Genomic DNA, 111,711 nt, shown 5'->3' on the forward strand with positions numbered 1-111,711 from the left:
GATTTGCTGAAAAGATTTCGGAACCGGCATCGGCTCCTTACTCTGGTCTCCGCACCAGCCGGTTACGGTAAGAGTACCTTTGTCAGTTGTTGGCTCGATACCTGCAATACGCCCAGCACGTGGCTCTCCCTGGACGCAAACGATAACGATACCAGGCTTTTTCTTGCCTATTTCATTTCTGCAATCCAAAAGCTCTTCCCCCTTGCCTGTGGCGAAAGCCTCTCCATGCTCAAGGGCGCTCACATGCCTCCCCGTTCCCTCCTGGCCGGAAGTTTAATCAACGAAATAGAACAGATCCAAAAAGAATTTATTCTGGTCCTTGACGATTATCACCTGATCCGGAATAAAAACATCCACCAATTGGTCGCCGATCTCCTGTACCATCCCCCTGACGGCATGTACCTTGTCGTCATTGGCCGACGGGATCCACCGCTGCCGCTGACCACACTTCGGGCCAGAGGACAAATGGTCGAGATACGAACCAGGGATCTGCGCTTTTCTTTGAGTGAAACGAAAGATTTGTTAGAACGAATATCGGGGGTTCCAGTCGACGACGCCATCGCTGTCATTCTGGAGGATAAAACTGAAGGCTGGGTGACTGGTCTATGTCTGGCTGCCCTGTCATTACAACACAACAAGGAGTTGCTGTACAAGTTGACTGATCTGCCGGTGGAAAACCGCTATATAATGGATTATGTAATGGCCGAGATCCTTTCCCACCAGACGCCGGCCACGCAGGAATATCTATTGAAATGCTCGATTTTGAATCGCTTTTGTGCTTCCCTCTGCGAAGCGATATGCTGTCCGGATAAGGATCCAGCAGCGGGCGATCTAGACCAACATGGCAATGATTGTGCAGAGAGGATGAATGAAGAGACAATGTTCATCATTTCTTTAGACGATGAGGGGGTGTGGTTTCGTTATCACCACTTATTTCAAAATCTGTTAAAACGCCAGCTTAAAAAGCTGCACAACGCGGAAGAAATCGCCAAGCTGCATAAAATAGCAAGTGCGTGGTTCGCGAAAAATGATTTTGTCGACGAGGCAATCTTCCATGCACTTGAGAGCGAAGATAAAAAGGCTTCCGTTCGATTGATAAAGCAGCACAGACACGATATCATCAATCGGGAACAATGGTTCCATCTGAACCGCTGGTTACAGAAATTCCCGTTAAATTTCCTCCAATCAGACCCTGAACTGATGTTGGCAAAGGCCTGGCTGTATCAGCGACAGGCGCGTTATAGCAAGCTGTTCGAGATCTTGGACGAAATTGAACGTCTTCCCTCCTTACTTGACACAGCATCTGCCGATAGTCGTTTGGTTCGCGGGGAGATCCAGGCATTGAGAAGTTTTCAATATTTCTCGATCGGGCAGATGGGGTTAGCCGAGATTACTGGTCGGGCTGCCTTGGACTTTCTTCCTCCTCGGCAGAGCAGTATCCGGGGATTCAGTCTTATGGTCGTGGCGTTGGCGATGCAAATGCAAGGCAACCTCGGTCAAGCGTACCATGTGGTGCATGAAGCAATGCAAAAAGAAGAGGCGTCGGTTCCCGTGTATAAGAGCATGTTGCTGGCCGTCTTGTGCTTTATGAGTTGGATTTCCGCCGATTGTAAAAAACTAAAACTCGCGGCAGCCCAACTGTTAAAGCACGGACTGGAAAACAGCCTGCCGGAGACAGCTTTCATCAGCCGATTTTTCTCCGGAATCCTGTGTTATCAGCAAAATCATCTGGATTTGGCGGAGCGCTTCCTGTCACCGGCAGGCACTTTTCCGGTCATTGGCGAACTGGCCCTGCCGAGTATCGTCATATACTGCCAGGGGTCGTTTGCCCTGTCCTCGACGTATCTGGCAATGGGCCGGGTTGAGGAAGCCGACCAGATAATTGAGTCGGTCATCGGCTACATGCTGGAATCGGGCAACGCCGATCTCCTGGAGCTCTGTCAGGCATTTCAAGCCGACCTGGCCCTGCGCATGGGCAAAATCGCCGAGGCGGATTTATGGAGAAGAAATCACCCTCTGAAACCACTGACACCCGCGTACCGTTTTTATACCGCTGATCTGACCCTGCCCCGGATGCTTCTAGCAAAAAGAACGGCGAACAACCTGAACGAAGCAGAGAGAATTCTTTGCCAATTACACACTTATCATGCAGCAACCCACAATACCCGCATGGTGATAGAAATTCTCGTTATGCAGGCCCTGCTCCAGGCGTTGCGGGGAGAGCAGGTGAAAGCATTTGCTACCTTGTTGGAGGTCCTTGCCCTGGCTGAGCCCGGTCGCATCATCCGGCCATTTCTCGACATGGGATCGGAGATGGCGGACCTGCTGGGCTGCCTGTTAAAACACAATCCCACCTTGAACTTTGCCGGACAGATCTACGAGGCGTTCGGCAGCAAGAACAACACCATAGATATAAAGCAAGACGACGACGGCAGCACCTTGCGTCCATCTCCTTCCGCTGATTTCTATATCCCTCCCCTGACCAATCGTGAGATCGAGGTGCTAAAGATACTCGCCAGCGGTATGAGCAATACGGAAATTGGCGATGCACTGTACATCTCGCCCGAGACCGTCAAAAGACATCTGTCCACTATCTATCAGAAGTTAGAAGTAAAAAACCGACACCAGGCAGTCATGATCGGCAAATCCATGGGAATTCTGTAAAGATGCCTCCTTTTTTACAACTTTCGGGTGATGACAGGAACGAGTTTACAAGGCAGACTTGAAAGGTAAATTTGGCATAAAGCTGAACATTTATTCTTAACAACCTGTCTTAACAGTTCATGCTCATAAAAATCTTCTTCGCCTGGTGTCTCCTTGCGGCAACGGTGACCATTCATGCCGCGGGACTGACAATTATCCTCAGGCCATTTTTCGATGTAACATACGCGAACAACGGGTTTCCGAAGACCACCTGGCGGATAATTCGTGTTGCGTGGTGGATGCTCATCATTCACATGGTGGAGATAGCCATGTGGGGCCTGTTTTACTGGTGGCAAAAATGCATGCCGGACGCTGAAACGGCGTTTTATTTTGCCGGCGTGACCTATACGACAATTGGCTACGGCGATGTTGTATTGCCCGTGGAATGGCGGATTTTCGGGCCGATCGAGGGATTGACCGGTATTCTGATGTGCGGATTATCCACCGCCTCCTTCTTCGCGGTGGTGAGTCAGCTGTATCGAACAAAAATCGGAAAGGAGTAAGCAATGCCTAAAGACTTGTTGCCAGGAAAATACCAAAGAATATCGCGGCGAAAATTTATCGGACTAATGGGAGCGTATGGCATCACTGTTGCTTTTGCCTCCCTGGCCGGAAAGTATGCATCCGCGCAAGAGGTTATCAGCATCAAGGAGCTGCAACCAAGCGAGGATGTATTCGCCTATATCGACAGGGTGAAAGGGACTTTTGATCAGACATTTTTTCAACAGGTTATCGGCGCCTCGAATACGTTCAAGGAAGGGGATCAGACCATCGGGGTGGGCGCCAGGGACGAAGCCACCTGGAAGAATGCCCAGGCCCTTCTGGCCAACACCAGGATCAAGGATCTCTATGAACATCCTCTGTTTGTCGACGACCTGCAGCAGTTTATCTGGAATACCACCGACCTGGCCCAGTACGAAAAGGTCAAAGACTGGACCATGGGCGAGCTGAAGACTTTTCTTTTGACCAAGAGCGAAGATGAAATAAAGGGCATCATGTATGGACTGACCAGCGACACGATTGGATGCGTGCCTAAACTGATGACCAATGAAGAGTTGATCCTCCTCGGCCAGAAGATATTCGGCCTGGAACCATGCATCACTCCTACTCAGTTTACATAACTGTATTAAAAGGAAATTCGTGGAGCGAAAAGAAGGTCGATCACGATGTTACCAAGCTCGTGTGCAATATCGCCGACACGGCCCTGTCTCCCGCAGAGGCGGCCAGGGAAACCATCACCATCATAAGAGAATTAGTCGGCAAGAAAGTGAGCGGCAGCCGGCGTCTCAATAGAGTGTGAAAGGAGCGTGTCAAATAGCCGCTGCAGCATACCGCCGATAGAGGGTTTTGCGTTGAGAACCCTCTATCGGCAGCCATCTCCCGACAGCCATCCAGCATATAAGGCCCATCGAACTGAACGAACTCAACAGCAAGTGCTACTGGGAAAAATGGGATCGGGTGAACGAAACCGATCTGCACACGAATAACGGACAAGTGCGGACAAAAAAAATCCTCTCCGGCCAAGCCAAGGATCCCATTTGTTGTTGCTTAAGATGGTGCTGCCGCTGAGAGAGTTCAATATAAAAATGACCATTGAACTGATGGCGTGGATCCAGCGCCGAAATCACTGCTCCTAATTATTCAACTTTTTCCCATGTCGTATCAGGATCAAACAGTTTCATATCTTTGGCAATTTTCTCAGTATCCGTGCCCAGGTCCTGCTGATAGACCACCCCGTCATGGTTGACGATAAAGGTCATGATGCCGGTGTTGCTGTACTGCGCCGGATAAGCGACAACGGCAAAACCGCCAATCATGTTGCCCCTGATTACATAGCCGTAAGCACCTCCGGGTGCGTTGTTCCCTTGTTGCATCAGCATTCGAAAGTAATATCCATAATAAGGTTGAGGCGTATCATGGGAACCAAGCTTTTTATACCCTCCTGCCCAGGCCTTTGCCACAAATTCCCCAAGCGGGCTCGGCTCCTCACCTTCCACCGTCGGCCAGTAGAGACCATTGCGTTTACCGGGATCACTTATCAGCCTGTCTGCATACTCAAGAAGCCCATCGCCATCACTGTCCATCATCGCATATTCGCGTTGGGCGTCAACTATCGCCAGACAGGTTTGAATGATGAACAACTCATTTCTGCCAATCCTTCGGTTCAGGATCTCTTCTTTACCCTCGTTGGTATCAAAGTACCAACCTTTTCCTTCCTTGATAACAGGAATGGGAAAGGGCCAATGGCCTGTGCCAACCAAAAGAACTGCCTTGGTCGGCCCGTCTCCCTCTATCGCGTGCTCTTCACCAATCTTTCTCAAAAAATCATTCTTTCCCTGTGTATCTGCTACAGGATCTCCAGAACTCAGAAGTGACTCACCCTCAGGACCCAATATAGACAGGAGTTCCTTCTGATCATTTTTGGTAAGAGCATCGATGAATGACGAAACAGCTTCCTCCGGTGATGCAAATATTTTCTGAGCCACAACAGCCGGTACTTGCCCGGTCAGAAGTATCGAACACACCATAATCAGTACAACGAGTGGAATTCTCTTATTTCTTCTCTCTATAGGAAGCATTTTTCCTCCTGAGTTGTAATCATAACAGCACACCTTCAGCGAAGCACATTCACCAAAGCTACCTACGTCCGCCACCGCCGCCACCGCCTCCACGTCCACCACCGCCGCTGGAGCCACCATACTGCCTGCTTGAGCTGCCACGACTGCTATAATCCTTCGTTGCACGACTGCTGTCCATACCGGAATATGCACTGCTCCGCTGACCGGAAGAATCGCGAGTGCTCATATTCCTGGTGCCGGCATCACGACTGCTCACATTCCTGCTGCCGGTATCACGAGTGCTCACATTCCTGCTGCCGGCATCACGACTGCTCGCATTCCTGCTGCCGGCATCACGGGTGCTCACATCCCTGCCACTGGCATCGCGCTGTCCCTTATTCTGCCCTCGGTACTGGTCTGCGTCTCCATGTTTGAGGTCCTGCCTTCCTGCCTCCGCTTTACCACGGAAAGCTTCGCGTGACTTTGCAGCTTCACTTCCGGTCCCACGGTTATACTTCTGTGCAGTTCCCTGGTCCCGGTAGGAGACACCGCCACGATGGCTCGCGTCATGCTGCCAAGTGCCTTGGCCACCCTGCCCTTTGCCCTGATACTGGGCCTTGTATTTGTCTCTGTTGATATTGTTATTAATATTGGTATTCCGGTTTATGTCGATATCGACATCACCACCGTGCCAGTTTGCATGCCCCCACGCATAGCCCCAGGCAGCACCAATGGCAACCCCGGTCGCGAAAGCAAAGCCCGCTCCCGCCGCATACCCCGGTGGATAATAGTAATACGGAGGATAAGAGGGATACGCCCACGCTCCGTATACCACAGTCGGGTTATAGGTCGGAACATAGACGACCTGCGGGTTGGCAGGTTGGATGATGATCGTTTCTTTCTCCACGACGACCGTCTGTTCCTTGGTGGTCTTGAGATTGCCCTCTGCCTCGGCCTTTCTCCTGAGACTCTGCACTGTAGCCATGACATCCTTTTGCTGGGCAAGAAATGCATCACCAAGTTTTTGTGTCCAGTCGACCTTCTCATTCATCATGTCAAGAACCTGAGGAAAATTTATCAGCGACTTAACACTCGGGTCCCACGGCTGGGCTTCAAGGGCTTCTGCCAAGGTGTCACCAGTCAGATCCTTGTTCTCTTTTGCCCATCGATCAGCCTGGACGATCTCAAGCGGGTATGTGGAGGCCATCAGTATCTGGGTAAGCAGGGAGTCTGGGTAGAGTGCAATCGGCGCAAGGATCTGGTCGAGCTCTTCTTGTTTGAAAACATTTTGTTCCGCCTGCTGCCCAAACGCTCCCGGAGGAATTACCAGCATGATCATCAGGACAAAAACCAGGGCACTCGAGCATTTCTCTTGTATGCTTCTTTTTTTCATACTCTCTCCTTTCAGGTTCTTCTCAATCCTTTGCATGTCTGGCTGGATAGGGGTCATGGATTTTCTCCCGGATTATTTGACCACGTAGCCTTTACCCTCCAAGCAGGCGCCAAAGGCTTTATTGAATTGCTGCATTGCCCCTGATTTGGCATTCTGCGTCTGCTGAGACTGGGCCTGTTGGTTCTGTCGCGATTTGTGACCGCCGGCCATCGTACCGGCGACGGCGCCAATGCCGGCGCCCTTGCCGGTATCTCCGGCGATGGCACCTACGGCCGCTCCGCCAAGCGCACCTCTGGCTGCTCCTCGGAGGCGCTCACCGCCCCCGACAGCCGGACCTGACGGAGGTGGGGGCGTATTGGCAACAGCGACAGGGTCAATACCTGTCTGTTGTTTTGCCCACGTGTAACACTCCCCCTCATCCTGACTCTGCTGTGTTGCGGACTGACCATTGGCCGGATACGGAACAACGCCAAGAGAAGATGAAATGGATTGTTGGGCGAAGCCATTGCTGAAACCGATCATGATAATGGAGGTAGCCATTGCCGTCATGATCAACATCTTACTTATTTTTTGTTTCATCTTAACTCTCCTTAGTTCAGTTCCATGTCATTGAAAATATAGGTGATGGTTGTTTATTTACTTTTTGGTGGCTGGCTAAATCATTTTAGCCAATGATATTCACAAAAAGTGACTAATTCATCACCCGAAAGTTGTAAAATATCGTAACACGTCAGACGGCGGAACAGGCGAATAATCATTGGTCAGGCTCCTGGGAGCTTGTCCGAGAGGAAGAACTCAGGTGTGTTGCCGGGCGTTCAACCGATCGACGAACTCGCGGAGAATGATCCGGTACAGCTCGTTACCGAGAATTTTGTCCTCGACGCCGTGTTCAAGGGAAGGGTTGTCGTTTATCTCGATGATAATCGGTTGGTCGTTGACCACTTTGATATCGACGCCGTACAACCCTTTACCCACCAGAGAGGCGGCCTTCAAGGCCAGTTTTCTTACCCGGGAAGGCACGCTGTTAATCGGCACCGTTTCAAAACCACCGGCGCGGACACCTCCGGTCATTCTGTGCTGAATGATCTGCCAATGGCCCCGGGCCATGAAATATTTACAGCCATAAATAAGCTCACCGCCGATTATGCCGATCCGCCAGTCAAACTCGGTCGGCACATATTCCTGGACAAGCAGGACCGAAGAACGTTGAAACAGTTCGTTAATGGCCTGTTCGTACTGCTGCGGGGAACTCACCTTGGAGATGCCGACGGAGAAGGAACCGTCAGGTATCTTGACGACCATGGTGGCACCGAGGCTTTCGCTCAGTTCGACAAAGCTTGTCGGCTTCGTCCTGAAGATCAGGTGTGACCGGGGACAGGGTATCTGCTCCCGGTCGAGAAGTTCTTTCAGGTAGACTTTATTGGTGCAGCGGATAATGGAGGCAGGATCATCGATCACCACCATGTCGGCCAGGTGGGCCTTTTGCGCCAGCTGGTAGGTGATGTGATTGACCGCGGTGGTCTGCCGGATAAACAGTGCATCGAACTCCATCAGCCGAGCGGAATCATCGGCGGTGATCAGCTCGGCGTTGATATGCATCTTTTTCGCTTCGGAGAGAAAAAGATGCAAGGCGGAATTGTTGCTTGGCGGCAACTTATCCGTGGGATCGTGGAGAATGGCCAGGTCATAGCGGCTTGGTTTTTTATTACGCGGATTCCGCCAGATTTTTTTACTGAACCGGTCGATGGCGTCGGCAAAAAGAGTCTGCTGCGCTTCATTGAGTTCGCCGAGACTCATGGTCCTGAAGTGATCGATCCGGCTGAAATCGGCATCGCTGAAGGTCACCTGCAACATCGGAAAAGGAAACTGATCGAAGATGAATTTGGCCAGTCGTTTCAGAGACGGATCTTCGCAATCGCCAAAGTAAATTTCCAGACTGCGCGGATTGCCGCTTTCGACCGGATTACTGCAATGCCAGGACTGACAGGTCTTCTTGACCAGTCCCTGCAGCTTGAGCGTTTTATTGCAATCCAGCCCATTGATGGCGTCGACGTACGGAATCACCTTGTGTTTTCTTGCCTGAGCCAGCAGCGAACAGTAATATCCCTCTGAGTTGTAACTGAGATCACTGCACAGGTTAATGACCAGGAGATTCTCCCGGCTCAACTTTTCGTTGTGCAGATAGTCACTGGCGGTGATGATACTGTCCGTTTCATAGTATGGTTTCCAATCGGAAAGGCTATCGAGAATTATCAGTGTTGTGTTCACCTGGACCTCATTTCGACCTATAATGGCCACCCGGACATCGGGTTATAATTGTCTGCGCCTCTCCTTTTAATAACGTGCCTAAAGGCCAGGAGACTCAGACAAATATTCGACTGTAACGCAATGACATAAAAGGAAATATATAATATGTCATGCAGAAAAAAATGCACTATTTTCTTTATGGGAATAATTATTGATCGGCAAGGAATTGTTTCAATGCAGTTTGCCATCCTGTAAAGAAAACCCGAACAGCATAATTTACACACTTAAGAAGTGCACCCTCCGGCATAATGCGCTCTTGCAGCATTTTATTTTCTTGAGTTTAGCGGATAAATAAGTATTCTCTCATTGCAACCAATGCACCTCATTTAATGAACCTCATTTCGTAAATGGTACCCCTTAAAGGCGGTATCGTAAAGAGTATCCTCTTTCCTGGAAGAGACAACTACTACTTCTGCCATTTTTATGCACCAACCTTCAAACAAAGATGACAGTTTTGTCAAAGGAGACGCTCTCAGCCATCAGCCCATCCTGCATCTTTCCGAGCAGCTGATCATCAATAGAGGCCGGGAGCGGGTGTGCTATCTACATCCGCAAAACAATCAACTGGTGATAAAGGTCCCCCGCAACACCCGAGGCAGGAATGCTGGGGCGAACCAGGATGAATTGCAGGGCTATCTGATATTACGCGAAGAAGGCAAGGATTTGTCATTTGTCAGCCACTGTCATGGTTTTGTAGATACCGATCGCGGCCAGGGACTGGTGTGCGATTGTATTCGTGATGATGATGGCGCGATAGCCAAGACCATCTGGGATATTGTCGTTTTTCAGGACAAATGTGATGTTGACTATATCATCAAGGTGGCAGAAAAGCTGTGTCACTTTTTGATGTCCAATCAAATATGGCTGTTTGATCTCAACCTCAAGAATATCGCTCTCAAACAGCTGGCTGACGGCACATACGAGCCGTACATTATCGACCTGAAAGGAAGATACGCCAATCGTGAATTCATTCCGCTGTCCAGGTATATCAGCTATTTCGCTGCGAAAAAGATGCAGCGGAGAAGCACACAGTTGCTGCGGAGGATTGCCGAATATCGTCTAAAGAGAAAAGAGCTGCAAAAACTGACCGTTTAAAAACTTTTTCTGGACCGGCAATGGCGCAGGTCCTGCCGGGCAAGAAAAAGTATTTTAAACCTTTGGCCCGGAGGCAAAGAGCTGCAGAAACTTTTTCGGGATCTCCGTCTCAAAACGGCACGGCTTGCCGGTTTTCGGATGGGTGAAGGCCAGCACCTGGGCGTGCAGGCCCATGCGGCGAATAGGGCTCTGGGTCGATCCGTATTTACTGTCGCCGATGATCGGGTGTTTAATATCCTGCATATGCACCCGGATCTGATGTTTCCGCCCCGTTTCCAGATTGATCTGCAGGAGGGAAAAGGTCTTGTTTGCTTTGATCTTCTTATAATGCGTCACGGCCTTCTGACCGTGCTCGGGGTTTTGCGACGAGTAGACAATAAAGGCCTTGCTCTCATGCAGCCAGGAGACGATCGTCCCCTCGTCCTGCTGCACCTCACCTTCAACAACCCCGACATAGGTTCGCTGGTCGATGGTTGTTGTCCAGGTCTCCTGGATCTGTTTTTTGATTGTTTCGTTTCTGGCAAACATCAGCAGCCCCGAAGTCTCCCGGTCAAGCCGATGAATGATGAAAATTTTATTGTCTGGATTCTCCGCCTTGACGTAATTGCTCAGCATGGCGTAGGCGGTCTTACGTTTTTCCTTGTCGGTGGCAATGGTCAGCAGGCCGGAGGGTTTGTTGATGATAATCAGTTCCGGATCCTCGTAGACGATATTCAGTTCCTTGGGTTTCTGCCGCGGAGGTGTTCGATCCCAGCGGACTTCCACACGCTGCCCCGGGCGCAGGGCATAATCAAACTGGCTGACGGGAGTGCCGTCGACAAAAACCTGCCCATCTCGCAAAACAACCTTCAGGACATTCCGGTTTTTTTGCGGTAGAAAAGCCAGAAGGCCGGCGAGAAGGGTGTCTTCCCTTTCGACTGTAAAGATGTCGGTTTTTAATTTTTTCTTATTCAGACTGCCGTGTCGGCGAGTGTTCTTCATCTCTGTCACTTTATAAATAATTGTTCCAAACAATGGTCCTCTCGCAGGAAAACTGCTCTTTCGTTGCTCTATCGGCAACCTACCTTTTTTCACGGCTGAAGTCGCTAATATTCGATTTTTTGCTGATAACCTTTTCTGGGTATGCGGCGCATCCGTCTACAGTTGCCTTCCCATGCGGCACGCAGGAACCAGGGGGAAAAATCTCCTTGCATCGCCCGTGCGTCTCATGGTAATTTCCAACTTTTTTCTTTCCCGGCGATTATGATACATTTAACGAATATCCATATGCAGCACGGCAGGCAGGTTCTCTTGCAGAACGCCAGCCTGCAGATCCTCCCTGGTAGCAAAACAGGCCTGGTCGGGCCGAATGGTACCGGCAAAACTACCATCTTTCGGCTGATTACCGGCGAGGAAGAAGCCGATAAAGGCGATATTTCCTGCTCGAAAAAAACCGTTATCGGCTATTTTTCCCAGGATGTCGGCGAAATGGCCGGACGTTCGGTCATCACCGAGGTAATGTCCGCGGCCGGAGACATAGTCGAGCTCGGCAAGAAAATATCGGCCATGGAAGCGGAAATGGGCGAGCCGATGGCCGCTGAGGCCATGGCCAGTCTCCTCGAACGCTACGGCGAGTGCGTGGAAATCTTCGAACAGCGCGGCGGCTACGACCTTGAACCTCGGGCCCAGGCCATTCTCACCGGCCTCGGTATTTCACCGCATGACTTCAACAGCCCCGTGGAAATTTTCAGCGGCGGCTGGAAGATGCGCATTGCCCTGGCGAAAATTCTTACTATCAACCCGGATGTCCTGCTGCTCGACGAACCGACCAACCATCTGGACATCGAATCGATTCTCTGGCTGGAGGAATGGCTGCGCAATGAGTTCAAGGGCGCCCTGCTCATGACCTGCCACGACCGGGAATTCATGAACAAAATCGTCTCGCGGATAATCGAGGTAGCCAACGGCTGTACGACAACCTACAGCGGCAATTTTGATTTCTACCTGCAGGAGCGAGAAGTGCGAAGGCAGCAGCTCGAAGCCAGTTATCGCCGCCAGCAGGAGATGCTCGCCAAAGAAGAGGAGTTCATCGCCCGTTTTGCCGCCCGCGCCTCCCATGCCTCCCAGGTTCAGTCCCGTATCAAAAAGATTGAAAAAATTGACCGCATTGTCCTGCCGGCCGAACAGAGAACCATCAAGTTTGACTTTCCTACGCCGCCGCGCAGTGGTGACGATGTCCTGCATCTCGATAATCTCGGCAAAACCTGGGCAGGCCATGACGGCCGTGAGATTCCCGTATTCAGCGGACTTACCGGTACCATCCGGCGGCTGGAAAAAATCGCTGTGGTCGGAGTGAACGGCGCCGGCAAATCGACCCTTCTCAAAAGCATCACCGGCCACACCGAACCAACCGAGGGCCAAGTACTCCTTGGCGTCGGTGTCAGCACCGGCTACTTCAGTCAGCATGCCATGGATCTTCTCAAGCCGGAGCAGACCGTCTTTGAAGCGGTGCAGGAAGTCCTGCCGCTGGAAAATATCGGCACGATCCGTAATCTCTGTGCCGCTTTTCTCTTCCAGGGGGATGATGTGGAGAAACGCATCGTCAATCTCTCCGGCGGCGAAAAAAGCCGGGTCATCCTTGCCACCCTGCTTGGTCAACCCCTGAACTTTCTCGTCCTCGACGAGCCAACCAACCACCTCGACATCCAGTCCCGGGACGTACTGCTCGCTGCCCTGCAAAAATTTGCCGGAACCGTCATCCTGGTCAGCCATGACCGCCATTTCCTGCGCTCTCTGGTGAACCGGGTCTTTGAGATCGACCATGGCGCCATGCACGCCTACGAAGGCGACTATGACTATTATCTTCGTGAAACGGCAAGAAGACGGATGGAAACCCTCAGCTAAGAAACGCTTTACCAGGGACGCGGTTGCGCGGCAAGGCGGGCGCAGAGCCGTTTTCGGTTGTTATGCAAAACCCCATTTTCCACAAGAGGTTCCTGCCGCGGCGGATACTGCCATAGATGTTATTTTCTTGTATTCGTGTAACATCTATTGTATAGCATGATTCCAAGTCCTCATGTAAATCCGATCACGCATAGTGTTTCTCGTCAGTCGTTGTGCAGTTTGCCTGCATTGTAGTTGCCGATAAAGATTCTTGCCGATCATAGTCCCCAGGGAGCAGCAGCTTGAAACTCTTTATAGGCAATTTGCCTTATGACGTAACCGAACCCGAAGTTCTCCAGCTTTTCAGCGATTTTGGCGAAGTTGTCAATACCAACCTTGTCATAGATCATTTTTCCGGCCGTCCAAAGGGTTTTGCCTTTGTTGAGATGGCGACGAGGTCGGAAGGACATCGGGCGATGGAAACGCTGAATAAACAAGACTACAAAAATCGTGCACTGGTCTGTAACGAGGCGCAACCGCCGAAGAAAGGGAAAAAGCGTAGATGAAGATCGGCGTCCTCTCTTGTACAGAACCCAATCGTCAAAAAATAAATTAGTACGTTGATAAGAGATATACACGCTGCGTGTTTTGGCAGAGCTGGATATGGTCATCCCGCAGCCAAAAAATTTCGCCTGTAGGGGAAGACCATACAGGCAATAAATTCAGCCTGCAGTAAGGCTGATGCCTGATTCAGCAGACAGCAATCAGGCAATCGAAAAAAGGGGCCATAATGGACCCCATTACACAGGAGTAGTAGCAATGGCAGAAGGAACAGTAAAGTGGTTTAATGATGCAAAAGGCTTTGGCTTTATCGAACAAGATGGAGGCCAGGATGTATTTGTCCATCATTCCGCTATTAAGGCAGACGGATTCAAATCACTCTCCGAAGGCGAGCGCGTCAGCTTTGAAGTTGTAGACGGTCAGAAAGGTCCAGCTGCACAAAATGTAGTGAAGATCTGAAAATAAAAGGATCAGCCGCAACAGTATATTGTTGCGGCTGATTTTGTCTCTTCTCCGCCGTCCTCCTCAGTACCTGACCCGCGATCTTCTTGTTTTTTTGCAAGAAAACAATCTGTCCCAAGACATTTATGCCTGCAAAGCACAGGGACTGAACTGAGTCCCAGTTTTTTCCCCGTTTACCGGGTCAGTTCCAGATAACCTGGTTGTCGAGGTAGTCCTGCCATTCTTTCTCACTCAGTCGACCAAGTTCTTCTTTTGGTCCTTTTGGTCGATTTAAGGCACAGACATACTTCTTCCCATCTTTTACTTTCACCAGTATATACGCTTCGTATGTGCCTCTCATAATCTACTCCTTTACGTTGTCTAAAATTCTTGTTTACCATTCGGGTCTCTCCTTAAAGCTAGAAAATACCCAAAAGGTAAAACCGTCATTCGGCACCAAAGATTCTGCTGACACGGGAATAATATTCCCCCTTTCCCAGGCACCTGCTTCGGCTTTCGCTCCATCCGATTAGACATCTACACATACCCCTCTGGCCAAAGTACTTCTCTCCGATGTTCATGTTTTACTATATGTCACTCTGCGGCGAAGAACCAGTTTTAAGAATTTTATTGAACAGATTTTTCCGACGACCCGTCCATCCGGAAAAGTGGAAAAAGATGAAGAGTTTTTACGACGACATCAAAGAAGAAGAATAAAAGACAGAGAAAAAAAAGAAAGCAAGGTGGAGAGAACAATAGCCGATGAAGCAAGCTGCGTGTCGCTGTTCATCTGCGAGGAAAGGACATAAATTGCCGTCGATGCCGGCAAGGCAAAGAAGATCAGGCCCACCTTGAAAGGAATGCCGCTCACATTAAAGATGTAAAAAAAGAACCAGCCGATGCCCGGCAGTACCAGAAGTTTCAAAGCTGCCGCGAAAAAGGACAGCCCCAGATTGCCCCTGACCCCGGCAAAGGTCAGGCTGCCGCCGATGGAAATAAGCGCCAGGGGCAGCGCGACCATGGAAATCAGGCTCAGGGAATTATTGACAAAAACCGGAAACCGGCCTATCAGGCCGGAATAGGCCAGCCCGGCCAGGCAGCCGAGTATCAGCGGATTGGCGACAAGAGCTCTGCCGGCTATCGAGCAACGCTTGGCGAAATCCATTTCCCGCCCGGAAAACCAGATCAACGTCGTGACGGCAAAGACATTAATAAGAGGAATCGCAAAACCGATGAGGATGCCGAAATATTTCATCCCCTCGGTGCCCAGGCTATTAAGGATGACCGCCACCCCTATATAGGTATTAAAGCGATAACAACTCTGGGAAAATGACCCGGCCTGATAGGCGGTTATGCGAAACAGTTTAATAACCAGGGTACTGAGAACAAACATGGCCAGCAGGGCGAACAGGGCGGCGAAACAGAAATTCCAGTCGATACCATCGTCAAAAGAGGCGCTGCCGATTTTCCAGAACAGCATGACCGGAAAAAAGAAATAGTAGATCAGCCGATCGGCGGTGCGTAAAAAATCTGCATCGGTGAGACCCTGCCGTTTCAGGGCCCAGCCCAGGAGCAGCAGCACAAAGATGGGAAATAATGAGTTGAGGACAATCACACCAGGCTCCAGATAGAGACATAAAATTCAACCATCATAACCCCTTACCTCTTTTGCAGTAAATTGACAACGGCTTGTTGCAAGCAAGGATACCTTCCAGGAGCAGATAAAAAATCTTGCGTTTTTTATCGACCACTTTACTATGGCAGACTATGAGTGAAAAAGAATTGCAATACGACATGACCGTTCCAGACACTTTTGCAGAGCGGCTGCAAATCCTTGAGGAAAATTTTCTCTACCAGGAGAAGATGATCGATGCCTTAAATGAGGTGATAATTGAGCAGCAGACCCAGCTCAACGTCCTTCACGACCAGATCAACCGGCTCCAGGCGATGCTGAGCACCATGCAGGACCATCCAGACAATGGGGAAGATCCGCCACCTCCCCACTACTAAAATAAGAAGGAACAGACAGTTGGCACAAAGAACCTTAGAATATAAAGGATATCACGGCTCAATCAAGGTGAACACCAAAGACTATTCCCTCTTTGGCACAATTCTGTTCATCGATGAAGAAATCTCCTATAGCGGCCAGAGCTTTGCCGAACTGGAAGAAAATTTCCATCAAGCAGTTGACGGGCACCGACAGCTCTGCCGGGATAAAGGCGAGGAACCGCCTTTTTCTTAAATAACCGCCTACACTCCAGGGAGCCGGAATGGACATCTATTATGTAAATGGTGCATTTGTCGAGGAAGATCAAGCGACTATATCCGTTAACGACCTATCGGTAATACGCGGTTTTGGCGTCTTTGATTTTTTGCGGACCTACAATGGCATCCCTTTCCATCTTGATGACCACCTGCAGCGCCTTGAACGGTCAGCGCGCCTCGTCGGCCTGCAACTACCGCATCCCACGGCAGAAATCCGTGAAATTACTCTGGAGACACTAGGGCGCAACAGCCACCCGGAGAGCAATATCCGCCTGGTTGTCACCGGCGGGTTAAGCAGTGACGGCATCACCCCGGGCGACTCGCCTCAGCTTTTGATCATGGTCACCCCGGTAAAAGAGATGCCGCCGCAGTGGTACACGGAGGGGGCAAAAATCATCACCTGCCATGTCGAACGTTTTATGCCCGGGGCAAAAAGTATCAACTATATCCCGGCCATCCTCTGCCAAAGAGAAGCCCGGCAGCAACAGGCTATTGAGGCGGTATATGTCGACAGAAACGGCTACATGCTCGAAGGCACGACGTCAAATCTTTTTGCCTTTATCGGCGATACCCTGGTGACACCGCCATGCAACCGGGTGCTGCCCGGCATCACCCGCCAGGTGGTTATCAGGCTTGCGGAAAAAGAATTTACCGTAGTTGAACGTGACCTGCACAAGGATGAAGTCCGGCTGATCGACGAGGCTTTTCTGGCCTCAACGGTGCGGGAAGTTGCCCCCATCACGGCTATTGATGCCGTCAAGATCGGCGACGGCAGGCCTGGCGGCCGGAGCCGGAAAATAGTCGAACTTTTCAGGGAGTATAGCCGCTCTTATCGAGGCTGATCCCGACGCGCAGCAAATCAGGGTTGTTTTTCATCGGCAAGACTGCAGTCTCGCATAGGCGGCCAGAAGGATCATTGCGCCGTGCCCCTCGAAGAAGACCGTGAGGCGCCCCTGCTTCCTGTCCTTTACCTCGACTACCGTGCCCACGCCAAAAGTTGGGTGGCAGACCCGCAAGCCCTCGGCAATCTCGTGGATTTCCAGAATTTTTCTGACAGGTTCCGCCTGCTGTTTTTGCCCCCTGTCATTTTCCACCAGCTTCACTTCTGCGCCAACGGCCTTGAGATACCGCCTGGCGATGGTTGTATCGTCGGCGGTAATGGTTCGATCCGCATCTCCGGTCGCCAGTATCTCCCCGAGACACACCGACAGGCCCGGGTTGGCCTCGTAGAGAAAGCGACTGGCCCGCACCATTTCCCGGGGTATTTTACCGCAGCATTTTACCATGCAGCGTTTGAATTCTGCATCGACCGGATGAATACAGACGACCTGTTCGATGGCTCTGGTCATCGCCACATAAAAGAGCCGACGCTCATCTTCCAGGTCATCCGCGCCACTCTCCCGTTCCCGGTAAAAGGGAAAGGCCCCTTCCTCCAGACCCGGTAGAATAACCAGCGGCCACTCCAGTCCCTTGGCTCGGTGGACGGAGGTCAGCAGCAAGGTTTCCGCCGCCGGGGCGTCCCCGGCACTCTGAAATTCGCTGATCTTAGCGAGCAATTGCCGGACAGACAACTTTTGCGCGGCGGCAAAATCGATAAAGGCCTGGCAGGTCTTCACCCGGTTTTCGGCGGTAGCCGATCTTGCCGAGAAATTATGATAAAAATCATAGAGTTTGAGCTTTTCAACGATTTGTTTCAGCAGGACATCGGCGCGTCCGGAAGACGAACAGCCGGCAAGCCAGCGCCAGTTAGCCGCCGTTTCTTCAACTCTCTTGCGAATAAAAGGCGGCAGATCCGAGCCGTTCCAGTTGCGCAGCACCGTGACCGCCGCATCGGGATTTTCGGCAACACGCCGCACCAGCAGGAGCATATCTTCGCGTTTTATACCCAGATGCGGCTGGGAGAGCATCGCCGTGAATATCTTTTCCCGGCTTTCCTGCCCCTCTTCAGCCATGCTGCCGACAACCAGTTGTAAATAGCCGGTCAGGGCCAGGACCTCGGTGCAATCAAATACCTGGGCATTGCCCTCGAGGCGGTAGGGAATCCCCGCCTCAAGCAGCGCCAGTTCCACCGGCACACTCTGGGCAAAGAGTCTGACCAGCACCACCGCCTCTTGCAGCGAACGGCCCTGCTCGCGCCAGGCCGAGAGAACGGCGAGGACTGGATGTTTTTTCTGCTCTTCCAGGCAGGTGATGACGGTTTTTTCCGTTGTCTGGTGAGAGATACACAGCTTCTGGTCCCGCTTTCTATTGCCCGAAATAAGATGATTGGCGGCAAGGGACAGCTGGTGGCCGTAGCGAAAGGTAAAAGACAGCTGATAATTGTCGGGCTGGGGGAAATCAATCTGGAATCTGGTGGTGATATATTCCGGTTTCGCCCCACGCCACTCATAGATACACTGATCGACATCGCCGACAACCATCACTTTGGCCCTGCTGCCGGCGAGGATCTTCAGCAGCTGCTGCTGGGCCTCGTTGATGTCCTGATATTCATCGACGATAATATGCTCGACACGGTCCGTCACCCAGGCGGCCAGCTCATCGTCAGCCAGCATGGCCATGAGTGGTTCATGAATGAGATCGGCGTAGAAGCGGATCTTTCGTTCTCGCCTGACCATTTCAAAAAGTTCGTAGGCCTTGACGAAATAGCTGTAGCGGCTCGAAAGATCAAGCTTTTTAAACACCTCGGCCGCTCCGGTAACCGTCGATTTTACCCGGTCGATAAAGGTAAGAAATTCCTCGATGGCATCTCCGGCCAGCCAGCCGTCATTGGCCTGCTCCTGGCGATACACCTCATTGGCCACCTGCCGGGCCAGTTTCTCCTGGACAAATTCCTCGGTAACAAGCGTATAGCCAGGCAGTGCGCCACGCCTGGTGAAGCTGTTGACCAGACGCATGCCGAGAGAATGGAAGGTCCGCACCTCGGGCAGCTGGCCAGCGGCAGAGGCCAGCCGCTGCCGCATGGTGTCGGCAAAGGAGTCCCTTGCCGATTTATTGAACATCAGCACCATGATCTGGCTGGCACTCACGCCCTGCTGCAGCAGCTGTCCGACCCTGGCGACCATGGTCGTCGTCTTGCCGGAACCGGCCACCGCGCTGACCCGGGCATGCCCTCCGGCGTGGTTGATAATACGCAGCTGTTCGTCGGTCAGATTCATGTCTCAAGGAGGAGGAAAGAGGGCCGCCCCTAGTGAGCGGCCCGTTTCAGGAAATATTTTTCGGGATCTTACAGGTTATTTTTTCTTCAGCGGCAGAACATCGGTGATGGAGCCGTCGACAATCTCCGCGGCAAAGGCAAAGGTTTCCGCCAGGGTCGGATGGGCATGGACCGTCAGGCTGATATCCTGGGCAGTCGCTCCCATCTCGAGCGCCAGCACCGCTTCATGAATCAGCTCTCCGGCATTGACGCCGCAGATCCCCGCGCCGATTATCCGCCCAGTTTTGGTATCAAAAAGCACCTTGCTCACCCCAGAAGTCGCCCCGGCGCTGAGTGCCCGACCGCTGGCTCCCCAGGGGAACTTCCCTTTGGCAAAATCAATATTCTGCGCCTTAGCCTCTTTTTCGGTAAGCCCCATCCAGGCAACCTCCGGGTTGGTATAGGCCACCGAAGGAATAGTCATCGGCGTAAAGGCCGCTTTGTGACCGGCAATGACCTCGGCGGCCACTTTTCCTTCATGGCTTGCCTTGTGGGCGAGCATCGGCTCGCCGACCACATCACCTATGGCGTAAATATGCTCCACATTGGTCTCCTGCCGCTCGTTGACCTGGACAAAACCGCGCGTATCGATCTCGCCGCCCAGTGTATCGAAGCCCAGGCCGGCGCTGTTCGGTCTGCGGCCCACCGCCACCAGGACCGCGTCAAATTCTCCATTTTCCGGAGCATTTTTTCCTTCCAGGCTGACCTGGATCCCGGTCTCGGCGGCGGTCATCGCCGTCACCTTGGTGCTCGTCAGAATGGTATACTTCTTTTTCAACTTTAAAAAAAGCGGCTGCACGAGGTCCTTGTCGGCCGGCGGAATAATCTGTTCGAGCATCTCGACGATGGTGATCTCCGAACCAAGGGCGCTATAGATCTGGGCCATTTCCAGGCCGATAATGCCGCCGCCGATAATCAGAAACCGCTTCGGCACCGCCGGCAGGGTCAGGGCGGCGGTGGAATCCCAGATGCGCGGGTCGTCAGGGATGTTCGGCAGGACGAAGGGATGGGAACCGGTGGCGATGATCGCATTGCGGCAGTGCACCTCCTGCTCGCCGTCCGGGCCGGTAACGGTCAGGGTGGTCGCGTCCTTGAACACTCCCTTGCCGGTCAGCCGGGTTATTTTCCGGGCCTTGCACAGACCGTCGAGGCCTCCCGTCAGCTGGTCAATCACCGCATCTTTTTTCGCCAGCAAGCGGGCGACATCAATCTGCGGCGGGGCAAAATCCACCCCAAACTCGGCTATTTCCACCGCCTCTTCAATGACCGTCGCCGCATGCAGCAAGGTCTTTGACGGAATGCAGCCCACATTGAGACAGACGCCGCCGAGACGCGCCTGCTTGTCGACCAGGCAGACAGAAAGACCGAGGTCGGCTGCGCGAAAGGCAGCTGTATATCCACCGGGACCACCACCGAGAACCACCACATCAAATGTCTTCTCTTCGCTCATTGTCAACTCTCCTTAGTACCTTGCCGGGTCTGTTAAACCAGGGTCCGTTTCAAATCCTCAATATTCATGCGCAGCACCCTACAAAATCTGGCCGCCTCCGCTCCGTCGATAATCCGGTGATCATAGGAGACGGAAAAGGGCAGGATTAAGCGCGGCACAAAATTCCCGCTCTGCTCGTCCCAGACCGGTTTCATGGTGCTGCGGGACAGACCGAGAATCGCCGCCTGGGGACTGCTGATAATGGGGGTAAAGCCGGTACCGCCGATACCGCCAAGGCTCGAGATGGTGAAGGTAGCACCCTGAATATCGGGGATGGCCAGCTTGCCCGCCCGGGCACTGCTGCTCAGCCGCTGCAGCTCGACGGCAAGATCCTGCAAGCCTCGCCGATCGACATTTTTTATCACCGGAACCATCAGCCCTTTCGGCGTATCGACGGCGATACCGAGATGGTAATATTTTTTCAGGATCACTTTTTCGCCCCCCGGCAGCAGAGAGCAGTTAAAAAGCGGGAATTGCCGCAGCGTAGCACCAACCGCCCTGATCATAAAGATGAGCGGGCTATAGGTGGGTTCGCCCTCCGGCAAGGCGTGGTTCAACTCCTTTCTAAATCGCTCCAGTTCGGTGATGTCCGCCTCCTCAAAATGGGTGACATGGGGAATGGTCACCCAGCTTCTGTGCAGATGCGGCCCGGATATCTTCTGAATGCGCCCCAGGGCCACTTCCTCAATCTCGCCGTACTTGCTGAAATCTTCCAGGGGAGCTGGTTCCTGCCCGGGCAGAGCGGCTGCCGGCTGTTGCCGCATGGCCAGGACGTCTTCTTTTACGATACGTCCTTTGGGTCCGGTACCGGTCACCTTGGCCAGGTCGACCTGCTGCTGCCTGGCAAAAGCCCGAACGGACGGCGTCGCATGGAAAATTTGCTCCGCCGGCCGGTCTTTGGCCGGTTCATGTTCTTCTTCTTTCTCAGGTTGCTTTTCGTCGTCCTCGTCGGCTCCGGCCGGTTCACGCTCAGCTGCCTTGTCATTTGTCGATTTCCGATCATCCTCTGCCTTGGCGACGTCCTCTTCTTTTACTGTTTTTTCCTCCCCGGCTTCTTGTTGTGCGGACTCCTCCCCGCCCTTCTCAAGCTCGGCTTTTTCCTTCTCGCCGTCCGGTTTGTCCGAGCCATCTTCCGCGGTCTCCTCCGTTTCAATCAGCGCGATGACATCGCCACCGGCAACCTTATCTTCTTCCTTGACCGATACCTCTTTAATAACCCCCGAATAAGGAGAAGGAAGGTCCATGACCGCCTTTTCACTTTCCAAGGTGAGCAGCGAGTCCTCTTCTGTTATCTTGTCACCGGGTTTGATAAACACTTCAACGACCGTTATCTCCTGCACGTCACCGAAATCGGGAATTCTTATTTTCTCGACTGCCATCTGCGTCTCTCCTTTTGGACTGATCCACGGTGTCATCTAGTAAGGGCGTGTGGTTCTTCCGGGTTGATCTGATATTTTCGCAAGGCATCAGTCACCGTGGTCATCGGCAGTTCGCCGGCATCGGCTAAACTCTTCAAAGCTGTAACGACCACGTGATATCGGTCCACCTGAAAAAAGCGGCGCAACACCTCGCGGGAATCGGATCTGCCGTAGCCGTCGGTACCGAGCACGGTGAGCGGTCTGGGAATGAAACGTCGCAGCTGTTCGCCGTAGGCCTGGACATAATCGGTGCTGATGACGACCGGCCCCTCGTGTCCTTCCAGCTGCTCCTCGACATAGGTTTTTTTCCTGGCCTCTTGCGGATGAAGACGGTTCCAGTTTTCCATAAGTACCCCTTCGCGGTGCAGCTGGTTGACCCCGAGAATCGACCAGACATCCGCGGACACGCCGAAATCCGCTTCAAGCAGCTCGGCGGCGGCGATGACCTCCCGGAAAATAGCGCCGGAACCCATCAACTGCACTCTGACCCCTTTCGCTGTGCTATCCCGGAAAAGGTACATGCCGCGGTTAATCCCTTCTTCAACGCCTGCGGGCATCTCCGGGTGCGGATAGTTTTCGTTTTGCAGGGTAATATAATAAAAAACATCTTCGTTATCGGCAAACATCCGCTCGATACCCCTTTGGATAAGGACCGCCACCTCGTAACTAAAGGTCGGATCATAGGCGAGACACGACGGATAGACCGAAGCAAAAAGGAGCCCCTGGCCGTCCTGATGCTGCAACCCTTCGCCATTCAAGGTCGTCCGCCCGGCTGTCGCCCCCATGATAAAACCTCTGGCCCGGCTGTCTCCGGCACCCCAGAGCTGGTCGCCGATCCGCTGAAAGCCAAACATGGAATAGAAGGTATAAAAGGGGATCATCGGTACGCCATAGTTGGCATGGGCGGTGGCCGCCGCCAGCCAGGAAGAGATGGCCCCGGCTTCGGTAATTCCTTCTTCGAGGATCTGCCCCTGCGGATCCTCCTTATACCAGGATACCGTCTCGGAGTCCTGCGGTTCATAGAGCTGTCCAGTAGGCGCGTAGATGCCCAGCTGCCGAAACAAGCCCTCCATGCCGAAGGTCCGCGCCTCATCGGGAATGATCGGCACGACATGTTTACCGATATGTTTGTCTTTTATCAGCGTGCCCAGCAGTCGGACAAAGGCCATAGTCGTCGACAGCTCCCGTTCTTTGGAAGATTTCAACAGGGCCTGGAAAACACTGAGGGGCGGGGCCTGCAGCGCATCATCGACAGCCTGCCGATACGGCACCGGACCGCCCAGCGCCTGCCTCCGTTCCTTGATAAATACTGCTTCCGGGCTGCCCTCCGGCGGTCGGATAAAGGGCAGGTCGGCAAGCTGGTCATCTTCGAGCGGCACATGAAATCTGTCGCGAAATGCCTTCAGGGAGTCAACATTCATTTTCTTGACATTATGGGCGACCATGACTGACTCACCGACCTGACCCATGCCGAATCCCTTGATGGTCTTGACCAGGAGAACGGTGGGTTTGCCTTTATACTGCATCGCCGCGGCATAGGCGGCATACACCTTGCGCGGGTCATGGCCGCCGCGGCTCATCTGCCAGAGTTCGCCATCGCTGATGTCCTCGACCAGGGCCAGCAGCCGGGGGTCGTCACCGAACACCTTTTCCCGCAGATATTTCGGCCCACGGGCTCGAATGGTCTGGAAATCGCCATCGACCATCGCACCGAATTTTTTGATGAGCAGACCTTCCGTATCCCGTTGCAGAATAACATCCCACTCGCTGCCCCAGATCAATTTGATGACATGCCAGCCGGCACCCCGAAAGCGTCCCTCCAGTTCCTGGATAATCTTACCGTTGCCGCGCACCGGCCCGTCGAGCCGCTGCAGATTGCAGTTGACGACAAAGATGAGGTTATCAAGGTTTTCCCGGGCGGCAAGCGACAGGGCGCCGAGGGATTCCGGCTCGTCGGATTCTCCATCACCCATGAATACCCAGACCTTTCTGTCGCCGGCCGCCTTCAGGCCGCGGCTGTCCATATACCTCATGAAGCGGGCCTGGTAAATTGCCGCCATCGGTCCAAGCCCCATGGAGACGGTGGGGAACTGCCAGAAATCGGGCATCAGCCAGGGATGCGGGTAGGAGGACAGACCATGGCCGCCGACCTCCTGACGGAAATTTTTCAGCTGCTCTTCATTGAACCTGCCTTCGACAAAGGCCCGGGCGTAGATCCCCGGCGAGCTGTGCCCCTGAAAATAGATCATGTCGGCGCCATCGGCTGCGTCCGGCCCCCGGAAGAACCAGTTGAAGCCGACCTCATACATAGCCGAAACCGAGGTGTAGGTGGCGATATGCCCGCCCAGTCCCTTGCCGTCCTTATTGGCTCTGGCCACCATGGCCATGGCGTTCCAGCGCACATAGGCGGCAACGTTTCTGGCCACCAGCGATTCGCCGGGAATCGACTCTTCATTTTCCGGCAGGATGGTATTGCAATAGGGCGTGAGCAGTCCCGGCGAGGTGGACACGCCAAGGGTCCGGGCAAGGTCGGTCAGGCGGCAGAGGAGATAATCGGCTTTTTCACCACCTTCCTGTTGGATCACCCCTTTCAGGGAGTCGATCCAGTCCTGGGTTTCCTCTCTATCCGGGTCTTTATAGTAGGAGTTCATGGAGTGCCTCTCGATTTTTTTCCAGCACAATTCTCTGCTTTTTTCTCTCTGGCCGAAATCTCACCGCTTACCCTTTCTGACCATAGCGGTTGTAGTTCACTTTGTCATAGGACAGGGAAGAAAGAGAGTGCCCGGGTTTGTCCTCCCTGGCGTAACCAATGGCGATAACCGACTCAACCACCATGTTGTCGCTAAGGCCGAGAAGCTTCTTCACATACTCTTCCGAGGTCGTTTGGGCATCATACTCACGCAGGCGGAGCTGCACCCAGCAGCTTCCCAAGCCCAGATCAGTCGCCGCCAGGTGGACAATAAGTGCGGCAATGGAACAGTCCTCGACCCAGACATCGCATTTGGCCGGATCAGCGCAGACGACAACAGCCAGCGGCGCATTTTTAATAAACGAGGCGCCGTGCGGTTTGGCCTTGGCCAGGCCCCCGAGAATCCCGGGATCGGTGACTACGACAAATTCCCAGGGATTAAGGCCCCGCGAGGAGGGGGAACGTAGCATGGACTCGACGAGAAGATCAATTTTTTCTTTTTCTACCGGCTTGTCCTGGAATTTTCTGACACTTCTTCTGGTGCGCAAAAGATCAATAAACATGACTGCTCCTTTTCAATTTGTGAATGATAACCTAAGAGTATAGACATGACCCTCTCCCCTGTGAAGGAGGAGGTACCGCGCCTGCTCGAAAAAGAGACTGACTGCTCTTACAAATAACCTTATTTAGTAAAGAAAAAACTGTATAATACCGTGAATAGAAAATCTATCAATGAACAATCGGAGCATGCATGGATACCCAGACTTTTATCACCTGCCTCATCGCAGTTACCCTCCTCACCCTTACCCCGGGGGTGGACACGCTGCTGATCATCCGCAACAGCGCCCGCGGCGGCTGGCTGGACGGCGCGGTCAGTTCCCTGGGTATCTGCAGCGGTCTTTTTGTCCATGCCACGGTTTCAGCGCTCGGCATCTCGATCCTCTTATTGCATACCGCCTGGGCCTTCAATGCCCTTAAATTTGCCGGTGCCGGTTATTTAATCTGGCTGGGGCTATGCAGCTGGAAACGGGCGATCGGCAGACGTCAAAACCTCTTTGCCGGCAATGTCGCGGCGAAACAGGACATCTTTCGATTTTCCAGATCGCTGCGAGAAGGTTTCCTGTCCAATGTCCTCAATCCGAAAACGGTGATTTTCTACATGGCCTTCCTCCCCCAGTTCATTAACCCGGCCGAGCCCGCTCTCTTCCAATCCCTGGTGGTGGCCGGCATCCATTTTGCCGTGGCCATGCTCTATCAATGTGTCCTTGCCGCCATGGTGGACAGGGCCGGCAAATGGCTGAAACGTCCCATGGTCAACCGGGTCTTTGATAGCTGTACCGGGTCAATTTTACTGTTCATCGGTCTGAAACTGGCCACCGACAAATAGACAAAGTTACATATTTCCCGCAGAATCTACAGTGAAGGAGAATCTTGAAAAAAGAGCACACATCAGCAGAGAACAAAGAAGGTATAATTATTGCACATTACGGCGTTGCTGTCGACGTCTTGTTTGCCGCGGACAATACCAGCCGGATGATCCGGGTTAAACGGAATTCAGGCCATGTTGTCGGCGACAAGGTTATCATACAGGACGATATACTGACCAGACTCGAAAGAAGTTCCGAGCTGTCCCGTATGGATGCCCGGGGCGGCATTCACATCGTCGGGGCCAACCTCGATGTACTGTGCATCGTCGTGTCCTGCGAACCACTTCCACCCCCAGGATTTATCGACCGGGCGATAGTCTCCGCCCGAGCGAGCGACCTTCGCCCGGTGCTGGTGCTCAATAAATCGGACCTCGCCTGCTTTGCCGAATATGAGGCGGCAACCCGCAAGGTTTACCGCGAATCTGTGGAGATTTTCACCATGAGTGCCGAGAAAGGCACTGGACTTGACACGCTGAACACCTTTTTCAGCGAGGGACACCGCGGCGTCTTCGTCGGCCCGACCGGTGTCGGCAAGAGCTCCATCCTCAACGGTCTCCTGCCGGAAATTAACCTGACCACCGGCGAGATAAGCGAAACGAAAAAACGCGGTCGAAACACCACAACCGTTTCCACCCTGCACCTCCTCAGCGATGGCGGCGAACTCATTGATTCTCCAGGTTTCAATGACTTCGGCCTGGTTGACATCTCGGCCCATCAACTGTCAACGTATTTCCCCGGCTTTGAAAAAGCGGCCATGGACGCCTGCCGATTCAGGGATTGCAAGCACCGCGAAGAACCGGCCTGCAAGGTTATAAAGCTTGTCGAAGACAGGCAAATCGACAGGGAACGCTACACCATCTACCTGCAGATGCTGGCCGAGGTGGAAGCCATGGAAACCGAACCGAAGTACCGGGATCGAAGACATCGGCGCAAGAAAAATTAGTCTCTTCTTGACAACAACATAAAGAAATCGGCGCCGGCCGCAGTCCTCTTTTGACAAGAATGGTCGGTAGAACCTATTAAGGCGCAAGCCTCTTGCCTTTGAGATGCTCAATACCCTGGACCCGCTCCTTGAGATTGGCAAAGGTTTTTGTGTCTATCATCAGTTTCGCCGTGAAATCCTTGAGGCATTCTTCACACATGCCGATCACGTCCTGCTCCGTGAGATTCTTAAAATTTCGGGCACATTCGAAGCAGAGGGCATCCTGCCCCTCACTGAATATGATCGTATCGGCATTGCCATTGCCGACATGCCGGCAGACAAGCCAGACAGAAACTTCGCCGTGTTTTTTGCACTGTACTTTTTCAGTCATGATGCTCCTTACAATTTCTTGCCTCAGTCAGTTTTTTTCTCCCGCTGCGCAGCGAGAACGCGAAATCAAACGATAGATTACCTGCCTGCAGTTCAACGGTGCTGAAGAGTTTTCCCCGGTGATGATAAAAGATATCCTTATCTGCGCCAAGGACAAAGCGGTCAAACGGCTGCCTGACCAACTTGTCCAAGCCTCTATTACCCAAGAGATGGGTGATGGTGCGATTGACGTCCCCACCAGTGGAGAAAGAGATCCCTGATGCGAGTATTGATTTCCTGACCAGCATACATATTCTTGTAAACACTACTGGAGCAGCAGGTCCATGGCTGACCACAGGTGTCTCACTGACAGCCATTCATTTACTATAAGACGACAAAGGGAGGTTCTTCCATGCGTTATTTATTCTCACTGCTTCTTGTGACGCTTTTTGCTGCCGGCAGCTTCGCCGGGGAAAAGATCACCTATTCGATCGACGGTCAGCAATACGAGGGATATTTCATCAACACCAGACCAGGCGCACCGCTGATTGTTATCATCCATGACTGGGACGGCCTGACCGACTATGAAGTCAAACGGGCGGAGATGCTCGCCGGGCTGGGTTACAGCGTTTTTGCCGCCGACCTCTTCGGCGCCGGGGTTCGGCCAACCGAGACAGAAGACAAAAAACAACTTACCGGTGGCCTTTATAAAGACCGAGAGAAAATGCGCAAGCTGCTTTACGGCGCGCTGGATACGGCAAAAGCCCAGGGGCTCGATACCGGCAATGCCGTCGTCGCCGGCTACTGTTTTGGCGGGGCCGCGGTTCTGGAATTCGCCCGGTCAGGTGCGGATCTCAAAGGTTTTGTCACCTTCCATGGCGGTCTGGTGACGCCGGAGGGACAGGATTACGCCACGGCCAAAGGCACGTTGCTCGTTCTGCACGGGACTGCCGATGCTTCGGTTACCATGGACCATTTTGCCGATCTGGCCAAGGAACTTGAAGCAAAGAATGTGGCGCATGAAATGATCACCTACAGTGGCGCGCCGCACGCCTTTACCGTTTTCGGCTCCAAAGCCTACCACGAAGATGCCGATAAAAAGTCGTGGAAACGCTTTACCGAATATCTCGGCGAGACCTTATAAAAGTATAATACTACCGTGCATCCCTGCGGGGGTGCCGAACCAAAATACCACCGGCACCCCGCAGGAAATTTACAAAGAAAACCAAGAGGTAACATCGTGAATAGTGTAATTATTCCCTGCTCGTCATGCGGCAAAAAAAATAGAATTCCGGCGGACAAACAACACCTGCATCCCCACTGCGGTCATTGCAAGGCCCCACTCAAGATGACCAATCAGGCAGTGCCGGTCGAACTTGGCGACCACGACTTCCACGATTTCGTCAAACAGGCACCCTTGCCGGTTATGGTTGATTTTTTCTCTCCGACCTGCGGTCCCTGCCAGACGATGTCGCCTCTTGTCGATGCCATGGCCCGCGAATATGTCAACAAGTTCATCATCGCCAAGGTCGACACCAGTAAAAATCAACAGATAGCCATGTTTTTCGCCATTCGCGGGGTGCCGACCTTCATGTTTTTCAAGAACGGCAGCCTGATCGATCAAATCTCCGGGGCGGTCGGCAGAAATGTCCTGGAGCAGAAACTTGGTAGTTTATAAGTTAACGTTCTTTCCTGCCTCACCTGGGAGCTTGGCCGGCTTCTCACCCTCCTTTTCGTTCCAGCATAAACACGTCCGTCGTTTTTTTGATCAACCAGCCAAGGCAGACAAGTCCGGCCACCAGGGTGACAAAGAAAAAAATCATCGGCGAATATTGCGGTACTACCTGAAGCTGCTCGACGGTAAAGACATCCTTGAGATAACCGCTACGCAGCCAGCTCCGCATGAAGGTCATGACCACGACAAGGGCAATCGCATGGTAAAACGTCAACCAGAATCTTTTTTTATAGGCAGCGAAAAGTGCTCCTGTCGCCAGTAGAAGAGCTCCACCAAAGGCAATGGTTGCACCGCCATTGCCGCCCATAAAAAGCAGCATCAGCTCGTTCGGCAAAGAGAGCAGATACCAGAAACCGATCAGAACATTGACAAAGGTCAAGACCAGAAAACTGCCCAGCCCCACCGCTTCGGCATGGCTTGCCAGATCGGGATTGAGGTCTTTCCTGAAGCGTCCGAGCAGGGCGACAAACAATCCGCCCATAGCCAGGGCGCCGAGCAGCATATGCAGAAAACGCGGCCAGAACTGCGGCTGGTTAAAAGATAACAGGGTACCGTTTTTATGGGAAAAATATGCAGTAAATTGTTCCGGCAGAACCATCAGCTGCATGTTGTTGGAGAAGAAAAAACCGATCATGACCAGGAGAAAAAACGCCGGTACCGCAATCCATGGACCAGCCGAACCGAGCTGGGTAAAACGAAAATCATAGAGGTAGGCACCGTAATAGGCAATGATCAGCATCGGCACAATGAGGATCCAGAAAGTCCCCATCAGCACCGAACTGCTATAGAGAAACTGACCGTAGAGTACCTGGACAAACAGCAACGGGGCCACGCCGAAATTGACGACAAAGGCAATAACCAGCGGCAGCGCGATGGCGATGCGGTGGGCAAGCTGTTTTTGTACGGTTCCACCGCGCATGTGCTGGACAATAGCTATGGCCAGGCCGCCCAGCATGGCGTTCATGGCCAGCATGTGCAGGGGAAAGGTCAAAAGGAGCAGAAACTGGAACCAGCCCCAACTGACCGGTATGGTGTCCGGTTGCGGAATAATGAACGGATTCATCACTTTCCTCCCTGGTTGATGTCTGCAAGAAAATCAGCGAGTGTCTCTTGTTCCGCTACTGTCCCGCCAAACGGCGGCATGGAACTTTCCAGCTCATCAAGTCGACCGAGCAGGGTGAAGATTTCCTGCCGGTCGATGTTGCCGATCATCGGCGCCATCTCCTCGATACCATGGCACATGCTGCAATGGCTTTCGAAAACAGCTTCACCGTCAATGGCCGTCTCCTGTTGCGCCGTATCGGTGTGCCCCCCGAGGAAGGCAGCCAGCTGTTCGTGCTCTTCGGCACTGCCGCCAAACGGCTGCATTTCTTCGGATATTTCGTTTAAAGTGCGCAGTATCGCGACAATTTCCTCCTGGGCGACGCCCTGAAGAGAAGACAAGTCCTCCACCGCATGGCAGGATGCGCAATTTTCCTCAAACAGCGCCGGGCCCTTTGCCACGAGCCCTGCATCCTGTTGCGGTTCCTGCACATCTTTGCCGTGCAGACCACCGGCGATATAGGCGGCCAGAGCCCGGCCTTCCTGTTCCGTGCCGACAAAAGGTGGCATAAAATAGCGTACTTCGTGGATCTTTTTGATATAACTCACCAGGGCAGGATAACTCATCGTACTCGTGGCCGCGATGATATCATTGTTTTTGCCGCCGACGGTGTGACAGGCATAGCACTGAGTAATGAAAATTTCCTCCCCGGCAAGAGCGGGGTTATCCTCGGATACTTCCTTGTTTTCCACCCAGAGAGCCGACCGGAGAAAGCCATCCTCATTCAAGGCGGTCACATCCTTTTTCAGGATGCTGTTGGAATACATCACCTCATTGATCACATAGGGACGGCGGGCCGCCTCCCTGGTCCATTCAAAACCGCCCATAACCACTAAAGCACTGACCATCGCCAGGCCGGCGACCGGTTTCAGATTCAGATTCGGGCGAACTATCCCGGCGACCAGCATAAGCAGCAGAAAAGACACGACACCGGCCGCGGTCCAGGGTTGCAGAGCGGCAATGGTCGGCGATTTACCCATCACCAGCCCCTGCGACTGGTCGGGCAGCACCGACAGATACCAGAGACCGGAAATCATGGTGAGAACCAGTGTTACCAGCGCCCATTTGGCCGAAAACCGGGTCATGGAAATGCGCGTGTCCTCATCGGTGGTAAACGATGCGGACAGAAAACCGTAACAGGCGGCAATCATCAGGGCGATAAAGGTTCGGAAGACCAGGGAAGGAAAGAAACTCGGGTTGAAAAAACCCGCCCAGAAATCCATGTCCTGGGCCCAGCGGCCAGGTGTCAACATGACGCCGATAATGCCGTTAATGACCAGCAGCGACATCCAGGCGGCTATAAAATAGAGCCAGCCGACCTGCAGATGGGTGCGGGAATCCATCCGGCCGAACATATAGTAATAGACAAAGGCGGCGCCGATCTCAACGGTGAAAAATACCCATTCGATCGCCCAGCCGAAGACAAAATTATGGATCAGCAGAGACGTTGCCGCGGGATTGACCAGGGCGATAATAAACCAGATGCCGACGCCGGATATCGACCCGAAGACCATGGTCACGAGAAGAAAAAAGCGGGCATGCTTTTTGGTGAAGTCAAGAATCGGCTGACTTTTTTCCCGCAGCCCTTTTTTTTCGGCATAGATCAGATACAGGCCGCCGCCGACAGCAAAATGGGAAACAAAGACGTGCAGGATTGAAATCAATGCAATGAGAGAGCCCCCACCTGTCTCCGGCAGAAACCAAACCGGGTAATTCATATCCCCTCCTCTTTATGGTAAAATATCTGGTCATTCTCAGTAACCGAAAAGGCAGAATACCGTACTTGAGAATGATTTTCAATTACGACTTTGTGCCATGCCCCCCAGGCATCTGTTGCCGGGCGAGATAGTTTTCGACACTGCGCTGCAGGGTAATTTCCGCTAACTGGGCGCAATGCAGATGCGTCTCCGGGAGTTGCCCCACCTCGTCCATAATGGTCACCATATTTATGGTTTTTAACTCTTCAATAGTTTTCGCCCGGGCAAGGGTGGCTGCCGTTGCGATACAGTTTTTACTGAACGAACAGCCGTTGGTCCAATGATGGGTGTCCAGCACCTTCCCGTCTCGTATCCTCAGGCCGATCTCCATGGTATCGCCGCAGTTGCCGACCACCTTGGCGATGCCGTCCGGATTTTCAAGAACCGGATTGTTGAAATAATAGATAAAAAACCAGGTCAAGCCGACGACAAGCAGAACAAGAAAAGCCATGAACATGGTAAAAATTGACATGCAGATGTCCCTTTATTGTGTAAGTTGGTGTATTGTGTTGCCCTGCAGCCAAGGCCGCAGCAACCTCTGCAGCATCGATACCGTCATTGTACATAACCTAATATCCAATGAGCACAAGAAAAATAAGAAAATAATGCACGCGCCCACCGTCACAACAAAACTGGTCGTACTCCTCGGAAACCCGCTGGGACATTCCGTTTCTCCGCCAATGCATAATCGGGTTTTCGAGGTACTCGGGATGGACTATTGTTATTTGCCGGTCGAAGTCAATGAAGATAATCTTGACAAGGTGTTCGCCGGCCTGGTCAGGATGAACGTCGCCGGTTTCAACGTCACCATTCCCCATAAGATCCGGATCATGAAATATCTCGATGAACTCGATCCCCTCGCCACGACAATCGGGGCGGTGAATACCATCTGCATCAAGGACGGCAAGACCACGGGCTACAATACCGACGGCCTGGGGTTTAGCCGATCCCTGGCGGAAGAAACGCGGATATCGGCACAAGGAAAACGCTTTTTTCTCCTTGGCTGCGGCGGTGCCGTACGCGCCATAGCCATGACCCTGGCCTTTCAAGGAGCCGATAAAATAATCATCTGCAATCGTACTGCGGCAAAAGCACAGGCCCTGGTCACCGAGATCAACACGAAAATCCGTAACTGCGCCGAGGTTGTCGAGCAGAGAATAGACAGGCAGGCAACAGCCTTACAGAATTGTGATGTGCTTATTAACGGCACCAGTGTCGGTATGCACCCAAAGGACGATGCCCTGCCGATTGATACATCACTGCTGCTGCCGCATCTGACAGTCGCGGATATCGTCTATAACCCGCTTAAAACCAGACTGCTCAAAGCCGCCGAAGAACAGGGCTGCCGCGCCATCCTCCCCGGCCTGGGCATGTTGATCTACCAAGGCGCCGCAGCCTTCAAACTGTGGACAGGTGTCGAGCCGGTCATTGCCGAGATGACCGAGGTGGCCTACTCCCTGATGGCAAAGAAACAGGGGAAATAACCTATCAGACAGGACCGCCGGCAGCAGCATCCAGCCCGCCGTCCGGCTGCACAACGTTCAAGCCGTATTTGCGAATTTTCCCACGGAACTGGTCATACGTCAGGCCGAGACGGGCCGCGGCCTTTCTCTGGTTATACCGGCTGGCGGCCAACGCCTGACCAATCATTGTTCTTTCCAGCTCCTCCACCGCCCGTTTCATCGAGACGGTCTCCTTTCCCTCGGTGAGAAAAAGCGCGGCCCTTTCTGCGCCTCTCTGTTCATCAACCGTGGGATAAAGGGGTTCATAGGGGGAGACAAAGGGATCAAAGACAATTGTATCTATCACCCCGGTATCCGAGCGATGGACCGCCCGTTCCACAACGTTTTTCAGCTCGCGGATGTTGCCTTTCCAGCTGTTTTGTTCAAGCTGCCGCACCACCGCTTCCGAGAAGGTGGGGATGTCGTTTCTGCCCAGCTCAAAGGACATCCGCGTGGCAAAATGGTTGGCCAGGAGCAGAATATCTTCCTCCCTGCAGCGAAGTGGCGGCAGAAACAGGACCTCAAAGGAGAGACGGTCAAGGAGATCCCGTTTAAAATCTTTACTCTCGGCCATGGCCGGCAGATCGACATTGGTCGCCCCGACGATGCGTACGTCGACTTCGATGGGTTGCCAACTGCCGACCCGTTCAAAGGAATTGTATTCCACCACCCGGAGGATTTTCTCCTGGGCCTCGAAAGGAATAGAGCCGATTTCATCGAGAAAAAGAGTCCCGCCGTCCGCCGCTTCAAACCGTCCGGTTCGGCGGCTGTCAGCGCCGGTGAAGGCGCCTTTCTCAAATCCGAACAGCTCCGCCTCGATGAGCGACGGAGAAAGGGTCGCACAGTTCAGGGTGACAAAAGGCCCCTGCCATCTCCTGGACAAAAAATGCAGGCGGCTGGCGGCCAGTTCTTTCCCGGTTCCCCGCTCGCCTATCAGCAGCACCGGCCTGTCGACCGGCGCGACGCGGGAAAGACGCTCCTGAAAATCAAGAAACGTTTCCGACTGCCCGAGGGCCTCGCCCCGTGGCAAGAAAGTACCTGCTTCTTTTTTAAGAGCCATGACTTCTTCGGTTAATTTCACCTTTATTTAGTTTTTTAGACCATATATTGGTTAATATATACCAAGGAACACACCAACACGCAAGTCCCAACAGCTCGGTTTTCGGTACTTTTCACTATTTTCGTCGACAGGCACACATCCTGCTAAATACAAAACAAACCACAACCCTAATTCTGGAGGAAAGACATGGGCATTTTCACACGATTCAGCGACATCATCAGTTCTAATATCAATTCCATGCTCGATAAGGCAGAGAATCCTGAAAAGATGATTAAACTGATGATTCACGAAATGGAAGACACCCTCATCGAGTTAAAATCATCCTGTGCCGGCGTCATCGCCGGCCGGAAAAAAGTCGAGAGGAAGCTCGAAGAAATTCGCGGCAGAAGAGATCTATGGGCCGACCGTGCCACCATGGCCGTGGCCAAGGGCCGGGATAATCTGGCCAGAGAAGCACTCATCGAAAAACGGCGCTTTACCGTAATTGCCGAAGCCCTTGAGGGTGAACTGGGGGAATACGCTGGACTCATCGCACAATACCAGGAGGATATAACCGAACTGGAGAGTAAACTGAACAACGCCAAGGAAAAAAAGAGAGTCCTCGTTGAACGTCACAAGCGGGCCACCGGAAAAAAGCGCGCCCAGGAGGATATCAGGCGCAGCAACAGCAGCGACACCATGGCCCGTTTCGATAAACTGGAAAGCAGAATCGAACAGATGGAGGCGGAGGCCGAACTGGTCAACATGGCCGACAAGCCTCCTGTCGAGGAAGAATTTGACAACCTCGCCGCCGATGACGAGATTGAGAACGAACTTGCCAGGATCAAAGCTGCGCAATACAGTAAGCAAGGCGAAACCCTATAAGTTTTTCACACCCTGGAGGACAAAATGTGTTCGTCGCCGCGGCACAGGACCACCAGACAAAAACGGACCACTGACCGGAGTTGAACACCATGCTCAATATCATTATCGTTGCCATTGTTTTCGGCTCAATTGTCGCCTTGGCAATGCTTATCTGCGGGACCATCTTGATAATTGTCAAAACCCGCACCAACAGGTGTTCCAGTGGGCCGGCGGAGAGTGAAGAGGCGAGGGTCATCCAGGAAATCTATCAGGGACTGGAAAAGCTGGAAGAACGGATCGACGCGCTGGAAACGATCCTGACGGAAAATCAGCAAAAGGATAGGTACAAAAAATGACAAGATATCATGAAAAACAAGGCGGCATCTATCGGTCGCGCAACGGCGTTTTCCTGGGCGTATGCAGTGGAATTGCGGAATACTTTGATTTCTCCGTCTTCTGGATCCGCATAGCACTGGTTATTCTATTTATTTTCAGTGGCTTCTGGCCGGTTATCGGTGTCTACCTGGTAGCCGCCTTCTTTATGAAGCCCAAACCGATAAAACCGCTGGAGAGTGAGGAGGAGCAGGAATTTTATGATAGTTACGTGCATTCTCCAAAAACCGCCGCCCAGCGCCTGAAGAAAAAATTTGACGAGCTGGAGAGACGCATCCGGAGCATGGAGGACAAGGTGACCGGTCGGGAATATGATTGGGAGCGACGCTTTCGTTCATAAGCCACACTGGATATTCACATAAGCATGCCTTATATTAAAACCGAGATGGTTTTTGGCCGCTCATGTCTTATCAATTTGCATGAGAAGAACGATCTCCTCGAAAAAGATGGAAAGGAAGTGCGCCCGAATTCTTCAACGTTGAAGGGAGAAGGTCATGGCACAAATCATTCACTGCTGCATGCTGCTCTTCATTGTCTTTGTCGTAGCCGAAATCAGAAATGTCCTGCTACACAGCGATCCCCGACAGGCAGAACCGATAACCATCTGGGATGAGATGCCGCAGCCGGTGGATACCGGCGGCATTAAAATAACCTACAGGCAATAGACAGTAACGGCCATCCACCATTAACGGAAATGCTCCCAGCTGCACAGTATGCTGAGAGCCGCAAGCTTGGTTCGCGACGGGAGGGTATTTCTAATCATATACTCCCGGTCGCAATGGTCACAATCCCCAACAGGGCCCATGCCATCAACGACAGGAATGCCTGCCTCGGCGATGGTATTCATATCCGAGACTCCGCTGCGCAGTTCCTCCCGGCACGGCAGTCCGAGCATCTCCGCCTGTCGTGAGATTATTCGAAATAATTGCCGGTTAGCTGCCGACTGCACCATCGGCTGCCTGGAAGGCGTCTGGTGCAGTTCCGCCCGGGTCCCCGGCACCAAACAGTCCGCGGCTATCCGGGCAATCTTCGCCGCGGTATCCGCACAGTCCGCCGCTGTCAAAAACCGCGTATCGATCTCCGCCACCGCCGCGTCGGCAACAGTATTCGGGCCGATCCCGCCTTTGATGACCCCGACATTGACCACTATCTTCCGCCGAGCGTCATTGAGCTGTTCCAGAGCAATAATCTTATGGGCCAGCTCGAGAATGGCACTGGCCTTGTCCGCACCGGCAAATGCCGCATGACCGGCCCGACCCTTGACAGAGAGGAGATACCCGGCCTTGCCTTTACGTCCGGTGACAATCTCACCCTGAAGACCGCCGCACTCAAAACCAAGGCCGAGAAGACTTCGTGCCGCCTCTGTCTCTATGAGGGGCGTCGATGCCGGGGAGCCAATTTCCTCATCGGAATTACAGATAAAGGTGAGTGGGACTTTTTCAAGCAGCCGGCAGCCAGCCAGGGCCTTGAGCGCAAAAATGGCGGTGACCAGCCCGCCTTTCATGTCAATCACCCCTGGGCCAAAAACCTTTTGTCCATCATCTTTAAACCAGGTGAAGGGGCTGTCGACAGGATAGACGGTATCCATATGACCGATCAGCAAAAGTGCCGGCACTCCGGTCCGGTAGGCGGGAGAACGAAAAACCAGCTGGTCACCGAGCTCGGATTCCCGTACCACGTCGAGCACCATCCCGGTCCCCCGCAGACTGTTAGCGATCGACTTGCCGACCGCATCGACGCCGGCCTTGAAACGGGAAAAACTCTGCTGCTCGACCAACTGCCGCAACAACCGGAACTGATCTTTTTCGCTCTCTTGAACGAAGTTGACAAGTGACTCGTATGACTCATGCATCATTTATGACAATAAACCTTTCTTCGCCTGTGCCTGAATTGCGGTAATTGCCACGGTATTGACGATATCCGTTACATTACAGCCGCGACTGAGGTCGTTTACCGGTTTATTCAGTCCCTGCATAATTGGGCCGATAGCCACCGCCCCCGCAGATCGCTGCACCGCCTTGTAGGTATTGTTGCCGGTATTGAGATCTGGAAATATAAAAACCGTTGCCTTGCCGGCCACCTTGCTGTGCGGCATTTTCTTGGCAGCAACTATTGGATCCACCGCCGCATCATACTGGATTGGCCCTTCCAGGAGAAGATCGGGGGCCAGCCGGTGGGCAATCTCTGTCGCCTTTTTCACCTTTTCGACCTCCTCGCCTATGCCGGAGGTGCCGGAAGAATACGAGAGCATGGCTACATAGGGTTTTATGCCGAACAGCTCTGCTGTCCTTGAGGATTCAATGGCTATTTCGGCAAGCTGCTCCGCGGTAGGTCGGGGATTAACGGCACAGTCGCCATAGGCCAGCACTCTGTCTTCAAGACACATAAAAAACACCGAAGACATGATGGTACTGCCGGGCTTGGTTTTGACGAATTCAAGAGAAGGCCGCACCGTGTTCAGCGTGGAATGGGCCGCTCCTGACACCATGCCGTCCGCATGGCCTTTGTAGACCATCATCGTGCCAAAATAATTAACGGCGGACATGACGTCCCGGGCATTGTCCGGCGTGATGCCCTTGTGCTTTCTCAGGGCAAAATAGGTGGCCGCATAGTCATCGAGGAGCTCCGACTTTACCGGATCAATAATTCTAACCCCGGCAAGAGACAGCCCGAGAGTCAGGATCTTACTCTGAATAGCCTGAACTTTACCAAGCAGCACGATCTGCACGACATCCCGGTGAATGAGTATTTCGGCGGCCCGCAGGATCCGCTCATCATCTCCTTCGGGCAGAACAATGGTCTGTTTATAGGCCCGAGCCCGTTTCACCAGACCAAATTCGAACATTTTCGGGGACATAAACAGCATGCTGTAGCCGACAATCTTTCTTCGTAACGCCGAGGTATCGACATGGGACTCGAACAATCCCAGGCCGGAGGCGATCTTCAGTACCGAATCCGGCGTGATACTGTTGTGTATAGCCTTTATTTTCATTGCCGCAGTAAAGGTATCCTCCTGCACCTTGACGATAGGCACGAGATCCTCCATGCCCTGGAGAAGGTTGCCGAGGATCTCGTCGGGCTCCAGATAACCGGTAAGGACGATGCCGCCTATATTCGGCATGTTCGATGACCGGTAAGCGGCGAGCATGCCGAGAATAATGTCAATCCTGTCAATCGGCGTAATGATGAGATTGTCATTTTCCAGTCTTGGCAATAAATTTCTCAAATTCATCGCGGCAACGACAAAACGGGACACCGGTCGGTTGAGCTGTTCTTTACCAAAGATAACCTTGGCGTCGAGGGCCTTGGCTATCTCTGCCATAGTCGGTCGATCAAGGGTTGTCTCAAATGGGATTGAGTAAATAAGCTCTATCTTCTGCGTCAGCCTTTCCCTCAGCGCCCGGAGCATTTCCTCCTGCAGGCTCACCGGGGTCCTGTTGACGATGATCGAGAGAATTTTCGAGCCCTTTTCCTCAAAAGACTCAATGGCGAACTGACACGACCTGACCACCCCTTCGATTGCACCCTCGTGGGCATTGGCGATCATCAGTACCGGACAGCCGAGATTGTTGGCAATTTCCACATTGAGCTCAAATTCAAACGCCGCCGAATCGCTCTGATAATCCGTGCCCAGACAGAGAACGAAATCATAGTCGTTTTCCAGATTTTTATAGCGCTCGAGGATACCTTCAAGCATTTTGTCATACTGTTTATCCGCGACCAGTGTCCTCGCTTCTTCAAAGGTGTAGGCATACATGCTGCGGTACGGGATATCAAGATTGTAATGCTTGGCTATCAAATGGATGATTTCGTCCTTCCCCTCCGTATCGTTTTTCGTGTTGACGATGGGACGAAAGACGGCAACCCGCACCAAATTTCGGACAAGAAATTCCATGACGCCTAAAGCAACCAGAGAGGTGCCGCTTTTCGGTTCCACCGCGGTGATATAGAGATTTTTCGACATTGTGTTGGTCCTTTCCCACGGTTACCCTCAGGGCTGTTTGTCCAGGGCAAGAGCCTGCCTGAAGGCTTCCGCCATATCCGGTAGATGAGTCACTTCCGGGACAACCTGGATATACTGCACAACACCCTGTTTGTCGACGAGGACAACGGCGCGGGCGAGCAGCTGCGACCCATCCATCAGCAGACCAATCGAGCGGCCGAAATCCCCTTGTTTATAGTCGGAGAGATACCAGATATCTTCCAGTTTCGCTTCCTCAGCAAAACGAACCTGGGCAAAGGGCGTGTCACGGCTTACGGTGATCCGCTTGATTGATGCGGGCAAGGTATCGCCCTCCTCTCCGAGATAATGCGTCTGTTCCTCACACACTCTGGTGTCGATGGATGGCACGATGCTGAGAAAAAGAACGCTGCCGCGGTAATCACCCAGATTGACCGCCTGCATTGTCGCAGCATCGACAAGATGCGTGTCCGGCAATTTTTGCCCAATCTCGATGCCGGTGCCGGTAAGAGCTATGACGTCGCCTTTCCTGGCGACCTGGGTTCCGGGGGCGACGCTGGTGGAATCTATAACCAGCGGCGCCTGTTTTGTTGTGCAGCTGCCGAGTAAAACTGTCAGCGCCAGTCCTGCGGCAAAAAAGAACATATGTTTGCGCATGATCTACCTCCAATATATCTAAAGTGTCTATCTACAGTGTATTTTCTGTCTTCGATTGTCTACAGTGACGAGTGAAGTCGATATTTTTCCAGAAATCACTCACCATTGAAAGAGAAATAAGGCTGAATTGCCTCCGGTCAACGACCGGAGTCGGAAAATAGCCCTTCTCCAACCGAAAATCACTTGCCGGCAGACACTCTTTGACGCCAGGAATGAGTCAGCTCTGTACAGATAATCTTCTGAAGATTTTTTTCTGCCGCGTCAGCGAATAAACCCTGAACGCAGCATCTGCATCAGGCCATCGAGAATAGCAGGAATTTCTTGCTGGACATCTAGAATATCCGGAAACATAATCCAGTTGGCGACCAATCCATCGATAAAGGCAATGGTGGCGATGCTGCCCATGCGCACATCAAGGTTCTCCGGCAGCTGCCCCTGGGTGATGGCGTTACGGAGAATCTGTTCAATCTGGCGCTGTCCATCAATGTGACAATTAACCCGGTGCAGATGCAGCGTACCGGTGTCCTCCACCGCCTCACATTTGTTAATGAGAATCCGGCACAGCTTCAGGAGTCGTGGATCCTCTTTCAGGTTTTTAAAGAAGTCGACACAGGTTTGTTTCAATTTACCTAAGGGATCGGGCTCGTCCGGATCTTCACTTGCACGGACAACAGGCTGAAAAGGCAGGAGAAGCTGCTCCCACAGGGCGCTGAGCAGATCCTCTTTATTAGTGAAATGCCAGTAAATGGCGCCCCTGGTCACCCCGGCCGCCTTGGCTATGTTCGCCAGCGTGGTGGCGGAAACGCCGCGGATGGAAAAGACCTGCACCGCGGCATCCAATATCGCTTCCCGCGTTTTCAAGGCGTCTTCTTTTGTTTTTCGTGCCATACAGCTTCCTTAGCGACTGTCCTTAAACGACATAATCGCTGAATTTTGACAACATCAGTACTCCTGAACCGCTGCGGCAGCAGTGTCCTTGACCTGACGTTTCTTAAACACCCGCAAAACCACGACAAAAAAGAGCGGGATAAAAAAGATCGCCAGAACTGTTGCCGTCAACATACCGCCGAATACCCCCGTCCCGATGGCATGCCTGCTGTTGGCGCCCGCACCGGTACTGATCACCAGGGGGAAAACGCCAAGCATAAAGGCCAGGGATGTCATGAGAATCGGACGGAGTCGCATCCGGCAGGCCTCGACGGTTGCCGCGATGAGATCCATACCCTGGTCATGAAGCGATTTGGCGAACTCGACTATCAGGATAGCATTTTTTGCCGACAGACCGATGGTGGTCAGCAGCCCCACCTGGAAATAGACATCATTTTCCATGCCTCGCAGATAGGCCGCCGCCAGGGCGCCAAGGACGCCGAGCGGCACGGCCAGCATCACCGAAAACGGCACGGACCAGCTTTCATACAAGGCGGCAAGGCAGAGAAAGACCACCAGAATGGAGATGGCGTAGAGCGCCGGGGCCTGGGAGCCGGACTGCTGTTCCTGGTAGGATGTACCAGTCCATTCGTAGCCGATACCGCTGGGCAGCTGCGCCACCAGCTTAGCTATCGTCGCCATCGCATCACCACTGGACTTGCCGGGTGCGGCTTCACCCATAATCTCAACTGCCGGGTTGCCGTTAAACCGTTCCAGCCGGGGAGAACCAAAGCTCCAGTGCCCGCTGGCAAAGGTGGAAAACGGCACCATCTGATCCCCGCCGTTACGCACATACCACAGCTTGATGTCTTCCGGCTCCATGCGGTACGGCGCATCGGCCTGGAGATACACTTTTTTTATCCGGCCATTATGCACGAAGTCATTGACATAATTTGATCCCCAGGCGGTGGACAGGGTGCTATTGATACTATCGACAGTAATACCAAGGGCCATAGCCTTCTCATAGTCGATATCGACATTGTACTCCGGCGTATCTTCCATGCCGTTGGGCCGGACACGGGTGAGATCGGGGTGCTGGGCCGCCAGGCCAAGGAGCTGATTTCTCGCCTCGATCAGTTTTTCATGACCCAGGCCGGCACGATCCTGCAGGTAAAAATCAAAGCCGGTCGAGGTGCCGAGGGCCGGGATGGAGGGCAGGTTGAAGGCATAGATCTGCGCCTCCTTTATCTTTGGTAAGTAGCCCATCGCCCTGCCGAGGATGGCGTCGACCGATTGGTCCTTGCCCTTACGTTCACTCCAATCTTTCAGCTGGGCAAATATCAGCCCCATGTTCTGTCCGGTACCGGCGAAGCTGAAGCCGGCTACGGTGAAGGCTGAGGCAATTTTGTCACTTTCTTCCGTCAGATAGTAATTACGGACCTTGTCAAGCACATCCTGCGTCCGCTGCTGTGTGGCGCCGGTGGGGAGCTGCACCATGGTCAGAAATACCCCCTGATCCTCATTGGGCAGAAACGACGTCGGCAGCCTGGTGAAGAGAAAAACCATCCCGCCGATGAGCAGGAGATAGATCAAGCCGAACCTGCCGGCGCGCTGCAGGATATAGGCGACGCTGTTGCCGTAGCGCTCGGTATTTCGCGTGAACATGCGGTTAAACCAGCCGAAGAAGCCGCGTTTTTCTGCATGGGTTCCGGGTGTGACCGGTTTCAACATGGTCGCGCAGAGGGCCGGAGTGAGAATCAAGGCCACGAAAACCGAAAGGGTCATGGCTGAAACAATAGTCAACGAAAACTGACGATAGATGGCCCCGGTGGATCCACCAAAAAAGGCCATGGGCACAAAGACGGCAGAGAGAACCAGAGCGATACCAATAAGAGCGCTGGTGATCTGATCCATCGACTTCCTGGTTGCCTCGAGAGGCGACAGCCCTTCCGTCGCCATGATCCTCTCGACGTTTTCAACGACAACTATGGCATCGTCGACGAGCAGACCGATGGCCAGCACCAGTCCAAACATGGTCAGGGTATTGATCGAAAAGCCGAAAGCAGCCATCACGCCAAAGGTACCGAGCAGGACAACCGGCACGGCAATGGTCGGAATAAGTGTTGCCCGAAAATTCTGCAGAAAGAGAAACATCACCAGAAAGACCAGGAGAATGGCCTCAACCAGGGTTTTCGCCACCTCGGCAATCGATATTTTGATAAAGGTTGTCGTATCGTAAGGGTACACAACTTCGATTCCGGTTGGAAAGTACGGCTGCAGCTCGGTCAGCTTAGCCCGTACCGCCTCGGCGGTATCCAGAGCATTGGCGCCGGTGGCGAGCATTATGGCCATACCGCCCGCCGGTTGTCCATTGAAGGTCGTTATCGCATCGTAACTTTCCCCGCCGATTTCCACCCGAGCCACATCCTTTAAACGGATCTGCGAACCGTCGGCGTTTACCTTGAGCAGAATTTCGGCAAATTGCTCGGGAGAACTCATCTTGGTCTGCGCTATCATGCCGGCACTTACCTGCTGGCCGGCAACAGAAGGTGTGCCGCCAAGATCGCCGACAGCCACCTGATTATTCTGGGTTTCGATGGCCGCACTGACATCGCCGGGAGTCAGCTGGTAGCTGTTCAGTCGGTGGGGATCGAGCCAGATGCGCATGGCATACTGGCCACCGAAGATCTGGATACTGCCGACTCCGGCCGTGCGGCTCAAGGGATCTTTCAGGGTAGAAACCATGAAATCGGCAAGATCATTTTTATCCATACTGCCGTCGGCCGAGATAAGGCCAACCACCATCAAGAAGGTCGAATTGGATTTGGCAACCTGTAATCCCTGCTGCTGCACTTGCTGCGGCAGCTGACTTGTCGCCTGCTGCAGTTTGTTCTGCACCTGTACCTGAGCGATATCCGGGTCGGTACCCGCCTGAAAGGTCAGGGTAACCGTCACCGTTCCCGCGGATGAGCTCTGAGAACTCATATAGAGCAGGTTGTCGAGACCGTTCATGCTCTGCTCGATGATCTGCGTAACGCTGTCTTCAATGGTCTTCGCTGAAGCACCTGGATATCTTGCCGTAATAGTCACTGCCGGCGGTGCTATTTCAGGATACTGCGAGATTGGCAGGCGAATGATGGACAAGGCCCCGGCGAGCATGATAACCAGCGCAATAACCCAGGCAAAAATGGGACGATCTATAAAAAACCTGGCCATGATTTACTCCGCCTCGAGTACAGAAGTTAAAGGTTTTGCCTGCAAGGCAAGTTGTCCCGGCAGCACGCCCTGCGGCTGCACGCCCTTCACTACGGCTCCGGGTTTAATTTTTTGAAAACCGGCGGTAATAAGTTGCTCACCGGCCACCAGACCTTTATCGACCAGAACCTTATTACCGATATTTCGTCCGCTCGAAATGATGCGGCTTTCAACGGTCGACTGGTCATTCACCAGCATGACAACCGCCTCTCCCTTGCTGTTTCGGCTGATACTTTCGGCGGGAACAAGAATCGCATCCTGCCGCACCCCGGCGGTGACTCGAGCCCGGACAAACATTCCCGGCAACAGCTCCTCGTCGGGGTTATCAATGAGGGCACGCAGGGTCACCGTTCCGGTCGATTGCTCTACTGTCACATCAGAAAATTTCAGGGAGCCGACCTGCTCATATGCCGAGCCATCCTCGAGAAGAATGGTCACCTCGGAGTTGTTTTTTGCACCGCCTTGAGTCAAACCGGCGGAGACATTCTTTTTCAGTCTGAGCAATTCGCTGCTCGACTGCGTAACATCAACATACAGTGGATCAAGCTGCTGAATAACAGCCAGAGGGGTGCCCTGCTGCGCGGTAACCAGGGCCCCTTCGGTGATCATCGATTTGCCGATTCGGCCGCTGATAGGCGCCGTCACCCGTGTGTATGCAAGATCAATACGGGCACTGTCCAGTGCCGCTTCGGCCAAAGCCACATCGGCCACGGCCTGCTGCCACGTCGCCTCAATCTCGAGCTGATCCAGCTCACTTACCGCATTCGTCCGGGCAAGTTTGCGGTATCTTTGCGCCTTTAATTTCGCCAGATGTTCGGCGGCTTTAGCCTTGACCAGCGTTGCCCTGGCACTGTCCAGCCTCGCCTGATAGGAGGCAGAATCTATCTGATAAAGAATTTCTCCGGCCTTGACCTCACTGCCTTCGGTAAAAAGCCGCTTTGTGACAATGCCGTTGACCTGTGGACGAACCTCCGCCACCCGGTAGGCGACCGTTCGACCGGGTAATTCGACCTCGACAGGAACCGGCTCCGCCTTGAGGATGATAATGTCAACCTCAACCGGAACTTTTGTCGTTGTGGTTTCCGGCGCCTGTTCCGTACAACCGGGCAGCAGGGATCCTGCCAACAGGGCAGTCAGAAAAATGCATGTTCTAAATTTTAGTTTCAACATACTGATACCATTGATAGTTTAAATAATGTGCTGCATTGAGGAAGGTGTGATCTCTCGCCGAGAGACCATGCAATATTCCCCGCCGGCTCTCTTGCCACAAACCGCTCAGTATATATACATACACGCATGTATGCAAGTTTTTAATATGGATAAGAACTGCTTTTTATCTCCAAACATGATAGAAAAAGAGAACCATAGACGATATGGCCCGAACCAGACAACGCATGAAGCAGAGCAAAAATCTACCGAAACGGAGGTGTCTTATAATGTTTGCAACAGTTCTCGTTGAAGTTACCGCAAAACATGTCGGGATCATTACCCTGAATCGCCCGGAGCAGTTGAACACTTTTACCAGTCAGATGGCTGGGGAACTCCATGACGCACTGCTGGCTATGGAGGCAGACGACAAGGTTCGCGTTATCCTGCTGAAAAGCTCCGGGCGGGCATTCTGCGCCGGAATCGATGTCAACGAACTTACCGGTAAATCGGCAATCCAGTACCGGCAATGGATCGAGTGGATGGAAAATCCTCTGGTGACCATTTCCACCATGAAAAAACCGGTCATCGCCCAGCTGCAGGGTGTGGCCACGGCAAACGGCATGGGACTGGCAGCGGCGGCTGATCTGGTCATTGCCTCGGAGCGGGTAAAAATGGGTCTTACGGCCATCAATGTCGGTCTCAACTGTGTCGGACCGATCCTGCCGGTTGCCCGCTGTGTCGGACGGAAGAAAGCCCTGGAGCTCCTGCTCTACGGCAACCTGCTCAAGGCGGAGGAAGCCCTGGAACTCGGCCTTATCAATAGAGTCGTCGCCCATGAAGAACTTGACGAAGCAGCCCTGAGCTGGGCGGAAGACCTGGCCAAGAGAAGCCCTCTTGCCGTGCAGATCGCCAAAAGCGCCTTCTATCAATCCGAGGACATGGATTATCAGAAACAGTTCCAGTTCATGAACGAGGCCTTTGCCAGGCTGTGTACCACCGATGATGCAAAAGAAGGGGTTGCCGCCTTTTTGGGCAAAAGAAACCCCCAATGGAAACTGCAATAAGCAGGTTTGTCGCTCCCCCACGTCGCATGGCAAGCAGCAGACACTGGGGGGAGCGCATTTCCCGTTATTGCCAGAAAGCTGAAGTCAGATACCCGGTATAGCCGATGTAACAGCACAACAGGACAGCGCCCTCGAAGCGGTTGATACGACCTCCCCCTCCCCGGAAACCATAGCCGATAATAAACAGGGAAAGGGTCAACACCGCTATCACCAGCATATCCCGGAAGAAGACTTCAGGCCCCACCGACATCGGATGAATGACGCCGGCGAGGCCGACAACGGCCAGGGTGTTGAACAGGTTGGAACCAAGAATGTTGCCGAGCGCCAGATCGTGCTCCCCTTTTCGGGTGGCAACAATTGCCGATGCCAGTTCCGGCAGCGAGGTTCCAATCGCGACAATAGTCAGGCCGATAATCAGATCACTGACACCAAAACCGCGGGCTAATTCCACCGCACCCCAGACCAGCATTCGGGAACTGACAATGAGCAGGACCAGGCCGATGATAAGCCGGAAGATCGATCGGCGGATCGGCATGGGGTGGATTTGCAGCTCCAGCACCACCTCCCCGCCGAGGATATCACCCTTTGCCACCAAGCCTTGCCGGATCGTCCAGACCATCAGCCCGGTAAAAACTCCCAACAATATCAAGGCATCGGCGCGGCTAATCTGCCCGTCCCAGATTTGCCAGGCGGCGAGAATGGTCACGGCGGAGAGAATCGGCAGTTCCTTGCGCAGCACCTGCGAATGCACGGCAATCGGGCTTATAAGTGCCGTCAGCCCGAGGATCAGGGCAATGTTGGTAATATTTGAGCCATAGGCATTACCAAGAGCAAGCCCGGGGTTCCCCTGGGAGGCCGCTATGACGGAAACCACCATTTCCGGGGCGGATGTGCCGAAACCGATAACAACCATACCAATCAATAGAGGCGGCATGCCGAAATGGCGGGCGGTGGAGGCCGAACCTTCTACAAAAAGATCGGCGCTCCATACCAGGAGGGCCAACCCAACAACAAGCGCTGCAAGTGAAAAAAACATATGATGTATTTATTCCAATGACTAATTTTAAATAATATAATTTACTTAACAAGCGTGACATCAGGATTGTCCAACCCCTCTCAGACTCTCGCATCCGGCATTACTGGACATCGATCAGATGAACCTGCTTTTCAAACCCGCTGGTCATCAAAACCTTGCCGTCCTGATCGACAATAATGCCGTCCACGCCCAGCCTTTCCAGGAGGGCCAGGCCCTTTTTCGGCCCCATGATAAAGATTCCCGTGGCAAAAGGGTCGGTCAGGGTCGCAGTGGGGGCAACAACCGTGACACTTTGGCAGAGGCTCTCCGGAAAGCCCGTTTTCGGGTTGAACAGATGATGGTAACGTACGCCGTCCCGGATAAAGTAGCGCTGATAATCCCCCGAGGTCGAGATACCCTGGTCCTCGAGCTCCAGGGTCGCGAGCAGGACATCGTTATCCCCTTTTTGCCTGGGGTTCTGCACCCCTAAATGCCACGGCCTGCCGTCGGGTTGTCGGCCAAACACCCTGATGTCTCCGGCCACCGCAACAATGCCGCCGTCAATGCCGTTCTTCTGTAATACGGCAACTGCCTTATCGGCGGCAAATCCCTTGATAATCCCGCCTAAGTCCATCTGTACCCCGGCTTTTTTAAGAAATACAGTGGAAGCGGCGGCATCGATGACGATGTTCTGATAGCCGACAAAGGGTAAACGCTCGACGACACTGGCCGCATCCGGCAGGATTTTCTCATTGAAATCCCACAGCTTGACGATCGGCCCAACCGTCACGTCAAAGCCCCCCTCCGTCTGCTCACCGGCATAGACGGCTGCCTGAACGATCTCCAGGGTATCGGCCGACACCCGCACCGGCTGAATGCCGGCATTGCGGTTGATGGCGCTCAGCTCACTGTCTTCGGCATAAAAATTGAGGAGTCGGCCGAGACGGTCGAGCTCACCGTAGGCCTGACGCATCGCTTTTCTCCCCCGGTCCTCCGAGGAAGTGACCACGGTCATGGCAACCAGGGTATACAGCGAGGTACGGGTTTCCTTAAAAAGGTGTTTCTCCCGGCTTTGCTGCAGCCGAAAAAAGAACACGACAAGAATAAGACACAGAGCAAAAATAACAAGACGGCGTGTTTGGGTGTTCATTGAAAGAGTACAGGAGGTTAATAAGAGAGCTGACTGATTGTTTTACCGTTTTCTGCTCGCAGTTAAAGGTAAAATTGCCGCATGGACACCCGGAGAACGAGCGATTCCTGCATGCTGTGACCTTTTCTCATGCCCATAATCGCCAAAGGATGGCCTGGCCCTGCTTTTCTGCTCTGACTTTTTCCATATGGCGCAGGATGGAGAAGTCACGCTGCAGGTCGGTGAGCTGCAAGTCGCCACCAAGCTTTGCCAAAAGCGTCACCGGTTCCATCGCTCCATGTTCTTTCAGCTTTTCCAGTATTTCGGCCTGCATCGGGGTGAGCTGTTTTTTGTCACCGGCGAACTTTTCAAAATTTTTGGCACTATGCACCGCCCATGGATCGCAGGTCTTTACCGGTGACAGGGCGACCATATAGCAGTCCTCGCAAAAGGTCTGGTTCTGATGGCTTCTTTCATCTCCAGCGATAATCGTTGCATCGCATTTATCACAGTTCATCGGTTCCCCCTTTATTTTTTCATTTTTGACATACATTCAACCGGAGCTGCAGACATCTCCTGTCCCCCGGTAAAATCTCTGCTACATTATACGAAATTCAAACGTCCGGCAACCCACCCGGGCAAAGAGGATGTGATGCACTCCCCCACATGACCATGAGTACCTGCACCCTGATGAAAAAATGAGCGCTGTTTTATTCGTCGGTTACGATGGCGGCACAAACTGACCATGCGGCCAGGATGGGGTCGCAATAGCTGTTCCCAGGTTATATCGTATTAATCGAGTTCTCAATTCAAGGAGTTTTTCGACCAGCGGACCCTCCTCTTTGGCGTAGGCTTGCTCGTCGGCCACTCTCTTGACGACAATGCCCAGCAGTTCGGTGATGGCATTGCCGACGGAATTCTGACTGATGGTGACAATCAGCCGTCCCTCATCATCGCGGTACAGAAGTTGTTTATAGGCGGGTTTCCAGCGAATCTGATTGGCAAAAAGCGGATCCTCAAGCACCTGGAGGCGCAGCATGCGGGCAGCTTGATGAAACTGGTCACTGAAGAGAAGAATATCCGCAATTCGATCGGGAAAGGCCGCATTGGCGGGAATCCGGTTATCCTCGGAGGCCACCAGGGCAAACAGTGCGCTGTAAAAATCAAGAAATCCTTTGAGTACCATATCGTACTCTTTCCAGAACTGTCCTCGGTTCAACGATGCCGCACCACCGACAATCTCCCAGCTTGGCAGGCCCTGGGGATAGCCGGTGATGGCCAGTTTACACTTGTCCGGCGATATCGGACGCAGTACTTCAAGGTCCAGCACATCGAGAAACTGCAAATAGACATCGCTGAGATAATCTAAAAAGAGACCATTGTGTCCTCCGTCGGTCAAATTTGGGTTATCGGCGGCGGCATGAGGGGACGCGGCTAACTGTGCTTTGTCAAAGACCATAAAATGATTATGTATCATGCGGATGCTCGGCACTCCGGATTTGTTCAGGGGCCAGGTGGCATCCAGGCTGGCTTCCCCGCAGAAAACCAGATGCCGTTCCGGGTCGGGATATTTCTCCAGCATAAAATCAAAAACCACTTTGGTCATGCGGCTGAAAACTAAATTTTCTGCTCTTGAGAGTTGATCGCGACGGACCGGCCGGCCCATAGGATCAAGGACTTTTTCTGAAGTATCGAAAATAATCGAGGTATCAAAGATATTTGAATGACCGATGGCCTTGCGATAGAGGAGGAATCCTTCCCGGGTACGCAACAATCCGTTTGCTCGCGCCAGGTGTCGCAGGTTGCAGGGACTGTTAAAAAATTCGGTCGGGGCAATTCCCGGCGGAATCTCCAATGGGATTTGCCGGTGCGGGACGGTTATTTCTCTCGGTGCGCCTTTTCTCATAGTGCCCTTCGCCTCCTGGTAAGGTAACAGAATGACCTGCATTGCGATAGTCAGATTGGACGTTTTAACGACCTGGAAGCAGTGCTCAAAACGCAGATAAACCGCCGCCGTCTGAAAAAATCCGATAACCAATCAATAAGAAACAATATTTTTTAGTCAACAGTCAGACACCAATTTCACCAGGGAATGTTCAAGAAAAAAAGCACCCCTCGCGATGCAAGCAGATTGAGATATTTTTTTTCTCATCTGCAAAAATCGACCTGACGATGGGGCGTCAGGAATACCATGCTGAAGAAGTATCTTGTACTCTGACGCGTTCATGTTACCCTAAAGGATACGGCGAATAGAAACCCGGAGAATATTTCATCCGAATCCTGAACAACATAATGCAGCAAAAAGCAGTATAATCAATTACTCTGATCGCTGTATGGATTTTGCTCAAGGTACATCACTCTTATCCATCAAGGAATGACAATATGGCTACAAGACAGCCCACTCTTTTCTCTTACATTGTGACCGAAGATAATGGATTTGCCCCGAATCCTTTTGGCGGAATCTGCACACTTGCCTGCGGCAGACCGCACATCCGCAGAAATGCCAATGTGGGGGACTGGATTATCGGCACGACCCCCGCTCCAGATAAAGGAAAACTAGTTTTTGCCATGCGCGTTGACAGAGGTTTACCTTTTGAAATGTATTGGGATTTTCCTGAATATGCGTGCAAGAAGCCGAGCAAAAACAATGGCTGTGGCGACAATATTTATAAAAAGGACAAGGCCGGCCAGCTGGTGCAGGTAAAAAATCTTTTCCACGGCAAGGAAAACTTTAAATCCGACACCAGTATAAACAGGGTTCTCATTTCCAAGACCTTTTATTATTTCGGCAAGGAAGCAGTTGCCATACCGACAAAATTAAACGCCGTCATCCAAACAACCCAGGGAGACAAAACAATTAAGCCCAATCCGCCGAATTCCAATAAACGTGATATCGTTCCACTTTTTCTGGACTGGCTGGAAAAAAATTTCCAGCCGGGGGTGCATGGGCAGCCTGCACAGATAAAAGCAAAATGCAAACTTCCTGTACCGGAAAGTGATCCGGCTGAAACCCCGGAGTCTGCGACTTGAATACATTGGCAAAAAGACGTATGGTGCGATACCGCATGATAAGCGACATCTATCGAGAAACAAATGGGCTGTCGGAGAATGTGTATGCAGAGGCATGACGGCCAGGAAATAATCGATGCACTGGTAAAATTTGCCGTGCATGCCGGTGCCACCAAAGCCCGCCGCCTGCCGCCTGAAAGCGTGCAGGTTGAGGACAGATTGGCCGATTTGTGTGGCGAGCCGAAATGTCCCTATTATGGTCAATCAATGAGTTGTCCACCACATGTTTCCGGTCCGGCCGGCATAAGAAAACTGCTGCAATCATGCAGACATGCCCTGGTTATCCGCATCGAAATCGAATCGGCCTCGTTGCACGGCGCAGATCGACCTGCCGTCATGCGGCTGCTGCATGAGATTACCGCTGAAGTTGAGCTAGAAGCCAAGCGCCTCGGCTTTCCGGATTCGATCGGCTTTGCCGGTGGTTCCTGTAAAGAAAGCTTTTGTCCCGAGCACCCGAATTGCCGGGTGCTTAGCGGGCAAGGAGAATGTCGGCATCCGCACCATGCCCGGACATCAATGTCCGGCTATGGGGTGAATGTCGGTGAGCTGATGAAATCGGCCGGCTGGTCAAACAGGCTTTTCACACCTGACGATGCCGGGGAACAGCTCGCCTGGGTGGCAGGTCTGATTCTATTGTGCTGACGATCATTTATCGTCAAGCCAACGCAGCTCATACAGATCGGTGCGTCGGTTCTCGGCATTTCGCACACTGCCCAGCGCTCGTATTTCTTTAATTAAATCAAGATCCAGATTGGCAATGAGCGTTGTTTCTATACCCGGTGTCGCTTCCGCGGCTATCGCATCGTGGGGACACGAAAAATCCGAGGGTGTAAAAATCGCCGACTGCGAATACTGGATGCCCATGGTTTCAACCTTAGGGATATTGCCCACGCTGCCGGAAATGGCCACATAACACTCATTTTCAATCGCCCTGGCCTGCGCACAGCGCCGAACCCGCAAATAACCGGTCTTGGTGTCGGTCCAAAAAGGGACCAGCAACAGTTTTACGCCTTTCAGGGCCTGCAATCTGGCCAGCTCGGGGAACTCGACATCATAACAGATGAGGATGCCGATCTTGCCCACATCAGTATCAAAGACTTTCAGCTCATGACCACCGGAAAACCCCCAGACACTGGCCTCTTCCGGGGTAATATGCAACTTTTCCTGACTGTCCCAGGTGCCGTCCCGCCGGCACAGATAACTTATGTTGTACAGTTTGCCATCATCCTTTATCTGCGGCACACTGCCGGCAACAATGTTGATGTTGTAGCTGAGGGCCATTTCCGTCATGGCCTGGCGCATATCTTCAGTATAACCGGCCAGCATACGCATGGCTTCAGTCGGGTTGTTGCCTTCATAGGTGTGAATGAGTGGCGCATTGAGCAGTTCAGGAAACAGGATGATGTCAGCTTTATAATCGCTCACCGTATCGACAAAAAATTCAACCTGCTGCATAAAATCATCAAAGGACTCGAAGCGCCGCATCTTCCACTGGACGACACCAAGGCGGGCAATGGATTTGGTCTTACCGATCAGTTTGGTTTTTTTCTGGTAATAGATGTTGATCCATTCCAGAAGTACGGCATTGCCGCGGGATTGATGATCTCCCGGCCAGTAGTCATCAAGCAGGTTACGCACATGGAAGTCGTTGGACAGCTGGAAGGTGAGCACCGGATCATATAATTCACGGCTTTTTACTTTTTTAATGTATTCCTGAGCCTGCATCTTTTTGGAATGTTTGTGATACCCCGGTATACGTCCACCAAGCAAGATACCTTTGAGATTGAGATTTTCCGCCAGTTCCTTGCGAAGGTCATAGAGGCGGCGACCAAGACGCATCCCCTGGTATTCCGGATCGACAGAAACGTCAATACCGTAGAGATAATCGCCATCGGGGTCATGCGATTTGAAGGTTCCACCCCGAACAATCTGGTCATAAGAATGTTGATCTCCAAACAGGCTGAAGTCGATAATCAGGGACAGAGCGACAGCCACGGGTTTGCCCTTATCCTCAATACATATCTGGCCTTCCGGGAATAATTTTATTAATTGACTTACTTGCTCCTTGGTCCAGGGAGCGGCAACGCCTTTATAGGCCTTTGCAGAGAGATCATACAATACCTGGTAGTCATCTAATCGAAGATGTCTTGTTTTGAGTTTATGCTCGATTTCATCAATCATTTTCCACACGTCCTTTTGAGCTTTCGAGATTATTTTTATATTTATTACAATGATATAGTCTATCTTTAGACACTAACTTTCCCCAAGGGGATACGACAAGAACTCCCGGCTTCCTTTCCGTTGGTCGGGGTTGGATATAAAATTCGACAGATAAGAAAAATTGCCCTGCCGACCATGCAAGCGTAGGCTGGGTAGAAAACAACACCTCAGAACCAAAATCGAGGAAGCAGGTCACGAAAGACAATAAAGAGTCTCGGGTTGGATGTCCACAAAAACCCAAAAAACTGGAATCGATGAATTCTTGATTTGCCGGTCGACAGTGCCTACAGTTGACCTGAGAAACCTGCCACACCAGATGGACAGGAAGTGGTTACTTTCGCTGGCTGCTCTAGGTCTGCCGGTGATTTCCCTCCGGTTCGCAAACCCCACACAAGGAGAAAAGCCATGACATATGACGAAATCAAATCCGCTGTACTTAATCTCGAACAGAGTGAACAAAAACGCCTGATTATGGAAGTGCTGACGGAAATGCTGCCGAGAGTCTGTACCGATGAAGAATGCCTCAGCAAAATCAGGAACTTTGTCGATGAGGAAACGATCAGGACCTATCGAGAACAGCATATGGGTGGGATATAAAGGAGCCGTAAGCAGCAACAGGGGGAGGTAAAAGGAGCCGGTCTCAGATTGGCCACGGGATACATAATTTCATGAACTGATAAAAATATCCTCAACGGCTGGAGTTTGATTGGCCAAACATGTCCGGAAAGAGATTCGATAAGATGAAATATGCCCCGATAATAATAACAAAAACACCTGTAAAAGTATCCGCCCCCCGATAGAGAAAGGCCCCGCTGCCTCTGGCAAGGTCAAAGCCTGTTTTCATGACCAGTAAGCCTATGGCGATTCTACACAGTTTTATGGTCCATACAAATATGTGTTTAAATATCGGTCTGATAACGTCACCAATCAGCTTGGTTACTGTCTTATGACTCGATTGTTACATCAAAATCGCCGAAATCTCCATGACGTCGTTCACACGGCTATCTGCAGCAAATCAAATACCACCTTGGCAAATCCCGCTGCCTTTTTCTCATCACTCAATAAATGCATCATCTAGTTGTGATAAACCTCATGGCTGCCCATCACCGCATCATCAAATAGCTCTGGGAAAATCACCGAGCATGGCCTTCTCCGACGAATTGCAGGCTATCTGTATGATCCACCAGAGCGTTATCCGGAACCTTGTATCTGCATGAAAATTTAATGACGCCAGCCATGGTCGATCCTGCAAACCATCCACCACATCGTATTGTCTGAAATTTAAAAAAAAGAAGAGTGATACTGCACCTTATCAGGATGTGGCGGGAAATTCAAACCGAGAGTCAATACCTGCCTAAAGATTAATGAATTTTCTTAAAGTGAGGCGTGGTATTGACATTTTGCCCATAGCCGATAATTTGCAATATAACGAAATTATATCTGCATAAAGTTTAACGGGAGCGCTGTTTATGACGACCTATAAAATCCATCCCATTGTTCTCGGCACAAAGATATTTGATAAAGGCATGATGACCTACCAACATGACTACGGCACGCCATATACCATCCCGATCTACACCTGGTATCTCGAAGGAGGAGACAAGAATATTTTAATTGATACCGGTGAGATGCATCCAGTGCAGTCGGCGGACAGAGAGGCGGCAATCGGAGGAAAGATCTACACCATCGAAGAAGGGTTGGCCCGATTCGGCCTGACCCCGGCAGATATCGACATAGTCATCCACACCCATCTCCATACCGATCACTGCGAAAACGACTACAAGTGCGTCAAGGCCTGGTTTTTCATCCACAAGCAGGAACTCGTCTGCATCAAGAACCCGCACCCCCTCGATTTTCGTTATGTGGAGGATTTCATCATGGAGATAGAGGAGAACAATCAGATAGAGATCGTCACGGAAGACCGCGAGATCCTCCCCGGAATACGCGTCATGCACACCCCTATCCACTCTCCCGGTGGGATGACGGTATTTGTCGATACCACCAAGGGAACGGCCGCTATCACCGGTTTCTGCGTAATCATGGAAAACTTTGCACCGCCGGCAAAGATCCGGGCCATGGAAATGGAAGTCATTCCGCCAGGGACCCATATCAACACCTATGAAGCTTACGATATGATGATCAAAGTAAGGGATATGGCCGACATCATCCTCCCACTGCATGAACCCATATTTGCAGGTATAGGGGGGCAGATGAACGTAGACAATTGAAATAGATGAATTTGGCGAAACTTTTATGAAACTTTTGTGGGACTTTTATAGAGCTGGTGGGGTTTTGCTGAATTTGGGTTTGGAAAAAAGATGTCAAAAAAGGTGATTTTTTTAATAATAGAAAATTGCGCAATTCGGCTGTGGATTCGACGTAGTTTTGCAGGTGAACGTAGAATAATTTGTATGAAATTTTTGGAGCATTTGCCGCAATGGCTATGCTTGTTTTTTTCTTTTTGCTCTGTAAATTTTTCCTATAATAATTGGTTACCATGAAGGGGTGAACAACCTTATCGTTGTGGCTGGTTCTCCGCTTTGGTTTGGCCAGCTGTATAATTAATTTCCTTCCTGTTTATCCCACCCCTATCCCTTAGCCCGAAGCCAGTTGGTAGTCCTCACCAGGTGGGTCTTTCTTCAACTCTTCGTTTTCAGCTTTCAGTTTAGCCAGTTCTTTTTCCATGGCCGCCATTCTTTTGTTCATTTCATCCATCATATCCATGGCCCTTTGAGCCAGCACATTATTGTCGACAGCTTTGCTGGAGGCGTAGAGGCAGGCGGCAACCGCCTCGATCTGCGCCGGGTTGTCTGAATTGTAAATTTTAGAGATCAGCTCGACGCTTTCGCCCAGGCCCAGGTTGTCGTTGGACCTGGGCCTGGGATTGGTTTTTTCCGCAGGGTGGGGAGTGGCCGTTTCCTTTTGCGTGTCGGCCAGGAGCATTGGTACGTCATCGGAGAAAAACCAGGTTGCGTTGAAACCTAGTTTGGTTAATTCACTAAAAACATTTCCACCAGGCACACTCGTGTCTTGCTCGTAACCTTGCCATGAGCGGTAACCGCTTCCGACTAAAGAGGCCATTTCTTTCTGGCTCTTTCCTAGATATTCGCGCGCCTTTTTTAGCTTATCGCTGAGTTTCATATAAACCTTATTTTGCGTCCATCTTTGAATAATGAAAGTCAGACAGAAAGCTGGACATTTTTACATTTAAATAAGCTTTAAATATATAAAACAAAAACGGCATGTTACGATAATAATCCAAAATATGCGTCTCAAATAAAGCTAGACGCCATTTTTTGCTTTACAGAGTCCATATCATGCGTTTATAGTGGATGAACCGGCAAACAACAGTGCGCCTCTACAAGCAATATACCCAAACGGATGCAAATCATCAATGTCCGAAGCTCAAAAATATTCGGACAGAAATCTTTATGACTACGGACAGGCAAGCGTGACACCAAGACAACTCGACCTTTTTAATCAAACGAATCTCGCGACGGTGATGCGGGATGTGAAGACGTCAATGAATCAGTGCATAAAGGATTCGGGAAAGTCACGCGAGCAGGTGCTGGATATGATGAACGCCCTGGCGGCCAGATATGGGCAGCGAATGAGCGGCCGCGGCGGGCTGAGCAAGGACACCTTCGAGAAATGGCTGAACTGTGAAGAGGACAGCCATATGCCGACGGTGTTCGGGCTGAATATTTTCTGCGCCGCTCTACAGACGCTCGAGCCGATGGCGGCAATGGTGCGGCTGCAGGGCGGCGCGGTCATCGAAGGGCAGGATATCATTCTGCTGAAGCTGGCCAAGAAAGAGCAGCAGATCAATGACCTGCGCAAGCAGATGAAACAACTCAAGGACAAGTTATGAGAAACAGGATCGAAATAGAGGTGTGGATGAAGCGGAACAATCTCAGCGTCGGCAAGATACAGAAGATGCTCGGATACAAGAGCCATGCCTGTGTCGCCAATACCATTGCCGGGCGGGAGAATTTGACCCGGGTACTGGATCTATTGGCTGAGAAAGGATGTCCGGTGAAGTATCTGGATCTCCCTAAAAAAATAAAAGGATAAGGCGAAATGACATCATCACGGACAAATGACAGGATAGGTACGGCCCTGGCCAAGCAGGTGGAGCCATGGAAAGAGCTGTCGGTACAGGAAGAAAAACGGCTGGAGCAACTGGAAAATCTGGTCGTGGAAAATTTCAAGACCTTTGTCCAGGTTGGTCAGGCCCTGGCGGAGATAAAAGAACGCAAGCTGTACCGCATGAAGGCGCTGACCTTCGAGAAGTACTGTAAAGAGCTGTTTGATATAGCAAAAAGCCGGGTCCGTGAACTTATCAACGCTACCGACGTCATTGAAAACCTCCGCCATGGCGGAGGTTTTGGAGATGACCAACTGCTTTTACCGCTCAATGAACGACAGGTCAGGCCGCTGATAAAACTCAGACCTGAGCAACAGCTTGCCGTATGGAAAGCGGCTGTAGAGTCCGCGCCACGTGGCAAGGTAACATCGAGCCACGTCGCCAATGTCGTGAAAAGTTACCTCGGCGAAAAGATAAAAAAGACCGTACACCAGGCGCAAAAAGAAGTTTCCGTAAGCTGCAGCGCCGAGTTCTCCGAGGCATTCGAGGCGTTTTCGAAACAGGTGCTCAAGGAGCGGGATGCCAATTATAAGCATACGGCCAGGGGATTTATCATCAAGGCGCTGGACCAGCTGCGCGCCGATCTGGCCGACGACGGGGACTTTATCGATGAACCGGCTTTTCGCGGCAGCTCAAGCGATGCCAACAAACTCGAACGTGCCGGCTATTCGCTGTTTCGCATGGACCGCAGCAACATGACCATCAAGCGGCGCGACACAGAAACCGGCGGATGGGTGAAGCACAGCGGCGACTATGCGACGTTCAAGGCCATGGAGGCGGCGTTTAAAGAGATCCTCCTTGACGATATGCACCTGGTGGGTTGACCATGAACGCCGCCTATTCAGCAAAAGATCTGTTGGACATGAACCTGCCGGTGCTGCCAAAAACCGAGCGCAACATTGCCCGCAAGGCCGACCGCGACAGATGGTCCTTTTACTGGGAGACAGTACGCGGCGGACAGCGCAAGATGTACCGGGCCTATATGCTGCCGGACAGTATCCGCAACGCCATCCTGGAGCAGGAAGAGATTAACGCCCTGGTGCCGGTAAACAACGCGGCCAACCTGCCCGCCACCATGGCCACTAGCGGCAACGGGACCATCGGCACGGCCCAGGAAGGCAAGGCAAACCTGAAGGCCTCGCTGGTGAAGCTGTATATGCAGGCGCTGGCGGCGGCCGAGTGGGGCCATAAGAACCAGGCGCGGGATAATTTCATGTCCGCCTATAACAGCGGCGCATCCTATCCGGAGCTGTATAAAACGCTGGGCGAGCTGAGCTGGAAGACCGTCGAGAGCTGGAAGAACAAGCTGAAAAAGAGCTGCGGCAACAGCCTGCAGCTCGCTGATCGGCGCGGCAAGGCGAAGGGGTCCCGGTCTATTACGCCGCTGCAGGCAAAGATCATCCTGGCCTTTGTCCGGCAGCCAAAGGGCAAGAGCCTGCCAAAGAGCGAGATCCTCCGGTTATCCCGCACCATCATGCAGAGCAAAGGGGTTGATACCCTGTCCGACGCCACTTACCGGCGTTTCCTGGACGACTGGGTGGCGGTCAACTACGACGAGTGGATCTGGTGGAGGGAAGGCGACAAGGGGTTGAATGACAAGGTACTGTTCTGGACCGAGCGCGACTATGAGACGATCCAGGTCGGCGACATCCTGGTGGCCGATGGTCACGTGCTGAACTTCCTGGTACTCAACCCGTGGACCGGAAAGGCGCAGCGGATGATGCTGGTGCTGTTCTTCGATATGAAATCGTCGATGCCGTGCGGCTGGGAGATCATGCCGACGGAGAGCACCGCCTCGATCTCGGCAGCCCTGCGCCGGTCGATCCTCCGCCTGGGCATGGTGCCGAAAATCGTTTATCTCGATAACGGCCGGGCCTTCAAAGGCCATTATTTCACCGGTACCGACTTCGAGCAGACCGAGCTGCCCGGCCTGTATGAACGGCTCGGTATTCAATTGATCGTCGCCAAGCCGTACCATGGCCAGTCGAAGACCATCGAGCGGTTTTTCAAGACCTTCGGCGAGCTGGAGCGGATGTCACCTTCTTATATAGGTACATCGATCGACGCCAAGCCGGCGCATATGAACCGGGGCGAGACGCTGCACCGGAAGATCAACGACAAGATCACCGGCGGCGAGGTGCCGAGCCTAATCGACACCCACCGGGCTATTGCCGCCTGGTTCGACCATTACGCCGCCCGTCCCCAGGGACCAAGCAGCCACCTGGCCGGGCAGTGTCCGCAGAAGCTGTTCGATGCCGGACGCGGCCCAGGGGTTGACCCTCTCGCCCTGCGCATCCTGATGATGAAAAAGGAAGAGCGGAAGATCTACGGCCGGGGCGTCAAGGTCTACGACAAGGGTGAATGGTACTATCACCCTGCCCTGTACGGCCGCAATCACAAGGTCAACGTCCGCTATGACATGCAGGAGCGGGACACTGTGCTCATTTACGACCAACGCACCGACGAGTTTCTTTGTGAGGCGGGCCGGGTGGACAAGGTGCATCCGGCGGCGCGGATCCTCGGCAGCGAGACGGATATCAAGCTGCTGGAAAACCAGCTGGAGATGATCGGCAGCCTGCGCAAGCAGACGGTTTCCCATGCCAGGGCGATGGCCGACGAGGTGGTTATCCCCGAGGCGCAGCGGCTGATCGAGGACTCCGGGTTTATGGCTTCGGGCTCCCAGGCGGCTGGGTGTCCCCAGGTGGCCGGCAACAAGGTGCGGCGGCTGCCGGCTCCCCAGGCGGCGGCTAACCGCAAGCCGGTGGTGATGAGTGCCGAGGAAAAAGCCGAGATCATGAGGGAGGCGGAAGCCTCACAGCGGCATCAGCGGCAGATGGAAGCGGCCCAACTGGCCGCCAATCTGGAAGAGATGAGCGAGGCGGATCGTTACGGGAAGCTGCTGGAGATGGAGATGTCCGGTGATGCGCTGAGTGTCGAGTGGCGGCGGTTCATGCGGGTGTATGAGCAGCTGCCTGAGTTTGCGCGGGATAAGGAGTACTGGGACGGGCAGAGGGCGGCTTTGGCTGTGCTTAATCGAAATAAGAAACCGGCCACCGTTGTCGCGATGGCCGGATAAACACTGTTCCCAGGTGGCACCTGGGAACAAGAAAAAACAGGCGACCGCACGAACGGTCGCCTTCTCCATAAACAATCAATAGAGGACTTTGAAAAAGTAATGCCAGAAATACGATTTTTACCAAAATTTGTCAATGTCAAAAATGTCCGCAACTTTCAGGCGATGATCGACGCCCTGATGCTGTCGGCGGGCGAAGGGCGCCTGGCGGCGGTGATCGGCCAGGCCGGGCGGGGCAAGACCCGGACGGCGCAATGGTACGCGGCGAACAACGGCTGCGCCTTCGTCCGCTGCCTGTCCATCTGGCGGCAATCGGAGCTTGGTTTCCTGCAGGCGCTGGGCCGCGAGCTCGGAGTGAAGAAGGTTGCCCACCGCAAGGACCCGGCCTTTCTGGCGGTCATGGACGCACTGAACCTGCAGGGTGGACGCCCTGTCTTTATCGAGGAAATAGAAAAACTGCCCAAGCTGCATCTGGAGCTGGTCCGCGATCTGTCCGATCTGTCGGCGGCGCCCTTCGTTCTCATCGGCGAGGACGAGCTGCAGAGCCATATGCAGCAGGTAACCAGGATCTGGAACCGGACCTTTCAGCTGCTGGAGTTCGAGACGCTGGGTATCGGCGATGTGGTGATGTTCGCCAGGGAAGCGGCCGGGCTGGAGCTGCAGACCGATGTGGCGGAAACCCTGCACCATAACGCGAGCGGGTGTTTCCGGGTGATCAAGCGGGATATCATTTCGCTGGTCAATATCATGAATGCCAGGGGCAAGAGCGAACCGGACATGGCCATGGCCAAGGTGGCTATCAAACAAAGTCTGAGAGGATAACAGGATGGCAAACGAATCATTTACAAAGAAGGTGCTGGACGCGACATTGGCGGCCGCCTCGGTGAACGGCGGCCGGGCTTATGCCGTGGATGTCTCGAAGCTGCTGTTTATCCAGACCCGGCGCGAGCATAAGCGGGTACTGAACAGCCTGTCCGAGCTGTCACGGTCCGGGCGCCTGGGCCGGATCAGTCAGGGGATTTACGGACCGCCGCCGCCGACCGGTACCGCCCGGCAGGTGGACAAACGCGAGGTGATGTGGCGGCTGCTCCGGATGCGCAAGCGGGTCACCGTCGAGGACCTGATGGAGCTGGCCGGGGTGAGTAAGCATTACGCCAAGGAATGGCTGCTGATGCTGGTCAATCGCCGGGTGGTCAGCAAGGTTCAACAGCCGGGCCAGAAAGGGGTATGGCTGCTGCTGGCCGACCAGGTGGAGATGCCGGTGGACGTTGAAAAGGCTGACCGGCTGCGCAAGATCCGTGTGGAGAAAAAAAAGGAGATCGCCGCCCGGCTCGATACCATCGGCGAGGCCCTGGACGATGTCAGAGAACTACTACAAACCATGGAGGATTTACAATGAACGACAGAACGGCACAGATAATCGCCAGTCAACGGCGGGACGCGGACGCTAAAATCGAACTGGTCAGGGATATGCTGCGCACCTTCGATGCGACGGATGCGTCCGGCCTGGCCCAGATGGCCCTGGCGGCGGAAAACGCCGCCGTGGCGGTGCGCAAGCTGTATCAAATCAATCTGGACGGGGTTGAACATGGACTGGCGTGAGCTGCTGCGCAAGGCGGTCATCGTGTCCGGCAGTCAAGCGGAGGTGTGCCGGCAGCTTGGCTACAGCCCGGCGACGATCAGCATGGTGCTGTCCGGTTCGTATACCGGCAACGCCGAGGCAATCGGTAAAAAAGTATTGGAAATTTACGGAGGCAAACTCATGCAGGACACAGTACCCCAAGGATATATGATGAACGGCATCGGCCACCTGGTGCCGATCGAGAGCATCAAAGAGATCGACCTGGAGCGGGATAAATTCGTCAAGGAGGTAGTCGGCAAGGCCGGAGAGGTCAGCGCCATGCTCGATACCTTCAAACAGCAGCTGGCCGGCGACATGCAGGCCTTTCTCGAGCTGTCCGCCGAAAAGTACGGCGCGGACCTGGGCGGGGCGCGGGGTAATCTGTCGCTGACATCCTATGATGGCCGGTTCAAGATCCTCCGGGCGGTCAGTGAGCGGCTGGATTTCGACGAGCGGCTGCAGGCGGCCAAGGAGCTGGTCGATGACTGTCTGCGCGAGTGGAGCAAGGACGCCGGGCCGGAACTGCGTACCCTGGTGGAGAGCGCCTTTCAGGTGGACAAGAAGGGGCGGATCAACGCCAAGCGCATTCTTTCCCTGCGCACGCTGAAGATCGATCATCCAATCTGGAAGAAGGCCATGGAGGCCATCGGTGACGCGGTGACGGTGGTCGGCTCGTGCACCTATTACCGGGTGTATGTGCGGGATGAGGACGGCAATTATAATCAGATTTCTTTGGATTTTTCGGGGGTGTGATGGACAGAGGACAGATGACAGATGACAGAGGACAGAAGACGGCGATGGACATGGTCCGGCGGACGGCGATTATTCTTTCCACCTGCACCGTTGCCGACTGCCCGCTTGCCGCGACCTGTATCAGCGTGGAATCGGAGACAAAACGCAAGGTGGTCTGCGGGCATTATAACGGTTCGATAACCAATTGTGACGGCTCGCAGGTTGTCTGCGGCTATCAAGGTAACTAAGGGAGAGTTCGATATGGGAAAAGTAAATTTTGTCAAAGAGTTCGTGGAAAAGAACTATGAGCTGTTCCAACAGTTTTTGGAAGACACGTATGAGATTGAAGGGACGGAGGCGGAGGGCATTCTCGACGAATTGGAGATGGTATACGATGGCGTTGCGGCACTGACAGCCGGCAGAAAGGGCCAAGCCATCGACCGCAAGTTCAACTTCCTTGCTGTCAACAGCACTAACGGCAAGATGTTTACCGAGAATGAAGGCGTGGTCCTGCTGGCAAAGGATGACCTGGTACCGGAGACCCTGGCCTTTTATTTATCACAGGTCCGGCTGTTTGTTGGCGAGACGAGCGTTGAGGCGAAAGGGGTCCGGTTGTTGATCGACCGTGTTAATGCCTGGCGTGATGCCAATGTGAGCAAGTGCAAGCTGCCGGATATAACCGGGGAGAAAGAAATCAGGGCTGCACTGGGTGAGGCGGCGGAGGTTATGTACCATCCTGTTTGATGCGAAACCCCGGCATGCCGGGGTAATCGGCGGGTTGTGCCGCCGGTCTGATGAGCAGCTGAAACAACAACCATGGAGGAAAATATGAGCGATATGAAACCGACGTTGATACTGGTTGAACCGGAGGGGGCAGGCGAGCGTTGGAAACCGATTGTCTGTGATACCGGGACCTATAATATTCGCGACCTGGCTGAGATGATCGGCCTGTCTTTGTCGGGTCTGAGAAAACGGTTGCGCTTTGTCGGCTGGGATCATCAGGAGATACTGGCCGGATATCGCCATCGCTTCAGCGGGCCAAAACGGAGTGACTGGAATACCAAGCGGCGGTATGTGGGCCGAGGACCCAGTGCAAGCGATGAGTTCCAGCCGGAAATAGTAGCCGGCGAGTTCGCCCACCTCGGCCATCGGCCACGCAATGCACGGCTGGCGACTATCCCCAGGCCAACCGCCTGGGATCTGTCCCTGGGGGCGCAATGAGTCAACCGCCCGCCGGTGCCTTCGATATCAGCTGCAAGGCCCAGATGAACAGCAAGGTGTCGCCTGCCTGGTGCGAGCTGGCCCGGTATCAGCAGCTGTGCGGCGGCTGCATCCATAACGACGGCAGGAAGCGCAGTAAATACCAGATAAAAAAGGACCGTAACAAATGAAACTGATCTGCCCCGCCTGCGGAGCCATAGCCAGCGCCGAGAGCTGGATGAACGACGCCCATTGCCGCGAGACACTGCTGGTGATCAGCAGGCTGCCGGCACCGCTGCCGAAGTCGACACTCGGCTATCTCAGCCTGTTTAGACCGGGCAAGCAGGCGCTCAGCTGGAAGAAGGTGCTGCGCCTGGTCGGCGAGATCGAGACCTTGACAGCAAAGAGCTATGTCCATGTCGCGGGCCGGGTCGACCGCAACTGCCCGGCGCGGATCTGGGCCCAGGCCATGGAGCAGATGGTCGAGCGGCGCACCGGGCTGACTCTGCCGATGCCGAATCATAACTATCTGACGAAAATCGCTTACGACATGGCCGATCAGGCGGATTACCAGGGCGAGAAAAAGCAGAACATGGCGGCACGGCAGCACGTCGCTCCGGTACCGGACAGGTCCGAGGCGGATCCTTTACTTGATCCCATGGAAAAAGCCCGGCGCGAATGGGACGAAAGGCATGGTGCGCCATCTGCTGCACCTGATTTTAACAGCCTGAAAAACCTTATTAAGGGGATGGATTGACATGGCACCGACTAAAGCCCAGCTGGCCAAGATCCATATCGCCAAGAAGGAACTCGATATCTCCGACGAAATTTACCGGGATATCCTCCATGTCAATTTTGCGGTGGAATCTTCATCCAAGTTAAATGAAACCCAGGCGGCAAAGCTGCTGGATATCTTTGCCGGCAAGGGCTGGAAGTCGAAAAGCAAAAGCCCGGCCACCGGCAGGAAGCAACGCAGCTCTACCTATATCGCCATCAAGCCCGGGCCGACCGCCGCCCAGCAGCGCAAGGTACTGGCCATGTGGAACCAGTTGGGCTACGCCATGGACACGCTGCATACCAGGTGTCAGCGACAGTTCAAGGTTGATCGGTTCGAATGGCTGACCGATCGGGAGGCCCTGCATGTGCTGATCACCGATCTTGATCAGCGGATCAAATTAATGAAGGGGGAAAAATGAACATCTTCACCATCGACAGAATGCCGGACGATGTCCTGCCGACCATCGATGAGTTGTCCGGGGATATGCGCATTGTCGCCGAGCTGGTCGGGGTGCGTATGGCGCTGACCATCGCCGAACGGTTCGGCGGTACGCCGGTGATGCTCTACGGCCACAAGAAATGGCTGATCCGCTGGCGTGACCAGGAGATCCGGGCCGAGTACGACCGGGGCGATATATCCGGCGTTGCCCTGGCCCGCAAGCACGGGCTCTGTGATCGGCAGGTGTGGAACATCCTCGGCAGGGAGCCGGGTGAGGATCGACAGCTGAAATTATTTTAGAAAATTGGAGACATCATGGCTATCTGGATACCCGAACCGCTGTACCGCATTTTGCCGCTGCTCTGCCTGGCGGCGGGTTTTGTTTTCACCTTCACCATCTCCGGCCCGGTCAGCCTGACGCTCAATGTCCTGCTGGTCGGCTACGGCGTAAGCGTCATGGCCATGCGGGCAGGATATCGGACACATGCCTGAAAAGATCTGCACGAACAGCCGGGACCGTAATGGCCGGACCATCTGGACCGGTGACACGGTCATCAACGAAGACGGCTTTAGCGGTCCGGTGGTTTTCAGCAACTGCGCCTTCCGGGTGGATGTCAGCGACGATCAAAACGGCTGTTATCTGCGTTACAACTCGTCGCTGCTGTTTCGGGAGGGCGTTGGTACCGGCGGCTGGGAAGTGATTTAACAACTGAACCGGTTCCCCTTCTTTTTACCGAAAAAAGGACTATCTCCAGGACTATCTCCACAAGCTGGAGATGGTCCTTTTTTTATTGAGAAACACCCCGCACAACCAGTGCTGAAACGACTCCGTCTGTTTCCCCTCGCCGCAATCCACTATAACAAAGACTCAAGAAGCACAAACACCCCGAGGAAGCTGGGGAAGGAGAGGGTCTGCCATCCCTCGATTCTCCTTCCCCGGCGCATTCGGGTTTGAGCACTCACCAGTCAATCTACCAGGGCCGACAATGAGCGAGCTGCAGAAAATGCTGATCAGACACGAGGGACTCCGGCTGCAACCGTACCGCTGTCCGGCGGGCAAGTTGACCATCGGCGTCGGGCATAACCTCGATGACAACGGCATCTCGAAGGAGATCGCCATGGTCATTCTGCAGCACGATATCGCCGAGCATATGGCCGAACTGAACGCCGCCTTTCCCTGGATACGCAGCCTCAACTATGCCCGGCAGGACGCCATGGTCGATATGGCCTTCAACCTCGGCCTGCCCCGCTTTGCCAAGTTCAAGAAGATGCTGGCGGCAATGGAGGCTGGAGACTATGCCACCGCCCACGATGAAATGCTTGACAGCAAGTGGGCGCGCCAGGTGGGCGGCAGAGCTCAGGAGCTGGCGCGGATGACATTAACCGGAGCATATGCACAAGGAGCATGAAATGATAAAGAGAAAATTAGTTGTAACGGCCCTGATCACGGTAGCTCTAACTCTCATGCTGGGCTCGTCTTTTGCCCATGCTGAGGATCTCAAGTTCGGCTGGGACTATCCCCCTGAAGAAGTGGAGAACATCGACGGGTTCAGATTGTACAGGGATGGCAATATCATCGATACCGATGCTATTCCAAAAACCGCATTGACCATCACTGTCCCACGGCAGACGGATAAGCAGGACCATACCTATCACCTGGTGGCCTATGTCGGCACCATGGAGAGCGGACCGTCCCAGGCGACGATCGACAGCTACAACTACACCATCAATGCCGTTGGTTCGCTGACCATCGAGGTCATCAAATAGGGGCACGACAGGCAATGAATCATAACCAACAAGGAGGAGATCAATGACAGGTTGGAAAACATGGCTGGCGGCGGCCTGCATGGCAGGCTTAGGGGTGGTCAGCATTACCCAGGGTGATGTTGCCGGCGGCATTCAGCAGGTTGTTGCGGCACTGGCACTGGTCGGCGTCGGCCACAAGATCGAAAAGTTAACGGGTAAATAATGGCCGATCAGTTCGACCGGGCCCAGGAGTTGGACGCCAGGTATCGACAGCAGGCGTTAGCCGACCAGGCGCGCAGGTCGGCGCGAAGCGAGGTAACCAGAACACACTGTCTGGACTGCGGGGACGCCATCCCCGAGGCCAGGCGCAAGGCGAGGCCGGGCTGCATCAGGTGTATTACCTGTGCGGAAATGTTTGAAGCGGATAACAGGAGGGGCTAGTGGAGACAGGCAACATCTGGGCCGGAATGGCCATGGTTATTAAGTCAATGGACGGCTCGGAGTTCGGTTATCTGCTTGTTGCCCTGATGATGCCGCCGATACTGATTTTTGTTGCGCTGTTTTTGCTGCGCGAGGAGATCCGCCGGCGGGAGGCCGCCGACCGGGAGCGCTTCGAGGCCATGGCCCAGATGTACAAAAACAACGTGGTGGTCGCCGAGCAGTCGCAGAAGACGGCAGACGGCCTGCAGACGGTGATCCATCTGTCGACATCGACGCTGACCAGGCTGGTGGAAAAAATCAATAACAATCATTTTTGCCCGATCGTAAGGGAAAGGAGCAACTCCGATGGCTCTGGGATTTGATACCGAAAGGTTGACCATACGCGGCCGCCTGGCCGTGAAGGAAGCCGACTGCCGCAACCTGGAGCTGTCTATCCAGGGCGATGTCGCTTCGGTGCGCATGCTGCTGCCGCCCTTTGTCGAGGTGGCCGATCTGCAGGCGCAGCAGGCAGCGGTGCAGGCGGTTGAACTGGCCGCCAAACATGCCGAGTATCTTGGCCTTCGGGCGGATATCGAGGCAATGAAGAAGGCCCTTGCCTGATGAGTCCCGAGGCGTATAGCTGGGAGGTCCGCGAGTCGGCCGAGGAGCTCTATATAATAGACGGCCGCACCTACGAGCAGGTGGCTGAAACCTCCGGCGTCTCCATCTCCCAGTTGAAACGCTGGGGTTTGGACAGCGTCCCCACCTGGTCGGAACGCCGGCGCGAATACCGTCAGGCGCAGACCTCGGTACGGCGCGGGGTGATGCTGGCCAAGGCCAAGTTGATTGAATCGGTGATCAACACCGAGGACGCCCAGAAGGCCTATGCCTTTTCTGCCCTGGTCAGTTCGAGCAAGGCTATCGATGAGGAGGCCCGAGAGCGCAACCAGCAGGCGACGGTAAAAACGGATCCGGTCCATGGCGAGGTCGTTACCGATCTGCCGGCCGCCCTGTCCGAGGCGATACAGCGCAAGATCGGTCTGATGCTCAGCGCCCCCGGAGGGGTCACGGTCAACAGTATCAAGGATGTGCAGTCATCGCTGGCCTTGCTGGAAAAACTCCAAGCCAAAGCGGGCGAAGGTGAAGACAAGGATAACCGGCAGCTGGATAGCGCCACAATCAAAGCACTGCGGGAGCAGTTCGGTCTCTGATGGGTAACGCGAAAATCATACCGCAGGATGCACACAAGATTTTCATGCCCTACCAACAGGCATGGGTCGACGATCGCAGCCGCCTGAAGCTGATGGAGAAAGGCCGGCAGATCGGTTTGTCCTGGTCGACCGCCTTTGGTTGTGTCGAACGGACCGCCCCGAAAGAAGCGAAGAACGATCAATGGGTCTCGTCACGGGATGAGATCCAGGCCCGCTTGTTCCTGGAAGACTGTAAACGTTTTGCCGGACTGCTCGATGCGGCGGCCAAGGATCTCGGCATGGTGGTCATCGATCAGGAAAGAAAACTCTCCGCCCTGGTCCTGCATTTCGACAACGGCAAGCGGATCCACTCGATGAGCAGCAACCCGGATGCCCAGGCCGGTAAGCGCGGCGGGCGGGTGCTTGATGAGTTCGCCCTGCATCCGGATCCGCGCAAACTCTATTCCATTGCCTATCCCGGTATCACCTGGGGCGGGCAGCTGGAGATCGTCTCCACCCATCGTGGCAGCGACAACTATTTCAACGAGCTGGTCGAGGACATCAAACACCGGGGCAACCCGAAAGGCTTCTCGCTGCATACGGTCACCCTGCAGAACGCACTGGAGCAGGGCTTTTTGTACAAGCTGCAGCAGGCCCTGCCGAAAGACGACGAACGGCAGGTGATGGACGAGGCGGAATATTTTGATTTCATCCGTGCGGGTTGCGCCTCCGAGGAACAGTTCCTCCAGGAGTTTTGCTGCATCCCGGCCGATGATACCGGGGCTTTTTTGTCCTATGACCTGATTGGCGGGTGTGAATACCGGGCAACGGAGGCCTGGGAGCTGGACGGGTCGACCCAGGGCAAGGAACTGTATCTTGGCATGGATGTCGGCCGGGTCAACGATCTGACGGTCTTCTGGCTGCTGGAACGGGTGTCGGGCATGATGTTCACCAGAAAAATCACCACGCTGCAGAACAAAAAATTCAGCGAACAGGAAGCGGTGCTTTATGCCTTATTACAACTGCCGGGATTACGTCGGGCCTGCCTGGATGCTACGGGGTTGGGCATGCAGCTGGCCGAACGGGCACAGGAAAAATTCGGCAGCTATCTCGTCGAGGCGGTCACCTTCACCGGTCCGGTCAAGGAGGCGATGGCATTTCCACTGCGCGCAGCGTTTGAAGATAAGTCGATCCGGATCCCGAAAGATGACGAGGTCCGGGCGGATCTGAGGGCAATCAAGAAAACCGTCACCGCCGCCGGCAACATTCGCTTTGCCGCGGATCGTGGCCCTGGTGGTCATGCCGACAGGTTCTGGGCGGTGGCGCTGGCGCTGCATGCTGCCTCTTCGCCGGGGGTCGAATACGGTTATCAGTCAGTGACCAAACGCGAGGCAAAAGACGATGACGACAGCAGGCAGATCAAAATAACCGCCGGATTCGGGGCGATCAGAGGGGCGATGTAATGGTGACTCTTTACGATTATCGGGGCAACCCAGTGCAAAGCAAGCAGCTGGATAAAGAGCTGGCCGCCCCTACCCTGTCCGGTATCCGGACGGTCTGGGACAATGCGGTGACCGGCGGGCTGACCCCGTACCGGCTGGCCGCCCTGCTCCAGGGCGCGGCGCAAGGCGACGCGGGCGATTACCTGACCCTGGCCGAGGAGATGGAAGAGCGCGACCTGCATTATCGCTGTGAGATCGGCAAGCGGAGGCTGGCGGTGGCCTCGTTGCCGGTGGTGGTCGAAGCGGCCACCGATGAGGATCATGATGTGCAGCTGGCCGATGAGGTTCGATCACTGGTCAGACGGCCGGGCTTTCGCGGACTGCTCAAGGATCTGCTCGATGCACTCGGTAAAGGGTATTCGGTCTCCGAGATCATCTGGCAGCGTGGCGCCAAGTGGCAGCCGGTCGCCTATCAGTGGCGAGATCCCCGTTTCTTTGTCTTTGACCGGGAGTCGCGGCGCAAGATCCGCCTGCTCGATGAGCAGAATATGGCTGAAGGTATCGAGCTGAAACCGTACAAGTTTATCGTCCATCTGCCGCACCTGAAGACCGGCCTGCCGATCCGTGGCGGTATCGCCAGGGTGGCCGCCTGGTCGTACCTGTGCAAGAACTACATGATCAAAGACTGGCTGGCCTTCGCCGAGGTGTTCGGCATGCCGCTGCGCCTTGGTAGATATCCCTCCGGGGCGCAGCAGGAAGATATCAAGATCTTGAAGATGGCGGTGGCCAACCTCGGGTCGGACGCGGCGGCGGTGATCCCCGAGTCGATGATGATCGAATTCGTCGAGGGCGGCAAATCGACCGGCGGCGATACCCTGTTCATGCGCCTAGCCGACTGGCTGGACGCGCAGATCAGCAGGGGCATCCTCGGTCAGACCGCGACCACCCAGGGCACGCCGGGCAAGCTCGGCGGCGATGAGGCGCAGTCGCAGGTCAGGGACGATATCCGCGACGACGACGCGGTACAGCTGGCCGAGACGATCAACCGTGATCTGATTATACCGTTTATCGATCTCAATTTCGGACCGCAGGAGAACTATCCGCAGCTGCTCCTGCGGGCGATCGAGAATGACGATCTGACGCTGCTCACCACCGCCCTGGAGAAACTGGTGCCGCTCGGCCTGAAGGTTGAGCAGTCGGTGGTCCGCGATAAGCTGGGCTTGCCGGATCCGGACCTGCAGGCGAAGACCGAGGATCTGCTGCAGCCGCCAAATCAAATGACCGGGGCTATGCCACCTGCCCCATCACCACAACGGGCGTTGAACGCGACACGAACCGAGCTGGATGAACAGCTGGCAATCGATGGTCTGGGCAATTCGATCACCGACGAGAAACTGCAGACCACGCTTGACGGCCTGCTGGCTCCGCTGCTGCAGCAGGTGCTTGACGGCTCCGGCTATCAAGAGTTGCAGGCCTGGCTGGCACAAGAGGAACCGGCAATGGACAGCCGGACCATGGAAGAAACCCTGGCCAGGGTGCTGTTTCTGGCCGAGACCTGGGGACGGATCAATGGAACCGATTGACCTGGTCTTTGCCTTCGGCCTGCCGCCGGAGAAGGCTATTGCCTATTTCCGGGCCAAGGGCTACGCCATCGGTTGGGACTGGCAGGACGTCTGGGAACGGGCGCATGCCAGGGCCTTTACCGTCGCCAAGGTGATGCGGCAGGATATTTTAGAGGATATCCGCACCGCCGTCGATACGGCCCTGGCCGACGGCACGACCTACCAGCAGTTTGCCCGAGAACTTATCCCGCTGTTAAAAAGTAAAGGCTGGTGGGGACTGATGGAGGTCGAGGACGGCAAGACCGTGCAGCTGGGCAGCCCGTGGCGGCTGCGGACCATCTACGAGGTGAACATGCAGACCGCTTATATGGCCGGTAGGTATCAAGAGCAGATGGAACTGGCCGAGGAGCGGCCCTACTGGATGTATGTGGCGGTGATGGACAGCCGCACCAGACCGGACCATGCCCGGCTGAACGGGGCTGTGTTTCGCTCCGACGATCCCTTCTGGCAATCGCACTATCCGCCGAACGGCTGGCGCTGCCGCTGCCGGGTGCGGACCCTGTCACAGGTCAAGCTCGACAAGATGGGTGCTACAGTCTCAACCAGTGAGGGCAAGATCTTCACCGAGGACCGGCTGGTCAGTAAGAAGACCGGAGAGATGAAGCCGGTGTCGGTGTTCAGCGGCTCGATCGGCGGCCAGGTGGTGACCATGGCGCCGGATGTCGGCTGGAGTTACAACCCTGGCCGGGCATATGTCGAGGGGACCATGCCATGATCAGCGTGCTCATTGACGACGATCAGGTGTACGGCGCGCTGGATCAGATGGCTGCGCTGCTCGACAAGCCAAGGGCGGTCATGCGGGAGATTACCGGCGTGCTGGCCGATGCTGCCGAGGATCAGTTCGCCGCCGAAGGCAAGCCGCAATGGCAGGCGCTGGCCCCGGCGACCATCGCCCGGCGCACGCGCCAAAAGACCTGGCCGGGACGAATACTGCAGGTGTCGGGTGGACTGGCCGCCAGTATAACCACCCAGGCCACCGACAGCAGCGCGGCAATCGGCAGCAATAAAGTGTACGCAGCCATCCAGCAGCTGGGCGGCAAGGCGGGACGCGGAAAGAAGGTGACGATCCCGGCCAGGCCGTATCTGGTATTTGGTTCGGGGGAGGCGGAAGAGACACTGGACATCTTGCGGCAGCATATTCGCCATGCACTCAGGTAAACGCTCTAAAATGGCCTGTAACGACATTTCAGAGAAAAAGGCGACTCAACGGACGCACGACAGGGTGCGCAATCGATATAGAAGAAATTAAACGGGTTTTGAAGATGGTTTCGAGTTACGCGAGGGGGGAGAAAACGGCATGAATAAAAAATACCGCACATCGACCGCGATCAACAGCACGGAAATTTCCCCCGAGGGAAGCGGTGCTCCGGAGTGGATCCAGCTCATACCGGCCGGGCCGGTCTCGGGTCGGGACGGCCGGGCGTGGAACAACAGTCGGCCGGATATGGTGCTGCAGACCTTTGTCGATCGGGCCATGGATCTGCCTATCGACATCGAGCACTCGACAGAGCACAAGGGACCGAAAGGCGAACCCGCCCCGGCGATCGGCTGGGTGAAAGAACTGCAGAACCGCAACGGCGAGATATGGGGCCGGGCGGAGTGGACTGCCGCAGGCAGGCAGATGGTGGATGAGCGGGCCTATCGATATACCAGCCCGGTTATCCTCTACCAACAGGACAGCGGCATTATTGTCGGCATAACTTCGGTCGCGGTGACCAACCAGCCGAATTTCAAGTTGTCGGCACTCAATCAACAACAGGGGGGCGGACCGCCCACCAAGGAGGACAGTATGTTAAAAGCACTGCTGGCAGCATTGGCGCTATCGGAAGACGCCACCGAGGCCGAGGCGCTGGCCAAGATCCAGGAGCTGAAGACCAACCTGGAGACCGCAGCCAACCGGGCGAACAATCCCAGCCTGGAAAAATTCGTCCCTCGGGCCGACTACGAAGCAGCGGTCGGTAAGGCGAGCAACGCCGAGCAGCAGCTGGCCGAGTTGAAGAAGACCGAACTGGAGAAATCGGTCAACAGTGCCATCGATCAGGCGCTGAAAGACGGCAAGATCACCCCGGCCACGAAAGAGTATCACCAGGCCCAGTGTCGGCAGGAAGGCGGACTGGAACGGTTCACTGCCTATTGTGCGGCCGCGCCGGTGATCGGTGATGCGTCCGGGCTGGACAAGAAGGAACCAGGCGACAAGTCCAAGGCGCTGAACGCCCAGGAAAAAGAGGTCTGTGACAATCTGGGGATTACCGAAGAAGAGTATTTGAAGGCCAAATAGAAGAGTATCTCAAGGCCGGAGAGGCGATTTCAACCACCAAGACAACACAAGGAGAGTAAGACATGGCCGCATTAGCAGCAGAACGTAACACGAAAGCCCGGTCCGGCGATACCATCGTCCTGGCCATGGCCGCGGCGGTACTGGTATATGCCGGGTCTCTGGTCGCCAGAGACGCCCTGGGCAACGCCACTCCCGGCGCTACCGCCGTCGGCCTGGTCGGGCTCGGCAGGGCCAGGGAAACCGTTGACAACTCCCTCGGCCTCGCCGGGGATCAGGCTGCGGATATCGAAAAGGGGGTCTTTCTTTTCGACAATGACCCGCTTGACGCCGTCACCGTGGCGAGCATCGGCGCCAACTGTTTCATTACCGATGACCAGACCGTGGCGGCAACGGACGGCGGCGCGACGAAATCGGTTGCCGGCGTGGTCTTTGATGTCGATGCCGGCGGGGTCTGGGTCGACTTCCGCTAAACAGTATCGTCGGCCACGGTAGCCGATCCACCCAGGAAGGGGCGAGTCTTGGACCCGCCCGTTCAATCACTTATTAACGAGGAGTAACAAAATGAAAATCAGATCCACTATAGCAGTATGGCTGGGGATGTTTGTTTTTTCCATCTTGGCCATACCACTGCTCGGCCTTGAGGCTGGAGCACAAGAGTTTGACCCTGCCGCCCTGGCGTTGGTCGGTGTCGGGGGCATGATCATCAACAGCAGCAATCTGGCCATTTTGTTCCGCGCCTTCAACTCTGCATTTCAGCGGGGGTTTGATGGAGTCAAGCCGATGTGGGACAAGGTGGCCACCATGGTGCCGTCGACCACCGGGACCGAGGATTACGGCTGGCTGGGCGCTATCCCCGGCATGCGCGAATGGCTCGGCGATCGGCATATCAACAACCTGGCCATGTCGAATTACAGCATCCGCAACCGCAAGTTCGAGTTGACCGTCGGTGTCCCCAGGGACAAGGTAGAAGACGATCAATACGGCGTCTTTGCCCCGATGATGGAAATGCTCGGCCAGTCGGCAAACGAGCATCCGGACGAGCTGGTCTTTTCCCTGCTGGCGTCCGGCTTTACCACGCCATGCTTTGACGGCCAGTTCTTCTTTGATATCGATCATCCGGTGATCGATGCCGCCGGGGTTACCCAGTCGGTGGTCAATGTGCAGGCCGGGGCCCTGGCGCCGTGGTTCCTGCTCGACACCAGGCGGGCGCTCAAACCGCTTATCCTGCAGATGCGCAAGCGTCCGCAGTTCGTCAAGAAGGACCGTCCGGAAGACGACAACGTCTTCACCAAGGACGAGCTGGTCTATGGCGTCGATGACCGGAAAAACGCCGGTTTCGGCTTCTGGCAGATGGCCTTCGGTTCGCAGCTCGCCTTGACCGACGTCAACTTCGAGCTGGCTTATGACGCCATGAGCGCCTTTACCAAGAACGGCGGCGCGCCCCTCGGTATCAAGCCCAACCTGCTGGTGGTCGGTTCGTCCAATGCCAGCGCGGCGAGAAAAATCGTCCAGGCGCAGCTGATCAACGGCGGTGAGTCGAACATCAACTTCAACCGGGTCGAGTTGCTTGAGGTGCCCTGGTTGGCGTAAGGGATAAACCGTAGACCGTGACCCAAGGGGGACAAGATCAGCTTTGATTTTGTCCCCCTGTAAAGGACCATTAACGAGGTATTAAATGATAGTTATAACCAGCAAAAAAGACGGCTTCCGGCGCTGCGGCATTGCCCATGCGGCAAAGGCAACGTCGTACCCAAACCGCCGGTTCAGTAAAGAGCAGCTGGCCATCCTGCAGGCGGAGACCATGCTCACCGTGGTGGTTACCGAAGAGACCGGCAAGGGCAAAACTCAACCAAAGGCTTAACCGATGTACAGCGACCTCACAGCCTTAAAAGACCGCCTGCCGGAACAGACCGTCATCGATCTGACCGACGATGGCGGGCTCGGCGTGGTGGATGCCGGGGTGGTCGATCGGGCCATTACCGATGCCGACACCGAGATTGACAGCAAGATCGGCGGGCGCTATCCGGTACCGGTCGCTCCGGTCCCGGCCCTGCTGCAGCGGCTGTCCCTTGATCTGGCCATTGAAATACTTTATGCCAGGCGGCCCGACCTGGACACTCCGGAGGCGGTTATCCGCGCGGCGAAAAACGCCCGGCTGCTGCTCTCGGAAATAGCCGCCAATAAGGCCAGTCTGCCCGGCGTGGCCGAAGCGACCACGGCAACCGCCACTGGAGGCGGGGCAAGCTTCACCGCCAACGAGCGGCTGTTTACCCGTAGCCGGATGGGTGGTTTATGAGCCTGCTCGATACGCAAGATGCAATTCTTACCCAGCTGCAGACGCTGTCCGGCCCGCGCACGGTGGAAGCCTTCGCTGGGGATCTCGACGCGCTGCTGCGCGATACCTCGCCCCGCCCGGCCCTGCATCTGCTCTATGCCGGTGCGGCCTTTGGCGAGCAGGAAACCCTGGGCGGTCCGGTGCAGCCTATCCCGGCCCGGCGGATCTGGACGGTGCTGATTGCCGTCTCCGGGCGGCGCAGTGCGGCCGATACCAACGAGGACGCCATGGTGCTCATTGATGCGGTCCGGTCCTGTCTGGCCGGGTTTGTCGTGGATGACGGCCATCTCTGGCCCCTGGCCGATGAGTTTTTAAAAAGTAAAAACGGCGTGCTCGTTTACGGCGTCGATTTCGTCATTGATACGGAGGAGTAAACAAGATGGCACAGGCTAAAGGCTCTCGCAGCCAGGTAACAATTCAAAAAGAGGCAACGTTCGGCGTCGATCCGGTAGCCCCGTCAACGCAGCTGCTCTATTATTCGAGCTGTTCGCTGGCCTTAAAACGCGGCCAGGAGCAGGATGACACCTTGCGCGGCAACCGCAACCCGACCAAGGCGGCCCGTGGGCAGGATGATATCAGCGGCGACCTGGTCGCCAACATGCAGGCCTATAACGGGCTGCTGCTACTTGGTCTGCTCGGTTCGGTGACCACCACCGGCGCAGAGGCCCCATACACCCATGTGTTCAAGGTCGGCGATAGTCTGCCATCGTTTATGGTCGAAAAGGGCTTTACCGATATCAGCCAGTATTTTAAGTATCGCGGCGTCAAGGTCGGCGGCTGCTCGGTGAGTTTTTCCCCGTCCGGTTTTCAGAAGATGACCTTTTCCCTGATGGGTGCGGAAGAGGTGGTCGGTGCGGCATCCTTTGACGTCACCCCGACCGATCTGACCTATGCCCCCTTTGATGGCTTCGCCATCGGCACCATCGAAGAAGGCGGCGCGCCCATTGCTAATCTCACCGGGGTTGACATTTCTTTTGCCAATGATCTGGACGGCGATCAGTACCTGCTCGCCGGCGCCGGCAAGCGGGCGGACATCCCCGAGGGCACCGTGGCGGTGACCGGCACGGTCAAGGCCCGTTTTACCGACCTGGCCCTCTACAACAAGGCGATCGGCAACACGGAATCGAGCCTGAAGATAAAATTCAACCTCGGTACCGGCCTCGGCACGGCCGGCAATGAGTCGCTGGAATTCTTTATCCCGGAATTGACCTTTACCCCGCAGGCCCCGCCGATCAGCGGTCCGAAAGGCATCGTCGCCGAGCTGCCCTTTGTCGGCTACTACGGCAACAGCGCCCAGGCATCCGCCCTGCAGATCACCCTGCTCAATACCACGGCAGTCATAGGATGAGCGAGCTGATGACTATCAAAAAATACACTATTGGTGGCAAGGTATACACGCAGCGCATCATGGTTCTCGGCCAGATCCGCCAGTTGACTGAGGCGATCGGCGGGGTGGAGATTCCTGCCGGGGCGAGGCTTGGCAACATTGCCGGGATCCTCGGCGATCGTCTGCCGCACTGCGCGGCGGCGGTGCTGCAGCCGGAAGGGGTTGAGCACCAGGACAAGGATGTCGCGGCCATGGCCAAGGAGTTTACCGAGCATCTGGACATCGCGACCGCCGGGAGGGTGATCGATGATTTTTTCGTCTTAACCCCGGCCACCACTTTGGCCGAGATGATCGGCCGGCTGGGCGGGGTGTTACGCATGATAGCCGCCGGGACGAAAGCGACGGCGACTGGATCGAACAGCTCGTCATCGTCCTCGCCGGTGGAGACATCACCAAGCGGGCCGACATCCTCTGGGGCTACGGATTAAACGATGTCCAGCCCTGGCTTAAATACAAGTACCGCGACCAGCTCTACCGGGAAGCGGTGCTGGCCTTTCTCGGCTACGGCGTCAAAGAGACCCCGGAAAACCGCTATTGCCAAACCTGCCGCGAGCTGGGTGAAGATGACTGCGCCAACTGCGACCCGAGCACCATTGAGGAACTGACCGATGGCCGATAAGGATATGAAGCTGCGCCTGCTGATTGAGGCGAAGAACCAGGCCGACGCCGAGCTGAAGAAGCTGGAGAAAGAAATAGGCCAGGTTTCGTCCGAGACCGATGCGCTGGGGAAAAAAGGCAAGACCAGCGGGGATATGCTCAGTGGCGGATTTTCCACTGCTGCCGCCGGTGTCGGGGTATTTGCTGCCGTGGTGACCGCTGCCGCTACCGGGGTGTCGGCGCTGGTGGTGTCCTCGGCCAATGAGCAGCGCGAGCTGGAAAACCTCTCCAGGCTGGCGAAGATGGGCAGTCAGGACTTTGCCGCCTATGCCTTCGCCACAGAGAAAGTCGGCATCAATGCCGAGCAGCTGGCGGATATCTCCAAGGATGTGCAGGATAAGCTCGGTGATTTTGTCGCCACCGGCGGCGGTGAGTTTGCCGATTTCTTTGAAAATGTTGCCCCGAAAGTCGGCCTGACCGCCGAGGCCCTGCAGCAACTCAGCGGCCCTGAGGTACTGGTGGCCGTCAAGAAGGCCATGGATGACGCCAATATCTCGGCGGCCGAACAGGTCTTTTACCTGGAGGCAATCGGCAACGATGCCTCGAAGCTGATTCCGATCCTGGCCAATAACGGCAAGGAACTGAAAAAGAACGCCGATCGGGCCAGGGAGTTTGGGGTGTCGCTCAGCGAAATCGATGAGCAGAAACTGCTCGATGCAAAGGACGCCACCGATGACACGACGGCAGCCTTCGGCGGACTAAAAAAGAAGGTGGCGGCTGAGTTTGCCCCGGCATTCACGGCGGTAATGGAACAGGCCGCCAGGCTGCTGGTCGAGGTACGCGGCGAGGCGGAGGCACTGGCCGCACCCTTTGCCAACATCGTCCAGTCGTTGTCCGGCTGGGCCGCTGTCGGTTCCGGGCGCATGACCCTGCTGCAGTTCGCCGCCATGGATGCCAAAGAACTGTCCGCCTGGCTGGGTGATGACCGCAAGGGGCTGCATGATATCGGCGTTGAGATCCTGCAATTGCAGGAAGAACAGAAAAAGATTGCCTCCTCGTCGCATGGCAACCTCGATTTATCTACTGAGCAGAAGCAAAGGCTGAAGGAAATCACCGAGGAGATAGCTTTACTGCGGCAGCAGGAGCAGGAATTCAAGCAGGTGACTGCGGCAAAAAGTGAGCTGGCGCGAGCGGCGGGCGGTACCGGGACAGCTGCGGGCGAGTCTGCTGCGGTGACCACCACCAACGCCGAGACCGTAGCCTACAACAAGGGCCGCATAGCCCTGCAGAAATATATCGAGACCCAGAAGCAGCGGATACAAAAAGAGTACGACTCGGTTATTTCCTTTGCCAAAACTGATGAAGAACGGGCGGCGGCCTTGGCGCAGTATAATGCGCAGATGGCAGCCATCTCCGGCAACGAGAAATCACGCACCCAGGAGCTGGGCAAACAGAAAAAACTTGTTGAAGAAATCGCCAAAAAGGAAGCCGAACGGGCCGAGGCCCTGCGCCAATCGATGCAGGCGACCAACCTGCATATCCAGGCCCTCAACGGCATCCAGAACGCCAAGAGCGTGCCGGTCGATCCGTGGATGAAGCTGATTGATCTCGGCAAGGAGTATGATGAGACGATCGTCGGTATTGATAAGGAGCTGGCCGATTTCTTCGACGGCGTCCCGGAGCAGGCGGAACGCGGCAGGAGCGATATGGAGATTGCCGTCACCGGCTGGGCCTCGTCCTTTTCCGGCACGCTGACCGATATGCTCACCGGTGCGGATACCAATTTTAAAGCCATCGCCAATTCCTTTGCCAATATGATCCTGCAGATGATCATTCAGAAAAAACTGATTGAACCGATGCTGGAGGGTTTATTTGGTGGGACATCCGGAGCTGCTGGAGGATCTACCGGATCATGGATAACCTCCGCTTTTGGTGCGGTTGCGTCGGCTTTTGCCGCTGCCCAGGGCGGCGTGCCGTCAGGCACAGGGATATCCGCACTGAGTAACCAGGTTGTCTCGAGGCCAACATATTTCGCTTTTGCGGCCGGCGGCGTGCCAAGTCTTGGCGTGGCGGGAGAGGTGCCGGGAAAATCGGAAGGAATTTTTCCCTTGACCAGGACGAGCACCGGAAACCTCGGCGTTGAGGCGGTGATGCAGTCTACAGAAAGAGCCCCCGACAACAAGACCCAGGAACTGCTGCGCGAGCTGATCGGCGCGGTCCAGGGCCAGGGCAATGTCCGGATCGTCAATACCATCGACAACGGATCGATCGTCAACGCCATGTCCAGCGCGGCCGGTGAGCGGATGATTTTGAATACCATCACCCGCAATCCTTCTCTTGTCAGACGCGCTGTGGGGGGCTGATCATGGCCGATACCTATCTGATTTGGCCCTGGAGGCCGCAACAGAAAATAATTGAATCGCTAGAATGGCTGACCGATATTATCGAGGCGCATGATGGTGATGAGCAGCGGATCCGGCTTCGGTCGGCTCCGCGCCAGTCGTTTGCCGCCGAGATCCAGACCGAGGACCCGGCCGTGCTGGCCGCCATCAACCTGGCGCTGACCGGCTGGCAGGACCAGCTGTGGGGCTGGCCGTGCTGGTCGGAACAGCAGCCGCTGCAGGTCACCCTTGCCGCCGGTGCCTCGGTCATTGAAATTGATACCCGCTACGGCGATTTTCGGGCGGATGCGCCGGTGCTGCTCTGGGCGTCATCCGACAGCTACGAGGCGGTGGATATCCAGGCGGTCACCGACAACAGCCTGACCCTGGCCGCCGGCACCACTACTACCCAAGAATATGCCCCCGGCAGCCTGGTCACGCCCTTACGCCTGGCCCGGATGGACGCCACTGCCGCCAGGACCGACCACGCCACCGACCTGACCCGCATATCGCTGACCCTGACCAGTATCGACAATGTCGACCTGATCGGGGAACCCTCGGCCATGCAGTATCTCGGCCACGACGTGCTGACCGATCCCCTGCGGCTGCCCGGCAGGACCATGGACCGGTCCATCGACAGGGCTTTCGAGATCCTCGATCCAGGCCCAGGCGACTGGATAGCCAGCGCCAGGACCGACTACCCGCTTATCACCACAGACCATCGCTTCCGGGCGGCGTCATACGCCCAGGCATGGGCCTTGCGCCGGTGGCTGCATCGCCGGGCCGGTCGGCTGGTGCCGGTGTGGGTGCCGTCATGGCGCGCGGATCTGATCCCCTCGCCCTCGATCATCAGCGCCGTTGATCCGGTGATCACCGTCCAGGACGCGGGATATAGATTTTTTGGAATGAACCAGCCGACCAAGCAGCATGTGGCCATCATGGCCGCCGATAACAGCATGGTCTGCCGCGAGATCATCGCCGCCGAAGCAGGTCCGGTCGGCCAGGAGATCATCACCCTTGATGCGGCCATCGGCTTTACCGAGGTGGCGCGGATCTCCTTTCTCAGCCTGCACCGGTTTGCCGCCGATCGGATAGAACTTGCCTGGCAGCGGCCGGGCATCTGTGAAGTACAAGCAAAAATGGTGGGGGTGGCGCAATGAGCCTGTACAGCGAACTGGAACTGTCGATTTTTGGTGGCCGGCCGATTGAGTTGTATAAATTTGTCCACGGTGGCGACACCTGGGCTTACTCGTCGGTATCGAAAAATGTTGTTTATGGCGCCGACACCTACACCCGGTTGCCGATCGGCCGCACGAACATCAGCCAGACCGGCGAGATTGCCAAGGCGGACGTTACCGTCTCCTGCCCGACTAACTGCGGGATCTCGCAATTGTTTCTCACCGGATCGCCGGAGAACATCGTCACCCTGACCATCTTCCGCCAGCATGACGGGGCGGAGGGAACGGTGGTGCTGTGGAAGGGCCGCGTTCTGGCCGCCAAGTGGAACGGCGGCACCTGCGAGCTGACCTGTGAATCCATTTATTCCATGCTCAAGCGCAACGGGTTGCGGGGTAGATATACCCGGCAATGTCGCCATGTGCTTTACGGCCAGGGCTGCAAGCTCGATAAATCCGCTTTTGCTATCCCGGCCGAGGTCGCGGCTATCAACGGGTCACTGACCGTGCTCACCGTCCCCGATGCCGCCGGATATGCAGCAGGATATTTTATCGCCGGGATGATTGGCACCCTCGGAGGGGCATACCGATGTATCGTCAATCACTCCGGGGCAACACTCACCCTGGCTACTCCAACGAAGTTAATCGCTGCACTGGATACCATCAACCTCTATCCCGGTTGTGACCATAGCCTGACTACCTGCCGAGATAAATTCAACAACCAGGCAAACAACGGCTCGTTTGCCTGGATACCCACAGATAACCCATTTACCGGGAGTATCGTCTAATGTTTCTCGGTTTAGCTTATAGCACCTGGGTAACCATCGGCCTGTTTGTCGCGTCCCTAGCTATTTCGTGTCTCACCCGGCCAAAACCGGAAAACAGCAATCCATCAGCCGGAGAGATAGAGGTGCCGACCGCTGAGGAAGGCAGCGTTATCCCGGTACTGTTCGGCACGCGCAATCTGGAGGGTATGAATGTCGTCTGGTACGGAGATGTCCGGGTGGTCCCCATTAAAAAATCTGGCGGGAAGAAATAATGAGTGAAGTCATTGTCACATTAAAAGACATCCGCAGTCTGAAATACTGCTCCAAGGGCGCACGGGCCTTTTTTGCTCGCCATGATCTACTCTGGTCAGACTTTCTCGATAACGGAATCCCGGCAGAAGCTCTGCTTAAAACAGGTGATGCTATGGCTCAAAAAGCAGTGGAGGTAGCGCGTGGGCGGATCAAGTAAAAAACAAACTGTCGGTTATCGTTACTATGTCGGGATGCATATTGGTCTTTGTCATGGTCCCGTTGATAAACTCATTCGTATCGACGTTGACGATAAAGAAGCATGGGCGGGTGTGCCCATCACTGATGGACCGTTAACTATTGCCAAACCCGATATGTTCGGTGGCGATTCTCGTGAAGGAGGAATCTCTGGTACAATTGACTGGTGCCCAGGAGGACCCTCACAAGGGCAGAATGACTACCTTTCCGGGATTTTAGGCGCGGATCTGTTACCCTCATTTCGTGGTGTCTGCTGTGCTGTTTTGCGTCAAATGTACATGGGGCTGAACCCCTACCTCAAGAAGTGGATGTTCCGGGCACAACGTATCCATACAGCTCAGGACGGTGCAGCGCAGTGGTATGACGAGAAGTCAGCAATACTGACTGGTTACCCGAGTGGAGGAGAGCCTTACATAGTGACAGCGGATTCCGCTCTCGATGTAACAAACCCAAATAATGGGCTGATCTTATCGGGCTTAAAGCCATCCGATGTTGTAGTAATCAGTAAACCGATTGGGTTGAGGTATCAGGCATGGACACACCAGTATACCAACCAGTGGTGGAACGCTGTCACAATAAACAAAGGTGAAGTAGACCCAAGTGTCGTAGTATATTTTAGTGGAATTTACAGTACTGCGGCGGCATCAGAAGCAGCCGCCTCCGCTGAAGGGGAAAAACTCCTAACTGGATTTTCCTATTATAAAATGTATGCGAGCGACAATATTGCACAATATTTTGACAACACGGGAGGGCTGTCTGTAAAGGTCGAGGTTCAACCCGGAGCTACAGGGATTTACGACATGAACCCGGCGCACATCATTCGCGAGTGCCAGACAAATAGTGACTGGGGTATGGGGATAAGCTCCCTTGAGGTAGACGAAACTGCCTACGTATATGCTGCTGATAAACTGTATGCCGAGAACATGGGCATTTCGATACTCTGGAACCAGCAGACCTCCATTGATGCTTTTGTCTCGGAGATCCTCAGGCATATCGATGCAGACATTGCCGTTGATAACACCACAGGTAAATTCAAACTGAAGTTAATCCGTGACGATTACGATGAATCAACCCTACTTGAATTAAACCCGTCTAATGTACCACAGATTACTGATTTTCACAAAATGACCGTGGCCGAGCTGATCAACGAGGTTACTGTCAGCTATTGGGACACCATCACCGGCACGGATAAAACCGTCACCGTGCAGGATTTGGCTATGGTCCAGGTGCAGGGTGGTGTTGTTGCAACCAAGATTGACTATCCCGGATTCACCAACGCCTCGATTGCCACAAGGGTTGCCGCACGTGACCTGCGGACCCTGTCTTATCCACGAACATCCTGCACCCTTTACGCCAATAGGGTTGCAGCCTCCCTCAACAAGGGGGATGTGTTCAAACTATCCTGGCCGGATTATGGTGTCGCCTCCATGATCATGCGCATCACTGGCATTGATCTGGGTGATGGACTGGATAATAAAATCAAAATAGAATGTACTCAAGATACTTTTAGTTTACCAGAGGTTGCTTTTGTTGTTACTCCTGAAATACTCTGGGAGAGCAGTAAGGAAGCACCAGCAGCAGCAGAAAATCGACTGGCATTCGAGATGCCCTATTTTGAACTGGTCCAGCGTTCCGGACAGGATGTGGTTGATGCTCAGTTAGCCAGTTACCCAGATGCCGGATATGTTGGCATTGCTGCTGTCCGCCCTTCCTCATCGACAATTAACTCACGGCTATATACCGACAGCGGGGCTGGGTACCTGGAATATGGAGCGGTCGATTTTTGTCCTTCTGCTGTGCTCTCCGCCAACATCGGCCATATGGACTCGGTTATTGCAATATCTAGTGCAGTTGATATTGATCTTGTCAATGTCGGCACCTGGGCACAGATCGACGATGAACTGGTCGCAATTGATGCAGTGTCAGCAACATCGATTACAGTTAAGCGTGGGATGCTCGATACTGTGCCAGCGACTCATTTGTTAGGTGCTCGGATATATTTTTGGGATGAGTTTTCCGGCAGTGACGAACAACAGTATGTTGATACTGACACCATAGACATCAAACTCCAAACGATATCGTCAACGGGAGTGTTGCCGCTCGATAACGCTCTCGTTGATACTGTGACCATGGATACAAGAGCGATACGTCCGTATCCTCCAGGTAATTTTCAAGTAGATAATGTGTATTTTCCAGAAACAACTGGGTTTCTTCCAGGTTTACTGTTGGAATGGTCACATCGTGATAGGCTCCAACAGACAGCGGGTCTAATAAACTTCACCGATGGGAACATAGGCCCGGAAGCAGGCACAGAGTATCTTGTAAACCTTTATGATGAAACTGGCGACTTGAAAAGGACAGTGACCACAGCGGAAGCTTCCTACCAATGGGACACAGAGGCCGATGACTGTCTATTACCAGGAGCCGGTTCTCAGTCATGGACACCCGCGTTAATACCTTCTTCTTTGCTATCGTGGCTTGATGCGAAAGATGCGAATCAATTCGACGACAATGCTGCAATAGGTACATGGTATGACAAATCGGGAAATGACCGTCATTTTTTACAATCGACTGCCAGCTTAAAACCGTATGTAACCACGGACGTTAACTTAGGCGGTCAAAACGTTGTAAAATTTGCAAGCGATTATTTAATGTGCTTAACATTTCCTGCAACGACTCAGTGCTCGGTTTTTGTGCTGTGGAGTAAACCAGTAAGCGGTGGTATATCTAATCAGCGAATATACTCTTCAGGCCAAGCAAACTCCACTGCTGACTATGTAAACAACGGAGTTTATCTTGTCTGCCCAACAGCAAGTAGCGGAATCGGAGCAGGTGGTCCTTTAATCAATTCAAACATTTTTGCTGATGCTGTTAAGAACACTACAAGGGTAGTTCTAGGGACAAATAAAATATTAAATACAGAATATTATCAAGGAAACATTGCTGAAATAATATTCACCACTGCTTTATCAGTAGACGATTTCAAAAGAGTGGAAGGCTATCTTGCATGGCGTTGGGGGATTCAAAGCACCCTAGCTGTTGACCATCCCTACAAAACAGCCCCACCTGTTGTTGGGGCAGGCGACTATAGAAAATCTAGCAAAGTTAGAATAGAGCTAGAGTCAACTAGAGGTGGTCTGTCCTCTTTTCAATCTTACGACCATACTGTGTATCGTCCGGGCTACGGACTGAATTACGGAAAATTTTACGGGGGAATCGCATAATGGCTGGAACAACTGAACCACGAAATAGTATTGTAGGCTCATGGGGCTATCTGGAAGAGTACAAAATCGACATGGACGCAAACCTGAAACGTATAGACAATTTCGGTATGCACCTGTCGGTAAAAGATCGCAATCTGGCCACTCCTCCGGCGATTCCGGCAAATGGCGATACCTATATCATTGCTGCGGCACCAACCGGAGATTGGTCAGCCAGGGCTGCGGGTGACGTGGCGATGTACTCCACCGTCGATGTCGCTTGGCGCTTTGCTACGCCTCGGTTGGGGTGGATTTGCTATGTCGAAGATGAGGAAAAAATGAGCGTGTTTAAGGCGGGCGGCTGGTCGGCTGGGGTGGCTATTTAATGATGGGGCGGGGATGGTGAAATATCCCCAAATCGTGTAGTGTTGGACGGATACTTATAGAGTATGATAATCAACACACTTAATCTTATTGAAATGATGTATAAAAACAAATCAATTTCTTTTGAACGTATATCGGCCAGGAGGCTTCAAGCATGAGTGGCACATTGAGGATGAAGCGGTATTATCACAGTCTAATGAGAAAGGCAGGACTGATATTAAACAAGTACCCCTTCCGCATCCAATGCAATGTCTGCGGCTGGAAGGGACGTATTTTCTCCAGTGATAATTGGCATCCTTATACTATCTGTCCAAAATGCCTTTCACAAGTCCGCCATCGTTTACTAATCGCAGCGATTTCTACCGTGCCAAATATCGGAATCAGCACCCTTATAGAAGGGAAACGAGTTCTGCATTTCGCACCAGAAAAACGCCTTTCCAAGTTTTTTAAAGATGGCGCGAAACATTATGTTACTGCCGATTTACATAGATCAGACGTGGATTTAACTCTAGACATGTGTAATATGGGTGATGTTTCAGACCGCTCATTTGATCTCATTGTCGCTTGCGACGTACTAGAACATGTACCTGATGACTCTGCCGCTCTAAAACAAATATGGCGAGTGCTGTCAGATAAGGGCTGGGCGATACTGACTGTTCCTCAAAAGGACAATTTGTCTCAAAAATTCGAAGACCACAGTATAATGACGCCCGAGGGACGAAAAAAAGCGTTTGGCCAAGAGGATCATCTCCGTATCTACGGGGATGATTTTAGCCATTTTCTGGAAAATCACGGTTTCACCGTCACGATCATTGACGAGAGTTCATTCAATTCTAACATGGTCAAACAGCATGTTTTGTTTCCACCCATTCTCTCCAATCATCCTTTGGCAACAAATTATCGAAAAGTTTATTTTGCCCATAAGGTTGCTGATTAACAGAACAACGTCGATGAGGCTGTGATTTTAGAAGAGGGATGGCAGTAACAATTACCTATTTATCCGGGATGAGGACGCTGAAACATTTAATATCTGCAAAATAATCTCGATGTGATTGTGGCCTTCCCCCTCGATTATCCCCTCCCCTGAACACCTGCTGAATATTTCTGCGTTTACTTGCAAAATATTCTACGTTTACGTGCAAGCTTACAGCAGGGCTTGACACTATCGGCTGATGGACCTCGAAAAAGCAAGGCCAGAGACAAAACAAGGACTTATGGCAAAATTGCCACAAGTCCTTGTTTGTATTGGTACGCCAGGCAGGATTCGAACCTGCGACCTACGGATTAGAAGTCCGTTGCTCTATCCAGCTGAGCTACTGGCGCTTTTTTGATGTTTTAAGGTACAAGCATAGCACAATCAGCGACGACATAATACTCAAAGTTTATCAAAAAGCAACTTCATTCTTGTCCTCACTCCAGATCTCGGGCGCTTTTCCAGACAGGACCATCGGCCGTATAAAAGTTTTTGTCCCGGCTGTAAAACTTCACCGCATACGACCCTGTGCTACTTTCCAATCCCTATAGTTGAGAAAGCAAGAGCATATCAAGGCGATCAAGAGAGCGGCAACGGTGACTACCTGGGTAAGCTCGGATGGGGGATGCAACCCGGTGAGACGTTCGACGGCGTATTGGATATAGGAATAAGGCAAGCGGTCATGTCCAAGTTTGTCCAGAATGCGATAATGCCAGTCAGTGAACGGACAGTAGCCTATGCCATAAAAAACACCTAAACCTAACCAGGACGCTGCGGTCAGCAATAATGTGACGAGGTTCAGCTTGCGCGTTTTTTTCCAGATCCACCCCAGATCATTGAACAGGGTAAAGACGGCGTGGAACACTAGAAAAAAAAGATCACCAAACTGGAGGAGGAAAGTCATACCTGTTTTCGGCAGAGATGACTGCTCCGCCTCTTCGGAAGAAGAAACGGAGCAGCTGATTCGGTTTGCACCTTTAAATAAGCTGTTTTTACTGGTACGCCAGGCAGGATTCGAACCTGTGACCCATGGATTAGAAGTCCGTAGCTCTATCCAGCTCTGCTACTGGCGCTTTTTGATAGTCTTGTCCTTACTCCACATCTCTCCCCCTTTTCCAGACGGGACCGTTCTCCGTATCGAGAGGGTTTCTCTTTCACCAAACGACCGGAGTAAGACCAGAGAATATTTCCCAAGGCGTTTTCTAGAATAACACCAAAGCAACCGTGGTTGTATTTTCAAAAAGTCACTATCACAGCAAGCGTACCTACATAATTTACGCTTCATCCTGAAGAACCAGTTTTTCGACATATCTGCCTCCATTTTTTTGATGGTATGGAGGTAGTATAACAGGGTAGGGTACTCATATAGTGATACCCCCCTAAAAAAAGTAGCTGAGCTTTATACGTAATCAGAATCCCTTTTATGGATAAATTGTTTGGTTAGTAATTTTCTAAAGTCCACTCCAAAGGGAGTATTTTACATGGAAATGGCATTTTCCCAGGTGTTCCCGTCATGATGGACTAATTGGCCAAGAGCCAAAAATAACGGCCTCCCTCCGGTACCGTTATCGGAAAAAATACCCTTTAGAACCTGTCCCCAGTGCCACGGCCATGATAATGTGAGCGCTACCGGCCAAAAAATCTAACATATAATGATAGTCGATGTTTGACTTGTTTGTCGAGCACTCATTTTTTAAGCCGCTTTTCCGCTCACCTTTGGACGAACAAGTAAACATCAACTTTTTTTGGACAAAAGAGTCGATTCGCCCTGTCTATACAGCTTTTTCAGGGTACGATCTTTGACAATATTGCACAGCGGTCGTCCGTTACGTTTGGCAGACCTCCTTCAGTTCCCGACGATCAAAGCCGTGGGCTATTGCGCGTAAAATGGTTTCGTGTCATATCGTCGTTTTTATCGTTTGGCCGGGCTGGCTTTTATCCCCAGCGCCGAATATATTTCCTGCTCTTTCCGCTAGGGTCGCGTGCTCTTTCTCAGATGAACGGTGCTGCCGTTTTTGCACAACATCGAGACGGTCACGCGACACAGATTCGACAAGATTTTGCGGATACTTGACCAACGGTTGTGGATTTTTTTTCCTGCTTCAATTTGAACCGTATGGTATGCAGCAGATGGTAGGCCAGCACGGTAATAAACAGATATCCGGCAACCCGGTCGGTTGTTTGGTGATGAATCGGACGCAAACCAAGTTCCGGTTTCAGTGCCCGGAATACCGCTTTAAGATCCGTCAACATGGTATAGGTGTTCCACAGAAACGATTCATCCCAGTCCGCCTGGCTGGTCCGCTGGCAATACACGCCCGGATAGCTGTCGGTGGTGTTTTACATCGCCTTCTGTTGCCAGGTGATTTTCGTCGCATTGCCGGTGGTCTCATCTTTCTCGACGGAGATGGTATACTGCTTCGACGCCCTGGAATATTTTTTTCTCAGGCGGCCGATTCTCACCATGACCTTGTTGTATTTTTTGACAACCACTGAGGATTCTTCATCAAATTCACGGTGCTTCTTCCTGGTCACGACGAGATAAGGATACTGCTGCTGGCGCAGCCAGGCGACATTGTCCTCGGTGGCGATAGCGGCATCGATGACCACCGTCGGTTTCTGAGCGAGAAAAGCGTGCCCTCCTGCCAGGTCTCGAAGCATCTCCGCCAAGGTTACCGGTTCAGAGATATTGCCCTAGTAGACATGACTCCGCCTGGGAAAACCACTGGAATCAAGGACCAGGGCCAGGGTAACCAGGGGGCAATCGGTCCGTTTTTCCTTGGAGTGCCCACGGGCTGCAAGACCATTGGCGTTGCTCTGTCCCTCAAAATAGGTATTGGTCAGGTCGTACAGGGTGATGGTCTCTTGCAGGTCAAAAAGACTTCGCTGCCTCTCGTAAAGATGCTCTTCAATGGCACCTTTCTTTTTCAACAGCTGATCGGAAACCTGGTACAGCCCATATAGACTGAGAGTGTTGAAATCGTAATCAATCTGCTCGCCGAGGCCTGATCGTTCCTGAAGCCAGGTGTGGGTCGCCAGTTCACTACCGGGCATACAGCAACGACCGATAATCGTCCCGACGGCTGCAGCGGTCTGCGGTCCATTGAATCCGAGATCACCCTTCCTGCTTTTGATAGATGTTCTTCGAATATACATGGCCAGAATTTTGGCATAAAATTCGCCCCTCTTTAACAGCAAAATGTGTTTTATGGCACTACGCAGCCCAGGAAAAAGTTATCTCACTAACAATGGGATGTTTTGCATTTTTCGAAATTGAAAAATGCACGTTACAAAGGAGTTTGGTAGCGATTCGCAAAAAGATGGGCTAAAGCCCGATTATTACGAGCTCATCAAATTAATGCCTTCTTGGTTCAATTATTAAATATTCGTTTGACTTGAACTCAACACAAAAGCATGAATGTTTAAATAACAACAAACATATATAAACTTCATCGGAAAAGATGACTCATACTAGCCGCTACTTTTGCCAAGAAAAAAATGCTAGTGTCGCAAACTATTTACAAGAAAAAGAGGTCAGACACCGCATTTCTAAATTGTAGATCAACAGATGAAAATGTCCACCGGCACCTCGCTGAGAAGCACGGCCCCGGTTTCGGTTACGACAAACATGCTCTCGATGCCGGCTGAAAATTGGTTTTCAAACACCATTTTGGGCTCAAGTGCGATGGTCATACCCGGCGTCAAGCGGTCTTTTCTGCCTTTTGCGATGTAGGGTGGTTCGACCAGTTCGACCCCGACACCGTGACCGATGAACGTCACCTTGTAGCCGGGTGGACCGAGATACTGATCGGCATATCCCAGCTGATGGGCTCTGCCTATCGAAATCTCGTAGAGCTCATCGACAGTCACACCTGGTTTTGCCGCCTCAAGAACCAAATTGTGAATGTCGATGGATGCGCGGCAGGCATCCTCGGCGGCTTTGGGCATGCTGCCGATGGCGAACATCCGGGTTTCGTCTACGTGGTAGCCGTTGACCACTGTCGACATGTCGATCATGATCGGTTCGTCGGATGCCAGCAGTTTGCCGGATGCACCGCATGGAAAGGCCGGAGACGTGCCCAGGCCGCTTGCCGGAGCGTCCAGCAGTCCGGCCATGCCGCCGTTGACGCCCGATAAGATATGCCAGTTGTAGATTTCGCTCCGGTAGTCCCTAACCCGAATACCGGCACCGTGACCGAGTTTTCTGGCAAAAGTCTCGTAAATTCCCGAAAACTCGATTTCCGAAATCCCTGGCCGAATGGCCGTTTTGATATAATTAAAGACGGCGGCGGATATCCGTGCGGTCTTTTTCATCTGGGCTATTTCCCATTGGGACTTGAGCATGCGCAGGTTCAGGATCATGGAGGAAGCGTCCGTGCATTTTTTGGGACCGAGAACTTGGCGGTAAAACCGAAATTCCTTCACCGGCATGACATCAAGTTCGAATCCGATTACTTGCGCTATGCTGCCGTAGATATCGGTGATCAGGCCCGGCAGTTCCTTGACAGAGCTGATTTCGATCTTGCGCGCTATGGCCGTTTCCATTTCCGCCCTGGGCATATATTTTCTTACGAACAGGGTCGGCGTCTGTTCCGCAGGAACATAAAGAAAGGCGTTTTGGGCGGTTCCTGAAAAATAGTACAGATCCTGACGCTGAACGATGAACACAGCGTTTATGTCGTTTTCCTGCATGGCCTTTTGCAGATTGGATATCCGCTGAATTATTTCGGTCTTGGGAACCTTGAAATTATTGGCAGATTCAATGGGGTGCATCTTGTTGCTCCTTTCGGTTGAAACTCTCTTTTTATATCATATTGTTTTTGTGTGGATTATCCAACATTGGATAATCCATCCCATAAAAAAGGAGTTAATCAGCTGATTATGCAGAGTAACCCTTTGTAATTACTGTACGCCAGGCAGGATTCGAACCTGTGACCCACGGATTAGGAGTCCGTAGCTCTATCCAGCTGAGCTACTGGCGATTTTTGATAATCTTGTCCTTACTCCACATCTCTCCCCCTTTTCCAGACGGGGCCGTTCTCCGTATCGATGATGACAATGCCCTTTCTGGCCAGTTCTTCCCTGGCCTCGTCGGCCGCCTTCCAGTCTTTCAGCAGCCTGGCCTGTTCTCGGCGCTGGATGAGGGCGTTGACATCGGGGGCCAGGGGACAGCCCTGCAGGCGAAACACATCAAGTACCTGGTTTAACCGGCCAAGGGTTTCGAGGATGTAGTTCTTCTGGTCCCTGTCGAGATGGTTGACCTGGAGAATCGGGTATACCTTTTTGATGAACTGATAAATTGCCCCCATGCCGTTGGATACATTCAGGTCATCGTCCATTGCCTCGATAAACTGTTTTTCCATGGCCGAAACAAAGGCGGTGATCTCGGGATGGGGTTTACCGGAGGGCAGGCAATTCAGCTTGCAGGTAAATTCATCAAGCCTTCTGAGAGCGGTACGGACATTATCCATTCGCTTAAAAGAAAAATTCACTGGTTTGCGGTAGTGCACCGAAAGCAGCATGAAGCGTACCTCGCGTCCCGTATACCCACGCCGGAGCAGCTCGCGGAGGGTGACGTTATTGCCGGCATCAACCGACATATTTTTGCCGTCGACGAGCACCAGCTCGGAGTGCAGCCAGTAGTTGGCCAGCGGCTTGCCGGTGAGGGATTCGGCAATGGCAATCTCATTTTCATGGTGCGGAAAGATCAGGTTCCTGCTTGAGGTATGGATATCCATGGTGGCGCCGAGGTTCCTGGTGGCCATCGCCGAACATTCCACATGCCAGCTGGGGCGGACGTTACCCCAGTCCGTCTCAAAAAAAATACCCTTCTTCAGTTCGCCGAGGGTGGATCTTTTCAGCAGGGTAAAGTCCCGGGGATTATCCTTTTCATAGTTGTCAAGATCGACCGTTTTGCCCAGCTGGATCTTGCTCAGATCAATACCGGAGAGTCGGCCGTATTTTTTAAACTTTGAAATATCAAAGTAAATGGAGCCGTGTTTTTCATAGGCATAGCCTTTATGAATGAGTTCATGGGCGATCTCGATCATGTCGGCGACATGCTCGGAAGCCATCGGATAGCCCTTGGCCCGTTTTACGGCGAGGGTGTCCATATCTTCCATAAAACCGGCAATATACTCCTGGGTATACTCCTTTAACGGTTTGCCCGCTTTTTCCGCACCGGCGATCGTGTTATCGTCGATATCGGTAAAGTTCATATAGGCATCGACCTGCAGCCCTTTGGATTCGAGGGTCCGGGTGATGAGGTCCGAGACGATGAATCTGCGGCAGAGATTAAGATTGGCCATTTCATAAGCGGTCGGTCCACAGGAATAAAAGGTGACGTGTCCCTCTTTTTGCGGGACAAAGTCCTCCTTTCTCTTCGACATGGTGTTGAAAAAACGCAGCTTCTTCTTGCCGTCCGGTTTTTTAGGCGGCGTAAAAAGCGGTGTACTGAGATAGCGCTCCCCGCCGTCCGGCAGGATGACGACCACCAGGCCGCTGTCCAGTGTTTCTGCATATTTGATGGCCGCGGCCATGGCGCCGCCGCTGCTCATACCGACAAGCATCCCTTCGTTACTGGCAAGTTTTCTGGCCATGCTGAAGGCGTCCTCATCGTCGACCAGGACGATCTCATCCGGAACGGATTTATCGAAGATACCCGGCTTGTAGGACTCCTTCATGTTTTTCAGTCCCTGGATTTTGTGGCCCAGGTGCGGTTCAACGGCAATCACCTTGACGTGGGGGTGAAATTCATGGAACCAGGCGCATAGTCCCATGATGGTGCCGGAGGTGCCCAGCGTCGCCACCAGATGCGTGACCCGGCCGTCCGTCTGCTGCCAGATCTCCGGGGCGGTATGATCGTAATGCGCCCGCCAGTTCGCCGCATTATTGTACTGGTCGGTGAGAAAATAGCGGTCCGGAAATTCCCGCACCATGGCGTAGGACTTTTCTATGGCCCCGTCCGTTGCCCTGTTGGCAGGAGTAAGGAGGATCTCGGCGCCATAGGCCTGCATGATTTTTCGCCGCTCGATACTGGCCGATTCCGGCATCACCAGCACACAACGATAGCCCTTGGCGGCACAGACCATGGCCAGGCCGATACCGGTATTGCCGCTGGTTGCCTCAAGAACGATTTTATCCGGAGTCAGCGCCCCGCTCGCTTCGCCCGCAAGGATCATGGAGAGGGCGATACGCTCCTTCACCGAGCCGCCTGGATTGGTCGATTCCAGTTTGCCGTAGATCGAAACCGATGCGCTCTGGAACAGTCGATTAATTCTGATGAGCGGGGTGTTGCCGATTGCACTTAGTATATTTTCATGTAACATTTTTCATTGCCCGTAATAACATTGGGATAACAACTTGAGAACAAAGACCGACTTCTGGAGCGGCTTATTCCATCTTTCTCTGACATGCCTCGGAAAGATACCACAACTGCATAAGCGCCTCCCGACACTGTTCATCGGCGATACATGCAACCTGCCGCTGGAAGGCTGCAATTTTCTCCTCACTCGGCTTGACAAACTTTACCGCGGGAAAAGGTGGCGGCCCGGCCTTGCCGGTCTTGGCTGTCTTGCCTTTCGGCAGGACCATCTTAATATCATGGAGTCTCGACAGCCGGAAAAAACGGTTCAAGGTATCCAGCAGTTCGACCTTTTCATACTGTAACTGCTGCAGCCAGGACGAATTGGTCACCTCCAGCCAGAGCACCCCGCGTTCGATCTTCAATGGCTGGGCGTACTCATCCATCTCTTCCCCGACGATCTCCTTCCATCTGGGGAAAATTGAATGCAGGTCAAGTTGTTTCTCCCACCCTTGCGCATGGAGTAGCTCGGGAAGTAACCGAGAAATGCTGTTTTGATTGGATTTTATCCTTCCGGCCATCGTTGCTTCCGTCCTTGTACCACAATAATCATCTCCACTCTTTACCTAGAAAAAGCGCAATCTGCAAGCCCTGCCCACCCTAAACGATGGATCAAAAACGAAAAAGCCCGCACTCCTTATCGAGGAGTGCGGGCCAAAGACTATCGTTTATAGAGAAAATCGATTAATAAACGGTCAGATATTCGTCGAGTTCCCAATCGGTTACCGCGGTTCTGAAGCGATCCCACTCTTTATCTTTTGCCTCGACATATTTTTCAAAAATATGCGCACCGAGAGTTTCTTTGCTCAGGGGGTTGGCCTTGAACTCATTAATGGCTTCCTTGAGGTTGGCCGGCAAGGTGGCAATGCCGCACTCTGTCATTTCCGCAGCGGTCATTTTGAAAATGTCACGCCTCACCTCGGCTGGTGGTGTCAAATTGTTCTTTACCCCGTCAAGGCCCGAGTTCAACATCATGGCGAAAGCCAGGTAGGGATTACAGGTTGGATCCGGGCAGCGAATTTCCGTCCTGGTCGACAGGCCGCGGGCGGCCGGAATACGAATAAGCGCCGAGCGGTTCGATGCGGACCAGGCACAATACACAGGAGCCTCATAGCCGGGAACCAGCCGTTTATAGGAGTTGACCAGCGGATTGGTTACCGCGGCAAAGGTACGGGCATTTTTCAGTGCGCCGGCAATATAGGCGTAGGCGACCTTGGAAAGCTTCAGCGGGTCGGATTCATCAAAAAATGCGTTGGTGCCGTCCAGGTTGAACAGGGACTGGTTGGTGTGCATTCCCGAACCGTTGATACCGAAAATAGGCTTCGGCATAAAGGTCGCGTGCAAGCCATATTTTGCGGCGATGGACTTGACAACCCACTTGAAGGTAACCGTGTTATCGGCGGCGGCCAGGGCGTCGGCATATTTGAAGTTAATCTCATGCTGTCCCTCGGCCACTTCGTGGTGGGAGGCCTCGATCTCAAAACCCATTTTCTCGAGGGTTTCAATGATTTCACGGCGACAGTTGTTGCCGGTATCCTCAGGGTCGAGAGAGAAATATCCGGCGACATCATTGGTGATGGTAGTGGCCAGACCGTCCTGATCTTTTTCAAAGAGGAAAAACTCCGCCTCCGTGCCGACATTCATGGTATAGCCAAGGGCCTTCGCTTCGGCCAGAACACGCTTGAGGTTAACACGCGGGCAGCCGGAGAACGGCGTTCCATCCGATTTATAGACATCGCAGATAATTCGGGCAGCAGCGACGCCATCTTTGTTTCTCCAGGGGAGAACGGTAAAGGTGTCGTAGTCGGGCTTGAGATACATATCCGATTCGTCGATGCGCACAAAACCATCGATGGAAGACCCATCAAACATCATGTCACCGTCCAAGGCTTTTTCGATCTGGCTCTTGGGAATGGCCACGTTTTTCATAAAACCAAAGATATCGACAAACTGGAGGCGAAAGAATTGAATATTTTCATCCTCAATGATTTGCATTATTTCTTCTCTTGTCATTTCAACAATCTCCTTTCTATTCAATAGTATTTTTTTCCATTGCCAGCGTTGTGTGATCCGGAATAAATCAATTCCTCATTAACATTTCTGACAATATTTGCAACAAACAAATGAAATTTCATTACATGTTTGTCATTTTTTACAACGGAACACCCCCTCCCCAGCCGCAAAGAAAAATCGGCCGGCTTATTTCGCCGAATGGCTTGTGAAATGCAGGATGCCCTCTGTAACCTCTTTAACGAACGCCTCGTCAACCAATTTCTGTCCCGTTGAATCGAGCACATAAAATACATCGATCAACTGCTCTACCTCTGTTGCGATATAGGCCTTGTGGATATTCAAACCAAAATCCGCCATGGCCTGGGTGATATGGTAGAGCTGGCCGGGCAGATCCGCCGCGTAGACCTCAATAACCGTATACTTCTCCGAACTTGCATTATCGAAGATAATTTTCGAGGCAACATCCCCGACCATCTGCGTCCGGCGACCATAGGTCGAGGACAGCTTGCTGTACAGGCGGTGGCTCAAACCCATCCGATGTTCTATGGCCAGATCAAGCTGGTCGTTCAGTGCCTTCCAATCTTTTTCTGCAAAACTCAGGCCATTTGTCGAACGAACATCGATCACATCAACGACGGTGCCGTCCTTCCAGGTGAAAATCTGCGCCTTGACGACAGAAAGGTTGTTGAGTGCCATCACGCCACAAATTTTCGCCAGCAATCCTGGTCGGTCTTTGGTCATGATCAACAGCGACCAGCTCTCGTCAATCTTCTCAGCGACAATCAGCGACTTCTGGCGAATACGCTGAAAATTTTCACTGAGTGTCCGCACATGTCCGGCAATCACCTGCGGAGAAAAGGAGAGGATATAATCGGTGCTCAGGGTCTCCGGATCTATCTTCAGCTCCCCGGCGCCTTTCAACTGCAGACGAATCTGCTCCCGCAACCACTCCACTCCCTGCTCTTCATGGGCGGTCGCATCATCGATTTCATGGCGACCATACTCCAGATAGGGACAGATCTTCAGATACAGCTCCTCCATCAGCGAGGCTTTCCAGTCGCTCCAGGCCGACGGCCCGGTCGCTTTTGAATCAGCGACCGAGAGCAGATAGAGCATGGCAAGGCGGCTCAGATCACCGATGGTCTCGGCACATCGTTTAATAAAAATAGCATCGTTCAAATCACGCCGCAGGGCATTCTCCGGAATAAAAAGATGGTACCTGATGAGAAACGTGAGCGTGTCGCACTCTTCCCTGGTCAAACAAAACCGCTGGCCTATTTCCCCGGCCAGCGCCGCTCCCTCGAGAGAGTGATCCCGGCCTGAACCCTTGCCGATATCGTGCAGCAGGGCGGCAAGATACAACACCTTCATATCCTTAACCTTCTGCGCCGCTCCGGTGCCGGAGGCAACCAGGCCATGCAGCTCCGTCACCGCCTGCAGAGAATGCCGATCGACGGTATAGATATGATAGAGATCATGTTGAGCCAAAGTGGTGATCTTGGCAAATTCCGGAATACAGGCGGTCAGCACGCCGGTTTCCAGCATCGTTGCCAGCACCAGGGCAATATCCTTTGCCTCAAGGAGCAGGGTGAAAAAAGTTTTGGCAAATCTCGGCGAGGATCGCTCTTTATCGGTGATCAGGCCGACAAGTTCCGAGAGCACCTTGCGGCTCCTGTGGTGCATCGGCAGTCCGGTACGGGACATGGCCAGAAACATCCGCAGGAGCGTCTGCGGCCTGGCAACGAGCTGCGACCGGCTTGCGGTAAGGTGCACCCTGCCGGTCCTGATTTCTATACCGCTCTCGACGACCTTATCAGCCACCATCCTGTTCCTGCCGGCCAGTCCAAGCACCTCGTCGACATGATCGAAAAACAGATCGGTAACGACACTTATGGTCTGCAGCGCGCTATAGGTATCGCGCATAAACAGCTCTACCCCGCGCACCCCGCTGCCCGTACGGTAGTTGAACAACCCGGCCATATCTTCCTGCTGCTCGAAATAGAGCTGATCATTCTTACGCTTACTCATGAAATGCAAATGACAGCGCAACCGAACGAGGGTTTCCCTGGCCTCGACAAATTCCTTTTTTTCTTCATCCAGCAAAAGGCCCGCTCCCTGGATATCGTCCAGGCTGTTCAGGCCGAAAACCACACGGGCCGTCCACATCATCGCCTGGATATCCCGCATGCCGCCCCGTCCCTCCTTGATATGCGGTTCGAGAAGATAGCTGTGGCTGCCAAAACGCTCGCGACGACTCTGGCGATGGGCCTTCATTTTCTCGACGAACTTTTCCCGATGTCCATCGACATAGCGCTTACGATAGGCCTGCAGCAGCTCCTCGAACAAAGGCTGTGAACCGCAGATCAGCCGGGCATCAAGGAGAGCAACGAGAAAAAAATAGTCTTCCCGGGCATGGCTGATCGACTCGGCAACGGTACGGACCCCATGCCCGACCTCCATGCCGGTATCCCAGAGCGGATACAGCACCGCATCGGTGACCGCGGCTATCTGCTTCTTCAGCTTGGGGTGATAAAGAATCATCAGATCGATATCGGAAAAGGGAAACAACTCCCTGCGGCCATACCCGCCGAGGGCCACGAGGGCTATTCTTTCGTCACCTCCCTGCACCGCTGTCTGCTTATAGCTGTCGACAATGTATTCATCAACCGCCCGGCTCAGGCCCAGCAGAAAATCATTGCCGGTGCCGCCTTGCGCCCACCAACTCTCCTCCAAGACTTTTCGCCTGGCCCGGAATGCAGAAATCATCTCTCACACCGCGTCACGATCTTCTTCCCCAGTCCGCACCCGCACAACACGCTCGACAGGCAAGACAAAAATCTTCCCATCGCCAATCTTGCCGGTGTTGGCGGCGATCCTGATCGTATCGACCACCTGCCCGACCAGATCAGCGGGAACGACAATCTCAATTTTTATCTTGGGAATAAAATCAACAATATACTCCGCGCCACGATAGATCTCGGTATGTCCCTTCTGCCGGCCATACCCTTTTACCTCAGAGATGGTCATCCCGGTAATGCCAATGCCGTTCAGGGCATCTTTCACATCATCCAGCTTAAATGGTTTGACGATTGCTTCTATCTTTTTCATAACCTTTTCCTTGTTAAAGACCCCTGCGTACTGCAATATTCAGAGGCCTCGTGTTGACAAAATCAACCAGGTAAATCGACTACATCGACGTCTTTTTTATCGTGCGACGACCCCCGCCCATTCATCCGGCTGCCTGCTCAATGCCTGGTAAAGGTAACATATTATATACTGAACTGTACACGGACAAGTTCGGCTTAGGTATTATATGCCGTTTCGGAATGCTCAGTAGAATCCATTCCTTGAACCTCGGCATCTTCGGCAAGGCGCATGCCCAGGGTGCCGTGGATAACCTTGAAAAGAATCCAGCTGATAACAAAGGCATAGCCGGCAACAACGACAACTCCTAACAGCTGTTTGCCCACCTGCGAGGGATTACCGAAAAAAAAGCCGTCAACACCCCCGGGGTTGACCGTGGTTGAGGCAAAAAACCCGAGACAGATGGTCCCGGCAATGCCGCCCACACCGTGGATGCCGACAACGTCAAGCGAGTCATCCAGCCCAAGTCTGGTCTTGGAGTTCACCGCCAGATAACAGACCACCCCGGCAATACACCCAATGATGATAGCCGAATTAGGTCCGACAAAACCGGCAGTGGGGGTGATGGTGGCCAGGCCGGCAATGGCGCCCGAGGCGGCGCCCAGGGTCGTTGCTCTTTTCTGAAAAAGCCATTCCATGACTACCCACAGCAGCATCCCGGCCATTCCGCCCAGATGCGTGGCGACAAAGGCGGTTGCCGCGATGTCATTGACGGCAAGTGCTGATCCGCCGTTAAAACCAAACCAACCAAACCAGAGGATGCCGGTGCCCATCATGGTCATGGGCAGATTATGGGGCATAAAACTGGCCTTGCCATATCCTTTCCGGGAACCGAGCACCAGAACTCCGGCCAGCGCAGCCGCTCCGCAGGTTGCATGGACGACAAGTCCTCCGGCAAAATCAAGCACACCAAGACTCGCCAGCCAGCCCCCCTTGCCCCAGATCCAGTGACACACAGGATTATAGACCAGGATAGCCCAGAGCAGGGAGAAGACCAGAAACGGCACAAATCGCACCCGCTCGGCAAACGCACCGGTAATCAGGGCGGGGGTAATAATGGCAAACATACACTGGTAGATCATGAACACAGTCTGAGGAATAGTCGTGGCATAATCAGGGCTTGGCGCATTGGTCACCCCGTGTAAGGCAAACCAGGACAGATCGCCGATAAAGCCGCCGACATCAGGTCCAAAAGACATGGAATAGCCCAGATACACCCATTCAATCGATATCACCGCAATCAGGATGAGACTCTGCATTATAGTGCCAAGGACATTTTTTCTTCGCACCATGCCACCATAAAACAAGGCCAACCCCGGGGTCATCAGTAACACCAGCCCCGCAGCCGCCAGGATAAATGCGGTATCCGCCTTGTCCATCTTCTCCCTCCCGATGAGATGCTGCTTGCACCCGACAGCGTGAGCAGCGCTCACCCCCCCGGTACAGTATTTTAAAAACTGCCAACCTTGATAACAATGCACAGGTCGACACCCCTGGATCTTCTGCTCCCATGGCAAAGCAATGTTTATGCCAGACTTTGCCAATTCACCTATAAAATAGTTTTCAGGAGATTTTTTGGCCAAAACAAACAATCGATAAAAGGGATTTTCATTACATTTATGTTATTTATTTGATCTTTTATTACATTAATGTCGGGTAAATTCTTTTTTAAACAACAATGGCGAAAATGACGGTGCAGTTACCAGGACGACAAGCCATGGGCATCAATCAGACGATACCTGTCAAGACGGCTGTGTTGGATAGATTTACATTTTCTCTTGCCACAAATATGGTGTATACTTTCAGGATAAATCGATATTTCAACCGATAACCCTGCCTGCCGACCAGCCTTTCCAACCATGAGAGTGAACAACAGACATTACCGGACAATTTGGCCGGATCCTCACAACCACCGGCACATCTGCATTATCGACCAGAGACAGCTGCCCCACAAGTTTGTCATCGAAACGCTTACCACCGGGGAGCAGGCAATCAGCGCTATTCGGGATATGCATGTCCGCGGAGCCGGGCTCATCGGCGCTACCGCCGGTTTTGCGATGTTTCTCGCATCTATGGAAGCCCCGGAACTGGATTTCACCGCATATCTTGCACACTTTGCCGAAAGGCTCGGCAACAGCAGGCCGACCGCACGCAACCTGATTTGGGCCATCGACCGCGTCCTTGCAGCAATTGAGCACACTCCGGATATTGCTGAGAAACGTGACAGAGCCTTTACCACCGCATGCGCCATTGCCGATGAAGACGCCCTGTTCTGCAAACAGATAGGCGAACATGGTCTTGACATCATCAAGGAAATCAGCAGGAAAAAGCGGGGTGCACCACTAAACATTCTCACCCATTGCAATGCAGGCTGGCTGGCTTTTGTTGATCACGGCAGTGCCACGGCACCGATTTATGCGGCGCGGGATGCCGGTATCCCGGTGCATGTCTGGGTGGATGAAACCCGGCCCTGGAATCAGGGGGCACGACTCACCGCCTGGGAGTTGCAGCAGGAAAAGATTGCCAACACCCTTATTTGCGACAACTGCGGCGGCCACCTCATGCAGCACGGCATGGTCGATCTGGTCATCGTCGGCACTGATCGAACAACGCACACCGGCGATGTTGCCAATAAAATCGGTACCTACCTGAAAGCCCTGGCGGCGCATGACAACAACATCCCCTTTTATGTCGCCCTGCCTTCATCAACTTTCGACTGGAAACTTGACAACGGTATGGAAATTCCGATAGAACAAAGATCGGAGGAGGAAATTACCACCATCTCAGGAAAGGATAAAGACGGTGAAATTTCAACGGTTACCTTAACGGCAAACGGAACGAAAGCGGCAAACTATGCTTTTGACGTGACCCCCGCCAGACTGGTAACCGGACTTATAACCGAACGTGGCGTGGTAAAAGCCGAAAAAAAAGCAATCCACCGGCTCTTTCCAGAGTATGATGCCAAGAGAGATACGTCTTCAGGAAGGACTATGAAAAAACGAGAGCAGAGAAAATTCATCCGATACGATTCCCTCCATCTCCTCGACTATATCGTCCTGGATGAAGAAGGCAAGCCCGGCATCTACTCAATGGGACGAACCATTGATGTCAGTGTCGACGGCATCAAACTGGAAACGACGATTCCGCTGGCAACCGACACGCGCCTGCTCATTACCCTCGGCATTGAGGACGACCTGGTGGACCTGGAGGGACGAACGACCCACGCCCATCCCCAGGACGGTCGCTATATTTCCGGTGTTACATTTCTCAAAATCAATAAAAACGGCAGGCGGGTGTTGACTAAATACGTCGAAGCTTTTCAGCAGCGAAAGCGCGAACTGCTGGAAAAACAGGACGGGGCCGCACAATAGTGGCCCCGTTGGCATTACTCGTTAATTCTGCTCCAGTCGACCATAGACATCATCAAATCGAACGATGTCGTCTTCTCCCAGATAGCTGCCGTTCTGCACCTCAATAAGTTCCAGGGCGATAACTCCCGGATTCTCAAGTCGATGTATGGTGCCGGCCGGGATATAGGTCGACTGGTTCTCATGGAGCAGGATCTCGTCTTCACCATTGACGATCCGCGCCGTTCCGGAAACCACCACCCAGTGCTCGTGGCGATGGTGGTGCATCTGCAGGGAGAGTTTTGCTCCCGGCGTGACGGTTATTCGCTTAATCTGAAAACGCGGCTGTTCTTCCAGCACCGTATAGCTGCCCCAGGGGCGATACACGGTCGTATGCAGGCTGAACTCTTTTCTCCGCTCTTTTTTCAAGCGGGTTACCACCTTTTTCACATCCTGTGATCTCGACAGCGGGGCAACGAGGATGGCATCGGCCGTTTCAACCACCAGGGTATCCTCCATTCCAACAGCGGCGACAAGCATATTCTCTGAAGAAACCAGACAATTGCGGGTATCTTCCAGCAGGACATCTCCCCTGGTGACATTGCCTTTTTCGTCTTTATCCAGAACATCCCACAGGGCCTTCCACGAACCGATATCACTCCAGCCCAGATCGGCGGCCACCATCGCGACAACAGCGGTCTTTTCCATCAGGGTGTAGTCGATTGAGCCGCTGGGACATTTGCTCATTTCGTACCTGTCAAAGCGGAAAAAGCGGCCGTCCGTGGTCCCTTTTTCAACCGAGGCAGTCATACAGGCGCGCATCTCAGGGGCGAATTTTTCCATTTCCTGCATGAACGTTGCGGCAGTAAAGGCAAACATACCGCTGTTCCAAAAATAATTTCCCCTGGCAAGATACTCTTCGGCAACGGCAAGATCGGGTTTTTCCTTGAAAGAGGTGACACTATTGCCCTCGCCCTGTTCAATATAGCCGTAACCGGTCTCCGGTCCGGTCGGCTGAATACCAAAGGTAACGATTGATCCTTCGGCAGCGAGTGCAGCCGCCTGCAGGACAGCTTCGACAAATTTATCTGTGTGCAAAACCACATGGTCCGCGGGCAGTATCAGCAGGACAGGGTCCCCTTCCTGCTGCCGGCAAAACTCCGTTGCGCCGCAGATGGCCGGAGCAGTGTCTCTTCTCAGCGGTTCGAGCAGAATGGCATAATTATCAAAACACTGCAGTTCCTTGACCTGCGTCTGGGTGATAAAACGATGCTCCTCGCCGACGACGATAACCGGGGGCAACACCCCCGGCAGGTTATTGACGCGCAGCAGGGTCGTCTGCAGCAAGGAATTATCGTTGGTCAGCCGCAGCAGCTGTTTGGGATACAATTCTCTGGATAAGGGCCAAAGTCTCGATCCTGTACCTCCTGCCAAAATAACCGGTTGTATCTTGCGCATGTTTTCCTTTTTTTATATTCAGATTAAAAAGTGAGTGCCTGTAGAGACATGGGTTAACGAATAAGGTGCAAAAGTTCCTGTGTTTTTTCCTGTAAAAGCGCTGCATCCCCACGACTTTCGACATTCAGCCGAAGCAGCGGCTCAGTGTTTGACTTGCGGATATTAAAACGATAGTCGGCAAAGGCGAGAGAGAGGCCGTCGGTGTCATCCTTTATGCCATTGCCATATTGCTCTTCTATCCTGGCGATAATCGCCTCCGGGTCATCGACCCGATTGTTGATTTCGCCGGATACCGGAAATGCAGCCATTCGATCGGCCACCAGCTCGGAGAGATTTTTCCCTTCCGCCGAGAGCAGGGCAGCAACGAGAAGCCAGGGGATCATCCCCGAGTCACAATAACCAAAATCCCGGAAGTAATGGTGCGCGGACATTTCGCCGCCATAAATGGCATTTTCCCGGCGCATGCGCTCCTTGATAAAGGCGTGACCGGTTCTGGTCATCACCGCAAGCCCGCCCGCCTGCTGCACGATCTCCTCGGTATTCCAGGTCAGACGCGGATCGTAGAGGATTTTTCCTCCAGGTTCCCTTTTCAGCATTTCTTGAGCCAGCAGACCAACGAGGTAATATCCTTCAATGAAATTCCCCTTTTCGTCCCAGAAAAAACAGCGGTCAAAATCGCCGTCCCAGGCAATACCGAGATCGGCCCGGTGTTGCCGGACCATCCGGGTTGTTTCCGCTCTGTTTTCCGGAAGCAGAGGATTGGGCACGCCATGGGGAAAACTACCGTCCGGTTCATGGTATACCCGAACAAACTGAAACGGCAGATGCGCCTCGAGCAGATCGATGATCGGCCCGGCACAGCCGTTGCCGCTGTTGACGACAATCCTTAACGGTTGCAGTTTCTTCGTATCGACATAGCCGAGCAGGTGTTGGATATAGTTGGCCTTGTTGTCGACACACTGCAGCCTGCCGGGCATTGCTGCCGGTTCCGGGAGGCTGTCCGTGACAATCAACCGTGCCATCTCCTTCAGGCCCGATTCCCCGGTGACTGGTCGGGCCCCCTTCACGACAAATTTCATGCCGTTATAATCGGCGGGATTATGGCTTGCAGTGACAATGACGCCGCCATCCACCCCCGCCGCTTCCATGCTGAATGTTGCGTGATAGATTTCTTCCGTGCCGCAGAGTCCAAGATCGAGGACATCTGCGCCCATGTCCCGCAGCCCGGAAATCAGCGCCTGGACAAGCTCTTCACTGGAGAGCCGGATATCGCGCCCGACAACGACCTTCTTCAGCTTATACACCGCGGCGAAACTTCGTCCAATCCTTACGGCCAGCGCCGCGTTCAGTTCATCCGGCACTTTTCCCCGGATATCGTAGGCCTTGAAACAAGGGAGCGAGATCGTGTTCAATTTATGATTTCCTTTTCAGTAAAGACAACAGGTAACAACGATTATATCACTTTTTATCACCATAGCGGAACTCCCGGATCAGGCTGACAATGATTTCCCGGATCTTCGGCGCAAGGTCATGCATCTGAAAGCCAACCAGGTAAAAGTCGGGGTTGGCATCTTTCTGACACCATCTGCAGGTTACCGAGAAAATTATTTCATCGTGGTCTTTCATCTGATTGGGCAGGCGCAGGCGCAGCCTATAGTCGCCATTGACCTCCAGCGGATTTTCACAGATAAGCATAAGACCTTTTTCCGAGATATCGACCAGGTAACCGAGAACATTGCGGTCCCTTCCATCAAACACGCGCAGGTAATAAACGAGATACCAGCGGTCCGCCTGTCGCAGTTTCTTCCTCGCAGTGTTCGCTTCGCTGTCGGTCATTGTTTACCTCTCAGTGTATACTGACCAATTCAACATCTCCCACAGCCCCGATCTTTTCCCGGCAAATAACCACAACCCCGAGAACGCCATCGATGTCCCGGCTTTTTTCCAGCGCCCTTTTCATGCCATACCCGCCGGGGCTTCGACCGACCTCATTGCCGAGACGGGTCGCCGCGGCATCGGCCAGAGCGGCTGACCTGGCAAGAACGGTGACCGAATCGGCCAGACCAAGGCTTAAAGAATGGCCCACCGTGCCGGAAGAGGTGCACACAGCCATCGGCAATGCACGCCTTGACAGTTTCACGCCCACCCGGAGGCTGAGAGGCGACTCCCCGGCAAAAATGGCCACGGCACAGTCGCGGTTCCGGTGGATATAGATATCGCCACCGTTTTCCACCATTACTTCCAGGCAGCCGCTGTGCACAAGCCCCCGGCCGACATATTCGGCAATCACCCCGGCCACGGCGGCCATCGGTCCAACCCCGGCAGCGCTGCCGGCCGCCAGCATCTCTCGGACAATCGGCGGCGCCAGGGCGTCAGGAGGAAACGGCGCCAGCGCACGGGCAAATTCGGGGAATCTTTCTATGTATTTTTCAATCTGCAGTCGATACCGCAGGGCCAGTTCCTGGGCCAAAGACGACACCTCCCGGTCGGCCAGAATATGCAGATCGGTATCTTTTATTGTCGCATAGGAAGAGATCAGATCACCTCGATCCGGCACTGCTCGATAGTCGCGCTCGATATACGACGCAGGTTTTCTTGTTTTGGCACGCTTCACAGGCAGCTGTCCGAGGCTGGTATTTTTCTTGAAGAGTTTTTTTCGACGCCATCATTCTTTATCTTTGGGTTGTGCACTCTCCTGGGCAGCATTTTTTTCACTCGGCGCAAGGTACTCCTTCACGGCATCGATGGATATTGCCGGTTGCTGCTGGAGAAAAGATTTACGCACCTCTTCGTTACTGATAAATTCCCGGGTAAATCCCGCGGCATTATTCAGGGCGTCACAGGTCGCACAGTTGCGCAGCAGCTGATTTTCCGGGGCGAGAATCGTGCCGAGAATCATATGCAGCAGAACGGCAAGAATACCCGCCTTGGCAAAACCGATTACCGCGCCCAGCAATCGATCAAACCAGGAGGTAATGGTCAACTGCAGGACATAGCCCAGCGCCTTGCCCAACAGCATCACCACCACATAGGTGGCGAGAAAAAGCAGTACATAACTGGTAAGAAAGATTACCTTGGGGTTGTCGGATATGTCTCGCAAAATGGGCAAGATTCTGTCATGATATCGGCCTGCGGCCAAGTAGCCGACATAGAGAGCGACAAACCCTGTTACCTGTTTGAGCAGCCCCAGCCACATGCCTCGTACGATGAGAAGAACGAACAGGCCGATAATGACCAGATCATACGCTGTCATACCGGTAGGAATTTCCATAGTATACCTCTAGTCGATTTGGATTACTCTCTGTTCTGTCCAACCAGACCCTTACGGGCAAAAATTAGCAGGAACTGTTCAAACTGCAAGCTTTTTCTCATGAACCTCACAATTCACGCCATCGACAAGCAGCTGAACAATCTTTTCCCCGCGACGATCACCCAGGGGGCAATCGACATATTTGGCAACCAGGCAATGCAGCCTGTTCTCCTTCGGCTGTTAGCCGCTCCTGCCCCGGCCGCCGGCTCGCCGCAGGTAGATGCCGATGTTCCCTTCCGCCACCTGCTCCACCCAAAGGAGGCCGCTCTTCTCAGCGGTTACCGCTTTACCAAAAGACGGTCGGAATATCTCACCGGCAGAATCTGTGCGAAAATGGCCATTCAGAGTTTTTTACAGCAGAGCACAACACCAGCATTGGTACTGAAATCCGGTGACATTGAGATCGCCAGCACGGTAAGCGGTCGACCGGACGTTCGTGTCCATGCAGCACATGCCGAACCACTGAAAATGGATATTTCGATTTCCCACAGTGGGGATTATGGAGTTGCCCTGGTCACGGGGTCCACGTGCGGCATTGATCTGCAGCTGCGGCAGGCAGGCCTTGTGCGCGTGCAGGAAAAATATTGCGCTGTCGACGAACACAAGGTACTTGCAGCATTCTTGCCGAACCATGAACCACTGACCAGACTCGCCCTTCTCTGGACCGCCAAGGAGGCTGCCAAAAAAGCGTTGAGTTACTGGCAGATGGTCGGATTTCTCGACTTGCAGGTGACAGAACTGAAAAATTTGCGGGACGCTGTCGTTTTTTGTTTGCGTATCAGGCCTGAGGGAAACCGGCACATGCCCGAGGAAGTATGCGTTGTGGCCGGCCTATTCGGCGATTACGCCCTGGCCATTTGTCTTGTCAACGAGGATCGGAACCATGCCGGAACTGCCCGAAGTTGAAGTTATCTGCCGCGGTCTTCGCGCCTTCCTGCTTGGTCGCATGGTTACCGCCGTGCACTGCAGCGGTAAAAGACTGCGTCATCCCGTGCCGATGCAAGCCATGCAGCGGGAAATGGTCAACCAGACCATCACCGCGGTTGAACGTCGAGCGAAATTCCTGCAGATAAGCCTGGCAGGAGGTGAAATGCTCATCATCCATCTGGGAATGACCGGCAACCTGGGCCTATTTCCCCCCTCGGCGACGCAGGCGAAACACGACCATGTTTCCTGGTCCCTTGATGACGGCACCGAACTTCGTTATAACGACAGCCGCCGATTTGGCTCCATCCGCTTCCTCTCGGCCGAGGAAGTTTCCGGCCGAGAGGAGACAATCTTCAAGACAACCGGTCCCGAGCCCTTCAGTAATACATTTTCGGCCGAATATCTGGAGAAACTGGCCAAAGGAAAAAGTCTCGCGGTAAAGCTGTTTATCATGACCAACCAGACTGTGGCAGGCATAGGAAATATTTACGCCAACGAGAGTCTTTTTGCCGCGGGAATACGGCCAGGAAGAAAAATACAGACGCTCACCCGCAAGGAATGGGTCCGCCTGGTGAGCGAAATTCGAAATATTCTCCGCCAGGCGATTGAATGCGGCGGATCAACCATCAGTGACTTTCTCAATGCCAGCCGGGAACGGGGCTATTTCCAGATGAATTTCAAGGTCTACGACAGGGAGGGAAAAGCGTGCCACCTCTGTGCAGCGAAAATTGAGAAACAAAAGCTTGGCGGCAGATCGAGCTATTTCTGTCCGCATTGCCAGAAGTAAGCGTAAGACAGTTCATGCGGTAGATGTACTGGAACCAGTTCACCTTCGCTATAAGCTGACCTTCCCGGCTCGAGCAGGATAAGGCAATTCGGCACTTCAAAACGGTCGGCAAACCGCACAGAGCATCGCCCGTCCTGCAATACCAGCACAGCGTCTTTCAGGCGGAGAATCGTCTGCGGTTTTATTTTGATCCGGTGCAGCACGTGCGCCGCGATCTTTTTCGGCCATGGGGCTCTTTTCCCCTGCATGGCCAGAAGGGCCGGACCGACCAACTCATGCAACAGAGTACGAACGGCATGGGGAGGACCGGGAAGACCAAACAGCAGCGTTCGGCCAAGGAGGCCAAAAAGAACCGACTGACCGGGTCGCATCGCAAGGGCATTGAAAAGTACCCGTCCGCCGGCTGCCGCAAAGGTCTTTTCCACCAGATCATATTTACCGGGACCCATCCCTCCGGTGGTGATCAATTCATCGGGTTGATCCGTACGCACTCTGGTAA

Annotated in this window: 120 protein-coding genes, 2 tRNA genes and 1 other RNA gene (2 of these 123 cut by a window edge); 74 read left to right on the forward strand and 49 right to left on the reverse strand. The window is 53.5% G+C overall.

Annotated features, from left to right (window positions below; translation table 11 throughout):
• The 4 genes from ACYQ8U_RS04105 to ACYQ8U_RS04120 all read left to right on the forward strand — a co-directional run.
• Positions 1–2,664 carry the 3' portion of a winged helix-turn-helix domain-containing protein gene (locus tag ACYQ8U_RS04105; protein WP_459944244.1) on the forward strand. It extends 84 nt beyond the left edge of the window, so 2,664 of the gene's 2,748 nt are visible here — the last part of the coding sequence; the start codon falls outside the window, past its left edge; its stop codon occupies positions 2,662–2,664.
• A 119-nt stretch (positions 2,665–2,783) separates the two neighbouring features.
• Positions 2,784–3,206 (forward strand): potassium channel family protein, encoded by a 423-nt coding sequence (locus tag ACYQ8U_RS04110; protein WP_459944245.1) that lies wholly within the window; start codon positions 2,784–2,786, stop codon positions 3,204–3,206.
• A 3-nt stretch (positions 3,207–3,209) separates the two neighbouring features.
• On the forward strand, positions 3,210–3,824 hold the full coding sequence (gene eutB, locus ACYQ8U_RS04115) for an ethanolamine ammonia-lyase subunit EutB (protein ID WP_459944246.1): 615 nt from the start codon (positions 3,210–3,212) through the stop codon (positions 3,822–3,824).
• Positions 3,797–4,003 (forward strand): hypothetical protein, encoded by a 207-nt coding sequence (locus ACYQ8U_RS04120; RefSeq protein ID WP_459944247.1) that lies wholly within the window; start codon positions 3,797–3,799, stop codon positions 4,001–4,003. Before eutB ends, ACYQ8U_RS04120 begins: the two co-directional genes overlap by 28 nt.
• A 337-nt stretch (positions 4,004–4,340) precedes the next feature.
• On the opposite strand, the gene ACYQ8U_RS04125 is transcribed toward ACYQ8U_RS04120, so the two are convergent.
• From ACYQ8U_RS04125 to ACYQ8U_RS04140, 4 genes are all read right to left on the reverse strand, one after another.
• Positions 4,341–5,402, reverse strand: coding sequence for a DUF2950 domain-containing protein (locus ACYQ8U_RS04125; RefSeq protein WP_459944248.1), 1,062 nt, complete (start codon positions 5,400–5,402; stop codon positions 4,341–4,343).
• A complete protein-coding gene (locus ACYQ8U_RS04130) occupies positions 5,341–6,654 on the reverse strand; it encodes a DUF3300 domain-containing protein (RefSeq protein ID WP_459944249.1) in 1,314 nt (437 codons plus the stop codon). The genes ACYQ8U_RS04125 and ACYQ8U_RS04130 overlap by 62 nt, the downstream gene beginning before the upstream one ends.
• Positions 6,655–6,726: 72 nt before the next feature.
• Positions 6,727–7,176 (reverse strand): glycine zipper domain-containing protein, encoded by a 450-nt coding sequence (locus ACYQ8U_RS04135; protein WP_459944370.1) that lies wholly within the window; start codon positions 7,174–7,176, stop codon positions 6,727–6,729.
• Positions 7,177–7,449: 273 nt separating this feature from the next.
• Positions 7,450–8,922 (reverse strand): RimK family ATP-grasp domain-containing protein, encoded by a 1,473-nt coding sequence (locus tag ACYQ8U_RS04140; protein ID WP_459944250.1) that lies wholly within the window; start codon positions 8,920–8,922, stop codon positions 7,450–7,452.
• A gap of 462 nt (positions 8,923–9,384) precedes the next feature.
• On the opposite strand from ACYQ8U_RS04140, the gene ACYQ8U_RS04145 reads away from it, so the two are divergent.
• Positions 9,385–10,056 (forward strand): YrbL family protein, encoded by a 672-nt coding sequence (locus tag ACYQ8U_RS04145; RefSeq protein WP_459944251.1) that lies wholly within the window; start codon positions 9,385–9,387, stop codon positions 10,054–10,056.
• A gap of 54 nt (positions 10,057–10,110) precedes the next feature.
• Here the strand turns inward: ACYQ8U_RS04145 and ACYQ8U_RS04150 are convergent, their stop codons facing one another.
• Positions 10,111–11,037 carry an RluA family pseudouridine synthase gene (locus ACYQ8U_RS04150; RefSeq protein ID WP_459944252.1) on the reverse strand — a complete coding sequence of 309 codons (927 nt, stop codon included), beginning with the start codon at positions 11,035–11,037 and terminating at the stop codon, positions 10,111–10,113.
• A gap of 261 nt (positions 11,038–11,298) precedes the next feature.
• On the opposite strand from ACYQ8U_RS04150, the gene ACYQ8U_RS04155 reads away from it, so the two are divergent.
• From ACYQ8U_RS04155 to ACYQ8U_RS04165, 3 genes are all read left to right on the forward strand, one after another.
• Positions 11,299–12,939 carry an ABC-F family ATP-binding cassette domain-containing protein gene (locus tag ACYQ8U_RS04155; protein WP_459944253.1) on the forward strand — a complete coding sequence of 547 codons (1,641 nt, stop codon included), beginning with the start codon at positions 11,299–11,301 and terminating at the stop codon, positions 12,937–12,939.
• Positions 12,940–13,220: 281 nt separating this feature from the next.
• Positions 13,221–13,484 (forward strand): RNA recognition motif domain-containing protein, encoded by a 264-nt coding sequence (locus tag ACYQ8U_RS04160; protein ID WP_459944254.1) that lies wholly within the window; start codon positions 13,221–13,223, stop codon positions 13,482–13,484.
• A 253-nt stretch (positions 13,485–13,737) separates the two neighbouring features.
• The gene (locus ACYQ8U_RS04165) at positions 13,738–13,938 is read left to right on the forward strand and encodes a cold-shock protein (protein WP_459944255.1); all 201 of its coding nucleotides are present in this window, start codon (positions 13,738–13,740) and stop codon (positions 13,936–13,938) included.
• Positions 13,939–14,122: 184 nt separating this feature from the next.
• Here ACYQ8U_RS04165 and ACYQ8U_RS04170 read toward each other — a convergent pair whose 3' ends face one another.
• Together ACYQ8U_RS04170 and ACYQ8U_RS04175 are read right to left on the reverse strand one after the other, a co-directional pair.
• Positions 14,123–14,281, reverse strand: coding sequence for a hypothetical protein (locus ACYQ8U_RS04170; RefSeq protein ID WP_459944256.1), 159 nt, complete (start codon positions 14,279–14,281; stop codon positions 14,123–14,125).
• 339 nt (positions 14,282–14,620) lie between these two features.
• Positions 14,621–15,535, reverse strand: coding sequence for an AEC family transporter (locus ACYQ8U_RS04175; protein ID WP_459944257.1), 915 nt, complete (start codon positions 15,533–15,535; stop codon positions 14,621–14,623).
• A 152-nt stretch (positions 15,536–15,687) separates the two neighbouring features.
• Here ACYQ8U_RS04175 and ACYQ8U_RS04180 point away from each other — a divergent pair, with 152 nt between their 5' ends.
• The 3 genes from ACYQ8U_RS04180 to ACYQ8U_RS04190 are packed head-to-tail and all read left to right on the forward strand — an operon-like array spanning position 15,688 to position 17,027.
• Positions 15,688–15,930, forward strand: coding sequence for a SlyX family protein (locus tag ACYQ8U_RS04180; RefSeq protein ID WP_459944258.1), 243 nt, complete (start codon positions 15,688–15,690; stop codon positions 15,928–15,930).
• 19 nt (positions 15,931–15,949) lie between these two features.
• The gene (locus ACYQ8U_RS04185; protein WP_459944259.1) at positions 15,950–16,162 is read left to right on the forward strand and encodes a hypothetical protein; all 213 of its coding nucleotides are present in this window, start codon (positions 15,950–15,952) and stop codon (positions 16,160–16,162) included.
• Positions 16,163–16,190: 28 nt separating this feature from the next.
• Positions 16,191–17,027 (forward strand): aminotransferase class IV, encoded by an 837-nt coding sequence (locus tag ACYQ8U_RS04190; protein ID WP_459944260.1) that lies wholly within the window; start codon positions 16,191–16,193, stop codon positions 17,025–17,027.
• Positions 17,028–17,057: 30 nt separating this feature from the next.
• Here ACYQ8U_RS04190 and ACYQ8U_RS04195 read toward each other — a convergent pair whose 3' ends face one another.
• The 5 genes from ACYQ8U_RS04195 to ACYQ8U_RS04215 all read right to left on the reverse strand — a co-directional run bounded on the left by ACYQ8U_RS04195 (position 17,058) and on the right by ACYQ8U_RS04215 (position 25,537).
• Entirely contained in the window at positions 17,058–19,340 is a 2,283-nt protein-coding gene (locus ACYQ8U_RS04195; protein ID WP_459944261.1) for an ATP-dependent helicase, read from the reverse strand.
• 75 nt (positions 19,341–19,415) lie between these two features.
• On the reverse strand, positions 19,416–20,828 hold the full coding sequence (gene lpdA, locus ACYQ8U_RS04200) for a dihydrolipoyl dehydrogenase (protein ID WP_459944262.1): 1,413 nt from the start codon (positions 20,826–20,828) through the stop codon (positions 19,416–19,418).
• A gap of 32 nt (positions 20,829–20,860) precedes the next feature.
• Positions 20,861–22,246 (reverse strand): 2-oxo acid dehydrogenase subunit E2, encoded by a 1,386-nt coding sequence (locus ACYQ8U_RS04205; protein ID WP_459944263.1) that lies wholly within the window; start codon positions 22,244–22,246, stop codon positions 20,861–20,863.
• A gap of 32 nt (positions 22,247–22,278) precedes the next feature.
• Positions 22,279–24,936 carry a pyruvate dehydrogenase (acetyl-transferring), homodimeric type gene (gene aceE / locus ACYQ8U_RS04210; RefSeq protein ID WP_459944264.1) on the reverse strand — a complete coding sequence of 886 codons (2,658 nt, stop codon included), beginning with the start codon at positions 24,934–24,936 and terminating at the stop codon, positions 22,279–22,281.
• Between the two features lie 67 nt (positions 24,937–25,003).
• Positions 25,004–25,537 carry a nitroreductase family protein gene (locus ACYQ8U_RS04215; RefSeq protein WP_459944265.1) on the reverse strand — a complete coding sequence of 178 codons (534 nt, stop codon included), beginning with the start codon at positions 25,535–25,537 and terminating at the stop codon, positions 25,004–25,006.
• Positions 25,538–25,725: 188 nt separating this feature from the next.
• On the opposite strand from ACYQ8U_RS04215, the gene ACYQ8U_RS04220 reads away from it, so the two are divergent.
• Positions 25,726–26,361: a LysE family translocator gene (locus ACYQ8U_RS04220; RefSeq protein ID WP_459944266.1), complete on the forward strand. Its 636-nt coding sequence runs from the start codon at positions 25,726–25,728 to the stop codon at positions 26,359–26,361.
• 44 nt (positions 26,362–26,405) lie between these two features.
• Positions 26,406–27,344 (forward strand): ribosome small subunit-dependent GTPase A, encoded by a 939-nt coding sequence (gene rsgA, locus ACYQ8U_RS04225; protein ID WP_459944267.1) that lies wholly within the window; start codon positions 26,406–26,408, stop codon positions 27,342–27,344.
• Between the two features lie 76 nt (positions 27,345–27,420).
• Here the strand turns inward: rsgA and ACYQ8U_RS04230 are convergent, their stop codons facing one another.
• Positions 27,421–27,714: a hypothetical protein gene (locus ACYQ8U_RS04230; RefSeq protein ID WP_459944268.1), complete on the reverse strand. Its 294-nt coding sequence runs from the start codon at positions 27,712–27,714 to the stop codon at positions 27,421–27,423.
• Positions 27,707–28,000: a hypothetical protein gene (locus tag ACYQ8U_RS04235; protein WP_459944269.1), complete on the reverse strand. Its 294-nt coding sequence runs from the start codon at positions 27,998–28,000 to the stop codon at positions 27,707–27,709. The genes ACYQ8U_RS04230 and ACYQ8U_RS04235 overlap by 8 nt, the downstream gene beginning before the upstream one ends.
• Positions 28,001–28,104: 104 nt before the next feature.
• On the opposite strand from ACYQ8U_RS04235, the gene ACYQ8U_RS04240 reads away from it, so the two are divergent.
• Positions 28,105–28,836 carry a dienelactone hydrolase family protein gene (locus ACYQ8U_RS04240; protein ID WP_459944270.1) on the forward strand — a complete coding sequence of 244 codons (732 nt, stop codon included), beginning with the start codon at positions 28,105–28,107 and terminating at the stop codon, positions 28,834–28,836.
• 96 nt (positions 28,837–28,932) lie between these two features.
• Entirely contained in the window at positions 28,933–29,370 is a 438-nt protein-coding gene (locus tag ACYQ8U_RS04245) for a thioredoxin family protein (RefSeq protein WP_459944271.1), read from the forward strand.
• Between the two features lie 43 nt (positions 29,371–29,413).
• Here the strand turns inward: ACYQ8U_RS04245 and ACYQ8U_RS04250 are convergent, their stop codons facing one another.
• The 3 genes from ACYQ8U_RS04250 to ACYQ8U_RS04260 all read right to left on the reverse strand — a co-directional run bounded on the left by ACYQ8U_RS04250 (position 29,414) and on the right by ACYQ8U_RS04260 (position 32,758).
• Positions 29,414–30,490, reverse strand: coding sequence for a hypothetical protein (locus ACYQ8U_RS04250; protein WP_459944272.1), 1,077 nt, complete (start codon positions 30,488–30,490; stop codon positions 29,414–29,416).
• On the reverse strand, positions 30,490–32,247 hold the full coding sequence (locus ACYQ8U_RS04255) for a c-type cytochrome (protein WP_459944273.1): 1,758 nt from the start codon (positions 32,245–32,247) through the stop codon (positions 30,490–30,492). The genes ACYQ8U_RS04250 and ACYQ8U_RS04255 overlap by 1 nt, the downstream gene beginning before the upstream one ends.
• A gap of 82 nt (positions 32,248–32,329) precedes the next feature.
• On the reverse strand, positions 32,330–32,758 hold the full coding sequence (locus ACYQ8U_RS04260; protein ID WP_459944274.1) for an iron-sulfur cluster assembly scaffold protein: 429 nt from the start codon (positions 32,756–32,758) through the stop codon (positions 32,330–32,332).
• A 133-nt stretch (positions 32,759–32,891) separates the two neighbouring features.
• Here ACYQ8U_RS04260 and ACYQ8U_RS04265 point away from each other — a divergent pair, with 133 nt between their 5' ends.
• Positions 32,892–33,770, forward strand: a complete 879-nt coding sequence (locus ACYQ8U_RS04265) for a shikimate dehydrogenase (protein ID WP_459944275.1) — start codon at positions 32,892–32,894, stop codon at positions 33,768–33,770.
• A 4-nt stretch (positions 33,771–33,774) separates the two neighbouring features.
• Here the strand turns inward: ACYQ8U_RS04265 and pspF are convergent, their stop codons facing one another.
• Complete coding sequence (gene pspF / locus ACYQ8U_RS04270; protein ID WP_459944276.1) at positions 33,775–34,848, reverse strand: phage shock protein operon transcriptional activator; 1,074 nt, start codon at positions 34,846–34,848, stop codon at positions 33,775–33,777.
• A 186-nt stretch (positions 34,849–35,034) separates the two neighbouring features.
• On the opposite strand from pspF, the gene pspA reads away from it, so the two are divergent.
• The 4 genes from pspA (at position 35,035) to ACYQ8U_RS04290 (ending at position 36,749) form a co-directional block, all read left to right on the forward strand.
• Positions 35,035–35,712, forward strand: coding sequence for a phage shock protein PspA (pspA, locus tag ACYQ8U_RS04275; protein ID WP_459944277.1), 678 nt, complete (start codon positions 35,035–35,037; stop codon positions 35,710–35,712).
• A gap of 89 nt (positions 35,713–35,801) precedes the next feature.
• Entirely contained in the window at positions 35,802–36,047 is a 246-nt protein-coding gene (locus tag ACYQ8U_RS04280; protein WP_459944278.1) for an envelope stress response membrane protein PspB, read from the forward strand.
• Positions 36,044–36,424: an envelope stress response membrane protein PspC gene (gene pspC, locus ACYQ8U_RS04285; RefSeq protein WP_459944279.1), complete on the forward strand. Its 381-nt coding sequence runs from the start codon at positions 36,044–36,046 to the stop codon at positions 36,422–36,424. Before ACYQ8U_RS04280 ends, pspC begins: the two co-directional genes overlap by 4 nt.
• A gap of 154 nt (positions 36,425–36,578) precedes the next feature.
• The gene (locus tag ACYQ8U_RS04290) at positions 36,579–36,749 is read left to right on the forward strand and encodes a hypothetical protein (RefSeq protein WP_459944280.1); all 171 of its coding nucleotides are present in this window, start codon (positions 36,579–36,581) and stop codon (positions 36,747–36,749) included.
• Positions 36,750–36,769: 20 nt separating this feature from the next.
• Here the strand turns inward: ACYQ8U_RS04290 and ACYQ8U_RS04295 are convergent, their stop codons facing one another.
• The 6 genes from ACYQ8U_RS04295 to ACYQ8U_RS04320 all read right to left on the reverse strand — a co-directional run bounded on the left by ACYQ8U_RS04295 (position 36,770) and on the right by ACYQ8U_RS04320 (position 45,994).
• The gene (locus tag ACYQ8U_RS04295; protein WP_459944281.1) at positions 36,770–37,939 is read right to left on the reverse strand and encodes a M20 family metallopeptidase; all 1,170 of its coding nucleotides are present in this window, start codon (positions 37,937–37,939) and stop codon (positions 36,770–36,772) included.
• Positions 37,940–40,048, reverse strand: a complete 2,109-nt coding sequence (pta, locus tag ACYQ8U_RS04300) for a phosphate acetyltransferase (RefSeq protein WP_459944282.1) — start codon at positions 40,046–40,048, stop codon at positions 37,940–37,942.
• Between the two features lie 27 nt (positions 40,049–40,075).
• Positions 40,076–40,702, reverse strand: coding sequence for a thiol peroxidase (locus ACYQ8U_RS04305; protein WP_459944283.1), 627 nt, complete (start codon positions 40,700–40,702; stop codon positions 40,076–40,078).
• Between the two features lie 261 nt (positions 40,703–40,963).
• A complete protein-coding gene (locus ACYQ8U_RS04310) occupies positions 40,964–41,590 on the reverse strand; it encodes a TetR family transcriptional regulator (RefSeq protein ID WP_459944284.1) in 627 nt (208 codons plus the stop codon).
• Positions 41,591–41,644: 54 nt separating this feature from the next.
• Positions 41,645–44,785: an efflux RND transporter permease subunit gene (locus ACYQ8U_RS04315; protein WP_459944285.1), complete on the reverse strand. Its 3,141-nt coding sequence runs from the start codon at positions 44,783–44,785 to the stop codon at positions 41,645–41,647.
• 3 nt (positions 44,786–44,788) lie between these two features.
• The gene (locus tag ACYQ8U_RS04320; protein WP_459944286.1) at positions 44,789–45,994 is read right to left on the reverse strand and encodes an efflux RND transporter periplasmic adaptor subunit; all 1,206 of its coding nucleotides are present in this window, start codon (positions 45,992–45,994) and stop codon (positions 44,789–44,791) included.
• Positions 45,995–46,260: 266 nt separating this feature from the next.
• On the opposite strand from ACYQ8U_RS04320, the gene ACYQ8U_RS04325 reads away from it, so the two are divergent.
• Entirely contained in the window at positions 46,261–47,037 is a 777-nt protein-coding gene (locus tag ACYQ8U_RS04325) for an enoyl-CoA hydratase/isomerase family protein (protein ID WP_459944287.1), read from the forward strand.
• A gap of 64 nt (positions 47,038–47,101) precedes the next feature.
• Here the strand turns inward: ACYQ8U_RS04325 and ACYQ8U_RS04330 are convergent, their stop codons facing one another.
• The 4 genes from ACYQ8U_RS04330 to ACYQ8U_RS04345 all read right to left on the reverse strand — a co-directional run bounded on the left by ACYQ8U_RS04330 (position 47,102) and on the right by ACYQ8U_RS04345 (position 51,087).
• The gene (locus ACYQ8U_RS04330) at positions 47,102–48,073 is read right to left on the reverse strand and encodes a calcium/sodium antiporter (RefSeq protein WP_459944288.1); all 972 of its coding nucleotides are present in this window, start codon (positions 48,071–48,073) and stop codon (positions 47,102–47,104) included.
• Between the two features lie 100 nt (positions 48,074–48,173).
• Positions 48,174–49,202, reverse strand: a complete 1,029-nt coding sequence (locus ACYQ8U_RS04335; protein WP_459944289.1) for an FAD:protein FMN transferase — start codon at positions 49,200–49,202, stop codon at positions 48,174–48,176.
• A gap of 127 nt (positions 49,203–49,329) precedes the next feature.
• A complete protein-coding gene (locus tag ACYQ8U_RS04340) occupies positions 49,330–49,698 on the reverse strand; it encodes a hypothetical protein (protein WP_459944290.1) in 369 nt (122 codons plus the stop codon).
• 204 nt (positions 49,699–49,902) lie between these two features.
• Positions 49,903–51,087, reverse strand: coding sequence for a hypothetical protein (locus ACYQ8U_RS04345; RefSeq protein WP_459944291.1), 1,185 nt, complete (start codon positions 51,085–51,087; stop codon positions 49,903–49,905).
• A 476-nt stretch (positions 51,088–51,563) separates the two neighbouring features.
• Between ACYQ8U_RS04345 and ACYQ8U_RS04350 the strand changes: the two genes are divergently transcribed.
• Complete coding sequence (locus ACYQ8U_RS04350; protein WP_459944292.1) at positions 51,564–52,211, forward strand: Nmad2 family putative nucleotide modification protein; 648 nt, start codon at positions 51,564–51,566, stop codon at positions 52,209–52,211.
• A gap of 84 nt (positions 52,212–52,295) precedes the next feature.
• Positions 52,296–52,892, forward strand: a complete 597-nt coding sequence (locus tag ACYQ8U_RS04355; RefSeq protein ID WP_459944293.1) for a DUF2284 domain-containing protein — start codon at positions 52,296–52,298, stop codon at positions 52,890–52,892.
• A 3-nt stretch (positions 52,893–52,895) separates the two neighbouring features.
• On the opposite strand, the gene ACYQ8U_RS04360 is transcribed toward ACYQ8U_RS04355, so the two are convergent.
• A complete protein-coding gene (locus ACYQ8U_RS04360; protein WP_459944294.1) occupies positions 52,896–54,431 on the reverse strand; it encodes a GNAT family N-acetyltransferase in 1,536 nt (511 codons plus the stop codon).
• Between the two features lie 444 nt (positions 54,432–54,875).
• Between ACYQ8U_RS04360 and ACYQ8U_RS04365 the strand changes: the two genes are divergently transcribed.
• Both ACYQ8U_RS04365 and ACYQ8U_RS04370 read left to right on the forward strand, forming a co-directional pair.
• A complete protein-coding gene (locus ACYQ8U_RS04365; RefSeq protein ID WP_459944295.1) occupies positions 54,876–55,067 on the forward strand; it encodes a hypothetical protein in 192 nt (63 codons plus the stop codon).
• Positions 55,068–55,939: 872 nt separating this feature from the next.
• The gene (locus tag ACYQ8U_RS04370; protein WP_459944296.1) at positions 55,940–56,698 is read left to right on the forward strand and encodes an N-acyl homoserine lactonase family protein; all 759 of its coding nucleotides are present in this window, start codon (positions 55,940–55,942) and stop codon (positions 56,696–56,698) included.
• 367 nt (positions 56,699–57,065) lie between these two features.
• On the opposite strand, the gene ACYQ8U_RS04375 is transcribed toward ACYQ8U_RS04370, so the two are convergent.
• Positions 57,066–57,611: a hypothetical protein gene (locus ACYQ8U_RS04375; protein ID WP_459944297.1), complete on the reverse strand. Its 546-nt coding sequence runs from the start codon at positions 57,609–57,611 to the stop codon at positions 57,066–57,068.
• A 253-nt stretch (positions 57,612–57,864) separates the two neighbouring features.
• On the opposite strand from ACYQ8U_RS04375, the gene ACYQ8U_RS04380 reads away from it, so the two are divergent.
• The 46 genes from ACYQ8U_RS04380 to ACYQ8U_RS04605 all read left to right on the forward strand — a co-directional run bounded on the left by ACYQ8U_RS04380 (position 57,865) and on the right by ACYQ8U_RS04605 (position 88,827).
• Positions 57,865–58,341 (forward strand): hypothetical protein, encoded by a 477-nt coding sequence (locus tag ACYQ8U_RS04380; protein ID WP_459944298.1) that lies wholly within the window; start codon positions 57,865–57,867, stop codon positions 58,339–58,341.
• Positions 58,338–58,544: a hypothetical protein gene (locus ACYQ8U_RS04385; RefSeq protein ID WP_459944299.1), complete on the forward strand. Its 207-nt coding sequence runs from the start codon at positions 58,338–58,340 to the stop codon at positions 58,542–58,544. Before ACYQ8U_RS04380 ends, ACYQ8U_RS04385 begins: the two co-directional genes overlap by 4 nt.
• Before the next feature lie 6 nt (positions 58,545–58,550).
• A complete protein-coding gene (locus ACYQ8U_RS04390) occupies positions 58,551–59,441 on the forward strand; it encodes a hypothetical protein (RefSeq protein ID WP_459944300.1) in 891 nt (296 codons plus the stop codon).
• A 2-nt stretch (positions 59,442–59,443) separates the two neighbouring features.
• The gene (locus ACYQ8U_RS04395) at positions 59,444–61,693 is read left to right on the forward strand and encodes a Mu transposase C-terminal domain-containing protein (RefSeq protein WP_459944301.1); all 2,250 of its coding nucleotides are present in this window, start codon (positions 59,444–59,446) and stop codon (positions 61,691–61,693) included.
• Between the two features lie 99 nt (positions 61,694–61,792).
• Entirely contained in the window at positions 61,793–62,512 is a 720-nt protein-coding gene (locus ACYQ8U_RS04400; protein ID WP_459944302.1) for an AAA family ATPase, read from the forward strand.
• 4 nt (positions 62,513–62,516) lie between these two features.
• On the forward strand, positions 62,517–63,089 hold the full coding sequence (locus tag ACYQ8U_RS04405) for a hypothetical protein (RefSeq protein WP_459944303.1): 573 nt from the start codon (positions 62,517–62,519) through the stop codon (positions 63,087–63,089).
• Positions 63,086–63,292 (forward strand): hypothetical protein, encoded by a 207-nt coding sequence (locus tag ACYQ8U_RS04410; protein ID WP_459944304.1) that lies wholly within the window; start codon positions 63,086–63,088, stop codon positions 63,290–63,292. The genes ACYQ8U_RS04405 and ACYQ8U_RS04410 overlap by 4 nt, the downstream gene beginning before the upstream one ends.
• Complete coding sequence (locus ACYQ8U_RS04415; protein WP_459944305.1) at positions 63,279–64,064, forward strand: DUF3164 family protein; 786 nt, start codon at positions 63,279–63,281, stop codon at positions 64,062–64,064. Before ACYQ8U_RS04410 ends, ACYQ8U_RS04415 begins: the two co-directional genes overlap by 14 nt.
• A 14-nt stretch (positions 64,065–64,078) precedes the next feature.
• The gene (locus ACYQ8U_RS04420) at positions 64,079–64,291 is read left to right on the forward strand and encodes a hypothetical protein (protein ID WP_459944306.1); all 213 of its coding nucleotides are present in this window, start codon (positions 64,079–64,081) and stop codon (positions 64,289–64,291) included.
• 13 nt (positions 64,292–64,304) lie between these two features.
• Complete coding sequence (locus tag ACYQ8U_RS04425; RefSeq protein WP_459944307.1) at positions 64,305–64,787, forward strand: hypothetical protein; 483 nt, start codon at positions 64,305–64,307, stop codon at positions 64,785–64,787.
• Positions 64,787–64,851, forward strand: an RNA gene (locus tag ACYQ8U_RS04430) — hammerhead ribozyme type II. The genes ACYQ8U_RS04425 and ACYQ8U_RS04430 overlap by 1 nt, the downstream gene beginning before the upstream one ends.
• A 20-nt stretch (positions 64,852–64,871) precedes the next feature.
• A complete protein-coding gene (locus ACYQ8U_RS04435; RefSeq protein WP_459944308.1) occupies positions 64,872–65,264 on the forward strand; it encodes a hypothetical protein in 393 nt (130 codons plus the stop codon).
• A complete protein-coding gene (locus tag ACYQ8U_RS04440) occupies positions 65,261–65,434 on the forward strand; it encodes a hypothetical protein (RefSeq protein WP_459944309.1) in 174 nt (57 codons plus the stop codon). The genes ACYQ8U_RS04435 and ACYQ8U_RS04440 overlap by 4 nt, the downstream gene beginning before the upstream one ends.
• The gene (locus ACYQ8U_RS04445; protein WP_459944310.1) at positions 65,431–66,000 is read left to right on the forward strand and encodes a hypothetical protein; all 570 of its coding nucleotides are present in this window, start codon (positions 65,431–65,433) and stop codon (positions 65,998–66,000) included. Before ACYQ8U_RS04440 ends, ACYQ8U_RS04445 begins: the two co-directional genes overlap by 4 nt.
• Before the next feature lies 1 nt (position 66,001).
• Complete coding sequence (locus tag ACYQ8U_RS04450; protein WP_459944311.1) at positions 66,002–66,439, forward strand: regulatory protein GemA; 438 nt, start codon at positions 66,002–66,004, stop codon at positions 66,437–66,439.
• A complete protein-coding gene (locus tag ACYQ8U_RS04455; protein WP_459944312.1) occupies positions 66,436–66,759 on the forward strand; it encodes a Mor transcription activator family protein in 324 nt (107 codons plus the stop codon). The genes ACYQ8U_RS04450 and ACYQ8U_RS04455 overlap by 4 nt, the downstream gene beginning before the upstream one ends.
• 15 nt (positions 66,760–66,774) lie before the next feature.
• Positions 66,775–66,951 carry a hypothetical protein gene (locus tag ACYQ8U_RS04460; RefSeq protein ID WP_459944313.1) on the forward strand — a complete coding sequence of 59 codons (177 nt, stop codon included), beginning with the start codon at positions 66,775–66,777 and terminating at the stop codon, positions 66,949–66,951.
• Positions 66,944–67,165, forward strand: a complete 222-nt coding sequence (locus ACYQ8U_RS04465; RefSeq protein WP_459944314.1) for a hypothetical protein — start codon at positions 66,944–66,946, stop codon at positions 67,163–67,165. The genes ACYQ8U_RS04460 and ACYQ8U_RS04465 overlap by 8 nt, the downstream gene beginning before the upstream one ends.
• Before the next feature lie 280 nt (positions 67,166–67,445).
• The gene (locus ACYQ8U_RS04470; protein ID WP_459944315.1) at positions 67,446–67,868 is read left to right on the forward strand and encodes a glycoside hydrolase family protein; all 423 of its coding nucleotides are present in this window, start codon (positions 67,446–67,448) and stop codon (positions 67,866–67,868) included.
• A 1-nt stretch (position 67,869) separates the two neighbouring features.
• Positions 67,870–68,226 carry a hypothetical protein gene (locus tag ACYQ8U_RS04475; RefSeq protein WP_459944316.1) on the forward strand — a complete coding sequence of 119 codons (357 nt, stop codon included), beginning with the start codon at positions 67,870–67,872 and terminating at the stop codon, positions 68,224–68,226.
• A gap of 43 nt (positions 68,227–68,269) precedes the next feature.
• Positions 68,270–68,428, forward strand: coding sequence for a hypothetical protein (locus ACYQ8U_RS04480; protein ID WP_459944317.1), 159 nt, complete (start codon positions 68,270–68,272; stop codon positions 68,426–68,428).
• Complete coding sequence (locus ACYQ8U_RS04485) at positions 68,428–68,646, forward strand: TraR/DksA C4-type zinc finger protein (RefSeq protein WP_459944318.1); 219 nt, start codon at positions 68,428–68,430, stop codon at positions 68,644–68,646. Before ACYQ8U_RS04480 ends, ACYQ8U_RS04485 begins: the two co-directional genes overlap by 1 nt.
• Positions 68,646–69,008 (forward strand): hypothetical protein, encoded by a 363-nt coding sequence (locus tag ACYQ8U_RS04490; protein WP_459944319.1) that lies wholly within the window; start codon positions 68,646–68,648, stop codon positions 69,006–69,008. The genes ACYQ8U_RS04485 and ACYQ8U_RS04490 overlap by 1 nt, the downstream gene beginning before the upstream one ends.
• A complete protein-coding gene (locus tag ACYQ8U_RS04495) occupies positions 68,992–69,246 on the forward strand; it encodes a hypothetical protein (protein WP_459944320.1) in 255 nt (84 codons plus the stop codon). The genes ACYQ8U_RS04490 and ACYQ8U_RS04495 overlap by 17 nt, the downstream gene beginning before the upstream one ends.
• Positions 69,246–69,836 carry a hypothetical protein gene (locus ACYQ8U_RS04500; protein ID WP_459944321.1) on the forward strand — a complete coding sequence of 197 codons (591 nt, stop codon included), beginning with the start codon at positions 69,246–69,248 and terminating at the stop codon, positions 69,834–69,836. Before ACYQ8U_RS04495 ends, ACYQ8U_RS04500 begins: the two co-directional genes overlap by 1 nt.
• Positions 69,836–71,278, forward strand: coding sequence for a phage terminase large subunit family protein (locus tag ACYQ8U_RS04505; RefSeq protein WP_459944322.1), 1,443 nt, complete (start codon positions 69,836–69,838; stop codon positions 71,276–71,278). Before ACYQ8U_RS04500 ends, ACYQ8U_RS04505 begins: the two co-directional genes overlap by 1 nt.
• Positions 71,278–72,840 (forward strand): DUF935 domain-containing protein, encoded by a 1,563-nt coding sequence (locus tag ACYQ8U_RS04510; protein ID WP_459944323.1) that lies wholly within the window; start codon positions 71,278–71,280, stop codon positions 72,838–72,840. Before ACYQ8U_RS04505 ends, ACYQ8U_RS04510 begins: the two co-directional genes overlap by 1 nt.
• On the forward strand, positions 72,827–73,594 hold the full coding sequence (locus ACYQ8U_RS04515) for a phage head morphogenesis protein (RefSeq protein WP_459944324.1): 768 nt from the start codon (positions 72,827–72,829) through the stop codon (positions 73,592–73,594). Before ACYQ8U_RS04510 ends, ACYQ8U_RS04515 begins: the two co-directional genes overlap by 14 nt.
• Entirely contained in the window at positions 73,591–74,037 is a 447-nt protein-coding gene (locus tag ACYQ8U_RS04520; protein ID WP_459944325.1) for a phage virion morphogenesis protein, read from the forward strand. The genes ACYQ8U_RS04515 and ACYQ8U_RS04520 overlap by 4 nt, the downstream gene beginning before the upstream one ends.
• A 139-nt stretch (positions 74,038–74,176) precedes the next feature.
• A complete protein-coding gene (locus ACYQ8U_RS04525) occupies positions 74,177–75,157 on the forward strand; it encodes a phage protease (RefSeq protein WP_459944326.1) in 981 nt (326 codons plus the stop codon).
• Positions 75,158–75,219: 62 nt separating this feature from the next.
• Positions 75,220–75,627: a hypothetical protein gene (locus tag ACYQ8U_RS04530; protein WP_459944327.1), complete on the forward strand. Its 408-nt coding sequence runs from the start codon at positions 75,220–75,222 to the stop codon at positions 75,625–75,627.
• 91 nt (positions 75,628–75,718) lie between these two features.
• On the forward strand, positions 75,719–76,747 hold the full coding sequence (locus tag ACYQ8U_RS04535) for a Mu-like prophage major head subunit gpT family protein (protein ID WP_459944328.1): 1,029 nt from the start codon (positions 75,719–75,721) through the stop codon (positions 76,745–76,747).
• Positions 76,748–76,832: 85 nt separating this feature from the next.
• On the forward strand, positions 76,833–77,018 hold the full coding sequence (locus ACYQ8U_RS04540; protein ID WP_459944329.1) for an HI1506-related protein: 186 nt from the start codon (positions 76,833–76,835) through the stop codon (positions 77,016–77,018).
• A 3-nt stretch (positions 77,019–77,021) separates the two neighbouring features.
• Positions 77,022–77,453, forward strand: coding sequence for a gp436 family protein (locus ACYQ8U_RS04545; protein WP_459944330.1), 432 nt, complete (start codon positions 77,022–77,024; stop codon positions 77,451–77,453).
• Positions 77,450–77,866 (forward strand): Gp37 family protein, encoded by a 417-nt coding sequence (locus ACYQ8U_RS04550; protein WP_459944331.1) that lies wholly within the window; start codon positions 77,450–77,452, stop codon positions 77,864–77,866. Before ACYQ8U_RS04545 ends, ACYQ8U_RS04550 begins: the two co-directional genes overlap by 4 nt.
• A gap of 5 nt (positions 77,867–77,871) precedes the next feature.
• Positions 77,872–78,840 (forward strand): phage tail tube protein, encoded by a 969-nt coding sequence (locus ACYQ8U_RS04555; RefSeq protein ID WP_459944332.1) that lies wholly within the window; start codon positions 77,872–77,874, stop codon positions 78,838–78,840.
• 8 nt (positions 78,841–78,848) lie between these two features.
• Positions 78,849–79,307: a hypothetical protein gene (locus tag ACYQ8U_RS04560; RefSeq protein WP_459944333.1), complete on the forward strand. Its 459-nt coding sequence runs from the start codon at positions 78,849–78,851 to the stop codon at positions 79,305–79,307.
• 56 nt (positions 79,308–79,363) lie between these two features.
• Positions 79,364–79,498 (forward strand): hypothetical protein, encoded by a 135-nt coding sequence (locus tag ACYQ8U_RS04565; RefSeq protein ID WP_459944334.1) that lies wholly within the window; start codon positions 79,364–79,366, stop codon positions 79,496–79,498.
• Positions 79,488–81,839 (forward strand): phage tail tape measure protein, encoded by a 2,352-nt coding sequence (locus tag ACYQ8U_RS04570; protein ID WP_459944335.1) that lies wholly within the window; start codon positions 79,488–79,490, stop codon positions 81,837–81,839. Before ACYQ8U_RS04565 ends, ACYQ8U_RS04570 begins: the two co-directional genes overlap by 11 nt.
• Before the next feature lie 2 nt (positions 81,840–81,841).
• Positions 81,842–83,017, forward strand: a complete 1,176-nt coding sequence (locus ACYQ8U_RS04575; RefSeq protein WP_459944336.1) for a hypothetical protein — start codon at positions 81,842–81,844, stop codon at positions 83,015–83,017.
• The gene (locus ACYQ8U_RS04580) at positions 83,014–83,820 is read left to right on the forward strand and encodes a phage BR0599 family protein (protein WP_459944337.1); all 807 of its coding nucleotides are present in this window, start codon (positions 83,014–83,016) and stop codon (positions 83,818–83,820) included. The genes ACYQ8U_RS04575 and ACYQ8U_RS04580 overlap by 4 nt, the downstream gene beginning before the upstream one ends.
• Positions 83,820–84,071, forward strand: coding sequence for a hypothetical protein (locus ACYQ8U_RS04585; RefSeq protein WP_459944338.1), 252 nt, complete (start codon positions 83,820–83,822; stop codon positions 84,069–84,071). Before ACYQ8U_RS04580 ends, ACYQ8U_RS04585 begins: the two co-directional genes overlap by 1 nt.
• Positions 84,071–84,268: a hypothetical protein gene (locus ACYQ8U_RS04590; RefSeq protein WP_459944339.1), complete on the forward strand. Its 198-nt coding sequence runs from the start codon at positions 84,071–84,073 to the stop codon at positions 84,266–84,268. Before ACYQ8U_RS04585 ends, ACYQ8U_RS04590 begins: the two co-directional genes overlap by 1 nt.
• On the forward strand, positions 84,252–87,530 hold the full coding sequence (locus ACYQ8U_RS04595) for a phage tail protein (protein WP_459944340.1): 3,279 nt from the start codon (positions 84,252–84,254) through the stop codon (positions 87,528–87,530). Before ACYQ8U_RS04590 ends, ACYQ8U_RS04595 begins: the two co-directional genes overlap by 17 nt.
• A gap of 71 nt (positions 87,531–87,601) precedes the next feature.
• Complete coding sequence (locus tag ACYQ8U_RS04600; protein WP_459944341.1) at positions 87,602–87,892, forward strand: DUF2793 domain-containing protein; 291 nt, start codon at positions 87,602–87,604, stop codon at positions 87,890–87,892.
• Between the two features lie 152 nt (positions 87,893–88,044).
• Positions 88,045–88,827: a class I SAM-dependent methyltransferase gene (locus tag ACYQ8U_RS04605; RefSeq protein ID WP_459944342.1), complete on the forward strand. Its 783-nt coding sequence runs from the start codon at positions 88,045–88,047 to the stop codon at positions 88,825–88,827.
• Positions 88,828–89,136: 309 nt separating this feature from the next.
• Here ACYQ8U_RS04605 and ACYQ8U_RS04610 read toward each other — a convergent pair.
• The 13 genes from ACYQ8U_RS04610 to ACYQ8U_RS04670 form a co-directional block, all read right to left on the reverse strand.
• A tRNA-Arg gene (locus tag ACYQ8U_RS04610) sits at positions 89,137–89,213 on the reverse strand.
• Positions 89,214–89,374: 161 nt separating this feature from the next.
• On the reverse strand, positions 89,375–89,767 hold the full coding sequence (locus ACYQ8U_RS04615) for a DUF2784 domain-containing protein (RefSeq protein WP_459944343.1): 393 nt from the start codon (positions 89,765–89,767) through the stop codon (positions 89,375–89,377).
• 1,130 nt (positions 89,768–90,897) lie between these two features.
• On the reverse strand, positions 90,898–91,179 hold the full coding sequence (locus tag ACYQ8U_RS04620) for a hypothetical protein (protein WP_459944344.1): 282 nt from the start codon (positions 91,177–91,179) through the stop codon (positions 90,898–90,900).
• A 24-nt stretch (positions 91,180–91,203) separates the two neighbouring features.
• A complete protein-coding gene (locus ACYQ8U_RS04625; RefSeq protein WP_459944345.1) occupies positions 91,204–91,524 on the reverse strand; it encodes a hypothetical protein in 321 nt (106 codons plus the stop codon).
• A 33-nt stretch (positions 91,525–91,557) separates the two neighbouring features.
• Entirely contained in the window at positions 91,558–92,061 is a 504-nt protein-coding gene (locus tag ACYQ8U_RS04630; protein WP_459944346.1) for a hypothetical protein, read from the reverse strand.
• A 363-nt stretch (positions 92,062–92,424) separates the two neighbouring features.
• A complete protein-coding gene (locus ACYQ8U_RS04635; protein WP_459944347.1) occupies positions 92,425–93,636 on the reverse strand; it encodes a M24 family metallopeptidase in 1,212 nt (403 codons plus the stop codon).
• A gap of 135 nt (positions 93,637–93,771) precedes the next feature.
• Positions 93,772–93,844, reverse strand: a tRNA-Arg gene (locus tag ACYQ8U_RS04640).
• A 19-nt stretch (positions 93,845–93,863) separates the two neighbouring features.
• Positions 93,864–96,191: a cysteine--tRNA ligase gene (cysS, locus tag ACYQ8U_RS04645; RefSeq protein WP_459944348.1), complete on the reverse strand. Its 2,328-nt coding sequence runs from the start codon at positions 96,189–96,191 to the stop codon at positions 93,864–93,866.
• 64 nt (positions 96,192–96,255) lie between these two features.
• A complete protein-coding gene (locus tag ACYQ8U_RS04650) occupies positions 96,256–96,747 on the reverse strand; it encodes a DciA family protein (RefSeq protein ID WP_459944349.1) in 492 nt (163 codons plus the stop codon).
• A 163-nt stretch (positions 96,748–96,910) separates the two neighbouring features.
• Positions 96,911–98,239: a glutamine synthetase family protein gene (locus ACYQ8U_RS04655; RefSeq protein WP_459944350.1), complete on the reverse strand. Its 1,329-nt coding sequence runs from the start codon at positions 98,237–98,239 to the stop codon at positions 96,911–96,913.
• A gap of 186 nt (positions 98,240–98,425) precedes the next feature.
• The gene (glnD, locus tag ACYQ8U_RS04660) at positions 98,426–101,005 is read right to left on the reverse strand and encodes a [protein-PII] uridylyltransferase (RefSeq protein WP_459944351.1); all 2,580 of its coding nucleotides are present in this window, start codon (positions 101,003–101,005) and stop codon (positions 98,426–98,428) included.
• A 3-nt stretch (positions 101,006–101,008) separates the two neighbouring features.
• Positions 101,009–101,347 (reverse strand): P-II family nitrogen regulator, encoded by a 339-nt coding sequence (locus ACYQ8U_RS04665; RefSeq protein WP_459944352.1) that lies wholly within the window; start codon positions 101,345–101,347, stop codon positions 101,009–101,011.
• Between the two features lie 194 nt (positions 101,348–101,541).
• Positions 101,542–102,762 carry an ammonium transporter gene (locus tag ACYQ8U_RS04670; RefSeq protein WP_459944353.1) on the reverse strand — a complete coding sequence of 407 codons (1,221 nt, stop codon included), beginning with the start codon at positions 102,760–102,762 and terminating at the stop codon, positions 101,542–101,544.
• Between the two features lie 486 nt (positions 102,763–103,248).
• On the opposite strand from ACYQ8U_RS04670, the gene mtnA reads away from it, so the two are divergent.
• Positions 103,249–104,754 carry an S-methyl-5-thioribose-1-phosphate isomerase gene (mtnA, locus tag ACYQ8U_RS04675; protein WP_459944354.1) on the forward strand — a complete coding sequence of 502 codons (1,506 nt, stop codon included), beginning with the start codon at positions 103,249–103,251 and terminating at the stop codon, positions 104,752–104,754.
• A 21-nt stretch (positions 104,755–104,775) separates the two neighbouring features.
• Here the strand turns inward: mtnA and ACYQ8U_RS04680 are convergent, their stop codons facing one another.
• The 5 genes from ACYQ8U_RS04680 to ACYQ8U_RS04700 are packed head-to-tail and all read right to left on the reverse strand — an operon-like array spanning position 104,776 to position 109,459.
• A complete protein-coding gene (locus ACYQ8U_RS04680; RefSeq protein WP_459944355.1) occupies positions 104,776–106,188 on the reverse strand; it encodes a mannose-1-phosphate guanylyltransferase/mannose-6-phosphate isomerase in 1,413 nt (470 codons plus the stop codon).
• A 53-nt stretch (positions 106,189–106,241) separates the two neighbouring features.
• Complete coding sequence (locus ACYQ8U_RS04685; protein WP_459944371.1) at positions 106,242–107,591, reverse strand: phosphohexomutase domain-containing protein; 1,350 nt, start codon at positions 107,589–107,591, stop codon at positions 106,242–106,244.
• A gap of 55 nt (positions 107,592–107,646) precedes the next feature.
• Positions 107,647–108,024: a PilZ domain-containing protein gene (locus ACYQ8U_RS04690; RefSeq protein WP_459944356.1), complete on the reverse strand. Its 378-nt coding sequence runs from the start codon at positions 108,022–108,024 to the stop codon at positions 107,647–107,649.
• 10 nt (positions 108,025–108,034) lie between these two features.
• Entirely contained in the window at positions 108,035–108,802 is a 768-nt protein-coding gene (locus tag ACYQ8U_RS04695; protein WP_459944357.1) for a UPF0280 family protein, read from the reverse strand.
• Between the two features lie 51 nt (positions 108,803–108,853).
• Positions 108,854–109,459: a CvpA family protein gene (locus ACYQ8U_RS04700; RefSeq protein ID WP_459944358.1), complete on the reverse strand. Its 606-nt coding sequence runs from the start codon at positions 109,457–109,459 to the stop codon at positions 108,854–108,856.
• Positions 109,460–109,558: 99 nt separating this feature from the next.
• Between ACYQ8U_RS04700 and ACYQ8U_RS04705 the strand changes: the two genes are divergently transcribed.
• Positions 109,559–110,404 (forward strand): 4'-phosphopantetheinyl transferase superfamily protein, encoded by an 846-nt coding sequence (locus ACYQ8U_RS04705; protein ID WP_459944359.1) that lies wholly within the window; start codon positions 109,559–109,561, stop codon positions 110,402–110,404.
• The gene (gene mutM, locus ACYQ8U_RS04710) at positions 110,382–111,212 is read left to right on the forward strand and encodes a bifunctional DNA-formamidopyrimidine glycosylase/DNA-(apurinic or apyrimidinic site) lyase (protein ID WP_459944360.1); all 831 of its coding nucleotides are present in this window, start codon (positions 110,382–110,384) and stop codon (positions 111,210–111,212) included. The genes ACYQ8U_RS04705 and mutM overlap by 23 nt, the downstream gene beginning before the upstream one ends.
• Here the strand turns inward: mutM and ACYQ8U_RS04715 are convergent.
• Positions 111,185–111,711: the end of a molybdopterin molybdotransferase MoeA gene (locus ACYQ8U_RS04715; protein WP_459944361.1), read on the reverse strand. 727 nt of this gene lie beyond the right edge of the window; 527 of the gene's 1,254 nt are visible here — the last part of the coding sequence; the start codon falls outside the window, past its right edge; it ends in the stop codon at positions 111,185–111,187. The two genes, mutM and ACYQ8U_RS04715, sit on opposite strands and share 28 nt — an antisense overlap.

The sequence above is a fragment of the Desulfocastanea catecholica genome, assembly GCF_054657295.1.

What these genes read in the sequence shown, in the direction of transcription:
- ACYQ8U_RS04110 (WP_459944245.1), top strand. Translation starts at nt 2,784, where the DNA reads ATGCTCATAAAAATCTTCTTCGCCTGGTGTCTCCTTGCGGCAACGGTG.
- eutB (WP_459944246.1), top strand. Translation starts at nt 3,210, where the DNA reads ATGCCTAAAGACTTGTTGCCAGGAAAATACCAAAGAATATCGCGGCGA.
- ACYQ8U_RS04120 (WP_459944247.1), top strand. Translation starts at nt 3,797, where the DNA reads ATGCATCACTCCTACTCAGTTTACATAACTGTATTAAAAGGAAATTCG.
- ACYQ8U_RS04125 (WP_459944248.1), bottom strand. Translation starts at nt 5,402, where the DNA reads ATGGTGGCTCCAGCGGCGGTGGTGGACGTGGAGGCGGTGGCGGCGGTG.
- ACYQ8U_RS04130 (WP_459944249.1), bottom strand. Translation starts at nt 6,654, where the DNA reads ATGAAAAAAAGAAGCATACAAGAGAAATGCTCGAGTGCCCTGGTTTTT.
- ACYQ8U_RS04135 (WP_459944370.1), bottom strand. Translation starts at nt 7,176, where the DNA reads ATGATCGGTTTCAGCAATGGCTTCGCCCAACAATCCATTTCATCTTCT.
- ACYQ8U_RS04145 (WP_459944251.1), top strand. Translation starts at nt 9,385, where the DNA reads ATGCACCAACCTTCAAACAAAGATGACAGTTTTGTCAAAGGAGACGCT.
- ACYQ8U_RS04150 (WP_459944252.1), bottom strand. Translation starts at nt 11,037, where the DNA reads ATGAAGAACACTCGCCGACACGGCAGTCTGAATAAGAAAAAATTAAAA.
- ACYQ8U_RS04155 (WP_459944253.1), top strand. Translation starts at nt 11,299, where the DNA reads ATGATACATTTAACGAATATCCATATGCAGCACGGCAGGCAGGTTCTC.
- ACYQ8U_RS04165 (WP_459944255.1), top strand. Translation starts at nt 13,738, where the DNA reads ATGGCAGAAGGAACAGTAAAGTGGTTTAATGATGCAAAAGGCTTTGGC.
- ACYQ8U_RS04170 (WP_459944256.1), bottom strand. Translation starts at nt 14,281, where the DNA reads ATGAGAGGCACATACGAAGCGTATATACTGGTGAAAGTAAAAGATGGG.
- ACYQ8U_RS04180 (WP_459944258.1), top strand. Translation starts at nt 15,688, where the DNA reads ATGAGTGAAAAAGAATTGCAATACGACATGACCGTTCCAGACACTTTT.
- ACYQ8U_RS04190 (WP_459944260.1), top strand. Translation starts at nt 16,191, where the DNA reads ATGGACATCTATTATGTAAATGGTGCATTTGTCGAGGAAGATCAAGCG.
- ACYQ8U_RS04195 (WP_459944261.1), bottom strand. Translation starts at nt 19,340, where the DNA reads ATGAATCTGACCGACGAACAGCTGCGTATTATCAACCACGCCGGAGGG.
- lpdA (WP_459944262.1), bottom strand. Translation starts at nt 20,828, where the DNA reads ATGAGCGAAGAGAAGACATTTGATGTGGTGGTTCTCGGTGGTGGTCCC.
- ACYQ8U_RS04205 (WP_459944263.1), bottom strand. Translation starts at nt 22,246, where the DNA reads ATGGCAGTCGAGAAAATAAGAATTCCCGATTTCGGTGACGTGCAGGAG.
- aceE (WP_459944264.1), bottom strand. Translation starts at nt 24,936, where the DNA reads ATGAACTCCTACTATAAAGACCCGGATAGAGAGGAAACCCAGGACTGG.
- ACYQ8U_RS04215 (WP_459944265.1), bottom strand. Translation starts at nt 25,537, where the DNA reads ATGTTTATTGATCTTTTGCGCACCAGAAGAAGTGTCAGAAAATTCCAG.
- ACYQ8U_RS04220 (WP_459944266.1), top strand. Translation starts at nt 25,726, where the DNA reads ATGGATACCCAGACTTTTATCACCTGCCTCATCGCAGTTACCCTCCTC.
- ACYQ8U_RS04230 (WP_459944268.1), bottom strand. Translation starts at nt 27,714, where the DNA reads ATGACTGAAAAAGTACAGTGCAAAAAACACGGCGAAGTTTCTGTCTGG.
- ACYQ8U_RS04235 (WP_459944269.1), bottom strand. Translation starts at nt 28,000, where the DNA reads ATGCTGGTCAGGAAATCAATACTCGCATCAGGGATCTCTTTCTCCACT.
- ACYQ8U_RS04240 (WP_459944270.1), top strand. Translation starts at nt 28,105, where the DNA reads ATGCGTTATTTATTCTCACTGCTTCTTGTGACGCTTTTTGCTGCCGGC.
- ACYQ8U_RS04250 (WP_459944272.1), bottom strand. Translation starts at nt 30,490, where the DNA reads ATGAATCCGTTCATTATTCCGCAACCGGACACCATACCGGTCAGTTGG.
- ACYQ8U_RS04255 (WP_459944273.1), bottom strand. Translation starts at nt 32,247, where the DNA reads ATGAATTACCCGGTTTGGTTTCTGCCGGAGACAGGTGGGGGCTCTCTC.
- ACYQ8U_RS04260 (WP_459944274.1), bottom strand. Translation starts at nt 32,758, where the DNA reads ATGTCAATTTTTACCATGTTCATGGCTTTTCTTGTTCTGCTTGTCGTC.
- ACYQ8U_RS04265 (WP_459944275.1), top strand. Translation starts at nt 32,892, where the DNA reads ATGCACGCGCCCACCGTCACAACAAAACTGGTCGTACTCCTCGGAAAC.
- pspF (WP_459944276.1), bottom strand. Translation starts at nt 34,848, where the DNA reads ATGGCTCTTAAAAAAGAAGCAGGTACTTTCTTGCCACGGGGCGAGGCC.
- pspA (WP_459944277.1), top strand. Translation starts at nt 35,035, where the DNA reads ATGGGCATTTTCACACGATTCAGCGACATCATCAGTTCTAATATCAAT.
- ACYQ8U_RS04280 (WP_459944278.1), top strand. Translation starts at nt 35,802, where the DNA reads ATGCTCAATATCATTATCGTTGCCATTGTTTTCGGCTCAATTGTCGCC.
- pspC (WP_459944279.1), top strand. Translation starts at nt 36,044, where the DNA reads ATGACAAGATATCATGAAAAACAAGGCGGCATCTATCGGTCGCGCAAC.
- ACYQ8U_RS04290 (WP_459944280.1), top strand. Translation starts at nt 36,579, where the DNA reads ATGGCACAAATCATTCACTGCTGCATGCTGCTCTTCATTGTCTTTGTC.
- ACYQ8U_RS04295 (WP_459944281.1), bottom strand. Translation starts at nt 37,939, where the DNA reads ATGATGCATGAGTCATACGAGTCACTTGTCAACTTCGTTCAAGAGAGC.
- pta (WP_459944282.1), bottom strand. Translation starts at nt 40,048, where the DNA reads ATGTCGAAAAATCTCTATATCACCGCGGTGGAACCGAAAAGCGGCACC.
- ACYQ8U_RS04305 (WP_459944283.1), bottom strand. Translation starts at nt 40,702, where the DNA reads ATGCGCAAACATATGTTCTTTTTTGCCGCAGGACTGGCGCTGACAGTT.
- ACYQ8U_RS04310 (WP_459944284.1), bottom strand. Translation starts at nt 41,590, where the DNA reads ATGGCACGAAAAACAAAAGAAGACGCCTTGAAAACGCGGGAAGCGATA.
- ACYQ8U_RS04315 (WP_459944285.1), bottom strand. Translation starts at nt 44,785, where the DNA reads ATGGCCAGGTTTTTTATAGATCGTCCCATTTTTGCCTGGGTTATTGCG.
- ACYQ8U_RS04320 (WP_459944286.1), bottom strand. Translation starts at nt 45,994, where the DNA reads ATGTTGAAACTAAAATTTAGAACATGCATTTTTCTGACTGCCCTGTTG.
- ACYQ8U_RS04325 (WP_459944287.1), top strand. Translation starts at nt 46,261, where the DNA reads ATGTTTGCAACAGTTCTCGTTGAAGTTACCGCAAAACATGTCGGGATC.
- ACYQ8U_RS04330 (WP_459944288.1), bottom strand. Translation starts at nt 48,073, where the DNA reads ATGTTTTTTTCACTTGCAGCGCTTGTTGTTGGGTTGGCCCTCCTGGTA.
- ACYQ8U_RS04335 (WP_459944289.1), bottom strand. Translation starts at nt 49,202, where the DNA reads ATGAACACCCAAACACGCCGTCTTGTTATTTTTGCTCTGTGTCTTATT.
- ACYQ8U_RS04340 (WP_459944290.1), bottom strand. Translation starts at nt 49,698, where the DNA reads ATGAACTGTGATAAATGCGATGCAACGATTATCGCTGGAGATGAAAGA.
- ACYQ8U_RS04345 (WP_459944291.1), bottom strand. Translation starts at nt 51,087, where the DNA reads ATGAGAAAAGGCGCACCGAGAGAAATAACCGTCCCGCACCGGCAAATC.
- ACYQ8U_RS04350 (WP_459944292.1), top strand. Translation starts at nt 51,564, where the DNA reads ATGGCTACAAGACAGCCCACTCTTTTCTCTTACATTGTGACCGAAGAT.
- ACYQ8U_RS04355 (WP_459944293.1), top strand. Translation starts at nt 52,296, where the DNA reads ATGCAGAGGCATGACGGCCAGGAAATAATCGATGCACTGGTAAAATTT.
- ACYQ8U_RS04360 (WP_459944294.1), bottom strand. Translation starts at nt 54,431, where the DNA reads ATGATTGATGAAATCGAGCATAAACTCAAAACAAGACATCTTCGATTA.
- ACYQ8U_RS04365 (WP_459944295.1), top strand. Translation starts at nt 54,876, where the DNA reads ATGACATATGACGAAATCAAATCCGCTGTACTTAATCTCGAACAGAGT.
- ACYQ8U_RS04370 (WP_459944296.1), top strand. Translation starts at nt 55,940, where the DNA reads ATGACGACCTATAAAATCCATCCCATTGTTCTCGGCACAAAGATATTT.
- ACYQ8U_RS04375 (WP_459944297.1), bottom strand. Translation starts at nt 57,611, where the DNA reads ATGAAACTCAGCGATAAGCTAAAAAAGGCGCGCGAATATCTAGGAAAG.
- ACYQ8U_RS04380 (WP_459944298.1), top strand. Translation starts at nt 57,865, where the DNA reads ATGTCCGAAGCTCAAAAATATTCGGACAGAAATCTTTATGACTACGGA.
- ACYQ8U_RS04385 (WP_459944299.1), top strand. Translation starts at nt 58,338, where the DNA reads ATGAGAAACAGGATCGAAATAGAGGTGTGGATGAAGCGGAACAATCTC.
- ACYQ8U_RS04390 (WP_459944300.1), top strand. Translation starts at nt 58,551, where the DNA reads ATGACATCATCACGGACAAATGACAGGATAGGTACGGCCCTGGCCAAG.
- ACYQ8U_RS04395 (WP_459944301.1), top strand. Translation starts at nt 59,444, where the DNA reads ATGAACGCCGCCTATTCAGCAAAAGATCTGTTGGACATGAACCTGCCG.
- ACYQ8U_RS04400 (WP_459944302.1), top strand. Translation starts at nt 61,793, where the DNA reads ATGCCAGAAATACGATTTTTACCAAAATTTGTCAATGTCAAAAATGTC.
- ACYQ8U_RS04405 (WP_459944303.1), top strand. Translation starts at nt 62,517, where the DNA reads ATGGCAAACGAATCATTTACAAAGAAGGTGCTGGACGCGACATTGGCG.
- ACYQ8U_RS04410 (WP_459944304.1), top strand. Translation starts at nt 63,086, where the DNA reads ATGAACGACAGAACGGCACAGATAATCGCCAGTCAACGGCGGGACGCG.
- ACYQ8U_RS04415 (WP_459944305.1), top strand. Translation starts at nt 63,279, where the DNA reads ATGGACTGGCGTGAGCTGCTGCGCAAGGCGGTCATCGTGTCCGGCAGT.
- ACYQ8U_RS04420 (WP_459944306.1), top strand. Translation starts at nt 64,079, where the DNA reads ATGACAGATGACAGAGGACAGAAGACGGCGATGGACATGGTCCGGCGG.
- ACYQ8U_RS04425 (WP_459944307.1), top strand. Translation starts at nt 64,305, where the DNA reads ATGGGAAAAGTAAATTTTGTCAAAGAGTTCGTGGAAAAGAACTATGAG.
- ACYQ8U_RS04435 (WP_459944308.1), top strand. Translation starts at nt 64,872, where the DNA reads ATGAGCGATATGAAACCGACGTTGATACTGGTTGAACCGGAGGGGGCA.
- ACYQ8U_RS04440 (WP_459944309.1), top strand. Translation starts at nt 65,261, where the DNA reads ATGAGTCAACCGCCCGCCGGTGCCTTCGATATCAGCTGCAAGGCCCAG.
- ACYQ8U_RS04445 (WP_459944310.1), top strand. Translation starts at nt 65,431, where the DNA reads ATGAAACTGATCTGCCCCGCCTGCGGAGCCATAGCCAGCGCCGAGAGC.
- ACYQ8U_RS04450 (WP_459944311.1), top strand. Translation starts at nt 66,002, where the DNA reads ATGGCACCGACTAAAGCCCAGCTGGCCAAGATCCATATCGCCAAGAAG.
- ACYQ8U_RS04455 (WP_459944312.1), top strand. Translation starts at nt 66,436, where the DNA reads ATGAACATCTTCACCATCGACAGAATGCCGGACGATGTCCTGCCGACC.
- ACYQ8U_RS04460 (WP_459944313.1), top strand. Translation starts at nt 66,775, where the DNA reads ATGGCTATCTGGATACCCGAACCGCTGTACCGCATTTTGCCGCTGCTC.
- ACYQ8U_RS04465 (WP_459944314.1), top strand. Translation starts at nt 66,944, where the DNA reads ATGCCTGAAAAGATCTGCACGAACAGCCGGGACCGTAATGGCCGGACC.
- ACYQ8U_RS04470 (WP_459944315.1), top strand. Translation starts at nt 67,446, where the DNA reads ATGAGCGAGCTGCAGAAAATGCTGATCAGACACGAGGGACTCCGGCTG.
- ACYQ8U_RS04475 (WP_459944316.1), top strand. Translation starts at nt 67,870, where the DNA reads ATGATAAAGAGAAAATTAGTTGTAACGGCCCTGATCACGGTAGCTCTA.
- ACYQ8U_RS04480 (WP_459944317.1), top strand. Translation starts at nt 68,270, where the DNA reads ATGACAGGTTGGAAAACATGGCTGGCGGCGGCCTGCATGGCAGGCTTA.
- ACYQ8U_RS04485 (WP_459944318.1), top strand. Translation starts at nt 68,428, where the DNA reads ATGGCCGATCAGTTCGACCGGGCCCAGGAGTTGGACGCCAGGTATCGA.
- ACYQ8U_RS04495 (WP_459944320.1), top strand. Translation starts at nt 68,992, where the DNA reads ATGGCTCTGGGATTTGATACCGAAAGGTTGACCATACGCGGCCGCCTG.
- ACYQ8U_RS04500 (WP_459944321.1), top strand. Translation starts at nt 69,246, where the DNA reads ATGAGTCCCGAGGCGTATAGCTGGGAGGTCCGCGAGTCGGCCGAGGAG.
- ACYQ8U_RS04505 (WP_459944322.1), top strand. Translation starts at nt 69,836, where the DNA reads ATGGGTAACGCGAAAATCATACCGCAGGATGCACACAAGATTTTCATG.
- ACYQ8U_RS04510 (WP_459944323.1), top strand. Translation starts at nt 71,278, where the DNA reads ATGGTGACTCTTTACGATTATCGGGGCAACCCAGTGCAAAGCAAGCAG.
- ACYQ8U_RS04515 (WP_459944324.1), top strand. Translation starts at nt 72,827, where the DNA reads ATGGAACCGATTGACCTGGTCTTTGCCTTCGGCCTGCCGCCGGAGAAG.
- ACYQ8U_RS04520 (WP_459944325.1), top strand. Translation starts at nt 73,591, where the DNA reads ATGATCAGCGTGCTCATTGACGACGATCAGGTGTACGGCGCGCTGGAT.
- ACYQ8U_RS04525 (WP_459944326.1), top strand. Translation starts at nt 74,177, where the DNA reads ATGAATAAAAAATACCGCACATCGACCGCGATCAACAGCACGGAAATT.
- ACYQ8U_RS04530 (WP_459944327.1), top strand. Translation starts at nt 75,220, where the DNA reads ATGGCCGCATTAGCAGCAGAACGTAACACGAAAGCCCGGTCCGGCGAT.
- ACYQ8U_RS04535 (WP_459944328.1), top strand. Translation starts at nt 75,719, where the DNA reads ATGAAAATCAGATCCACTATAGCAGTATGGCTGGGGATGTTTGTTTTT.
- ACYQ8U_RS04540 (WP_459944329.1), top strand. Translation starts at nt 76,833, where the DNA reads ATGATAGTTATAACCAGCAAAAAAGACGGCTTCCGGCGCTGCGGCATT.
- ACYQ8U_RS04545 (WP_459944330.1), top strand. Translation starts at nt 77,022, where the DNA reads ATGTACAGCGACCTCACAGCCTTAAAAGACCGCCTGCCGGAACAGACC.
- ACYQ8U_RS04550 (WP_459944331.1), top strand. Translation starts at nt 77,450, where the DNA reads ATGAGCCTGCTCGATACGCAAGATGCAATTCTTACCCAGCTGCAGACG.
- ACYQ8U_RS04555 (WP_459944332.1), top strand. Translation starts at nt 77,872, where the DNA reads ATGGCACAGGCTAAAGGCTCTCGCAGCCAGGTAACAATTCAAAAAGAG.
- ACYQ8U_RS04560 (WP_459944333.1), top strand. Translation starts at nt 78,849, where the DNA reads ATGACTATCAAAAAATACACTATTGGTGGCAAGGTATACACGCAGCGC.
- ACYQ8U_RS04570 (WP_459944335.1), top strand. Translation starts at nt 79,488, where the DNA reads ATGGCCGATAAGGATATGAAGCTGCGCCTGCTGATTGAGGCGAAGAAC.
- ACYQ8U_RS04575 (WP_459944336.1), top strand. Translation starts at nt 81,842, where the DNA reads ATGGCCGATACCTATCTGATTTGGCCCTGGAGGCCGCAACAGAAAATA.
- ACYQ8U_RS04580 (WP_459944337.1), top strand. Translation starts at nt 83,014, where the DNA reads ATGAGCCTGTACAGCGAACTGGAACTGTCGATTTTTGGTGGCCGGCCG.
- ACYQ8U_RS04585 (WP_459944338.1), top strand. Translation starts at nt 83,820, where the DNA reads ATGTTTCTCGGTTTAGCTTATAGCACCTGGGTAACCATCGGCCTGTTT.
- ACYQ8U_RS04590 (WP_459944339.1), top strand. Translation starts at nt 84,071, where the DNA reads ATGAGTGAAGTCATTGTCACATTAAAAGACATCCGCAGTCTGAAATAC.
- ACYQ8U_RS04600 (WP_459944341.1), top strand. Translation starts at nt 87,602, where the DNA reads ATGGACGCAAACCTGAAACGTATAGACAATTTCGGTATGCACCTGTCG.
- ACYQ8U_RS04605 (WP_459944342.1), top strand. Translation starts at nt 88,045, where the DNA reads ATGAGTGGCACATTGAGGATGAAGCGGTATTATCACAGTCTAATGAGA.
- ACYQ8U_RS04615 (WP_459944343.1), bottom strand. Translation starts at nt 89,767, where the DNA reads ATGACTTTCCTCCTCCAGTTTGGTGATCTTTTTTTTCTAGTGTTCCAC.
- ACYQ8U_RS04625 (WP_459944345.1), bottom strand. Translation starts at nt 91,524, where the DNA reads ATGCTTCGAGACCTGGCAGGAGGGCACGCTTTTCTCGCTCAGAAACCG.
- ACYQ8U_RS04635 (WP_459944347.1), bottom strand. Translation starts at nt 93,636, where the DNA reads ATGCACCCCATTGAATCTGCCAATAATTTCAAGGTTCCCAAGACCGAA.
- cysS (WP_459944348.1), bottom strand. Translation starts at nt 96,191, where the DNA reads ATGTTACATGAAAATATACTAAGTGCAATCGGCAACACCCCGCTCATC.
- ACYQ8U_RS04650 (WP_459944349.1), bottom strand. Translation starts at nt 96,747, where the DNA reads ATGGCCGGAAGGATAAAATCCAATCAAAACAGCATTTCTCGGTTACTT.
- ACYQ8U_RS04655 (WP_459944350.1), bottom strand. Translation starts at nt 98,239, where the DNA reads ATGACAAGAGAAGAAATAATGCAAATCATTGAGGATGAAAATATTCAA.
- glnD (WP_459944351.1), bottom strand. Translation starts at nt 101,005, where the DNA reads ATGATTTCTGCATTCCGGGCCAGGCGAAAAGTCTTGGAGGAGAGTTGG.
- ACYQ8U_RS04665 (WP_459944352.1), bottom strand. Translation starts at nt 101,347, where the DNA reads ATGAAAAAGATAGAAGCAATCGTCAAACCATTTAAGCTGGATGATGTG.
- ACYQ8U_RS04670 (WP_459944353.1), bottom strand. Translation starts at nt 102,762, where the DNA reads ATGGACAAGGCGGATACCGCATTTATCCTGGCGGCTGCGGGGCTGGTG.
- ACYQ8U_RS04680 (WP_459944355.1), bottom strand. Translation starts at nt 106,188, where the DNA reads ATGCGCAAGATACAACCGGTTATTTTGGCAGGAGGTACAGGATCGAGA.
- ACYQ8U_RS04690 (WP_459944356.1), bottom strand. Translation starts at nt 108,024, where the DNA reads ATGACCGACAGCGAAGCGAACACTGCGAGGAAGAAACTGCGACAGGCG.
- ACYQ8U_RS04700 (WP_459944358.1), bottom strand. Translation starts at nt 109,459, where the DNA reads ATGGAAATTCCTACCGGTATGACAGCGTATGATCTGGTCATTATCGGC.
- ACYQ8U_RS04705 (WP_459944359.1), top strand. Translation starts at nt 109,559, where the DNA reads ATGAACCTCACAATTCACGCCATCGACAAGCAGCTGAACAATCTTTTC.
- mutM (WP_459944360.1), top strand. Translation starts at nt 110,382, where the DNA reads ATGCCGGAACTGCCCGAAGTTGAAGTTATCTGCCGCGGTCTTCGCGCC.